Source organism: Rhodanobacter sp. LX-99 (assembly GCF_018599185.1).
Classification (GTDB): Bacteria; Pseudomonadota; Gammaproteobacteria; order Xanthomonadales; family Rhodanobacteraceae; genus Rhodanobacter.
Genome location: NZ_JAHFVL010000001.1, coordinates 1,630,593 through 1,745,935, shown reverse-complemented (window position 1 = coordinate 1,745,935; position 115,343 = coordinate 1,630,593). Strand labels below are relative to the sequence as shown.

Sequence of the window (115,343 nt, the reverse complement as noted above, 5' to 3'; positions counted from 1 at the left end):
CACCGCCACCGGAAGAATCTAAGCCTGATCCGGATAGAGCGCAGTAGGCGTATAAGCAATGGCCGCTTATCAAGTCATGATTGAAGGTGTATTTGTGAGTGCTCCCGCATACCTCAATGGCGGGTGTGGATTTCATTCCACTTTTTTCCTTGAAGCTAACAGCGCTACGAGCGCGATCCATCGAGTGAGTCTTCTCATTCAAAAGAGATTAAAGGATCATGGAGTAAGTGAGATTACCGCTAGGCCTTTCAATACGTACTACTGGGTCCACGACATATGGGAAATCAGTAGCGACAAGCTCAATGAAAATGCTGGCAAAGACCTTGGTTTTAGTTTCTTTCGTATAGGACGTCTAGAGAGGCTGTATCTGTACCTTCGGCACTTGTTTTTCTTGGGGTTCAGACCATGGCTTTTAATCCATACGTAACTAGATCCGACAAAACCGGGGCCAGGAAAACCGGGGTCAGAGTCTGAGGTATCCCCACGAATTCATGCCGGTACCTGCATCTGGGCGAGTGTTGCCGCAGGCAGCGATTCCAGCCGGTCCAACCAGCGTGATATGGGCTCCATAGCCCATGCTTTGATCAGTGCTTCGCGACCGAGGTGAAGAACCGAATAGAGTTTGCGCGACGATCGTCTGGGCGAGAGCCAATGCACCATGTCAGCGGCTTCGCAGGCCAGGCCGGCGAGCCAGCTGGCAAAGGCGGCCAGCGCGTTCACCAGCAGCAGAATATCGATACGTTTGCCGCTATGCGTCAGGCTGTCTTCGAAGCCTTGACCATAGCGGTGCGACTTCAAATCGCGAAACGACATTCGATCTGCATGCGCCGCCCATAACAGGGCAACCAGCTGGCGCGCACTCAGATCAGCGAGCGCCGGTGATGCCACGACCAGCAAGGCTCGCGCTCGCGCGATGCGCACTGCAGACTGATCTTGCTGCGTGCAACGTGTCCCAAGCGATTGCGATGCTTTCGTCCGCGAGGCGGCTTGCGGTAGACCACGACGCGACAGACCCAGGGTGCGCTACGCACGGTATTCATCAGTCCCAGATCGCGTGGCCGCGCGGTGGCCGATGCATACAGCGCACGGCACGGCACCCATTGCCCTTCCTCGCCGAACGCGAACGCGGGCTGTCCGCACTCGAGGCGATCCGCGAAGCCGCCCTGGTGCGCTTCCGCCCGATCACCATGACCACCCTCGTCGCGATGGGCGCGGCACTGCCGCTGGCGATCGGTTTCGGCATCGGCTCGGAAATGCGCCAGCCGCTGGGCATCGCCATCGTCGGCGGTCTGCTGGTGTCGCAGCTGCTGACCCTGCTCAGCACCCCGGCGATCTACCTGTGGAATTACGACCGCAAGATTCGCAAGGCGGCGCGCAAAGAGTGCAAAGCGGAGAAGAAGCGGCGCAAGGCGCTGGGTGGGGCGCAGGCGGCGACATGAGCTGAGAGTCCGGGGGAGTTGCGCGCTTAACTTCCTCCATCCCCTACTGCATCCTCCTTTTGCCCTTGCCGCCGACCTGAAGGAGATGGGTGCGGCAAGGAGGCTGGCTCAGCCAGTCCCCTTTTTGCAGAGCAATCAATCGTGGAAGTGGTGGCGTTGTGCATGCCACCAGCGCCCCCAGAACACACCGATCACCACGGAAATGCCACCGAACACGAGTGCCGGTACGCGTGCATCGCCGAGGTCGGTGCGTACGAGCGGGCTGATGATCGAGTAGACCACGCTTGCCGCCAGCAGCACGAAGCCCGACCACCAGGCGAACATCGTGCGTCGATAGATACCAAGGGCGATGCCGAGTATCGCGATGGAGCCCGTGCCGACGAGGATACGGAACGTTTCGTTCGCATAAGGTGTGATCACGGAGCCGTCAGGGCCGCCGCGATAGGTCTGGATGCCGCTGATCGCCGAAATGATGCCCAAGAGCCCGAATAGGGCGAACAGTCCGGCCAGCGGGTAAATGAAAACGGGTGTCTTACCTTTCCCCGCCTGGTCGGCAAGGCCTGCACCCTGGCCAGGCGTGGCGGTGTCTGGCGGTACTTGCAGTGCGGTACGCATGACATCTGTGAGCCAGGCGGCGTCGTTCCGCGAAAACCATTGGCCCAGCGCCGTCAGCCCGATGCCGAAGGCCATCATCCCGATGGCCGCCAGCGGGAACATGGCGATTTTCGGCGATGCCACGGCTGCCACCGAGCCTGCGATCGCGAACAATGCAAGCATGCCAAGCCAGAACGCCATGAACACCTTCACCAACAGTGTCATGGTGAAACGACCGCGCAGCACGACCTTGCCCTGTCGTTGCTCGAACCTGCCGATGAAGAACGGCTTGAACGAGTTGCCCACCATCGGAATGACTCGCTGCAGCGACACGCGGTTTTCCTTTACCGTGCCGGCGGCGCATTCCTGCGTGGCGAACGGAAACGACCATCGGCGCGTGGCGGCCCGCAGCCGCTCCACGGATTCGTTCATGCCGAACGCGCTCACGAATTCGACGGGCCCGGAACCCGTCCAGAAGTTCTTGATCCAGCGGAACATGCCACCTCCCGCAACAAGCTAGCGTTCGACCATCATCGCAGATCGCCCGCCCCGCCACGCGGCTCGGCTTCGGACAAGTCGCGCGGTGTCCGGGCATGCCTGCGCGGGCATGCGGCAAGTCACGGGCGCAGCTCGGCCCGACTTGCTAAGGTTGGCCCCTTTCCAACGAAGGGACTGCCCATGCGTCTGCGTCCGGCTGCCTTGCTCGCCCCGCTCGTCCTGCTGACCGCGCTGGCCTCGCCGCTGCTGGCCGCGGTCGAGCTAACCATCCCGCCAATCCCATACCACCAGCGCACCCTGCCGAACGGCTTGCAGGTCTTGAGCGTGGAGGATCATGCCAGCCCGAACGTGGCGGTGCAGGTGTGGTACCACGTCGGCTCGAAGGACGACCCGCAGGGGCGCTCCGGCTTCGCGCATCTGTTCGAGCACCTGATGTTCAAGAGCACGAAGCACATGCACGCCGAGCAGTTCGACCGGCTGACCGAGGACGTCGGCGGCGCCAACAACGCGTCCACCGGCGACGACGTCACCAACTACTTCGAGGTAGTGCCGAGCAACCACCTGCAGACCCTGCTGTGGGCCGAGGCCGAGCGGCTGTCCAACCTCAACGTGGACGAGGCGAACTTCAAGTCCGAGCGCGCGGTGGTGGAGGAGGAATACCGGCAGAGCGTGCTGGCCAATCCGTACGGCAAGCTGTTCAACGCGATCGACCCGAAGTCGTACACCGTGCATCCGTACAAGCGTCCGACGATCGGCAGCATCGAGGACCTGGAAGCGGCGACGCTGCCGGACGTGGTCGCGTTCCACCAGACCTTCTACCGGCCGGACAACGCCACCCTGATCGTCGCCGGCGACTTCGATCCGAAGCAGCTCGACGCCTGGGTCGACCAGTATTTCGGCTGGATCGCGAAGCCGGCCACGCCGATCCCGCAGGTCACCGCGCAGGAACCGAAGCGCAAGAAGAACCTGCGCTACACCGTTACCAGCGAGACCGCGCCGCTGCCCGCGGTGGCGATCACCTGGCTGCTGCCGCCGGCGTCCGACACGGCCGACAGCATCCCGCTCAAGGTCGCCGCCGCGCTGCTGTCGCAGGGCGATTCCTCGCGGCTGTACCAGTCGCTGGTGTATCGCCACCAGGTTGCCCAGCAGGCCGGCGCCGATGCCGACGGCCGGGTCGGCCCGGGCCTGTTCACCGCCTACGCGATCCTCGCCAGCGGCCACCAGCCGGCCGAGGCGGAGAAGCTGCTGCACGAGGAGATCATCTGGCTGGCGACCCAGCCGATTCCCGCCGCCGAGCTGGACAAGGTGAAGACCCAGCTGCTGACCGGCGAACTGAAGCAGCGCCAGACCGCGCAGGGCCTGGCCTTCGCGCTGGGCCAGGCGGCGCTGATCGACGGCAATCCGGAACACGTCAACACCGACCTGGCCGCGCTGCAGAAAGTCACCGAACAGGACGTGCACCGCGTGCTGCAGAAATACGTGACCGGCGCGCGCAGCGTCACCATCGACTACCTGCCGCAGGCCGCCAAGGGAGCGACGAAATGAGGAGAAGCGAAATGAACCGCCGGATGCCTGCATGCCGTTTGGCCTTCTTTACGTCCATTCTTGTTTCCGCCGGGAGCGCCGCGGCTGCCGATTTTCCCGTCGCGCCGCCCACGCCGGGCCCTGCGCCGCAGCTGAGCGTGCCGACGCCGACGGCACAAACCCTGGCGAACGGCTTGCAGGTGATCAGCGTGCGCCGCGCCGGCCTGCCGCTGGTCACCGCGCAACTGGTGTTGCGCAGCGGCGGCGAGATGGACCCGCCGTCGCTGGCCGGCCTGGCCGACCTCACCGCGAGCCTGCTGACCAAGGGCGCGGCCGGCAAGAGCGCGCCGCAGATCGCCGCCGCCGCCGAGGCACTGGGCGGTTCGCTGGATGCCTCTGCCGGCTGGGACGAAAGCGCGGTCGGCATCACCGTGACCACGCCGAAGCTGCCGCAGGCGCTGGGCCTGCTGGCCGAGGTGGTGCGCCAGCCGGACTTCAGCGCGGCCGAGTTGAAGCGGGCGCAGGCGCAGGCGATCGACGACCTGCGCCTGCTGCTGAGCCGGCCCACCGCGCTGGCCTCGCTGGCCGCCAGCCGCGGCGTGTTCGGCGACGGCGCCTACGGCCATTCGCGCGGCGGCACGCCGGCCTCGATCGCGCGGATCGGCCGCGCCGACGTGCAGCGATTGCACGCGGCGCTGTACCGGCCAGACAACGCGATCCTGATCCTCGCCGGCGACATCACCCCGGCGCAGGCGCAGCAGCTGGCGCAGGCCAGTTTCGGCGACTGGCCGAAGCCGGCCACGCCGCTGCCGGAGCGGGCGGCGGGCAAGGCCGCCAGCCGCGTGCCGGCGATCCTGCTGATCGACCAGCGCGGCGCCGGCCAGGCCGGCGTGGTCGCGGCACATGCGGCGCCGTCGCGCGGCGATGACGGCTACTACGTGGGCACGGTGGCCAACGCAGTGCTCGGCGGCTCGTACTCGGCGCGCTTGAACGAGGAGATCCGCATCAAGCGCGGCCTGTCCTATGGCGCCAACAGCCGGCTGCAGCCGCTGCGCGACGCTGGCCTGTGGCTGGCCTCGGCGCAGACCAAGAACCCGTCCGCGGCGCAGGTGGTCGAGCTGATGCTGGGCGAGTTCAAGCGACTGGGCGGCACGCGGGTTTCCGCCGACGAGCTGGCCGCGCGCAAGGCCACCCTGATCGGCGGCTACGGCCGCAGCCTGGAAACCACCACCGGGCTGGCCGAACAGGTCGGCGAGCTGGCCGTCTACGGCATGCCGCTGGACGAGATCGGCCGGTACATCGCCAAGGTGCAGGCGGTGACGCCGAAGCAGATCGAGAAGTACGCGGACAAGCATCTGGACGCCGGCGCCGGCACGGTGGTGGTGGTCGGCGACGCCGCGCAATTCGCCGCGGACATCCGCAAGGCGCATCCGCAGGCCGCGTTGCTGGAATCGACCGCGCTGGACCTGGACAGCCCGACCTTGCAACCGGCAGCGGGCAAGTAGTTCCCCGCCATCTCGGGCGGTACCCGAACCCCGGCCATCGTGCCGGGGTTTTTACATGGTGGGGGCAACAATCTGTTGCCGAAATCGACCCAAGGAGGGGGTTCGCCCGACGCGGGTCACTTTGTAAACTATGCGGTACACAAAAGAATCCCCACCGCGAGGTTGTCCCATGTCCCTTCGTCCCCTCATCCGCAGCGCACTCGTACTGGCGCTGGTCACCGCTGCGCTGCCAGTGGCCGCAGCGCGGTTCGAAGTACAGGCCGGCCGCAGCTACATGGACAGCCACGGCGCGAACGCCGCCTTCGTCGAGGCGGTGTTCGCACCGCAGCCGCTCGGCCAGACCCGCTTCACCTGGTCACCGGATGTCTCGCTCGGCTGGATCGACGGTCGCCGCACGACGACCGACAGCAGCCGTTACACCACGCGCGACTCCGTGGCGTTGCTCGCCGCCGGCGCACGCTTCCACCTCGGCGAGGCCGGCGACTGGTACCAGCCGCTGTTCTTCAGCGAACAACTCGCCGCCACCAACCACACCACCCATGCGCTTTCCAGCCACTACCAGTTCGTCAGCACGCTGGGCTGGCAGGCGAAGCATTTCAGCGTGGCGATCCGGCACATTTCCAACGGCGGCCTGCACCGTCCGAACGCCGGCGAGACCATGGCGCTGGTCGGCGTCGCCTTCGACATCTGACACACGCTCGACCGCGGACAAGACAACGGCCCGTTCAGGGCCGTTGCCTTGTCCGATGCCTGCCGGCCGCTTCAGTGGCCGCCGGCGGCCGGTCTGGCCTTGGGGGCGAACGGCGGCTTGGCCAGCCAGATCACGAGAACCAGCGCGATGAAGATCCAGCCCAGCGCGTGGAACACCTCGTTGAACGAGATCTGGTAGCCCTGCTGGGTAATCATGTTGTTGATGATGCTGCCGGAGACCTGCCGGTCGCCCTGACCGAGCTGGGTCATCGCCGTCTGCGCGGTCGGGCTGTACGCGGTGATGTGCTCGGCCAACTGCTCGTGGTGGGTCACTGCGCGGCGCTCCCACAACAAGGTGGTGATCGAGGCGGAGAAGCTGCCGCCCAGCGTGCGCAGGAAGGTGGCCAGGCCGGAGCCGGCGGCGATCTCGTTCTGCTGCAGGTCCGACAGCAGGATGGTCAGCACCGGCATGAAGAACAGCGCCACGCCGAGCCCTTGCCACAGCTGCACCATCGCCACGTGGTAGAAGTCGATGCCGATGAAGAAGTCCGAGCGCATGAAGCAGGTCAGGCCCATGACCACGAACGCCGCCGCCGCCAGCAGCCGCAGGTCCATGCGAGGCCCGTACTTGCCGACGACGAAGGTCAGCAGCACCGGAATGATGCCCAGCGGCGCGCTGGCGTAGCCGGCCCAGATCGAGGTATAGCCGAGGTTGCGCTGCAACCACAGCGGCACCATCAGTGCGATCGCGAAGAACGCCGCGTAACCGAGGACCAGCGCAATCGTGCCGACGGTGAAGTTGCGGTGGCGGAACAGCTTCAGGTCGACGATCGGGTCCTTGTCGGTCAGTTCCCAGATCAGGAAGATCGCGATGCTGATCGCCGAGACGATGCTGGTGACGACGATGAAGGTGGAGTTGAACCAGTCTTCGTCGTTGCCCTTGTCCAGCACGATCTGCAGCGCGCCCACGCCGATGATCAGGCTGACCAGGCCGACGTAGTCGATCTTCGGGCGCTCGGTCTTCTCGACCTTGCCGCGCAGCTGGTTCGCCACCACCACGCTGGCGAAGATGCCGATCGGCACGTTGATGAAGAAGATCCACGGCCACGAGTAGTTGTCGGTGATCCAGCCACCCAGGATCGGCCCGGCGATCGGCGCCACCACCGTCACCATCGCCAGCAGCGCCAGCGCCATGCCGCGCTGGGCCGGCGGGTAGATGCCGATCAGCAGGCTCTGCGTGATCGGGTACATCGGCCCGGCCACGGCGCCCTGCAGCGCGCGGAACAGGATCAGCATGCCCATGCTCTGCGACACGCCGCACAGGAACGAGGTCAGCGCGAACAGCAGCGTGCAGGCGACGAACAGCTTCACTTCGCCGAAACGACGGGTGAGGAACCCGGTCAGCGGCAGCGCGATCGCCATGCTCACCGCGAACGAGGTGATCACCCAGGTGCTCTGGTTGCTGCTGACGCCGAGGTTGCCGGCGATGGTCGGCAGCGACACGTTGGCGATCGTGGTGTCCAGCACCTGCATGAACGTGGCCAGCGACAGACCGATCGTGCTCAGTGCCAGGTTGGGCGGGCGGAATTGGGTGGTCATCGGTGTCGGTCGTCTAGTCTGGAATGGGCAGGAGCCCGCTCGCGGGCGATGCTGTTGCTTTGAGAGTTCAGAACAAAAGCATCGCCCGCGGGCGGGCTCCTGCAAGGGCGCTATTTGCCGCCGGCCATGTTGGCGTGGACGATCTGCCCGATCACCTGGTCGGCCTTGGCCAGCTGCTGCCGGTAGACGTCGGTGCTGAAGGCGGGTTTGGTCGGTGATTGCTGCGACAGCATCGGGCCGTTCTGGTCGTGCAGGCTCACGTCCACGTTCAGCGACATGCCGATGCGCAGCGGGTGCTTGTCCAGCTGGGTCGGGTCGTCGAACACGATGCGCACCGGAATGCGCTGCACGATCTTGATCCAGTTGCCGGTGGCGTTCTGCGCCGGCAGCAGCGAGAACGCGCTGCCGGTGCCGACGCCCAGGCTCTGCACCTTGCCCTTGTATTCCACCGCGCCGCCGTAGACGTCGGACTCGATCGTCACCGGCTGGCCGATGCGCATGTGGGTGAGCTGGGTTTCCTTGAAGTTCGCATCCACCCACACGCCGCGCAGCGGCACCACCGCCATCAAGGCGGCGCCGGGCTGCACGCGCTGGCCGACCTGCACCGAGCGTTTGGCCACATAGCCGTCCACCGGCGCGATGAGGGTGGCGCGCACGTCGTCGAGGAAGGCGGCGCGCAGGCGGGCCGAAGCGGCCTGCACGTCCGGGTGCGAGGCGACCACGGTGTCGTCGACCAGCACCTTGCTGGTCTGGTACTGCTGCTGCGCGGTGATCAGGTTGCTCTCGGCGCTGGTCAGCGCGTCGCTGGCGTGCGCCAGCTCCTCGGCCGAGATCGCGCCGGACTTCGCCAGCGCCACGCGCCGGTTGTAATCGGCGCGCGCCTTGTCCACCGCGGTCTTGCGCGCAGCCACGTCGGCCTGGGCGCCGTTCACGCTGGAATACAGGCCGCGCACCTTGCGCACGGTGTTGGCGAGATTCGCCTTCGCCTCGGCCAGCGCCACGTCGGCGTCGCTGGGGTCGAGCTGCACCAGCACGTCGCCGGCGTGCACCAGGTCGCCGTCATCGGCGCCGATGCTGACCACGGTGCCGGGCACCTGCGGGGTGATCTGCACCACGTTGCCGTTGACGTAGGCGTCGTCGGTGCCCTCGTACCAGCGACCGTCGAGGAAATACCACAGCGCCCAGCCGATCGCGGCGAGCAGTACCACGATGCCGAGCAGGCGCAGCAGCAGGCCGCGCGGATTCTTCTTCGGTGCCGGCGTGTTCGGCGCGGCCGTATTCGGCGCGGCCGTCATCGGCGATGGAGCGGCCGCCGTGCTTTCGGCCGCGGTGGGATTCTGGCTGGACATGGGGCTGCCTCAGGAACGTGATGGGGTGGAAGACGGGGTGTCGGCCTGCGGCTGGAAGCCACCGCCGAGGGCCTGGATCAGCTGCACCGAAAGATCGACCTGCTGCGCCTCGAGCGCGGCGGTGCCGCGCTCGGCGGCGAGCAGCTGCTGGCGCACACTGAGCGCTTCCAGGTAGCTGCCGATGCCGGCCTTGTAACGTTGTTCGGCCAGTTGCCAGGCCTGCAGGGCGGCATCCTGCGCGCGCTGTTGCGCGTCGATCTGCTGCTGCAGCGACTGCAGCGCGGACAAATCATCGGCGACCTGGTTGAGTGCGCCGACCAGGGTCTGGTTGTACTGCGCCACGGCGAGGTCGTATTGCGCATCCTTGCCGGACAGGTTGGCGCGCAACTTGCCGCCGTCGAAAATCGGCAGGCTGAGCGACGGCCCGAACTGGTAGAACCGCCCCGGCAGGCTGAACGGGTTGCCGCCGCCCATGCTGATCACGCCGGCCATCGCGCCGATGCTGATGTTCGGCAGGAATGCGGTCTTCGCCGCCTTGATGTCCTTGCCGGCCGCCTCGACGCGCCAGCGCGCGGCGACCAGGTCGGCACGGTGGCCGACCAGATCCAGCGGCAGGTTGGACGGCACCGCCAGCTCGGCCGGCCTCAGCAACTGCGGCCGGGCGATCTGCAGCCCGCGATCCGGACCCTTGCCCAGCAGCACCGACAGCGACGAGCGCGCGGCATCGACCGCGCGGCTGGCCAGCGCCGCCTGCTGTTCGGCGCTCGCCACTTCGGCATCGCCCTGCTTCAGCGCGATCTGGTTGTCGATGCCGGCGGCGACGCGCTGGCGGGTCAGTTCGCGCGACTGCTTCGCGCGCTTCAGCTCACCGGCGGCCAGATCCTGCTGGGTGAACGCGTAGCCAAGCTGCGCATAGGCGCGGGCGACATTGCCGGAAAGTTCGATGCGCGCGGCGCGGGCATCGACCTCGGCGGCACGCGCCTGGCCCACCGCGGCTTCCCACGCGGCACGCTTGCCGCCCCACAGGTCCAGATCCCATTTGAAGCTGGCGTAGCCGTACTTGGCCAGCGCGAAATGCGCCTTGTCGCCGAGCAGCGCGGCCGGCGGCCGGGCCCCGGCGACCGCGGCGCCGCCATTCACGCTGGGCCCGCGCGCGGCATCGGCGATGCCCGCCTCGGCCTGCGCCGCGCGGGCGCGCGCATCGGCGACGCCGAGGCCAGGGTTGTCCTGCAGCGCTTCGGCGATCAATGCGTCGAGCTGCGGATCGCCGAGGCCGCTCCACCAGTCGGTGGATGGCCACGCGGCCGCGGACAGGTGGGCGAGGCTGTGTCCGGCCTTCAGCGTGGCCGGATCGATCGGCGTGCCGTCCGGGTGCAGGCCGCCGCTGCTGGCGCAACCGGCCAACGCGAGGGTCAGGGCGGCGGCAGCCGCAAGAAGATGCAGACGCATGGAAAGGTCCAGGGTGGAAAGGGTCAGTTCTTGTCGCGCAGCGCGTGCAGCACGCGCTCCAGGTAGTCGTGCAGTTGCGCCTGTTCGGCGTCGTCCAGCGAGCGCTGGGCTGCCCTCAGCACGCGGTCGTTGCAGTCGGTCAGCTCCTGCCACAGCGCGTTGCCGGCATCGGTCAGCTCGATCCGCAGCGCGCGGCGATCCTGCTCATGCGGGCAGCGGCGCAGGTAGCCCTTGCGTTCGAGCTGGTCGAGCTGGCGGGTCATCGCGCCGCCGTCCAGTTCGACCGAACGGGCCAGTTCGCTGGCCGACATCGGACCGAGCCGGGCCAGCCGCTTGAGGATCAGGAACTGGGTGAAGCGCAGGTCGAGGTGCTTGGCCGCCAGTTCCGCCTCCATCGCGCGCACGATCTCCGCGCGCACCAGGCCGAGCAGGATGCCCAAGCTTTCCCGGGGGGTGGCGAAGGCGAGCGATTCGGTATTCATAGCCGCGCATTCTATTGCCCAAAGTATATTTGTCAAGGCAAATATATGCTGGTATGCATTTGCTTCGGCAAGATGTCAGGCAGCGCGCATCCGGTGCGCCTGCAGTTCGTCGTGCACCAGCGCGCGCAACGCCGGGTCGCGGATCGCGAACAGTTCGAATACGCCCAGCGCCTGCAGGGTCGGCAGTTGCGCCAGCAGGCGCGGTTCGGCTTCGCGGCGCACCGATTCCGGGGTGGCCGGGTCCAGCATCAGCTGGGCGTGCACCACGAAATCGGTGAGCGCATCGGCGCGCGAGGCGTGGACAGGGGTGGGGACGGGGAGTAACGACATGTCGATCTCCTGCATGGGTTGACACAAGGACGTCTGCGCGCGGCGCGCTGTGACAGGCTGTTGCAGTACGGGCCGGCGGCTGGGGAGGTGCGCCGCGGGCGGGCATGACGGCATCGCCGGCGTCACGGTCACGTGGGGCACATGACTTGGGGGACAGGCGACGGTAGGCCGCTGTCGCTAGCATGGGAAGGCAGTCCCCACTGCTGGTACTCCCACTACCACCCGGGCATGCCCATGAGCACATCCATGCAACGCACCGAGCTGAAGGCTTTCCTGCGCGCGCGCCGCGCCGCGCTCACGCCCGAGGCGGCCGGCCTGCCGCGCGGGCCGCGCCGACTGACGCCGGGCCTGCGTCGCGAGGAGGTGGCGACGCTGGCCCAGGTCGGCGTCACCTGGTACACGTGGCTGGAGCAGGGCCGCGCGATCAACGTGTCGGCCGCGGCGCTGGCGCGGATCGCGCGCGCGTTGTCGCTGTCGCCGACCGACGAAGCCTACCTGTTCGCGCTGATGGGGCTGACCCGCACCGACGTGCCGGAGCACCACTTCAACCTGCCGCCGGTGATGCACGAGGTGCTGGACCTGTACCAGGCGCCGGCCTTCGCGCTCGACACGGTGTTCAACGTGCTGGCGTGGAACCGCATGGCCGAATGCCTGTACGACTTCGGCGATTTCAGCGGGCCGTTCGCCGACAACCACCTGTGGAACGCGTTCATGAACCCGGCGCGGCGGCGGCTGTACCCGGATTTCGAGAACGGCGCGCTGAACCTGCTCGGCATGTTCCGCATGAACCAGGCGGCGCACCCGGAAGATCCGCGCTTCCATCAGCTGATCGAGGCGCTGAACGCGGCCAGCACGGAGTTCGTCGAGCTGTGGCAGCGTTGCCACACGGCGCCGCTGAGCGCGATCACGGTGCCGTTCTTCCATCCCGAATTCGGCGATCTCAGCATCCACTCGATGCGCCTGCCGATCCGCGACAGCGACCACGTCGACCGCGCCACCGCGTTCTTCTTCGCGCCGGCGAATGCCGCGACCGCCGCGAGCTTCGCCCGCGTCGCCCGTCGCCTTGCCACTGAGCAGGCCGCGCAACCGGCATGATGCGGCAACCGGCCGTGCAGGGGCGATAATCCCCACCTTCGTACCCACAGGAAGCGTGACCATGCACCCCTACCTCGGCGCCTTGTGCGGCGGTGTGCTGATCGGCCTCGCGGCGGTGCTGCTGATGGCGGCCCTCGGCCGCATCGCCGGCGTCAGCGGCATCGCCAGCGGCCTTATAGTGGGCGGCGCGGGCGACCGCGCGTGGCGGCTGGCGTTCGTGCTGGGCCTGCTGGCCGGGCCGCTGCTGCTGTGGTGGCTGCGCGGCGACAGCGGCATCGGCGCACCGCAGGTGGGGCTGCCGTGGATGGCGCTGGCCGGTTTGCTGGTAGGCATCGGCACGCGGCTCGGCGGTGGCTGCACCAGCGGGCACGGGGTCTGCGGCATCGCACGCTTGTCGCCGCGCTCGCTGCTGGCGACCGCCGTCTTCATGGTGTTCGGCAGCGCCACCGTGTTCGTGCTGCGGCATCTGCTGGGAGTGGGCCCATGAGAGCGTGGATCGCGTTCGCCGCCGGGCTGCTGTTCGGTCTCGGCCTCAGCCTCGGCGGCATGACCCAGCCGGCCGTGGTGCTCGGCTTCCTGGACGTCTTCGGCGCGTGGGATCCACGCCTGGTCTTCGTGATGGCCGGTGCCGTGCTGACCACCGCGATCGGCTATCGGCTGGTGCTGCGGCGATCGCGCCCGTTGCTGGCGGAGCGGTTCCAGTGGCCCACGTCGCGCCACATCGACGTTCGGTTGATCGGCGGCGCCGCCCTGTTCGGCATCGGCTGGGGCATCGCCGGCTACTGTCCCGGCCCGGCGCTGGCCTCGCTCGGTGCCGGCGTGCCCGCGCTGCTGGTGCTGGTGGCTTGCATGATCGCGGGCTGGTGGCTGGCCGCGCGCCTGCTGCCTCCTGCCGGAGGACACTGACGATGCATCGCCCCGAGGTGCAGGCCTTCTTCGACGAAGCCAGCCATACCTTCAGCTACGTGGCGTGGGACCCGGCCACGCGCAGAGCGGCCGTGTTCGACAGCGTGCTCGACTATGACGCCGCGTCCGGGCGTACCGGTCATGCCTCGGCCGACGCGCTGATCGCGTTCGTGCGAACGCAGGGGCTCGACGTGGACTGGGTGATCGACACCCACGTGCACGCCGACCACCTGTCGGCGGCGCCGTATGTGCGGGCGCAACTGGGCGGCCGGCTGGGCATCGGCGAACACATCCGCGGCGTGCAGGACACGTTCGGCCAGCTGTTCAACGCGGGCCCCGGTTTCAAACGCGACGGCAGCCAGTTCGACCACCTGTTCAAGGACGGCGAGCGCTACATGGTCGGCGGCATCGAAGCCGTGGCGATGCATACGCCCGGCCACACGCCGGCGTGCATGACCCATCGGGTCGGCGACGCGGCCTTCGTCGGCGACACCCTGTTCATGCCCGACTACGGCACCGCGCGCTGCGATTTCCCCGGCGGCGATGCGCGCACGCTGTACCGCTCGATCCAGCGCATTTTTGCCTTGCCGCAGGAAACCCGGGTATTCCTCTGCCACGACTACAAGCCCGCCGGCCGCGACGTGTTTGCCCACGAGACCACGGTCGGCGCCGAGCGTCGCGACAACATCCACGTGCACGACGGCATCGGCGAAGATGAATTCGTGCGCATGCGCGGCGCACGCGACGCCACCCTGGCGGTGCCGGCGCTGCTGCTGCCGGCGGTGCAGGTGAACATGCGCGCGGGCCAATTGCCGCCGGCCGAGGACAACGGCGTGCGCTACCTGAAGATTCCGCTGGATGCGTTTTGAGCGGGTGTCGATGCGGCGACGGCCTGACGGTCTGCCGTCGCCGGAGTGACGGATGATCTACGTCCTGCTCAGCGTGGTGTGCAGCGTGCTGGTGTCGGTACTGCTGAAGCTGGCGCGCCGCGCGGAGGTCGACGTGGGCCAGGCGATCGCCTGGAACTATGTGGTGACCGGCGCACTCACCGCGTTGCTGCTGCAGCCGTCGTTGGCCACGTTGCGCGAACCGGGCACGCCGTGGCTGGCGCTGGCCGTGCTGGGCATCCTGCTGCCGACGATCTTTCTGGCGCTGGCCGCGTCGGTGCGGCATGCCGGCATCGTGCGCAGCGATGCGGCGCAACGGCTGTCCTTGCTGCTCTCGCTGCTGGCGGCGTTTGCGCTGTTCGGCGAACAGCTCACCGCGCCCAAGGGCATCGGCATCGCACTGGGCCTGCTCGCCCTGCTGTGCATGGTCTGGCGCAGCGGGCATGGCACGGCGGAACACGGCGCCGCCGGCTGGCTGTATCCGCTGCTGGTGTTCGCCGGCTTCGGCGTGATCGACATCCTGTTCAAGCGCGTGGCGCTGGCCGGCGTGCCGCTGGGCGCGTCGCTGCAGGCGATGTTCGCGCTGGCCCTGCTGGTCGCGTTCGCCATGCAGCTGTGGCGTCGCGTGCAGGACCAAACCCGCTTCACGCTGCGCAGCGCGCTGGCCGGCCTGCTGCTCGGGCTGGCCAACTTCGGCAACATCCTGTTCTATCTGCGCGGCCACCGTGCGCTGCCGCAGCATTCGTCGCTGGTGTTCGCCAGCATGAACCTCGGCGTGGTGGCGCTGGGCGCGCTGGTCGGCCTGCTGCTGTTCCGCGAGCGGCTGAGTCGGTTCAACCTCGCCGGCGTGGCGCTGGCGCTACTGGCGATAGCGTTGATTGCGCGAGGGTAAGTGTCTATTCAAAGTCCCAATCCGCATCACTTCTCGGCTTTGAGCAAATCCAGCAACGCTGCCCGACGCTTGGCGGACAGGCTGCGGTAACGCAACAGCAGTGCCCGCTCCTTCTCGTCGCGCGCCGCGGGCGATGCTTCGTGGGAGGCGTATTTCGGCCGGCCCTCCTCGATCCCGCCAGCTTCCGGCGGTACGCCGCAAATCAGCTCGTCGAGCGAACGCCCCAGTTCCCGACGCAACTCCGGCAGCATGCGGAAGCTGGGCGTCTCACGTCCGTTTTCCCAAGCCGACACCGAAGACTTGGTGATCCCCAGAGCGAAGCCAAGCTGCTCCTGGGTCATTCCTGCAGCCACGCGCGCCTCGCGAAGACGATCGGCGAAACGCTTCATTCGCGGGCTCCGGAAACGGGGCCTTTGACAGTATGGAGATTCCATACTGTTGTCGTCTTGTCATGAGTTGACAGATTGAGTTCGGAAATGCAAGACTTTTTGGGTAGGTATCCCCGTACTCATGTGCGGAGGCAAAGCGACAGGGGGACAAATCAATTTCTGCACGGGGTGCCGCCGACAGCTACATGATGCGTGGCTTTCTGTCCGGCAGTACTGGGGAACTGTAGAACGTACTTATGGCCCATATTCGGCGTTGGCAGCGGCAATATCCGCGACTCACGCCTACTTAGTTGTGAGCCTGCGCGACGCCACTATAAAAAGCGACTAAGTTGCGGGAACTCCCGATGCCTGGGTTTGATGATGGCGGCTCGCTTGCTATCCAGCGTGTGAAAAAAGCAAGACATAAGGGTCGGTGCTGCTGACGACGATACCCGGGCATGGAGTGGATTAGATCGTCCTTGACTGGGATTTACTTATGACGTTAAGGAGTGGTCATGGGCTTGTCATCAAGGTTCATTGTGGTTGCTTTATGCGTACCCATGCTTTCTTCTTGCGGTACGTTCAAGTTGGCAACCAGCATCCAAGCCCCCGTCGACAAAAGCGCTTCGCAAAAAGAAACGGATGCGCTGGTATGTACCCATCGGGCCGATCTGGCCATGAACTCGGCAAGCCAGCAGGCAAAGGACTTCCTTCTTGGCGCAACCATAATTGGAGTGCCATTGGCTCAGCAAATGGATAAGGTGACGGCGCGTAATGCCTTTGCCGACTGCATGACCGCGAGGGGGTATAATCCGGTTATGCCCGATGGGTCATCGCGGCGATCAACGATCAGTCCCAAGTCCAGGCTTCCGGTTCGCTTCAAGCCCCCCCAGGTCCAGAGTGAAGCGGTACTTACCGAAAAATCATACTCATCAAGTGTTGGGATAACTCTGCCCGAAGGATGGTCGAAGGCTTCATTACCAAGCGGACTCAACAATGAAAATATCCTGCTTTTTGCCACGAATATCACTTCCGATTCAGACCTCCTTTTGTCGTCATCGCCAATCAAAAACATAACCAACGTGGAAGAGTTCGCCAATTCGCGGGCCGCCAGTGTGACCAGCAAGCTGTCAAATTCTAAAAAACATAATATGAAGCATTTGAAAATAAATGGCAGAGAATCCTTTCGGTTCGTCATAACGGGGATGGCCCAAAACATCAATATTGCGTATGTTTTAACGGTGATCAAGGGGAGCGCTGATGTCGCTATTTTATGCTCATGGACTACCGTCGACAATTTACCTTCTCAGCGGGATGCCTTGGAGCGTCTCGCTTATGCCGTGAATTTTTCTGAGAAAAATGATCGCACTGTTAAAAATGAAGGCGGCAGCCCATCAAGCATCAAGCCTGTTCCTGGCTTGGAGGACAGGAATGTCAGCTATAAATCCGGATTTCAGCCGGTTTACCCGCAGCTGGCTATAGATAACAGGCACGAGGGAACCACGGTTTTATTAATCTTTGTCGACGCAAGCGGTGCAATAAAAGAAATAAAAGTTGAAAGCACAAGTGGGTACCATGAACTGGATCAGGCAGCGGTAGAGGCAGCCTATCAGTGGGAATTCAATCCAGCTGTGCGAAACGGAAAAAATGTCGAAGGGGTGGTGAGGATTCCAATTAATTTCAACCTGAACCAATTGACCCAGTAATTTCCTCTGGGCGGGGCATGTTTTGGGAAGTCAATGGGCCAAAGTACATCTGATTGGCGGTGGTTCGTCGGCCCTGAGCGACCGATTTGTCGCCAGGTGGTCGCTGCAGGCGATGTTTGCGATGGTCCTACCGGTCGCGTTCGCGCTGGAGCTGGCCAACTTTGGCAACATCCTGTTCTACCTGCGCGGCCACCACGCTGCCGCAGCATCCGTCGCTGGTGTTCGCCAGCATGAACCTCGGCGTGGTGGCGCTGGGCGCGCTGGTCGGCCTACTGCTGTTTCGCGAGTGGCTGAGTCGGGCCAATCTTGCACGCGGGGCGATCGCGCGCGGCTGATCGTCCGGTGACAGTGACTTCCGGGCTATGAAATGCCGGCGTCGTGACGCCTATGCTGCAGATCTCCGAGGCGGAGCCGCCTCAGTCATCGAGGATCGCCCATGCGCAAGCTTCTCCTCACTACGGCGCTTGCCGCACTGCTGCTCAGCCCCGTCGCGATTGCCGGGCCGGGCAAGCAGGACGACAAAAGCAAGCCGGAGTCGAAGCCCGACGCAGCGCTGGTCGAGCCGCAGTCGTCGGCCAGCGAGGGCTCGGTATCGGTCGAAGGGCACCGCGTCGACTACAAGGCGGTGGCCGGCACGCTGGTGCTGCATGGCAGCGGCGACAAGGAAGACGAGCCGCAGGTCAGCATGTTCTACGTCGCCTATTTCAAGAAGGGCGTGGCCGCGACGAAACGGCCGGTCACCTTCATCTACAACGGCGGCCCCGGATCGGCCACGGTGTGGCTGCACATGGGCGCGTTCGGGCCGAAGCGCGTGGTCACCAGCGACGCCGGCCACACGCCGGCGGCGCCGTACGGGCTGGTGAACAACGATTACAGCCTGCTCGATGCCTCCGACCTGGTGTTCATCGACGCGCCCGGCGCCGGCTTCAGCCGGCTGATCGCGGATGACGGGGACAAGTCCAAGCGCGACGAGCAGATGAAGGAACGCAGGAAGGCGATCTACGGCGTCGACGGCGACGGCCACGCCTTCGCGCAGTTCATCACCCGGTTTTTGTCGAAGTACGACCGCTGGAATTCGCCGAAGTACCTGTTCGGCGAAAGCTACGGCACCACCCGCTCGGCGGTGCTGGCGAACATCCTGGAGAACGAGGACAGCGTCGACCTCAACGGGGTGATCCTGCTTTCGCAGATCCTCAGCTTCGACACCAGCATCGACGGGCCGGAGTTCAATCCCGGCATCGACCTGCCGTACGAGCTGGCGCTGCCGACCTTCGCCGCCACCGCGTTCTACCACCACAAGCTGCCGCAGCAGCCGGCCGAACTGGAGCCGTTCCTGCGCGAGGTGGAGCAGTACGCGATGGGCGACTACGCGCAAGCATTGATGGCCGGCTCGCGCCTTGACGATGCGCGCAAGCAGGCGGTGGCGCAGAAACTGCACGAATACACCGGGTTGCCGGTGGCCTACCTGCTGAAAGCGGACCTGCGCGTGACCGGCGGCATGTTCGAGCACGAGCTGCAGACCGACGGCGACATCACCACCGGCCGGCTGGACAGCCGCTTCTCCGGCCCGGCGATCGATCCGCTGAGCAAGGACTCCGAATACGATCCGCAATCCTCGGCGATCAGTTCGGCCTACGTGGCCGCCTTCAACGACTACGTGCGGCGAGACCTGAAATTCGGCCAGGGCCGGCAGTACCGGCTGTTCGCCGACATCGACCACTGGGACTTCTCGCACAAGGCGCCCGGCGCGCACGGCGAGGCGCTGCAGTCGTCGACCAACGTGATGCCGGACCTGGCCATGGCGATGAAGACCAACCCCAACCTCAAGGTCTATCTGCACGGCGGCTACTACGACCTGGCCACGCCGTACTTCGCCGCCGACTACGAGATGCACCACTTGCCGATCCCGGCCAGCCTGGAGCGCAACATCAGCTATGCGTGGTATCCGTCCGGGCACATGGTGTACGCGCACGAGGCGTCGCTGAAGCAGCTGCACGACAACGTGGCCCGCTTCATCGGGCAGACCGACAACGTCAAGTAGCCGGCTTGCGCCGTTTGGCAGTGCCGCGTGCAGCCGGTGCGCTGTGCCGCGGCGCGGTGGAGCCGCGCACCACCAGCTCCGGGCTGAAGCCCTCGTTGCGGCTGTCGACCGGCTCGCCGTTGGCTTCGCGCTGCAGGTCGCCGATCAGGCGCTGCGCGGCGTGCCGCGCGATGTCCTCGGTGGCCTGGCGCGCGGTGGTCAGCGCCGGCCACGACTGCTTGGAGAACGGGCTGTCCTCGAAGCCGGCGATGGAGAGTTCGTACGGCACGTTGATGCCGTCCGAGTGTGCCGCCGCCAGCACGCCGGCGGCGATCTCGTCGTTGGAACCGAAGATCGCGCTGGGCCGGTCCTTCAGCGCCAGCAGTTTGCGCGCGCCGCGGAAGCCGTCGTCGAAGGTGTAGTCGCCGGTCACGATCAGCTTGCGGTCGAGCGGGATGCCGTAGTCCTTCAATGCATCCTCGTAGCCCTGGTAGCGCTCCTGGCTTGAACGGTGCCCGCGGCCGCCCCACAGGAAACCGATGCGCTGGTGGCCGAGCTGGATCAGGTGCTCGGTGATTGCGTAGGCGGCGTCGCGGTCGTCGACGTAGACGCAGGGCGAGCCGTCGGCGGGATCCTTGCGCGCGGAGATGATCCGGATGAACGGGACTTTCGCCGTGCTCAGTGCGTGGATCAGCGCCGGCTGCTCGGACATCGGCGGCGCCAGCACCAGCCCGGCCAGGCGCGAGCGGCGCACCAGTTCGCGCAGTTCCTCGGCCAGCTTCGGCGAGGACGAGTCGCACGGATGGATCTGCAGGCCGAAGCCGCTCGACCGGCACGCCGACAGCACGCCGCGCTGCAGGTTGATGATGTAGTGCGCGTTCGGGTTGTCGTAAACCAGGCCGATCGCGTAGGCACGCGTGCTGCGCAGGCTGCGCGCGGACGGGTCGGGCTGGTAGCCGAGCGCGTCGATCTCGCGCTGCACCTTCTCGCGCGTGCGCGCATGCACCGAAGGCTCGTTGTTGATCACGCGCGAGACGGTCTTCAGCGAGACGCCGGCCCGTTCTGCGACATCCTTGATGGTGGCGCTGCGCACCCGCTGAACCTCGTGTATCGAAAGGAATGGTCGCCGGTCGCGCCATCGTGCCGGCAGCGCCGCACGCGTCGGTGCGGCGGCGCAAGCATCCTAGCTTAGAGCCCGGGCCGTAGCGAATCCACGTGCTGGCCGACCCGGTGGCCGGCCAGTCCGTAGTACAGGATGTACAGGTAGCACGGCACCATCAGCAGTGCGAACGCGAGCTGGAAATCGACGTGCTGCTTCAGGTGCACGAAAAGCTGCGGCACCACCGCGCCGCCGGCGATCGCCATGATCAGCAGTGCCGAGCCGCGTTCGGTCAGGCTGCCCAGGCCCTTGATCGCCAGCGGGAAGATCGCCGGCCACATCATCGCGTTGGCGAAGCCGAGCGCGGCGACGAAGCCGACCGAGACATAGCCATGGCTGAGGTAGGCGCCGATCGAGAACAGCACGCCGAGCACCGCCGAGATCGCCAGGTAGCGCTGCTGCGAGACGAAGCGCGGGATCAGCAGCAGGCCGGCGACGTAGCCGATCAGCATGCCGCTGAGGGTGAACGCGGTGAAGATCTTGGTGCGCTCCAGCGGCAGGTGGAAGCCGGCGCCGTAGGTGCCGATCGCATCGCCGGCCATCACCTCCACGCCGACGTAGAGGAACAGGCACAGCACGCCCAGCCACAGGTGCGGGAAGCTGAAGATGCTGCCGTGCTTGTGGCCGATCGCCCGTTCGCTGTTCGCGCCGTCGGGCCGGATTTCCGGCAGCGACGAGCGCGCGATCCAGATCGCCAGCAGCACCAGCAGGCCGGCCATGACCATGTACGGCAGGTGCACCTTGCCGGCGAACGCGTTGAGCAGGGCTTCGCGCGCCTCCGCCGTCGGCGCCGCTTCGACCTGTTCGCCGAACGTGCCGATGCCGCTGAGCACCAGCGCGCCGAACGCGAACGGGGCGATCACGCCGGCGGCCTTGTTGCATATACCCATGAAGGCGATGCGCTGCGCCGCGCTGTCGATCGGGCCGAGGATGCTGATGTACGGGTTCGAGGCGGTCTGCAGCAGCGACAGTCCGGCGCCGATCACGAACAACCCGGTCAGCGCTCCGGCGAACTCGCGCCAGCTGACGAACTGGCCGAACAGCACGGCGCCGATCGCCATCACGAACAGGCCCAGCGCCATGCCCTTCTTCATGCCGGTGCGGCGCAGGATCAGCGACGCGGGCAGCGAGAACACCAGGTACGACACGTAGAACGCCGACGGCACCAGGAAGGCGTAGACGTCCTCGACCTGGAACGCCAGCTTGACGAAGGTGATCAGCGGCCCGTTGAGCCAGGTGACGAAGCCGAAGATGAAGAACAGCAGGCCGATGATCAGCATCGGGCCGAGATGGGTGCGATCGGACGGCGCTGCCGCCAGCGTGGTTGCCATGGATGGTTCTCCCCGGAGTCGCCGTGCCGCACCGGTCGGGTGACCGGGACAGGCAGGAATGTCTCTTTAATTGCCGAAAAGTGCAACGTTGTCAATCCATCGTCCCGGTCGCCCCGCGATGCGCGGTCGTGGCCGTGCCGTTCGGACGGCCATCGCGAGCCATCGTTGTGGCAATGCAACAGGCCAGGCCCTTTCCGCATGTTTGTGCGCACGTGTGCCGTACTAAGCCATTTGCGCGAATTCGTGAGGGGCGGCTCAGGAGTGTCATGGCAGCTATGCTGCGTCGCCACATCGAATGTCCGGGAAATTGTCGCGAACCCAGTTGACAACGTTGTCATTCCGACAGCAGACTCCGCCCGAATCAGGCCGCACCCGGCTCGCGTCCGCGCAGTCGGGTCGGGGAGTCACCGGCCACGGGAGAACGCAGTGGGGGAAGTTGCGAACCAGCGTCATGCGGCGGCGGCCGTTGCCGAGGCATCGGCAGCGAACGGGGCCGGTGTGCCAGGGCCGGGCCCGCAGCAGCCGTTCCTGGCCGCCGACGTGGGCGGCACGCATGCGCGCATCGGCCTGGTCGTCGGCAGCGCGAACGGCCGCCGCCCGGTCAGCGTGCTGCACTACCACCGCTACGGCTGCGCCGACTGGCCCAGCCTCACCGCGATGCTGCAGGATTTCGTCGCGCAGCTGGCGGACACGCCGCATGCGGCGCTGCGCGGCGAGCTGCGTCATTGCGCGGTGGCCTGCGCCGGCTACGTGCTGGACGACGCGATCGTCAACGGCAACCTGCCGTGGCCGGTGTCGATCCGCGAGATCCGCGACGGCCTCGGCATCCAGCGGCTGGCGGTGATCAACGATTTCGAGGCGGTCGCCTACGCCACCCAGTTCATCGCGGCCGACGAGACCCGGCCGATCATCGAGACCGCGCAACCGACGGCCAGCGGGCCGGCGTTGGTGATGGGGCCGGGCACCGGGCTGGGTTCGGCGGTGCTGCTGCCGGGCCACCCGCGCGCGCAGGTGCTGGCCACCGAGGCGGGCCAGGTGTCGCTGGCGCCGGGCAACGAACGCGAGATCGAGATCCTGCGCCTGTTCCGCCGCGAGCGTGCGCACGTGTCGTTCGAGGATGCGCTGTCCGGCCCCGGCCTGCTGAAACTCTACGGCGCGCTGTGCGAACTGCGCGGCAGCCCTTCGCGCCTGCTGACCCCGGCCGAAGTCACCGCTGCCGCACTGGCCGGCAGCGATGGCGCCGCGGTGGAGGCGCTGGAAGTGTTCTGCGGCCTGCTCGGCAGCTTCGTGGGCGACCTGGTGCTGCTGTACGGCGCCCGCGGCGGGGTCTACCTGGCCGGCGGGATCCTGCCGCAGATCCAGCCGTTCCTGCGGGCCAGCAGCTTCGCCGAACGCTATTTCAACAAGGGCGTGATGCGCGCCTATCTGCAACAGGTTCCAGTGCGACTGATCGAGCACGGCCAGCTTGGTGTCATCGGCGCCGCAGGCTGGTTTCTGGATGAGCGTCCAGGAGAGTGAGATGAACGCCATCCGGCGACACGGCGCCAAGCCAAACCACTACACAACGTCCGCGACCGTCGTCATGCCGGTCTTGATTCGAGCCAGCCTCTGAGGGGAGGAGATCATGAATTACCGCAAGACATTGCTAGCCGCGAGCATCATCACCGGTCTGTGCGTATCCGGCGCGATCTATGCGCAGGACAGCCAGACGAATACCGACAACCCGTCGTCAAGCCAGGACCAGGCCAGGGAGAAGCAGGCCAGGACCCTGAGCACGGTGGTCGTCACCGGCATCCGCAACAGCGAGGCCGAGTCGCTGGCGCTGAAGAAGGATGCTGCCTCGCACGTCGAGGTCGTCACCGCCGAGGACATCGGCAAGCTGCCGGCCAAGAACGTGGCCGACACGCTGCAGCGCCTGCCCGGCGTCAACATCAGTTCGTCCAGCGCGAGCGAGGGCGGCTTCGACGAGAGCGATCGCGTCAGCCTGCGCGGCACCGCGCCCAGCCTCACCCAGACCCTGGTCAACGGCCACACCGTGGGCACCGGCGACTGGTTCGTGCTGAGCCAGGTGCAGACCGTGGGCCGCAGCGTCAGCTACACCTTGCTGCCGTCGGAGATCGTCAGCCAGGTGGTGGTGCACAAGACTTCCGAGGCAAGCATCGTCGAAGGCGGCAGCGCCGGTTCGGTGGACATCATCACGCGCAAGCCGCTGGAGTTCGCCAAGCCGGTCACGGCCGAGGCCTCGATCGGCGGCGTGTATTCGGACCTTCCCGGCGACACCAAGCCGCAGTTCAGCGGCCTGTTCAACTGGAAGAACGACGCCAACACCGTCGGTGTGCTGGTGCAGGGCTTCTACGAGAAGCGCAGCCTGCAGCGCAACGGCCAGGAGGTGGTGGGCGGCTACCTGCCCACGACGGTCGGCGGCAACACCGTCTACTACCCGAACGAAATCGGCGCGGTGCTGTTCACCCAGCAGCGCGAACGCAAGGGCGGCGTGATCGACTTCCAGATCAAGCCGACCGACAACCTCACGCTCGACCTCAACGGCTTCTACTCCAAGCTCAAGGCCGACAACTACAACCGCAACTACATGATGTGGGCCAGCAGCGCGCTGGCGGGCGGCGGCGTGCTGACCGCCAACTCGATCAACAACAACGTGGTCACCAGCGGTTCGATCGCCGGCGGCACCGGCGCCTACGGCGTGTACGACCAGATCTCGCGCCCGGGTGCGGCTTCCGAGTCGAAGTACCTCACGCTCAACGCGAACTGGCGCGCCACCGACCACCTCACCCTCACCGGCCAGGTCGGCACCACCCGCGGCACCGGCAGCAGCCCGACCCAGGACGTGATCGAGCTGGGCACCGCCGGCGGCGCCGGCGCCAGTTGGGACATGCGCGGCCTCGGCAAGCCGATCAACTGGACCCTGGGCGGCGACAACACCTCGCCGTCGGGCATCCTGCCGGCGGCCGGCTGGATCTTCGGCGGCCAGGGCATCAAGGTGAAGGACAAGGAGGACTGGGCGCAGTTCGACGGCGAGCTCAACTTCGACGAAGGCGCGCTCACCTCGCTGCAGTTCGGCGGCCGCTACGCCAAGCACACGCGCGAGAACCCGTTCGAGGTGGCGCAGGGCCCGAACTGGGCTTCCGACTGGCAGAATCCGGCCGCCTATCCGACCGGCACCTACAGCAGCTATCCGGGCGGCTTCAACGGTTCGCTCGGCGGCAGCTTCCCCGGCCCGATCTGGTACTGGACGCCGGCCCAGCTGGCGCAGATCGACGCGCAGTTCGCCAACCGCGATCCGGTCTCGCGCTTCTACTTCAACGACGTCTACAAGGTCGAGGAGAAGGATTCGGCCGCCTATGTGCAGCTGAACTTCGATTCCGGCATCGCCAGCGGCAACGTCGGCATGCGCTATGTGCAGACCAAGGAGAACATCGGCTACACCAGCACGGCGCCCGACGCGGAAGCGACCACGGTGACCGGCCCGATCACCGGCTCGGCCTTCGGCGACTACTACTGGAACACCTACAGGCACTCCTACGGCAAGTTCCTGCCCAGTGCCAACCTCAAGCTCGCCGTCACCGACGACCTGCTGCTGCGCTTCGCCGCGTCGCAGACGATGACCCGTCCGGACTACTCGGCGCTGGCGGGCTACGTGTCGGCCGACGACCTCACCCATACCGGCAGCGGCGGCAACCCGCAGCTCAAGCCGCTGGTATCGAGCAACTTCGATGCCGCCGTGGAGTGGTACTTCGCGCCGCGCGGGCTGCTGTCGGCCGGCGTGTACGCGATGAACCTGAAGGACTACGTCAACTTCGGCAACGAGGTGCGCACCTTCAAGGACATGCAGGCATCCGCCGCCGCGGGCCACGACGTGTTCAACAACTACCTGATCAGCGTGCCGCGCAACGTCAACGGCCAGGTCCGCGGCGTGGAGCTGAACTACATCCAGCCCATCGGCGACAACTTCGGTGTGCAGGCCAACTACACCTACGCCGACGGCCACGCCACCGGCGACAAGCCGCTGCAGGGCACCTCGAAGAACACCTACAACGTGTCGGGCTACTTCGAGAACAAGCGCTTCAACGCCCGCGTCAGCTACACCTACCGCTCGCAGTTCTATGCCGGCGTGAGCCGTACCGACACCTACTTCCAGCAGGGCATCGGCAACCTCGCCGCGTCATTCGGCGTGCAGTTCACCGACTGGATGTCGCTGTCGCTGGATGCGATGAACCTCAACAAGCCCAAGCTGAAGTACTACACACAGAACGCGGCCTACGGAAAACAGCCGTATGCGTTCTACGACAACGGTCGCCAGTACTACCTGAGCCTGCGCTTCAAGCTCTGACGTTGCAGTTCGACCCCGGGCCACGGATGGCCCGACCCTCCCCAACCGGGCCCGGGCAGTGCATTGTCGGGCCCGTTTTTTTGCTAGCGTGACGCACTTGCCGCGACGGAGACCGCCGATGACCCGCCGTTTGATCCTGCTCGGCTGCGCAGCCCTGGCGCTGGGCCTCGCCGGCCTCGTCCGCGCCGCCGAGCCGCCGGCTCCTTCCTTGTTGCCGCTGCCGGCGCAACTGCACGCCGATGCCGGCAGCTTCACCGTCGATGCGCACACGCCGATCGTGTTCGCCGACGATGCCGCCGCGACCCGGCGCACCGGCGCCTGGCTGGCCGACCTGATCGCGCGCACGCGCGGCCTGCGCCTGCCGCTGGGACACGGCGCGGCCACGGCGCACGCGATCGTGTTGCGGCTCGACCCGGCGGCGCCGGTGGCGAACCGCGAAGGCTACGCACTGGACGTCACGCCTGCCGGCATGCGCATCACCGCACGCGACGATGCCGGCCTGTTCTACGGTGCGGTGACCGCATGGCAGTTGCTCACCCCGGATGCACAGCATGGCGCGGTGCAGGTGCCCGCGATGTCCATCCGCGACCAGCCGCGCTTCGCCTGGCGCGGGTTGATGCTGGATTCCGCGCGGCATTTCCAGACGGTCGACGAGATCGAGCGGCTGCTCGACCAGATGGCCCAGCACAAGCTCAACACGTTCCACTGGCATCTCACCGACGACCAGGGCTGGCGCATCGAGATCAAGCGCTACCCCGAGCTCACCCGCATCGGCGCGTGGCGCACGCCGCCGGATGCCGGGCACGACGGCGAGCCGCAACGCTATGGTGGTTTCTACACCCAGGACGACATCCGCCGCGTGGTGGCCTACGCCGCCGCACGCCACATCACCATCGTGCCGGAGATCGACATGCCCGGCCACGCGCAGGCCGCGGTGGCCGCGTATCCGCAGCTCGGCGTCACCGGCAAGCGGCCATCGGTATCGACCGACTGGGGCGTCAATCCGTATCTGTACAACGTCGACGACGACACCTTCACCTTCATCGACCGCGTGCTCGACGAAGTGATGGCGTTGTTCCCGTCGACCTACATCCACGTCGGCGGCGACGAGGCGATCAAGGATCAGTGGCAAGCCTCGCCGGCGGTGCAGGCGAAGATGCATGCGCTGGGCATCACCAGCGAGGACGCGCTGCAGGGCTGGTTCATCGACCGCGTCGGCCAGTACCTCGACAAGCATGGCCGCAAGCTGATCGGCTGGGACGAGATCCTCGAAGGCGACAACCTGCCCGCCGACGCCACCGTGATGTCCTGGCGCGGCACCGACGGCGCGATCAAGGCCGCGCTGCTCGGCCACGACGTGGTGCTGTCGCCCGCGCCGGGCCTCTACTTCGACCATGCGCAAGGCGACCTTGCCGACGAATACGCCGGCCGCCTCGGCGTGGAATCGCTGAAGGACGTGTACGGCTTCCAGGTCGTGCCCGGCGTGCTGAGCGCGACGCAGGCGAAGCATGTGCTGGGCGTGCAGGCCAACCTCTGGACCGAACACATGCCCACCTTCGCCCACGTGGAACACGCCGCCTTCCCGCGGCTGGACGCGCTCGCCGAAGTGGCCTGGTCGCCGGCCGGCACGAACCACTGGCCGGGCTTCCTCGCCCGTCTGCCGGCGCAGTTCGGGCGTTACCGCGCGCAGCACGTCAGCGTGGCCGACAGCGCCTTCGCGGTGGACATCGGCACCGACCGCAACCTGGCGCTGGCCACCGGCAAGGCCACGGTGGCGCTGTCGAATCAGGCGGACTTCGGCGCCATCCACTACACGCTGGACGGCAGCGCGCCCACGCCCGCCGCGCCGCGCTACGACGCGCCGTTCAACGTGACCCTGCCGGTCACCGTACGCGCCGCCAGCTTCGCCGCCGACGGCAGCCGGCTCGCCGCGCCGCGCGAACGCGTGCTGGATCGCGCCGCCCTGCTCAGCCTGCCCGGCGATACGCTGCCGAACTGTCCCGGCAGCGATTTCCGCCTGCGCCTGCAGCCCATGCCCGACGCGAAGAGTACCCACCCGGTGTACGCGGTGAACGTGTTCGACAGCTGCCAGCAGTTCCCCGCCACGTGGATGGATGGCGTCGCCGCGATCCGTGTCGAGGCGGTGCGCCTGCCGCGCAACTTCGCGCTGGCGCACGAGCAGAAGCTGGTGGTGTCGCGCCCGCACGTCACGCCGTTCGGCGAGCTGGTGGTGCATGCCGACCGATGCGGCGGGCCGGTGCTGGCCAGCATGCCGCTACCCGATCCGGCGCGCGGCGCGCGCAACTTCACGCTCGATGCCAAGCTGCCGGCACAGCAGGGCGAGCATGCGCTGTGCCTGATCTACACCGCGCCGATCGACGGGCCGCTGTATGCGATCGGCCGGGTGACGCTGACGCCATGAGCAAACGCCTCGCTTCGCTCGACGCCCTGCGCGGCTGCACCGTGGCGGCGATGCTGCTGGTCAACGATCCGGGCGACTGGAGCCATGTCTACGCACCGCTGGAGCATTCGGCGTGGAACGGCTGCACGCCGACCGACCTGGTCTTTCCGTTCTTCCTGTTCGTGGTCGGCGTGTCGGTGGCGTTGGCGATCCTGCCGCGGCTGGAGCAGGGCGCTGTGCCGTCCGCGCTGACCCGCGCCGCGATGTGGCGCGCGCTGCGCATCCTCGCGCTGGGCGTGGCGATCAACGTGCTGGCGGCATGGCTGCTGCCGCATGCGCACCTGCGCTTCCCCGGCGTGCTGCAACGGATCGCGCTGTGCTTCGCCGGGGTGGCGCTGTTCGCGGTCTACACGAAGCCGCGCACGCAGTGGCTGGCGATCGCGGCGTTGCTGCTCGGTTACTGGGGGCTGCTCCTGCTCGGTGGCTCGCTGCAGCCGTGGGCGAACATCGTCAGCCGCGTCGACAGCGCGGTGTTCGGCCGTTTCGTCTACCTGATCGATCCGGCCACCGGCCGCGGCCACGATCCGGAAGGCCTGCTCGGCACCTTGCCGTCGCTGGCCGGCACCTTGCTGGGACTGCGGGCCGGTTGCTGGCTGCGCGGCGAAAAATGGCGGACGCTGCTGCTGGCCGGCGTCGCGTGCCTGTTGCTAGGCGCGTTGTGGTCGCCGTGGCTGCCACTCAACAAGAACCTGTGGACGCCGTCGTTCGTGCTGTGGACCGCCGGCTGGGCCACGCTGGCGCTGCTGGTCTTCCACGGGCTGGTCGATCGGCGCGGCTGGCCCGCACTGGGCCGGCGCTTCGGCGTCAACGCGATCGCCGCCTATGCCGGCTCCGAACTGATGCAGATCCTGCTGCCCGCGCTGGGCTGGCAGGAGCCGATCTACCAGCACGGGTTCGCCGGCTGGATGACGCCGCGGTTCGGGCCGTACGTGCCGTCGCTGGCGTTCGCGCTGGTGTTCGTGGCGCTGTGGTGGTTGATCGTCTACGCGATGGATCGGCGCGGCGTCCATCTCAAGCTTTAGCGGCGCCGGCGCCCCGCAAGCAGCCCACGCCGTCAGCGTGCGGCAGCCGGCATTTCCGGCAGCGAGGGCGGATAACGCAGCAAGGCATGTTTCGCCAGCTGGGTGTCGGCGGCCGGCAACTCGATCAGCGCGGTGGGCTTGCCGCCGACCAGCACGGCGATCGGTACGCCGTCGCGATACAGCACGCGCGAACCGGCCAGTGCCGGCACCTTGTCGCCGACCAGCACGGTGCCGACCAGGTTCAGCGGATCGCAACCGCTCAGGCAGACCAGTTCGCCGTCGTCCGCGCGCGATCGCACCGCGCGCAACGGTGCGATCGCCTCGGGCAGGGCGAACTGCTCGCCGACCAGGCCTTCGACGAAGCGCCCGCCGCGGATTTCGCCGCGCGCCTCCAGCCGGTGGTACACGCGCAGCAGTTCGCGCCACGACGGCAGCCATGGCGCCTCGCGTTCCAGCAGCTTCCAGAACACCACGCCATAGCGGCGCAGCAGGGTGCGTGCGATGTGTTCGATGGCCTCGGGTTCGGGCTTGTCCCTGGCTGTCGCCATGCCGCGTGCCAAGGCCCAGCGCCCCGCATCCTCGATGCCGCCGAACTGATGCCGGCGCAGGCGCCGGTGCCGCCCGCCGTCGCGTTTCGCCGCGGGCAGCAGCAGGGCGCGCAGGCCGGCGAAGCTGTCCGCGCTGATCCGGCCGGCGGCGACCAGCTCGCCCAGCGCATCCTCCAGCTCAGTGCGCAGAAGGTGGGCGGCATCCAGCAGTTCGTCGAAGAACAGTGCGCCGTGTTCGCGCAGCGCGTCGGCGACGGCCTGCGCGCGCGATGACAACAGGGCATCCTGTCCATCGCCGCCGCCGGCGGTGGACGTCCATACGGCCATTCCGCGCCTCGGAAGCAGCACGATCGGCGTGCTGCGCACCGGACCGCCGCCACCGCCGCTGCCGGTGCGCAGGCGTGCCCAGCCGACCCGGCCGGCGCGGCACAGCTCGTCCAGCCAGTGGATCGAGTAGTCCTCGATGCGCGCCGGCAGAATTTCCGATTCCCAGGCGCCGGCCGCCGCCTCGTAGCCTTCAAGCTGCGCCAGCGTGGCGACCAGCGCGTCCGGCCCGCTCAGGCGGGTGGCCGCCGACACGTGCTGCCAGTCGAACAGGAAGCGCATCAGCGCGCGCCGGCTGACCGGCTCGATCTCGCGGCGCAGGCGGCCGATGGTGTAGCGGTGGATGCGCGCCAGCAGGTGCCGCTCGCACCACTCGGTGCCGCCGGCATCGGCGGTGAAGCGGCCCTGCATCACGTAGCCTTCGGACTGCAGCCGCAGCAGCGCCTGCTCGACTTCGCCGGCGTCGACGTGGATGGATTGCGCCAATCCGTTCACGGTGACGGGACCGAGCCCGCCGAGGCGATGGCGCACCAGTTCCAGCAGCGCGTCCTCGCGCGTCCAGGGCTGCGCGGCGTATTCGGCGGGCGCGGCGATCGGCGGCTGCATGGGGACGGCGGGATGAAGCGCCTGCCACAACGGCAGCTGCTCGGCGGTGGTCCAGACGTCGCCGAGCCGGGTCGCGCGCTTCGCCTTCGCCAGCGCCTGCAGCCGTTCGTTCCAGCCGGGGTTGGCGGCGACTTCGTCGGCGGTGACGAAACCCAGCAAGGTCAGCGCTTCGTGCATCTCGTCGGCATCGCGCACCTGCGGCCACGCCTCTTCGCGCACGGCGGCGATCGCGTCGGGATCGAGCCGGCCCAGGTCGTCGGCGCTGTCGGCGTCGTTCCAGCGGCGCGTCTGCACCGCCTGGGTGCGGCGTTCCTCCAGCGGCGCATCGTCGAGGAACGCATACGGCGCGGCGTTCAGCACTTCGGCGGCGAGTGGGCTGGGTGCGGTGAGGTCGCGCGCCACGACGGCGATCTCGCCGCCTTCGAGCTTGCGCAGGATCTGCAGCAGCCCGTCCACGTCCATCGCCTCGCGCAGGCAGTCGTGCATGGTCTGGTTGACCAGCGGGTGATCCGGCACCTCGCGTTCGCCCACGATGTTTTCCAGGCAGGCGACCTGGTCGGGAAAGACCGCGGCGAGCAAGTCTTCGCTCTTCATGCGCTGCAGTGGCGGCGGGGTTTTCTTGCCGCCGGTGAAGCGCGGCAACGCGAGCGCGGTCACCGCATTCCAGCGCCAGCGCGCGGGGAACAGCGGCGCGTCGAGCAACGCCTGGATCAAGACATGCTCGGCCGTATTCGAGTGCAGGTAGTGCGCCACTTCCTCCAGCGGGAAGCTGTGGCTGGTCGACAGCGACAGCACGATCGCGTCCTCGGTGGCCGCCGCCTGCAGCTCGAAGTTGAACTGGCGGCAGAAGCGCTTGCGCAGCGCCAGCCCCCACGCGCGGTTGATACGGCTGCCCCATGGCGTGTGGATCACCAGCTGGGTGCCGCCGGATTCGTCGAAGAAGCGTTCCAGCACCAGCGTGTGCTGGCTCGGCAGCACGCCGAGCGCGGCCTTGGCGCGAGCCAGGTAATCGACCAGCTGCTGGGCGGCATCGTCGTTGAGGCCAAGTTCGTCGCGGAGCCATTCGAGGGCGCGCGCTTTGCTCCCCTCTCCTGCCGGGAGAGGGGTTGGGGGAGAGGGGTCGGGCGTGCTGGAATGCTGGGCGAAAATCGCACCCCCGCCCCTCTCCCGGGGGGAGAGGGGCTCAAGCAGTGCGGAGACTTCCTCGCGCAGGCGCGACACGCCGAGCGACAGCTCGTCGCTGCGCCCCGGCGCCTCGCCCAGCCAGAACGGAATGCTCGGCGGCGCGCCGTGCGCGTCCTCCACGCGCAGGCGGTCGCGCTCGACGCGCTGGATGCGGTAGCTGGTATTGCCGAGCTGGAAGATGTCGCCGGCCATGCTCTCGACCGCGAAATCCTCGTTCACCGTGCCCACGATGATCGCCTGCGGTTCCAGCACCACCTTGTAGTCGGCGGTGTCGGGAATGGTGCCGCCGGAGGTCAGCGCGGTGAGCCGCGCACTGCGCCGCGGGCGCAGCTGCCGGTTCACCGCATCGCGATGGATGTAGGCCGCGCGCGGCCCCTGGCGGGTGGTGAAACCCTCGGCCAGCATGCGCACCACCGCGTCGAAATCGGCGCGCGCGAGATCGCGATACGGGTACGCGCGGCGCACCAGCGCGTACAGCGCGTCCTCGTCCCACTCGGCGCAGGCGACTTCGGCGACGATCTGCTGCGCCAGCACGTCCAGCGGCTGCGGCGGCATGACCAGCGCGTCCAGCTCGCCGCGGCGCACGCAGTCGAGCAGGGCGGTGCATTCGATCAGGTCGTCGCGCGTCGCCGGAAACAGCCGCGCCTTCGGCGTGCCGTCGATGCTGTGGCCGGAGCGGCCCGCGCGCTGCAGGAACGCGGCGATCGAACGCGGCGAGCCGAGCTGGCAGACCAGGTCGACCTCGCCGATGTCGATGCCCAGTTCCAGCGAGGCGGTGGCCACCAGCACCTTGAGTTCGCCGCGCTTGAGCCGCTGCTCCGCATCCAGCCGCAGTTCCTTCGCCAGGCTGCCGTGATGCGCGGCCACGGCTTCCTTGCCCAGCCGCTCGGACAGGTGCCGCGCGGCGCGTTCGGCCATGCGCCGCGTGTTGACGAAAACCAGCGTGGTGCGGTGCGCCTGCACCAGCTGGGCGAGGCGGTCGTAGACCAGCTCCCAGCTGTCGTTCGACATCACCGCTTCCAGCGGCACCGGCGGCACCTCGATGGCGAGATCGCGCGGGCGCGTGTGGCCCACGTCGATGATGGCGCACTGGCTCAAGCCCCTCTCCCCTTGGGAGAGGGGTTGGGGAGAGGGTTCGGTCGAAGCGTGCATCCCCCGAGGTGCCGAACCCTCATCCGCCCTGCGGGCACCTTCATTCGGCACATCCATGTGCCTCACCCTGCGGGCGGCATCCGCCGTGCAAATCGGCAGTCCTGCCGATTCGTCTCCCGAGGGGAGAAGGGAATGCTGAGCGCCGACCAAGAAGTCGGCGACCATGTTTATGGGCTTTTGCGTCGCCGACAGCCCGATCCGCAGCAGGCGCCGCCGGCACAGCGACTCCAGCCGCTCCAGCGACAACGCCAGGTGCGAGCCGCGCTTGCTGCCGGCGATGGCGTGGATCTCGTCGACGATCACCGAGCGCACGCCCGACAACATGGAACGGCCCGATGCCGAGCCCAGCAGCACGTACAGCGACTCCGGCGTGGTCACCAGGATGTGCGGCGGCTGCTTGCGCAGCAGGTTGCGTTCGACCTGCGGGGTGTCGCCGGTGCGCACGGCGGTGCGGATCGCCACGTCGGGCAGGCCGAGCTTTTCGAGCTCGGCGCGGATGCCTTCCAGCGGCGCTTCCAGGTTGATGTGGATGTCGTTCGACAAGGCCTTCAGCGGCGACACGTAGACCACGCTGGTGACGTCGGCCAGCACGCCGCCGTGCGCCACGCCTTCGCGCACCAGCGCGTCGATCGCGGCGAGAAAGGCAGTGAGCGTCTTGCCCGAACCGGTCGGCGCAGCGACCAGGGTGTGCCGGCCGGCGCGGATCGACGGCCACGCGGCCGCCTGCGCCGCGGTGGGTGCGGGAAAGGTGGCGCGGAACCAGTTCGCGACGGCGGGGTGGAAATCGTGCAGTGGCATGTATTCGGGCCCGCAAGGACAGGGGCAGGGACAGATCTTAGATGGAGACGGATCGGGCTGCTGCCAATGGATCGAGACCCGGTGCTTTCGCCGCCGCCACCCTTGTATGACAATACGGCTACGTACCGTTGCCTTTCCAACTGGGGAAAACCTGATGTCCGTCGCCCGCCCGCCGCGTTCCGCCGTGCTTGCCTTGTCGATCACGCTCGCTCTTGGTCTGCCGGTTTCCGCCGTGCTGGCGCAGGAAACGGCCGCGCCGGCCAAGCCGCAGCCCACCAAGACCACCGAGCTGCAGACGGTGAACGTCACCGCCTCGAAGCGGGTGGAGAACATGCAGAAGGTGCCGATGTCGCTGACCGTGCTGACGCCGGACAAGCTGGATGCGTTCGGCCAGTCCGGCGATACCGTGCTGCAGCTGGCCTCGCGCGCGCCCAGCGTGTACGCCGAGACCTCCTACGGCCGCGAGTTCCCGCGCTTCTACATCCGCGGCCTGGGCAACAGCGACTTCGACCTCAACGCCTCGCAGCCGGTGTCGATGGTGTACGACGACATCGTGCAGGAGAACCCGATCCTGAAGGGCTTCCCGCTGTTCGACCTGGCCCAGGTCGAGGTGCTGCGCGGCCCGCAGGGCACGCTGTTCGGGCGCAACTCGCCGGCCGGCGTGATCAAGTTCGAGTCGGTGCGCCCGAGCCAGGAGACCAGCGGCTACGCCCGTGTCTCCTACGGCTCGCTCGGCACCGCGAACGCCGAGGCCGCGCTGGGCGGCTCGCTGGGTGCGCATTGGTCCGGCCGCGTCTCGGCGCTGGCGCAGCATCGCGACGGCTGGATCGACAATACCTTCACCGGCCAGAAGAACGTGCTGGGCGGCTACAACGACCGCGCCGTGCGGCTGCAGGCGCTGTACGAGAACGGCGGCTTCAGCGCGCTGATCAACGGCCACGCGCGCTGGCTGGACGGCAGCGCGATGGTCAACCGCGCCAATGCGATCGAACTGGGCAGCCCCAGCTTCGTGCCCGGCTTCGACCGCGACAAGGTCTCGCAGGACGGCCGCAACAAGCAGCACCTGTTCAGCTGGGGCAGCAACCTGCACCTGGCGTGGAATCTGGGCGACACCACCTTCACCTCGATCACCGGGCTGGAGCGCGCCACCACCTACAGCCTCGGCGACGTCGACGGCGGCTACGGCGCGAGCTTCCATCCGCCGATGGGGCCGGGCTTCATCCCGTTCCCGGTCGAGACCGCCGACGCGCTGCCGCACGACCGCCAGATCACCCAGGAATTCCGCCTCGCCAGCAACGGCCAGGACAAGCTCAACTGGCAGGTCGGCGCCTACTGGTTCGACGAAGACATCGCGATCAGCAACTTCGACTACGCCACCTTCAACGACCACGCGCTGGACGGCTACGCCATGCAGACCCAGCGCACCAAGGCATGGGCGCTGTTCGGCTCGGCCAACTACCAGCTCGCCGACGACTTCGAGCTGCGCGCCGGCGCGCGCTGGTCGCACGACTCGCGCGACTTCAAGGTGGACCGCATGCTGTCGCCGATCGGCGGCGGCCCGTTGCAGCTGACCGCGAATCCGCACGACTCGCGCTGGAGCGGCGACCTCACCGGAACCTGGACGCTGAACCCGAACGTCAACGTGTATGCGCGCGTCGCCAACGGCTTCCGCGCGCCCAGCGTGCAGGGCCGCGTGCTGTTCTCCGACTTCATCTCGCAGGCCAAGCCCGAAACGATCACCAGCTACGAGCTGGGCGTGAAGACCACCGGCATGGACAACCACGTGCGCTTCAACGCGGACGTGTACAGCTACAACATGCACAACCAGCAGCTCACCGCGGTGGGCGGCGACATCAACATCACCCGCCTGATCAACGCGAAGAAGACCGAGGGCTACGGCGCCGAGTTCGACCTGGAGGCCTACCTCACGCCGAACTTCGTGCTCACCGCCGGCGGCAGCTACAACTTCACCAAGCTGAAGGACCCGGGCCTGGCCGTGGCGGTGTGCGGCTCCGGCTGCACCGTGCTCGACCCGCTCAACGCCGCGGGCAATGCGCTGATCGACGGCAACACCCTGCCGAACGCGCCGAAGTGGATCGGCACGCTCACCGCGCGCTACGGCATCCCGTACGGCGACGGCGGCGAGTTCTTCGTCTACACCGACTGGAACTACCGCAGCGAAGTGAACTTCTTCCTGTACGACTCGGCCGAGTTCAAGGGCAAGCCGCTGCTGGAAGGCGGCGTGCGGCTCGGCTACAACTGGGACTACGGCCGCCGCGAGGTCGCCCTGTACGGCCGCAACATCACCGACAAGCGGGCGATCACCGGCGCGATCGACTTCAACAACCGCACCGCCTTCGTCAACGACCCGCGCATCATCGGCGTGGAATTCCGCGCCGAGCTGTAAGCCGGGTGTGCCGGTGCGCGGCGGCGCATCGGCATCCCGCCCGCGCAGGGGCCCGCGTTCGCCATGCAAGCGGCGCGCGGCCATGCCAAGATGATGCCGGCCGTTGCCCGCGAGGATGCCGAGGGGAGTCCGCGGGTGGCCGCCTCGGGGCAAAGGAAACCTATGCGTACACGGTGCGAAGGGGCGATCCGCCGGCTCGGCATGCTGCTGTTGCTGTCCGGCCTGGGCTTGGCGGGAGTGTCGGCGGCACGGGCGGCCAGCCTCGATCCCGCGATGCTGCCGAAGATCCAGGCAGCCACCTTCGAGGTGGTGCAGGCCAAGCCGACCAGCGATCCGCTGACCTACGAGAGGCCGCTGCCGCTGGATCTGCTGCCCTACCAGGAACGTACCGACAAGTATTACTCCATCGGCACGGCGTTCGCGATCGGGCACAACCGCTACGTCACCGCCGCCCACGTGCTGCTGGCCGGCGCGGACAGCCTGTGGGGGCCGCCCGAGCTGCGCGACGCCACCGGCCGCGTCTACCCCATCGGCAAGATCGAGAAGTTCTCGCTGGGCAAGGATTTCGTGGTGTTCACGCTGGCGCAGCCGCCGGCGGGCGACGCGGCGCTGGAGATCGACGCCAGCCCGGCGCTCAACCAGGTGGTCTACGCGGTAGGCAATGCGCTCGGCACCGGCGTGGTGATCCGCGACGGCCTGTACACCTCCGACACGCCGGAGCAGCAGGATGGCGCCTGGAAGTGGATGCGCTTCTCCGCCGCCGCCTCGCCCGGCAACAGCGGCGGCCCGCTGCTGGACAAGGACGGCAGGCTGATCGGCGTGGTGCTGATGAAGTCGGCCAACGAGAACCTCAACTACGCGCTGCCGATCCGCGAGGTGCTTGACGCACCGGCCGGCCGGGCCGTCATGGAGTCGCGCCTCTCCTACCAGCTCGACCTGTTCGACACGATCCAGAACGGCCAGCTCAAGGCGCAGTTCGCGCTGCCCGCCGGCCTGGGCGATTTCTACCGCGAATTCCAGTCGCGCATGGACACCAACAGCGACGCGCAGCTGAAGGCGCTGCTCGCCAGGGAGTCCGCCAACCTGTTCCCGAACGGCGCGGGCTCGGCACGCCTGCTGCACCAGCAGACGCAACTGAACGGCTTTCCCACGCTGATCGTGCGCGGCAGCGACGGCGAATGGCGGCGTGTCGGCGAGCAGACGCAGTATTTCGCGCTGGACGGCAACGGCTACGTGGCCACCGGCGGGGTCGCGCGCAACGGACTGGTCCGCCTGCGCCGGCCCGACGGGATGGCCGCGGCGACGTTCTACGGCGACGCGAAGTCGCGCATGGACCTGCTGGCGCGAACCGGCATGTTCCAGCGCGCGGTCGCCGGCGAAAAGGTGAAGATCACCTCGCTTGGCAAGCCTGTCCGCGAATCGACCCACGTCGACCGCTGGCAGCGATCCTGGCGCATCGGCGTGTGGCCGCTGCCCTACGCAAACGCCTTCGTGGTGACGTATTCGCTCCTGGTGCCGGACGGCAGCGTGATGCTGGTGCGCTTTGCGCCGCCCGCCCACGCGCACGACACGATGCTGGACCTGGACGAGATCAGCAACTTCGTCTACGTCACCTACCAGGGCACCCTCACGCAGTGGAAGGATTTCCTCGGCAACCCGGCGCTGCAGCCGGCCACGTTGAAGGACATCCGCATCGACTTCGACTACGACCGCCGCTTCAGCTACGCCTCGCCGCGGCTGGCGTTCTCCTATCCGTCCACCCTGCAGGCGGTCAAGCCGGACAACCTGCTGTGGCTCGGCTTCCGCTTCTTCCTGGACGGCGGCAAGCCGGTGTGGGACGTGGGCGACGTGGACATCTGGAAGGACTCGGCCTCCGACGACCACAACAACGTCAACGTCCAGCGCTACGTCGCGCCGCCGCCCGGGCTGGACGACGACCTGAGCAGCCGCTGGCGCAAGCTGTCGGAACGGCAGTACCCCTACAATGCCGTGGCGCGCTACGAGAACGACCTGATGATGATCAACGCCGTGGTCGCCCCGGCCGGCGCGGCCGGCCAGCCGCCCACGGTGCTGTACACCGCCTTCTACGGCACCGCGGGCACCCAGCCCCAGGCTGACATGAAGGGCAAGCTCGACCTGCTGACGAAGGACATGCGGGTCACGGAACATTGATGGAGGCACAGGCGCGGATCCCGGCCAACCGGGATCCGCGCCGGCCCCTACGGCACGCGCGGCGGCGCCGGACCAGAAAAACGGACGCGAAACCACCCATGCACGCGGCACTGCAGAACCGTCCTGCGGACGGCACCGAACACACGTCCTGGCTCGACCTGGCCGACGGCCAGCGGCTGTTCCTGCGCGACTGGCCGCTGCCGCAGGCGCGCGGCGCGGTGCTGATCGTGCACGGGCTGGGCGAACACGGCGGCCGCTACCGGCGCCTGGCGCAATGGTTCAACCAGCGCGGCTACGCCGTGCGCGGCTACGACCAGCGCGGCCACGGCCAGACCCCGGGCCGGCGCGGCGGCCTGCGCCACGGCGACGACCTGCTGGAAGACCTCGCCACCGTCTACAACGACTACGCCAACGGCCTGCCGCACCCGCCGCTGCTGCTCGGCCACAGCATGGGCGGGCTGGTCGCGCTGCGTGCGGTGCTGGACGGCCGCGTCGCGCCGCCGGCGCTGGTGCTGTCCTCGCCGGCGCTGCGCAGCTGGGAATCGCCGAGGATGATCCGCCTGGCGCGGGTGCTCAGCCGCGTCGCGCCGAACCTCCCGCTGCGCAGTGGGCTGGATCTCGACAAGCTCTCGCACGACCGCCAGGTGGTCGCCGACTATCGCGGCGACCCGCTGCGGCACGGTTGGATCACGCCGCGGCTGGCCGACTTCATCTTCCGCGACGGTGCCCGATGCATCGCCGATGCCGCCACGCTCCCGCTGCCGACCCTGCTGCTGGTGGCCGACAGCGACGACCTGGTCGATCCTTCCGGCAGTCGCGCGTTCGCCCGCAAGGCCGCGGTGACGGGACAGCTGACCACGCGCTTCTTCTCGACGCTGTATCACGAGCTGTTCAACGAAGCCGAGCCGGGGCGCGGCCAAGTGCTGATGCAACTGGCCGACTGGCTGGGTCGGCAGACGCTGTCCGCACGGCGTTGACGGCGAGGAAGCCGCATCGTCCGCCCGCGCGCCCGATCCGCGCCACCAAGCCGCCATGAATTCCGGCGATACTCCCCACAGGGCCTACAGGGAGAAGGTTTCATGTCGCGTCGATCGTACGAGTGCCTTTCGCGCCGAGTCTTGTCGCGTGTCCTGATCAGCCTGCTGCTCGGCCTGCTGCTGGCGGCCTGCCACCGCGGCCCCGACAGCGGCAAGCCGGCCCTGCAGGGCGCGCCGGCCGGCAGCGCTTCCGCGCCGGCGCCGGCGAAAGCGGAATTCGCATTGGTCTCGGCCAGCTCGCAGACCCGCGACTCGCGCACCGCGCTGACCCTGCGCTTCAACGCCACGCTGGCCTCGGCGCAGGCGTTCGACACGCTGATCGCGGTGACCGGCTCGAACGGCGAAGTGGTCAGCGGCAGCTGGAGCCTCGACAACGACGGCAGGACGCTGCGCTTCCCGTTCGTGCAGGCGAATACGCGCTATGTGGTGCAGCTGAAGGCCGGCCTGCTCGCCGCCGACGGCCGCACCCTCGGCCACGAGGTGAAGCACGACGTGTACTCCGGCAACCTGCCGGCGGCGGTCGGCTTCGCCTCGCACGGCAGCGTGCTGCCCGCACGCGGCACGCGCGGCCTGCCGCTGGTGTCGATGAACGTGCACGACGCCGACGTGGAGTTTTTCCGCGTGCGCGACGACGCGCTGTCGGACCTGTTCTGCAGCTACCCGCGCAACGGCCACCGCGACAACTACGAGCTCGACCACGACGTCGCCTACTACAACAACTGCGGCGAGGGCGACGACCGCCGCAGCCGCGTGCCGATCACCCAGCTCGGCGACTCGGTCTACGCCAACCACTACACCCTGGGCGGCGAGCCGAACGAACGCACCGTGACCTACCTGCCGGTGCAGAACATCAAGGAGCTGGCGCAGCCTGGCGTGTACATGGCGGTGGTCAAGGCCGGCGGCACGTTCAAGGACGGCTACGACACCGCCACCTTCTTCGTCAGCGACCTCGGCCTGCACCTGCGCGTGTACCGCGACAACGTGCTGCTGCACGTGGCCTCGCTGCGCGACGGCACGCCGGTGAATGCGGTGGACATCGAGATCCGCGACGCGGCCGGGCGCAGCAAGCTCAAGGCCACGACCGGCGCCGACGGCAATGCGCTGCTCGCGTACAAGGTCAGGGCCTCCGACGTGCTGGTGGCGCGCCACGGCAAGGACGTCTCGGTGCTGCCGTTCAACCGGCCGGCGCTGGACGTCTCCAACTTCGACATCAGCGGCCGCAAGCAGGCGCCGTTCGAGGTGTATGCGTGGTCCGGCCGCGACCTGTACCGCCCCGGCGAGACGCTGCGCGCCTCGGCGCTGCTGCGCGACGACGACGGCAAGCCGATGAAGGCGCAGTCGCTGTTCGTGCGGGTCAAGCAGCCGGACGGCCGCACCCTGGTCGAAAAGCGGCTGGAGCCGCAGCAGCTGAACTACTTCGAGCTGAGCCAGGCGATTCCCGCCGACGCGCCGACCGGGCTGTGGCAGCTGGAGTTCCGCCTCGATCCCGCCAGCAAGGAGACCGTGCAGGCGTTCCCGTTCCACGTCGAGGAGTTCCTGCCCGAGCGGCTCAAGGTGGAACTGTCCAGCCCGCAGGCGCGGCTGGCGCCGGGCGAACCGCTGAAGCTGAAGGTCGCCTCCAGCTATCTGTACGGCGCGCCGGCCGACGGCAACCGCTTCACCGCGAAACTGCTGGTGGCGCCGGACGTGCATCCACTGGAGAAGATGAAGGACACCTTCTTCGGCAATCCGCTGGTCGAGTTGCCGAAGAGCGCCGACGACGTGGTCGATGCCAGGCTCGACGCGCAAGGCGTGCTGGAGCAGGACGTGGCGCTGCCCGACGACGTGAAACCGGTCGCGCCGCTGGCGGTGACCCTGTCCGGCAGCGTGTACGAGAGCGGCGGCCGCGCGGTGACGCGACTGCTCAAGCGCACCTACTGGCCGGCCGACGCGCTGGTCGGCGTGCGCCCGCTGTTCGATCCGAAGCAGGGTGCGGAGAGCGAGGCGCCGGCCGGTTTCGAGATCGTGCGTGCGAATGCGAATGGCGAACGGGTCGCCGGCGCGCACCTGAAGGTGCGCCTGCAGCGCGAGCTGCGCGATTTCTACTGGCTGTACGAGCGCGATGGCGGCTGGCAGTCGAATGCGAACCAGCGCCTGCAGCTGATCGACGAAAAAGACATCGACATGGCCGCCGGCAAGTCGGCCCACGTCGAGTTCCCGGTGCAGTGGGGCAGCTACCGCGTCGAGGTGTACGACCCGCAAACGAAACTCACCACGGTGTTCCCGTTCTTCGCCGGCTACAGCTGGGACGACGAGAACCTCGGCAAGGAGGCGCGCCCGGACAAGGTCAAGCTGCAACTGGACAAGGCGCGCTACCGCGCCGGCGACAGCATGAAGGTCACCGTGACGCCGCCGCAGCCCGGCCCCGGCGTGCTGCTGGTGGAGTCGGATCACCTGCTCTACACGAAGAACATCGACGCGAAAGCCGGCGCCACCTTCGAGATCCCGGTGACGAAGGAGTGGGAACGCCACGACGTCTACGTGACCGCCCTGGTGTTCCGCGGCGGCGAGGCGGCCGAGCACACCACGCCGGCGCGCGCGATGGGCGTCGAGTACGTCGCGATGGACCGCAACGACCGGCGCATCCCGCTCAAGCTCGACGCGCCCGCGCTGATGCGCCCGGGCAACCCGCTCGAGGTCGGCGTGCAGGCCACCGGCCTGGCCGGGCAGAAGGCCTTCGTCACGCTGTCGGCGGTCGACCAGGGCGTGCTCAACATCACCAGCTACCCGGTGCCCGACGCATGGGCGTGGCTGTTCGCCAAGCGCGCGCTCGGCGTCGACGCGTACGACCTGTACAGCCGCATCATCGAGGCGATGGACGGCGCCGAGGCGAAGCTGCGCTACGGTGGCGACATGAGCGGCGCGGCGTTGCCGAAGGCCACCCGGCTCAACCCGAAGGTGCGGATCGTCGACCTGTTCAGTGGCCCGGTGGCGTTCGACGCGCAGGGCAGGGCCACGCTGCGCGTCGACGTGCCCGACTTCAACGGCAGCCTGCGCCTGGCCGCGCTGGCGTACACCGACAGCCGCTACGGCAACGCCGACGGTGCGGTCACCGTGCGCGCGCCGCTAGTCGTCGAGCCGAGCACGCCGCGGGTGATGGCGGCCGGCGACAAGGCGGTGATCAGCCTGGATCTCAAGAACCTGTCCGGCAAGGACGGCACGGCCAAGGTCAGCGTCAAGGGCGGCGGCCCGATCACGCTGGACAATGCCGCGCAGAGCGTGCCGCTGAAGGACGGCGCCGGCACCACCGTGCACATGCCGGTGACGGCGCAGGCGGGCGCCGCGGTGGCGACGGTCGACATCCACGCCGAACTCAACGATTACAGCGTGGATCGCCACTTCGAGTTCGCCGTGCGCCCGGCCTGGCCGGAAACGGTGAGCACTACGCCCATGGCGCTGGAAGCCGGCAAGCCCGAACGCTTCGGCGCCGCCGCGATCGCCGGCCTGCTGCCGGCCACGGTGAACGCGCGGATCACCCTGAGCACCTTGCCGCCGCTGCCGTACGCGGCCGCGCTGCGCGACATGCTGCGCTACCCGTACGGCTGCATCGAGCAGACCACCAGCAAGGGCTACGCCGCGCTGATCCTGGACGGCCAGACGGCCAAGGCGCTGGGTGCCCAGGTGATGAGCGACGCCGTGCGCAAGGCCGCGGTGGACGGCGCGCTGTCGCGGATCGCCTCGTTCCAGGCCAGCAACGGCCACTTCAGCTTCTGGGGCGGCAGCAGCCCGATCCAGACGTTCATCACGCCGTACGTGGTCGACTTCATGCTGGACGCGCGCGACGCCGGCTTCGCGGTGCCGCAGGACGTGCTGCAGAAATCGCTGCAGCGGCTCAACGACGACCTGCTCGCCGGCGGCCATCCGTACTACGAGTACGAGCAGCACGACCACCTGCGCATCGCCGACGAGGCGTACTCCGGTTTCGTGCTGGCCCGCGTCAACCGTGCGCCGCTGGGCACGCTGCGCGCGATCTTCGACAACGAACGGCAGAAGCTGGTCGCGCCGCTGCCGCTGGTGCACCTGGGCATCGCGCTGAAGCTGATGGGCGACACCGAGCGCGCGCAGAAAGCCGTCGACGAGGCGTTCGCGTGGAGCAAGGAACGCCCGTGGTACGTCGGCGACTATGGCTCAGACCTGCGCGACCTGGCCTTGATGGTGGCGCTCACCCATACCTACGGCATGAGCAAGCCCGCCTACGATGCCAAGCTGGTCGACTGGGCGCGCAACGCCACCGCGAACGTGCGGGTGCGTCAGCAGCAGGACAAGGACTACCGCTGGTCGTGGTCGTACCTGAGCACGCAGGAGCAGGCGGCGATCGCCCGCGTGGCGCGCGCGTTCGACGCGAAGAGCGACGCCCCGCTGGCCGCCACGCTCACGGTGAACGGCAAGGCCGAGGCTGCCCCGAACCAGCGCGTGTGGAGCCGCGCGCTCAGCGTGGCCGAACTCGACGCCGGCGTCAGCGTGCAGCCGACCAGCGACGCGGCGATCTTCGCCACGCTCGACGTCGCCGGCATTCCGCAGCAGGCACCGCCGGCCGACGACAGCCAGATCGACGTGCGGCGCAGCTGGTTCACCACCGACGGCAAGCCGTGGAGCGGTGGGCAGCTGAAGGAAGGCGACACGCTGATCGTCGAACTGAGCATCGAGGCACGCATGAACGTCCCCGATGCGCTGGTCACCGACCTGCTGCCGGGCGGGCTGGAAGTGGAGAACCTCAACCTCGGCGGCGCGCAGTCGTGGTCCGGCGTGGTGATCGACGGCATCGAGCTGGACCAGCACGCCTCGGCGGCGCAGATCGTGCACGAGGAATACCGTGACGACCGCTACGCCGCTGCTCTCAACCTGAGCCGCGGCGACCAGGCTCGCGTGTTCTACCTGGTGCGCGCGGTGACGCCGGGCACGTACACCGTGCCGCCGCCGCTGGTGGAGGACATGTATCGTCCCGCCGTGCGCGGCATCGGCAAGGCCGAGCCGGCGAAGATCACCGTGGTCGAGCCATGAACCCTGCAGGAATCCCCGCGCGGGCGATGCTCCCGGATTGCTCTTGAAACAAGGGCAAGGCGTATTGAAGTCGCGGCATGCCCTTCGACTTCACCCGCTTACGCGAGCTTCGCTCAGGGCGAAGTCGAAGGGCCTTCCACGATGACCGATACCCGGCCATTCCACCGACCATCCCGTCTCAAGCGCGGGCTACGTGACCTCACGCTTGCCCTCGTCGGCGTCTTGCTCGTCGCGTTCGCCCTCGACCGCCTGTTCCCGTTGCACTTGCCCGCACCCGACACCGGCAGCACCGTGGTGCTGGCGCGCGACGGCACGCCGCTGCGCGCGTTTGCCGACAGCGATGGCGTGTGGCGCTACCCGACCACGGCGAAGCAGGTCTCGCCGCTGTACCTCAAGGCGCTGCTGACCTACGAGGACCGCTGGTTCTACCGCCACCGCGGCGTCAATCCCTACGCGCTGCTGCGCGGTCTCGCCGGCGGCCTTCGCCACGGCCGCATCGTCTCGGGCGGTTCCACGCTGACCATGCAGGTGGCGCGGATCATCCAGCCGATTCCGCATACCTTCCGCGGCAAGCTCGTGCAGATCCTGCGCGCGCTGCAGCTGGAAGCGCACCTGAGCAAGGCGCAGATCCTCGACCTGTATCTCAACCACGCGCCGTTCGGCGGTCCGATCGAAGGTGTCGAGGCGGCCTCGTGGGCGTACCTGGGCAAGCCGGCCGGCCGGCTGTCGCGCGCCGAGGCGGCACTGCTGGCGGTGCTACCGCAATCGCCGAGCAGGCTGCGGCCGGATCGCCATCCCGAGGCGGCGCGAGCGGCGCGCGACAAGGTGCTCAAGCGCATGCGCGACCTCGGCGTGTGGAGCGCGGCGGAAGTGCGCGACGCGGCGATCGAACCGGTGGTGGCGCGTTCGTTGCGCGCGCCGTTGTCCGCGGCCTTGCTGGCCGAACGCCTGCACCGGCAGCAACCGCAGGCGCGGCGCATCGCCAGCACCATCGACGCGAACCTGCAGCGCGCCGCCGAGGACCGGGTCAGCGCGTACCTCTCGCGCCTGCCCGCGCACACGTCGGCGGCCCTGCTGGTGGTCGACAACGCCACGCTGGAGGCGCGCGTCTACGTCGGCACCAGCGACTTCGCCGATCCGCAGCGGCACGGCTACATCGACATGGTGAACGCACCGCGCTCGCCCGGCTCGACACTGAAGCCGTTCCTGTACGGCCTGGCGCTGGACGACGGCCTGATCAACTCCGAGAGCCTGCTGGTCGACGCGCCGCAGGATTTCGGCGGCTACAAGCCGGGCAATTTCGACGAGGCGTTCTCGGGCCCGGTCAGCGCCGCCGAGGCGCTGCAGCGCTCGCTCAACGTGCCGGCGGTGGACGTGCTGGATCGGGTCGGGCCGAACCGCTTCGTGGCGCGGCTGGCCAACGGCGGCGTCGATCTCGGCCTGCCCTCCGGTGCGTCGCCGAATCTGTCGATCATCCTCGGCGGCGCATCCACTCGACTGGAAAACCTGGTCGGCGCGTACACCGCGTTCGCCAACGGCGGCATCGCCGGCACGCCGCGCTACACGCCGGAACAACCCGCGCAGCCACGCCGACTGCTGTCGTCCGGCGCGGCGTGGATCGTCCGCGACATCCTCGCCAGCAACCCGGCCGACGTCGAGGGCGGCCCGCTCGCCGGCGCGATCAACCGGCACGCCACGGTGGCGTGGAAGACCGGCACCAGCTACGGCTACCGCGACGCGTGGTCGATCGGCGTCACCGACCGCTGGACCGTCGGCGTGTGGATCGGCCGCCCGGACGGCACGCCGTCGCCCGGCCAGTACGGCGCGGTGACCGCCTTGCCGCTGCTGTTCCAGGTCGTCGACATGTTGCCCTCGCGCGGTGGCCACGCGCGTGCGCAGCCGGCCAGCGTGAAGTCGGTCGAGATCTGCTGGCCGCTCGGCGGCGCGGTCGCCGCCACCGATCCCGCACTGTGTCGCCAGCGCCGCACGGCCTGGGTGCTCGACGACGCGCTGCCGCCCACGTTTGCCGAACGCGACCTCGGCGCGTGGTCGTCCGGCTTGCTCACCCTGCGCGTCGACGAAAAGGGCCGGCGTCTCAGCGGTGCCTGCCACGCCGCGCACGAACGCACGATCCAGCTGGCGCGCTGGCCCGCGCTGGCCACGCCATGGCTGAGCGTGGACGACCGCGCCCGTTCCGCGCTGCCGCCGCTCGCGCCCGGCTGCGCCGCCGACTCGCTCGACCGCGCCACGCCGATCCGCATCGCCGGCCTGGGCAACGGCGTCACCCTGCGGCGGGCGCCGAACAGCGAGCAGCCGCTGCGCGTGACACTGCACGCGCTGGGTACGCAAACCACCGTGCAATGGCTGCTCAACGGCCGCCTGCAGGGCAGCAGCGATGCCGATGCCGCGATCGCGATCAGCCTGCCGCAGGCCGGCGATTACCGGATCACCGCACTCGCCCGCGACGGCGCCTTCGCCACCCTCGCGCTGCGTGTGGTGGGCCCGTCGTCGTGACGGCGTCGAGCCCGCGTCGGCTTTGGTAGGGCGGGCATTGCCCGCCGCTCTTCGGTCACGCACGAAGCGGAGGCCGGCCTACCGTGCCGGGTTCGCTTAAGAAAGAACTAAGCGGTGGCTTCCAGAATGGCGGCATGCATAACGCCGGCCGCCAGCGACACTTCCCTTCGGTGATCTCCGGCCTGCGCACGGCGTGTACCGTCGTGGTCGCGCTGATCGTATCCGGCTGCGCCAGCTACGCGCCGTTGCCGCTGGGCCGGGGCGAAGGCGTGGCCAGCGTGGCGCAACTCGTCGCGCCCAGCGCCGGCATGCTGCCGTCGCTGGCAACGCATCGCTTCGATCCCTCCGACGGGTTGGACGCGACCGAGACGGCGATGCTGGCAGTGGCGAACAGCCCGGCGTTGAAGCTCAAGCGCGACGAACTGGGCGTGGCCCGCGCGCAGGCCTTTGCGGCCGGGCTGCTGCCCGATCCGCAGTTGAGCGTCGGCGAGGATTTTCCGCAGCACTCCGGCGGCGGCCTGACCACGGCGTTCAACCTCGGACTCAGCGAAGACATCGGCGCCCTGCTGACCCGCTCGTCGCGCCAGGCGGCGGCGCGCAGCCAGGCCGGGCAGGTGAACCTCGACCTGCTGTGGGCGGAGTGGCAGACCGTGGCGCAGGCGCGATTGCTGTTCGACGGGGTGCTGAACCTGCGCGCGCGGCAGGTCCGGCTGGCCAGCGAGCAGGCGGCGCTGGACCAGGTCGGCGGCTACATCCATGCGGCACTGGCGGCCGGCAACCTCACCTACGACAGCGCCAGCGCCGGCCTCAACGCCGCCGCGGACGTGCGCAAGCAGCAGGCCGACAACGCGGTCGCCCTGCACCAGGCCAACAGCGACCTGCACGTGCTGCTCGGGCTTGCGCCGACCGCGCCGCTGGAACTGGTCGGCGCGCCGTATCGGGTCGCGCCCACCTCGGCGCAGTTGCAGCAGGCGCTGGCCGACCTGCCGCGCCGGCGCCCCGATCTGCTGGCGCTGCAGGCGGGCTATCAATCGCAGGAAGCCAAGCTGCGCGGCGCGGTGCGGGCGCAGTTTCCCGCGTTGAACATCGGCTTCAACAGCGCGCGCGACACCAGCGCCATCTACACCCACGGTTTCAGCGTCGGCATCGCGCTGCCGCTGTTCGACCGCAACCGCGGCAACATCGCGATCGAGCGGGCGACCCGGCAACAGTTGAAGGACGACTACGCGTCACGCGTGCTGACCACGCGCAGCGACATGCAACGGCTCGCCGTCGATCTCGCCACGCTGGATCGGCAGCACCGCGCGTTGACCGCCCACGCAAAGCAGCTGGCCGATGCCCGCTGCGCGGCCGAACAGGCGTGGCGGCAAGGCCTGTTGGACTGGCCGACCTGGCTGGCGATCCGCAGTCGGTCGCTGAGCGCCGACCTCGATCTGCTCGCCGTGCAACAGCAGCAGGCCACCCAGTCGATCGCGCTGGAGGCGCTGCTCGGCAACACTGATGTCGACGTCGCCACCCATCCCGCCCCCGCACAGGCGTTCACGCCATGAACCGATCGCTGCTCTTGCCGCTGTTGTGCCTGCTGCTGGCCGCGTGCAGCCATGGCGCCACCGATGACGAAGAAGCGGCGGCGGTGAAGGGCCAGGTGGCGGTGACCACCGCCACGCCGGTGCAGCAGGCCTTCCACGACACCGTCGAGGCGTGGGGCAGTGCGGCAGGCGATCCGCAGCACGCGCGCGCGATCAGCCTCGCGCATGGTGGCCAGGTCGTGGCGCTGAGCGTGGCGGCCGGGCAGAGCGTGCGGCGCGGCCAGCCGCTGCTGACGATCGCACCCGATCCGGCCGCGCGCAGCGCGTACCGGCAGGCGCAGAGCGCGCTGGAGCTGGCCCGCGGCGAACTCCAGCGCACCGAACAGCTGGCGACGCAACGGCTGGCCACGCAGTCGCAACTGGCGACCGCGCGCAAGGCGTTGGCCGACGCGCAGGCCGCGCTGGATGCGCAGCGCGCGCTCGGCGGCGGCAGCGCGCGGGAAACCGTCAGCGCGCCGGCAGATGGCGTGGTCAACGCACTCGGCGTGGGCCTGGGCGAGCGCTTCGCCGCGAATGCACCGTTGCTGAGTTTCACCCCTGCCCATGCGCTGGTTGCGCAGCTCGGCGTGCAGCCGGAAGACGGCGCGAGGCTGCATGTCGGCATGCCGGTGCAGTTGCGCAGCGTGTATGGCGACAAGGCGAGCTTTATCGGCAGCCTGCGCATGATCGGCCAGTCGATCGACCCGCAGACCCATCTGCTCGGCGCCCAGGTCGAGTTGCCGGCCGAAGCCGGCGCCGCCCTGGTCGCCGGCGCCGCGCTGGATGCGCAGATCCGCACGGCCGATTTCAGCGCGTGGGCGGTACCGCGTGCGGCGGTGCTGCACGACGAACACGGCGACTACCTGTTCCAGATCGAGCACGGCCACGCCAAACGCGTCGACGTGACGCTGCGCAGCCCGGAGGGCGATCCCGTCGGCGTGCAGGGCCCGCTCGATGCGCAGGCGAAGGTGATCGTGCTCGGCGCCTACGAACTGGCGGACGGCGATGCGGTGCAGGAGTCCGCCCGGTGAGCATCACCGCATGGATGCAGCGGCATCGGCGTTCGCTGTTGTTTCTCGCCCTGATGCTGGCGATCGGCGGCATCGCCAGCGCGCTGCGGATGCCGGTGGCGCTGTTCCCGAACGTGGCCTTCCCGCGCGTGCAGGTGTCGCTGGATGCGGGCGACCGTCCGGCCGACCAGATGGCGATCGAGGTGACCACGCCGGTGGAGGAGGCGATCCGCCACGTGCGCGGCGTGCGCGACGTGCGCTCCACCACCAGCCGCGGCAGCGCCGAGGTGGCGGTGACGTTCGACTGGGGCGCGGACATGGCCGCGGCGCTGCAGGAAGTGAATGCGGCGGCCGGGCAGATCCTGCCGCAGCTGCCGGCAGGCACTCAGCTGAGCACCCGGCGGATGGATCCGACCACGTTTCCGGTGCTGGCCTACAGCCTGCGCTCGCACACGCAGTCGCCGGGTGCGCTGCACGACCTGGCCGAGTACCAGCTGCGTCCGTTGCTGAGCGGCATCGGCGGCGTGGCCCAGGTCCAGGTGCAGGGCGGCGAGGTGGCCGAGTTCCACGCCGACGTCGATCCGGGCAAGCTGCGCGCGCTGCAGCTGAGCCTGGCCGACGTGGCCACGGCGGTCGGCCATGCGGCGACGATCCAGGCGATGGGCCGCGTCGCCGACCATTACAAGTTGTACCTGCTGCTGGCCGACAACCAGCCGAAGACGCTCGCCGCGCTGCGCGGCATCGTGCTGCGCGCCGGCCCCGGCGGCGCGGTGCGGCTGGGCGACGTGGCCGCGGTCAGCCTCGATCACGTGCCTCAGTGGATCCGCGTCAACGCCGACGGCCAGGATGCGGTGCTGCTGCAGGTCTACCAGCAGCCCGACGGCAACAGCGTGCAGATCGCCAGGGAAGTGAAGCAGCGGCTGGCCGACTATGCGCCGCAGATGCCGGCCGGCGTGCGTATCGCCAACTGGTACGACCAGACCCAGCTGGTGACCGGTGCGGCGGCCAGCGTGCGCGATGCGATCCTGATCGGCGTGCTGCTGGCCGCTCTGGTGCTGTTCGTGTTCCTGCGCAACACGCGGGTGATCCTGGTCGCATTGATCGTGGTGCCGGCGGTGCTGGCGATCACCGTGCTGCTGCTGTCGGTGCTCGGCATGAGTTTCAACATGATGACGCTGGGCGGCATGGCCGCGGCGGTCGGCTTGATCATCGACGACGTGATCGTGATGCTCGAACACATCATGCGCCGGCTGCATCCGGACGAAGGCGAAGGCGAACTGCACGAACGCATCGCCGCCGCGGCGTGGGAGTTCACCCGCCCGCTGACCGGTTCCAGTGCCGCCACCGTGGTGATCTTCTTGCCGCTGGCGTTCCTGTCCGGCGTTACCGGTGCGTTTTTCAAGGCGCTGTCGCTGACCATGGCCAGCGCACTGGTGATTTCGTATTTGCTGACCTGGATCGCGGTGCCGCTGCTGGCCGAGCGCTTCCTCGACGAACGCCATCGCGCCGAACATCCGCCGGGCCGTTTCACCCGACGCATGATGCAGGGCTACCAGAGCATCCTGCAGCGCTGGTTGCGGCGGCCGTTGCTGGTGCTGCTGCTGGTGCTGCCGCTGTTGCTGGTCGGCGGCCTGGCCTTCACCCGCGTCGGCACCGGCTTCATGCCGCAGATGGACGAGGGCGGCTTCATCCTCGACTACCTGTCGCCACCCGGCACCTCGCTGCAGGAGACCGATCGGCTGTTGCGCCAGGTCGAGGCGATCATCCGCGCGAATCCCTACGTGGACACCTACTCGCGGCGCACCGGGCTGCAACTCGGCGGCGGCCTCACCGAGGCGAACCAGGGCGACTTCTTCGTGCGCCTGAAAAGCGGCTCGCGCCCGGATACCGAGGCGGTGATGGCGCAGGTACGCGGCAAAGTCGAGCAGCACGTGCCGGGGCTGGACATCGAGCTGTCGCAGCTGATGGAGGACCTGATCGGCGACCTGGTGGCGGTGCCGCAGCCGATCGAGATCCAGCTGTACGGCGACGACCCGACCCAGCTTTCCGCCACTGCCGGCAAGGTTGCCGCGGCGGTCGGCAGGATCGACGGGGTGGTCGGCGTGCGCAATGGCATCAATCCGGCCGGCGATGCGCTGACCGTGCAGGTCGATCCGGCCAGGGCCGCGCTGGAAGGTCTCGATCCGGCCGGCGTCGCCGACCAGGTCGCCGCGGCGATCGACGGCACCGTGGCGGCGCAATTGCCGACGGAAGGAAGGGTGGTGGGTGTGCGCGTGCGCCTGCCGACCGCGGCGCACCAGCGGCTGGAGCAGGTCGCCGCGTTGCCGATCCGCGCCGGCGACGGCCATCTGCTGCCGCTGTCGCGGGTGGCCACGCTGCGAGAGGTGCAGGGCCAGCCGCAGATCACCCGCGACAACCTGAAACGGATGGTCGCGGTGACCGGGCGCATCAGCGGGCGCAGCCTCGGCGCCACCATCGCCGACGTCAAGCGCGTGCTGGCCCGACCCGGCCTGCTGCCCAAGGGCATGTACTACCAGCTCGGCGGCCTGTACCAGCAACAGCAGCAGGCGTTCCGCGGCCTCAGCATCGTGCTGCTGGCGGCGATCGCGCTGGTGTTCGCCCTGCTGCTGTTCCTGTACGAGAGTTTCCGGGTGGCGCTGGTGATCCTGGCGATGCCGCTGCTGGCGATTCCGGCGGTGTTCGCCGGGCTTTGGCTGACCGGCATCGAGCTCAACATCTCGGCGATGATGGGCATGACGATGATTGTCGGCATCGTCACCGAGGTGGCGATCTTCTACTTCTCCGAGCTCGAGCAGGCCGCCGCCGGCATGCCGCTGCACGAGGCGCTGCATGAGGCGGGCCGGCACCGCACGCGGCCGATCCTGATGTCCACGCTGGCCGCGATGCTCACCTTGCTGCCGCTGGCGCTGGCGCTCGGCGGCGGCTCGCAGATGCAGCAGCCGCTGGCGGTGGCGATCATCTCCGGCCTGCTGGTGCAGGTGCCGCTGGTGCTGCTGCTGATGCCGGTGCTGTACGCGCTGCTGCGCCGCCGCGATGCGCAAAAGGCGGCTGGCTAAGGCGCGCATAAGCGATTGCGCACATGCTGGCCACCGCCCCTCTTCATCCAAGGTGCCGACCATGCCACGACCGATCCGCAAGCTGTTGCCCGCTGCGCTGTTGGCGCTGGCGGCTGTCCCGCAGGTCCCCGCGGCCGCCGCGCCGCCGCCGGCCCCGCGCCTGCTTTCGCGACTGGCGCTGGGAGGCCCGGGCGGTTGGGATTACCTGGCGTTCGATGCGCCCAGCCGCCACCTGTTCGTCAGCCGCGGCGACCGCGTGCTGGTGATCGACATCGATGCCGGCAAGCAGATCGGCACGATCGCCGGCACGGCGGGCGTGCACGGCATCGCGCTGGCCGATGACCTGCATCGCGGTTTCGTCAGCGACGGCAGGAGCGCGTCGGTGACGGTGTTCGACCTGGCTTCGCTGAAGACCGTGGCGACGATTACCGGCACCGGCCGCAATCCCGATGCGATCCTGTACGACAGCGCCTCGCACCACGTGCTCGCCTTCAACGGCAAGAGCGCCAGCGCCAGCGTGATCGACCCGGCGAAGAGCGCGGTGATCGGCAGCGTCGCGCTGCCCGGCAAGCCGGAGTTCGCGGTGGCCGATGGCGCCGGCCACGTCTACGTGAACATCGAGGACAAGTCGGAACTGGTGCAGATCGACTCGGCCAGCAACAAGGTGCTGCAGACCTGGCCGCTGGCGCCGTGCGAATCGCCGAGCGGGCTGGCGATCGACAACGCGCACCGTCGGCTGTTCGCGGTGTGCGACAACCGCACGATGGCCGTGCTCGATGCGGTCGACGGCCACCACGTGGCCGACGTGCCGATCGGCGATGGCCCGGATGGCGTGGTGTTCGATCCGGCCGAGGCGATGATCTACAGCGCCAATGGCGAGAGCGGCACGATCACCGCGGTGCACGAGGACGATCCGGACCACTACCACGTGACCGCGACCATTCCCACCCAGGTCAGCGCGCGCACGCTCACGCTCGATCCGAAGCTGCACCGGCTGTACCTCTCCGCGGCGCGGCTGGGCGCCACCCGGCAGGCCAACGGGCGCCGCACGATCGAGCCGGACAGCTTCGGCGTCCTCACCGTCGGGCGGCCTTGAGCCGATATCAGGATCGCAGCGGAATCGCCACGCGTACGCGCAGGCCGCTGCCGTAAGGCGAGTCGAGCAGTTCGATCGTGGCATCGTGCAGCTGTGCCGCGCGCTGCACGATCGACAGGCCCAGCCCGTAGCCGTCGCCGCGGCTGCCGGCTTCGCGGTGGAAGCGGGCGAACACGCTGGCGCGGCGTTCGGCCGGAATGCCCGGGCCATCGTCGATGACGTCGATCAGCGCCACGCGCTCGCCCTGTTCGATCGACAACTGCACCTGGCCGCCGGCCGGTACGTGGCGCAGCGCGTTTTCGACCAGGTTGCGCAGCAGGGCCGCGAGCGCGGCCTCGTAACCCAGCACGGACACTTGCGGCGTCAGCCGCGCAAAGCTCAGCTCCACGCCGCTGTCGGCGATCACCGGCGACAGCTCCTCGATCACGCCCATCGCCACGGCGACCAGGTCGACGCGGCTGCGCTGGCTCGACGCCGCACCCGCTTCCAGCCGGGCCAGCGCCAGCAACTGTTCGATCCGGCGCGCCAGCCCGGCGATGCCGTGCTGGGCGTTGCCCAGGCCGCTCTTCAGCTCGGCCGGATCGGTGGTGGTCATCGCGCTTTCGAGATTGATCATGGCGCTGGCCAGCGGCGTGCGCAGTTCGTGCGCCACGTCGGCGCTGAAGCGGCGCTCGCGTTCCAGCGCATTCTCCAGTCGCGCCAGCTGGCCGTTCAGCGCGGCCAGTACCGGCTGCAATTCCAGCGGCGCGTCGGGCAGCTGCACCGGTTCATGGCTGCCCGGCTCGCGGGCCGAGAGGGCGCGGGTCAGCGCTTCGAGCGGGCGCAAGCCGCGCCGTACCGCCCAGCCCACCAGCAGGGCCAGCAGGGGCAGGCCGATCAGCAGCGGCAGGCTGTGCTCCAGCCATACCGCGTGCATGATGTCGTGGCGGCTGTCGTAACGCTCGCCGGTGCGGATCACCACGCCGTCGGCGATGTCGCGCAGGGTGAAGACGCGCCAGCGGAAGCCGCCCTGCTGCACATCCTGGAAGTCCGCGTCGCCGGCCGCGGGCGGCGGCAGGGCGGCGAGATTCGCGGTGGCCAGCAGCGTGCGCCCGGCACCATCGAATACCTGGAAGCCGACTTCCGACTCGTAGGTGTTCCGACGCCGCTTCGGCGGGTGGCTGCGGCCGGCTTCGATCGGCACCAGCGTGCCCGCGTCGTCGCGTCCCTGCAGTGCCTGCATGTCGGCATGCTCGATCAGCACCTGCAGCGTCCGCGCCGACTGCGCCAGCCGCCCGTCGGACAGCTCGTCCACCTCGGTGATGGTGCGATGGAAGCTGAGCACGCCCAGCGGCAGCAGCACCGCCAGCAGCACGAGGATGATCAGCCAACGCAGCCGGCCATGCAGGCTGGCCGGCTTCAGCAGGCTCGCCAACCTCATTTCGGCTCCCGCGGAATCATGTAGCCGAAGCCGCGCACGGTCTGGATGGTGTCGAAGCTCAGCTTGCGGCGCAGCGTGTGCACCAGCACTTCCAGCGCGCTGGAGCCGACCATGTTGTCGAGGCCGTACAGCGAGTTCTCCAGGTTCTCGCGGCGCACCAGCCGGCCGGCGCGTTCCATCAGGATCTGCAGCAGGGCGAATTCGCGCTTGGTCAGCTCGACCCGCTCGCCGCGGAAGCTTACCTCGGAGGTGCCCAGGTCGAGGCTCAACGCGCCCGCATCGATGCGGTTGGCGGCCAGGCCCTGCGCGCGCCGGGTCAGCGAGCGGATGCGCGCGCCCAGCTCTTCCAGGTGGAAGGGTTTGACCAGGTAATCGTCGGCGCCGGCGTCGAGGCCGCGCACGCGGTCGTCCAGCGCGTCGCGCGCGGTCATCACCAGCACCGGGGTCTTGACGTGCAGGCGGCGGGCCTCGACCAGCACGTCGAGCCCGTCCTTGCCGGGCAGGCCGAGGTCGAGCAGGACCAGGTCGGCGGTCTGGTCGCGCAGCGCGAGCAGCGCCTCGCGGCCGTCGCGCAGCCAGCTGACGGTATAGGCGAGGCGTTCCAGCGCGCGCTGGATCGCCGCGCCGAGCTGGGGATCGTCCTCGACCAGGATGATGTGCACGGACAGGCTCCTTCGATCACGGGGACCGCGGGGCGGCGCGACTCGTGGGGAGATTATCCGTGCATCCGCTTACGAAGTGCTTAAGCTCGCCGGGAAGAGGGGTTGCGGACACGGGCGCATTTGCCGACCGGTCGGGCCGGCCTATAGAATCGAACGAAGCGGTGTGAGGTCATTCGGGCGATCGCAATGATTGCCCGCGCCAGGGTACGCACAGGCGTTTTCATCCGCCGAGGCGTGCGAGCGCTCATGAAGTGCCGGGGTGTCCGCCCCGGTTGCCGGAGACACCGACAACCTTTCGACTGAGCGCAGTGACTGATGCCTGACAACGCCCTGCCAAGCGCCATCGTCTGCCTTCCGTTCGTGGCCAGCGTCGCGGTGTTCCTGCTGCGTGGCCGTGGCCGCGGCCACAATCTGGCGGCGTGGCTGATGACCGCCACGGCGCTGCTCGGCCTGCTGCTTTCCCTCTGGCTGTACCCGGCGGTTGCCGCCGGCAACGTGCTGCGCCAGGTGATCCCGTGGGTACCGGGGCTGGGGCTGGACCTGGTGTTCCGGGTGGACGGCTTCAGCTGGCTGTTCATGCTGCTGATCTGCGGCATCGGCACGCTGGTGGGCCTGTACGCCCGCTACTACATGTCGCCGGACGATCCGCTGGCGCGCTTCTTCGCCCTGCTGCTGGCGTTCATGGGGTCGATGCTGGGCATCGTGATGTCCGGCAACGTGATCCAGCTGGTGTTCTTCTGGGAGATGACCAGCCTGTTCTCGTTCCTGCTGATCGGCTACTGGTACCGCGGACCATCGGCGCGCGACGGCGCGCGGATGGCGTTGATCGTCACCTCCGGCGGCGGCCTGTGCCTGTTCGCCGGCGTGCTGCTGCTGGGGCATGTCGCGGGCAGCTACGACCTCGACGTGATCCTCGCCGCGGGCGATACGGTACGCGCGCATGCGCTGTACACGCCGACGCTGCTGCTGATCTTGCTCGGCGCGTTCACCAAGAGCGCGCAGTTCCCGTTCCATTTCTGGCTGCCGCAGGCGATGTCGGCGCCGACGCCGGTGTCCGCGTATCTGCATTCGGCCACGATGGTGAAGGCCGGCGTGTTCCTGCTGGTGCGTTTCTGGCCGGTGCTGGGCGGCACCGATCAATGGTTCTGGATCGTCGGCGGGGCGGGCCTGGTGACGCTGATCCTGGGCGCATACTCGGCGATGTTCGAGCAGGACCTGAAAGGCGTGCTGGCCTATTCGACAATCAGCCACCTGGGCCTGATCACCATGCTGGTCGGCCTGGGCAGCGCGCTCGGCGTGGTCGCCGCGATCTTCCACATCGTCAATCACGCCACCTTCAAGGCCTCGCTGTTCATGGCCGCCGGCGCGGTCGACCACGAGGCCGGCACGCGCGACCTGCGCACGCTCGGCGGGCTGCGCCGCTTCATGCCGGTCACCGCGACGCTGGCGCTGATCGCCGGCGCGGCGATGGCCGGCGTGCCGCTGCTGAACGGTTTCCTGTCGAAGGAGATGTTCTTCGCCGAGACGCTGGCCGCCCGCCAGGGTCCGTTGCTCGACATGATCTCGGTGGTGGTCGCGGTGGCCGCCAGCGCGTTCGGCGTGACCTATTCGATCCGTTTCGTGCGTGGCGTGTTCTTCGGTCGCGTGCCCGCCGGCTTGCCGCGGGAACCGCACGAGCCGCCGCTGTGGATGCGTTTCCCGATCGGCTTCCTGGCGCTGGCCTGCCTGCTGGTGGGCATGCTGCCGGCGCGGGTGATCGGCCCGTCGCTGCGCGCGGCGGCAAGCTCGGTGTTGGGCGCCGGCCGCCTGCCGGATTACAGCCTGGCGGTATGGCATGGCGTGACCACGCCGCTGCTGATGAGCATCTTCGCGTTCGTGGCGGGTTGCCTGCTGTACGTGCGCCTGCGCGGCTATTTTGCCGGGCGCGAGGCGGCGCCGCTGACCGGGCGGCTCAGCGGCAAGCGCATCTTCGAGCGCGTGCTGGCCGTGTTCGCCGCGGACATCCCGCAATGGATCGAGCGCCGCTACCCGAGCCGCCGGCTGCAGCCGCAGCTGCTGTGGATCGTGCTGCTGGCGCTGCTGGCCGGCGGCCTGGCCGCGACCAGCGTGCCGTTCGGCTTCCATCCGCGCTGGTCCAGCGTCGACCCGGCGTTCGCGCTGCTGTGGCTGCTCGGTGCGGCCTGCGCGATCGGCGCGGCGAGCCAGGCCAAGTTCCACCGCCTCGCCGCACTGGTGCTCACCGGCGGCGCGGGGCTGGTGTCCTGCGTCAGCTTCGTGTGGCTGTCGGCGCCGGACCTGGCGGCGACCCAGCTGCTGGTGGAGGTGGTCACCACGATCCTGATCCTGCTCGGCATGCGCTGGTTGCCCAAGCGCATCGAGGGGCTGGCGCCGGAGAGCCGCATGCACCGCTTCCGGCGCCGCCGCGACGGGCTGATCGCGATCGTGGTCGGCCTGGGCGTGGCCAGCCTGGCCTATGCGGCGATGATGCATCCGGTGGCCGATTCGATCTCGCGCTTCTTCCTCGAGCGCGCGTACACGGAGGGCGGCGGCCGCAACGTGGTCAACGTGATCCTGGTCGATTTCCGCGGCTTCGACACGCTGGGCGAGATCAGCGTGCTGGCGATCGTGGCGCTGACCGTGTTCGGCCTGCTGCGACGCTTCCGCCCGGCCGCCGAGAGCATCAACGTGCCGCTGCAGCAGCGCCGGCAAAACGTGCCGGATGCAGGCGAAGCCGGTGGCGCGGTCGATCATTCGCTGACCGACTACCTGATGATCCCGGGCCTGATCATCCAGCTGATGTTCCCGGTGATCCTGCTGTTCGGGCTGCACCTGTTCCTGCGCGGGCACGACCTGCCGGGCGGCGGTTTCGTCGCCGGCATCACCGTGGCGGTGGCGCTGATCCTCTTGTACATGGCGCGCGGCGCACGCTGGGTGGAGGCGCGCCTGCGCGTGCTGCCGGTGCGCTGGATCGGCGCGGGCCTGTTGCTGGCGGTGTCGACCGGATTGGCTTCGCTGGCGTTTGGCCGTCCATTCCTCACCTCGTATTTCCGCTACGCGGAGCTGCCCTTGCTGGGCAAGCTGCCGCTGGCCTCGGCGGTGCTGTTCGACCTGGGCGTGTTCAGCGTGGTGGTCGGTGCCACCACCTTGATGCTGATCGCGCTGGCGCACCAGTCGCTGCGCCGTCCGCGCCAGCTGGCGGATGCGCCGGCCACGACGGGAGGGCAGGGCTGATGGAACTGGTCCTTGCCGCCGCGATCGGCATTCTCGCCGCCTCCGGCGTGTGGCTGCTGCTGCGCCCGCGCACGTTCCAGGTGATCATCGGGCTGACCCTGATCTCCTACGCGGTGAATCTTTTCATCTTCTCGATCGGCGGCCTGCGCACCGGCGCCGATCCGGTGCTGCGCGACGCCGCCGGCGACATTGCGCAGTACGCCGACCCGCTGCCGCAGGCGCTGGTGCTCACCGCGATCGTGATCGGCTTCGCCACCACGGCGCTGTTCCTGGTGGTGCTGCTGACCTCGCGCGGCCTCACCGGCAACGACCACGTCGACGGCGAGGACGGCACGCCGTGAGCAACTGCCTGATCATCGCACCGATCGTGCTGCCGCTGCTGGTCGCCGCGCTGCAGCTGCTGGTCGGCGAGAAACGCCGGCGCACGGTGCTGGCGCTGAGCGTCGCCTCGTGCGTCGCGCTGGTGCTGCTGGCCGCGGCGCTGATGCGGGCGGTGTCCGACGACGGCGCGCTGGCGGCGGTCTACCGCATCGGCGACTGGCCGGCGCGCTTCGGCATCGTGCTGGTGGCCGACCGGCTGTCGGCGCTGATGGTGCTGCTCGCCGGCGTGCTCGCGCTGGCGCTGCTGCCGTACGCGCTGGGCCGCTGGCAGCATCGCGGCGGCCACTTCCAGCCGCTGCTGCAGTTCCTGCTGATGGGCCTGAACGGCGCCTTCCTCACCGGCGACCTGTTCAACCTGTTCGTGTTCTTCGAGGTGCTGCTGGCGGCGTCCTACGGCCTCGCCCTGCACGGCTCGGGTGCGCGCCGGGTCAGCGCGGGGCTGCACTACATCGCGGTCAACCTGACCGCCTCGATGCTGTTCCTGCTCGGGGTCAGCCTGATCTTCGGCGTCACCGGCACGCTGAACATGGCGGCGCTGGCCGAGCTGATCCCGCACGTGCCCGGGCGCACCCGCGCGCTGCTGCATGCGGGTGCGGCGATTCTCGGCGTGGCGTTCCTGATCAAGACCGCGATGTGGCCGCTGGGCTTCTGGCTGCCGCGCACGTATGCGGCAGCATCGCCGGCGGTGGCCGCGATGTTCGCGCTGATGACCAAGGTCGGCATCTACGTGCTGCTGCGGCTGGGCCTGCTGCTGTTCGGCGACGGCGCGGGGCCGGCGTCCGCCCATTTCGGCAGCGGCTGGATGCTGTGGGGCGGCGTGGCCACCGTGGTCGCCGGCACTATCGGCATGCTCGGTGCGCGCGACCTGGCCAAGCTGGCCGGCTACAACGTGCTGATCTCCTCCGGCACCCTGCTCGGCGCGATCGGCCTGCAACTGCCGGCGGTCACCGCCGGCGCGCTGGCCTACCTGGTGATCTCCACCCTGGCCATCGCCGCGTTCTTCCTGGTCGCCGGCCTGCTCGCCTCCGACGGCGACGACGACACCGACGACAGCTTGAGCCTGGAGCCGTACGAGCAACTGGGCGAAGCGTCGGTGGGCGAAGGCCTGTACGCGCAGGAGGACGAGAGCCGGGTGGTGATCTCCGCGCCGATCGCCATGCTCGGCGCCAGCTTCTTCGCCTGCGCGCTGCTGCTGGCGGGGCTGCCGCCGCTGTCCGGGTTCCTGGCCAAGTTCGCCATGCTGGCGCCGATGCTCGAGGCCGGTCCGCGCGTGGGCGCGATCGTGTTGTTCGCCCTGGTCATCGTGGCCGGCTTCTGCACGGTGATCGCGATGTGCCGCGCCGGCATCCAGATCTTCTGGGTCGAACCCGAGCGAATTTTCCCGAAGGTGCGGCTGGTCGAGAGCGCCTCCATCGCGATCCTGCTCGGCCTGTGTCTGCTGCTGAGCGTGCAGGCCGAGGTACCGCTGCGCTATCTGCGCGACACCGCGCGGCAGATCCACACGCCGGCCGCGTACACCCAGCAGGTGTTGCCGGCCGCGGAGGCACAGCCATGACCAGGCGCTGGTTGCCGTATCCGATCCTGTCCGTGCTGCTGCTGCTGATCTGGCTGCTGCTGAACCAGAGCATCGCGCCCGGCACGGTCCTGCTCGGTGCGCTGCTCGGCGTTGCGCTGGCGAAGGTGTTCGGCCTGCTGCGCCCGCCGAAGGCGCGCGTGCGCAACTATCCGCTGCTCGGCCTGCTGTTCGTGCGCGTCGTGTACGACATCGTGCGCTCGAACATCGCCGTGGCCCGGATCATCCTGCGCCGCGACAGCCGCATGCAGTCCGGCTTCGTGGCGATCCCGCTGACCCTCACCGACCACTACGGCCTCGCCGTGCTGGCGTGCATCATCACCTCCACGCCGGGCACGATCTGGGTCAGCTACGACTCCAGCGCGAACATCCTGCTGATCCACGTGCTGGACCTGGTCGACGAGGCGAGCTGGATCGACTCGATCAAGCAGCGCTACGAGCGCCCCCTGCTGGAGATCTTCCAATGAGCCACAGCCTGCTCGGTGCCGCCATCCTCCTCGCGCAGATCCTGCTGCTGCTGGCGATGAGCTTCTCGATCGTCCGCATGGTGCGCGGTCCGCGCGCGCAGGACCGCGTGCTGGCGCTGGATGCGCTGTACGTCAACGCGATGATCCTGCTGCTGACCGTCGGCATCCGCAGCGGCAGCCTGCTCTACGTCGAGGCGGGCCTGATCATCGCGCTGCTCGGCTTCGCCGGCACGGTGGCGCTGTCGAAATTCCTGATGCGCGGGCAGGTGATCGAATGAGCCATCTCGACGCCCTGCCGCCATGGGCGGCGATCCTGGTGGCGGTTCTCGTGCTGCTGGGCGCGCTGCTCGCCTTCGTCGGCTCGCTCGGCCTGCTGCGCCTGAAGAACTTCTACCAGCGCGTGCACGCGCCCACCCTGGGCACCACGCTGGGCACGTTCTTCATGCTGGCCGCCTCGATCACCTGCTTCTCGGTGCTGCACGGCCGGCCGATCTTCTACGAGATCCTGATCGGCGTGTTCCTCACCTTGACCACGCCGATCACCCTGATGCTGCTGGTGCGCGCCGCGCTGTACCGCGACCGCGAGGAAGGCTCGGCGGAGGTGCCGCAGGCGACGCTGCACGAGTGAGCGCGGCATCCTCGAAGCGCGTCGGCATCACCGGCCAGCGCCTTGGCGAACGGCTCCGGCCGCAAGCCGGGCACGCGCAGCTTGTTGCGCATACTTCACCTGCCGGTTGCCATCCTCGTCATGGGCGGCAGTGTGGGGCAAGCCGCCCTCCTGAATCGAGCCGGCACGGCATGTTCAAAAGATAGTTTTTCTATCGGGGCGTCGGCCGAGCACGAATCCGCGGGCATCGCCGACCACCCGCGTCAAAAAAGCGCGAGTGGCGCCTTGCCTGGCAGGCCTTGCATGCGATGCGGCTAGTCGCCGGCTTCCGTTTCCGGGCTTTTCGCGGCATCCAACTGTTCGCGATTGCGCCAGCCCCTGTGCCAGGCAAGAGCCATCGTGGAGCCGTGCTCGTAGGGGCACTTTTCTCGTGGTTCGTTGCAGTCGCGTGCGTAATGGCCCTCGATCCAGGCCTGCAGCGGATACTGCATCCCGCTTTCCTTGACCATGCTGGCGTCCTCAATGGGCGTCGTGGAACCTTGGGTGAGGTCGGCGTGCCGAAGTTTCAACCATGAAAAAGCCCGCCGAAGCGGGCTTGGATCCATCTGCGCCGGGGGATGGCCGGGATGGTCGCCTCACGGCGAGTAGGTTAGCTGCACAGAGTGAAGCGGTTCACATTTTTTCATTTCACGGCCGTTCGGATCGTGATGTTCGTCACGCTTTGAGAGTCGTCGCTGGTCGCTCGCGGGCGCCGCGGTCTGTCCGCTACCGGCCAGAAGGGCATGGGCGCGCATCAGTGCAGCCGCTCGTCGCAGCGGGTACTGTGATGGCAGCATTCGAGGCGATGACAAGCGGTTGGTGGGCCCACCAGGATTCGAACCTGGAACCAAGGGATTCGCGTGTTCCGAAGGTTTCCCTCCGGCGCGGACTATCTCTTCACCCTTCGCCTGTGGCGGGTGGGGTGCGGGACGCTCGAGCCTGTGATCAAGGGCGCTGAAGCCCTCAGGTAGTCTCTGCACCTTCCGACGGTGTACCGCCGGCTTGGCTCAGGGTTGCCACCGGCCGCGTTGCGCGCCGCTGAGGTTTCCCTGAATTCATCCCGTTCCCGTCCACGCATTCCTGCATGGCGGCACCTTTCGATGAGTCCCCTGCTCTAACCGTTGAGCTATAGGCCCACAAGCGATGAATGGTAGAGGAGTTGCCGGGAGCGTGCCAGCGCGAGAACCGCCAGCTTGGGTGTCCTCGCGGTTTCTGCGCGTCGCCCGCGGGGGCGGCGTGCCACAAATCGTGTGGTGACGCGATGGCCTGGGGCGTAGGCTGGTCGTTCCCCCCAAGCCGGAGAGTACGCATGAACACCGAAGCGATCGCGAAACGGTTGGTCGAGTTGTGCCGGGAAGGCAAATACGAGGAGGCGCAGCGCGAGCTGTATGCGGAGGATGCCGTGAGCATCGAGCCGGAGGGCCTGCCGCCGGGCGCGCTGGGCAGCGTGCAGGGGCTGGCGGCGATCTACGAGAAGGGTCGCCAGTTCAGCGCGATGATCGAGGCGGTGCATGGCGGCAGCGTGAGCGAGCCGGTGATCGCGGAGAACTGGTTCAGCATCGCGCTGGCGATGGACGTGACGATGAAGGGCCGCGGCCGGATGAACATGAGCGAGATCTGCGTGTACCGCGTGCACGGCGGCAAGATCGTGCGCGAGCAATTCTTCTACGACGTCGGCTGAACCCGTCGCCTGAAACGAAGAAGCCCCGCATCGGCGGGGCTTCTTCGTCATGCCGGCGTCGCGAATTACTCGACGTCGAGGAACGAGCGCAGCTGTTCGGAGCGGCTCGGGTGGCGCAGCTTGCGCAGCGCCTTGGCCTCGATCTGGCGGATCCGCTCGCGGGTGACGTCGAACTGCTTGCCGACTTCTTCCAGCGTGTGGTCGGTGTTCATGTCGATGCCGAAGCGCATGCGCAGCACCTTCGCCTCACGCGGAGTCAGGCCGGCGAGCACGTCGCGCACGGTTTCCATCAGGCCGGTCTCGGTGGCCGAATCGACCGGCGAGCTTGCGTTGCCGTCCTCGATGAAATCGCCCAGGTGGGAATCCTCGTCGTCGCCGATCGGGGTTTCCATCGAGATCGGTTCCTTGGCGATCTTCAGCACCTTGCGGATCTTGTCCTCGGGCATCTCCATTTCCTTGGCCAGTTCCTCCGGCGTGGCCTCGCGGCCGAACTGCTGGAGCATCTGGCGGGAAATGCGGTTGAGCTTGTTGATCGTCTCGATCATGTGCACCGGGATGCGGATGGTGCGCGCCTGGTCGGCGATCGAACGGGTGATCGCCTGGCGGATCCACCAGGTGGCGTAGGTCGAGAACTTGTAGCCGCGGCGGTACTCGAACTTGTCGACCGCCTTCATCAGGCCGATGTTGCCTTCCTGGATCAGGTCGAGGAATTGCAGGCCGCGGTTGGTGTACTTCTTGGCGATCGAGATCACCAGGCGCAGGTTGGCCTCGACCATTTCCTTCTTGGCGCGGCGGGCCTTCGCCTCGCCGCTGGCCATGGCGCGGTTGATGTCCTTGATGTCGATCAGCGGCAGGAACAGCTTGCGCTCGATGGTGGCGAGCTTCTCCTGCTCGGCGTCGATCGCCTCGCGGTAGGTCTTGATGTTCGGCGACCACTTCTGGCGCTTGCGGCTCAGCTCGGCCACCCACTCGAGGTTGCCCTCGTTGCTGGGGAACGCCTTGATGAACTCGGCCTTGGGCATCTTCACCTGCTTGACGAAGATGTCCATCAGCACGCGCTCGTGGTGGCGGATGTCGTTGACCACCTCGCGCAGCTTGCGCACGAAGCCGTCGATCAGCGCGGACGGCAGCTTGAGCTTGAGGAACTCCTCGGCCATCTGGTCGCGCAGCTTGACGATCTTCTTGTCGGTGATGCTGGCGGCCTTCGGCGCGGCCTTCTGGAACTTGGCGTAGTAGTCGCGCAGCAGCTCCATGCGGCGCTTGACCTCTTCCGGATCGGGGCCGGTGGGGCCGGCTTCTTCCTCTTCCTCGGTGGCGGTGTCGTCGTCGTCGGTATCGGCGTCGTCATCGCCGACTTCGGGCTCGGGCGCCAGCAGGGCGGCGGCTTCCTTTTCCTTGCGGGCAAGGTCGGCGGCTTCCTCCAGGTCGAGGAAGCCAGCCAGGATTTCGCTGAGGCGGCGCTTGCCGTCCAGGTGCTGGTCGTATTCCTCCAGCAGCAGCTCGATGGTCAGCGGGAAGCTGGCCAGCGCGGTCTGTACCTGGCCGAGGCCTTCCTCGATGCGCTTGGCGATGGCGATTTCGCCCTCGCGGGTGAGCAGCTCGACCGTGCCCATCTCGCGCATGTACATGCGCACCGGGTCGGTGGTGCGGCCGACTTCGGCGTCCACCGCGGACAGCAGCGCCACGGCTTCCTCGGCGGCGGCTTCGTCGTCGGTGCTGCTGCCGGCCTTGTCGGCCAGCGGGTCGGCGTCCGGCGCGGCGTCGTGCACTTCGATGCCGACGCCCTTGAGCACCGCCATGATGTCTTCGATCTGCTCCGGGTCGACGATGTCGTCGGGCAGGTGGTCGTTGATCTCGGCGTAGGTCAGGTAGCCCTGCTCCAGGCCCTTGGAGATGAGCGCCTTGATTTCAGACTGTTGCTCGTGGGGAGCTTTGCTATTCATTAACCGACCGCCGCAGGGTTCAAGAACCGGACATTATAGCGATGTGCTGCTTTTTTGACCAGTTTTCAAGTGAGAAAAGGTTTCGACCAGACACGCAAAAATCGCGCCAGATCGCGGTGTTGCCGTACCTTGCCGGCTCCGGCCGCGTCTCGCACGCCGTGTGTCCGTTCATCCGGTGTCGAGCCAGAAAGTCACCGGGCCGTCGTTCACCAGCTGGATCACCATATGGGCGCCGAAGCGCCCGGTTTCCACCCCCGGCGGATGCGCGGTGCGCGCCAGTTCCAGCAGCCGTTCGAACCAGCGCCGGCCGTGCTCGGGCGGCGCCGCGCTGGTGAAGCTGGGGCGCATGCCGGAACGGGTGTCGGCGGCGAGGGTGAACTGGCTGACCAGCAGCAGGCCGCCGCCGGTGTCGGTGAGCGAGCGGTTCATCTTGCCGTTGGCATCGGCGAACACGCGATAGCCGAGCAGGCGTTCCAGCATGCGCTTCGCCTGTGCTTCGCCGTCGTCCGGCTGCACCGCCACCAGGGCCAGCAGGCCGGGGCCGATCGCGCCGACCGTTTCGTCGCCGACACTGACGCTGGCGGACAATACACGCTGGATCAGGGCAATCATGGGCGCACGACGGTGGCGAGGCGCCTAGCTTACGGCGCCATCGCGGCCGGTGAAAGACGGCCGGTTGCCGACATGGTCCGGTGCCGCGGGGCCGCCTCCCGTAAACTGCACGGATGCGTATCGACATGTACCTCGTCTACCTCCTGTTGCGCCTGCTGGCGCTGCTGCCGTTGCGCGCGCTGCACGGCATCGGCGGCGGGCTGGGACGCCTGTTGCTGTGGCGCGGCGGCCGCACGGTGCACAACACCGCGGTGAACCTGCGCATCGTGCGGCCGCGGCTGGATGAGGCGGCGCAGGCGGCGCTGCTGCGCGAGGTGATGGCCGAAAGCGGCAAATCGGCCAGCGAGATCGTCAAGGTCTGGGGCGCCGGCGCCGAGCGCGCGCTGGCGCTGGTGCGCGAGGTGCGTGGCGAGGCGCTGCTGGATGCGGCGCTGGCCGCGGGCAAGGGCGTGATCATCGCCGCGCCGCACCTGGGTTGCTGGGAGCTGCTGAATTACTGGCTGTGCCGCAAGACGCCGATGGCGATCCTGTACCGGCCGCCGCGGATCGCCGCGATCGAGGGCCTGCTGCGCAAGGTGCGCGGCGCGCTGGCGCCGGAGCAGGTGCGCGCGGACGGCGCCGGCGTGCGCACGCTGTACAAGCGGCTGGCAGCGGGCGGCACGGTCGGCATCCTGCCGGACCAGAAGCCGCGCGCGGGCGAAGGCCAGATCGCGCCGTTCTTCGGCCGCGAGGCGCTGACCATGGTGCTGCTGCCGCGGCTGGCCGCGCGCACCGGCGCCACCGTGCTGTACGCCTTTGCCGAACGGCTGCCGCAAGGCGCCGGTTATCGCATCCACCTGTTGCCGGCGCCGCAGGGCTTGGCCGATGCCGACCTCGCCGTCGCCTGCGCGGCCCTCAACCAGGGTGTCCAGGATTGCGTCGAGCTGGCCTTCGCGCAGTATCAGTGGCAGTACAAGCGCTACTCGGCGGATGGCCTGATCAGCCCGTACGATCGCGAACAGGGATAGGCCGCGCTTCGCGCGCTTCAGGGTTGAGGCTTTTCCAGCCGGCGCAGGAACACGCTCATTTCCTTTTCGGCCTGCTTGTCGCCGCGTTGCGCGGCGGCGGCGATGCCGCTGCGCCAGGCATCGGCCGCGGCGGCTTCATCGCCGCTGGCCAGGCAGGCCTTGCCGAGCAGTTTCCATGCCGCCGAATAGGTCGGATCGAAATCCACCGTGCGCCGCAGCTCGTCGATCGCCGCGCCATGGTCGCCATCGGCGAGCAAGGCACTGCCCAGCGAGAAGCGCAGCAGCGCGCCATCGCGCGGGCCGCCGCACTGTTTGCGCAGGCTGGCGATCAGGTCGGCGCTCATGGCTGGGTGCGGTAGCGCCAGTCGTCGGCCGGGTAGACCCGGGTCGGCTGGGCCGGCTCCGGCGGGGTGTGCCCGGCGCGCAGGTCGGCCAGCGAAACGGCCGGCCAGACCACCAGCCATGACGAGCGGAACGGCTGCACCAGCAGGGCGTAGCGCAGGGCGTTCGCATCCGGTTGGTCCACGCGCACCACGATCAGGCCATCGGGATGGGTATGGGCAAAATCCTGCAGGGCTTGATCCTGCGCTGCCTGGTTGCCGAGAAGCTCTTCGATCGGCCGGGTCAGCCGGCCCTCGAAATGGAACTGGCCTTCGTAGTTGCCGAGGAAGGCGATCGCCCGGTCGGCCTGGTCGGCGGCACCGAGCAGGTGGGCGGTCGGACGCAGGTCGTAGCGCGGCCACAGGGTCAGCGTGAACAGGGTATTGAGCGCGAGCACGCCGATCAGCCCGGCCACGGCCAGGCGGCGCAGTTCGCCGCGGCCGCGCAGCAGCAGCAGGCCGCCCAGCAGCAGGAAGACCACGCTGAAGTAGCGGCTGTAAGGCGCTGCCGCATCGGCCCATTCGCCATGCAGGTGGTTGCCGGCCACCAGCAGCGGCAGCATGAACAGCGCCGCGGCGAACACGATGCCGCCTGCGCCCAGCGGCCAGGTGCCGAGCCAGCCGTTGTTGGCCAGGTTCGGCCGGCGCTCGCGCAGTACGGCGATCGCGCCGGCCATCAGCAGAGCGATGCCGCCGAGTTCCGGCAACGGGTAGTACAACTGCTTGCCGCTGATCAGCGAGAGCGCGACGAAGGTGGGCAGCAGCCAGCACAGCGTGAAGCGCAGGCCCGACTCCAGTGGGCGGCGCAGGCCGGCCACGGCCACCCACATGCGCGGCCAGCCGCTGAACGGGAACAGCATCACCGGCAGCCACAGCAGGTAGAACCAGATCGGTTCGGCGTGGTTCTGCAGGTCCTTGCCTTCGGCCAGCTTGTCGACCACGCGGCCGGCGGTCTGGGTGAAGAACAGCCGCTGCCGGTACGCCTCGCCGCCGGAGAATCCGGCCGGCAGCGCCCACGCCAGCAGCATCGCGCCGCCGAGCAGCAGCGCCAGCACGCCGCGGCCGTACCAGCGCGCGCGGTGCTGGCCGGCCCAGTCGTTCCACAGCGGGCCGAGCAGCCAGGGGAAGACCACGTGCAGCAGCATCACCGGGCCCTTGGTCAGCAGCCCGAAGCCCACGCACAAACCGAACAGCAGCCAGCGCGGCTCGCTGCGTCGCGACTTCGGGGTCAGGCACAACAGGGCCGCCAGCGTCCACACCGCCAGCAGCACGTCGTACATGATCTGCAGGCCGAACAGGAACGCGTAGCCGAACGCCAGCAGCATCCACGGTGCGGCCTTGGCCATCCACGGCCGGTCCGGAAACAGCCGCCGTGCCAGCAGCGAAACCAGCACCAGTTGCGTGCCGCCGAACAGCACCTCGAGCACGCGCGGCCAGACGTCGTTGACGCCGAACGCGAACCAGCCGCCCTGGATCAGCCAGAACAACAGCGGCGCCTTCTCGCTGTAAGGCTGGCCGTTGATGTGCGGCACCAGCCAGTGGCCCTGGTTCCACATTTCCCATGCGACCGCCAGGGTGCGGGTGGAATACAGCGGCATCGGCCCGTGCGAGAAGATCGCCAGCAAGGCCACGGCGGCCCACAACGGCAGCCAGGGCCAGGTGGCGCGCAGGTGTTCGGAACGACTGTAGGAGCTGGATGGCACGGGCAGACTCTTCGGAGGCCAGAGGGGATTCTAGCCTGCGCGATGCGCGCGCAAGGCGACCGGCCGCACTCTAGGCCGGTCCCCAGTAGCCGATGCGGCGGCGGATCTTCAGTTTGCGCCACAGGTTCAACGGCTTGCGCCGGCGATTCTTCGCGCCGCGGGCGATGAAGGCGTCGATCGCATCCAGCACGCGCTCGCTGGAGCGGCCGTCGCGGTACGGATGGATCGCGTCGGCGTAGTCGCGGATCGCCTGCAGCAGTTCCGGCGGCCGCGCCAGCGCGCGTTCAATGGCGCTCTCGAACTGCGTCGGGTCGTCGATGTCGATCAGCTGCGGACCCGGGCGGCGATTCTTGAACGTCACCACCGGCTTGCCGGTGAGCAGGAACTCGTTGAGCGCGGAGGAGGTGTCCGAGCACATCAGGTCGACCTGCGGGAACAGTTCCAGGATGTTGTCGTTCTCGGCGAAGCTGAGGTACTCGTTCTGCAGCGCCTTGAACTTCGCCGTGGTCTCCGGGTTCATCTTCGGATGGAAGGTGACGATCCAGCGCCAGCGGCCGTCGCGCGACAGCCGCTTCACCTCCTCGTACAGCGTTTCGGCCGCGCTCCACGACGGCGAGAAGGTGGAGTGGTACAGGATCACCGGCGGCTGGCGTACCGGCGGCAGCGGGCCGGTGATTTCCTGCATGAACGGATCGAGCTTGGGGAAGCCGGTCTCGGTCACGCTGAAGTGGCCGAGCTTGTCGGCGATCGCCTGGAACTGCGCGGTGTCGCGCGGGCCGGTGGTGCAGTACAGGTCGAAGAAGCCGCGTACGTAGATGTGCCGCGGCTTGCCGGCGTCGAAGCCGTGGAAGGTCTCGACCTTCACGCCAGGAAAGAAATGCGGCACCGCGTTGGACGAGGTGATCACCGCGAGCGGCTGCCACGCGCGCACCTCGGCCACCGTCAGCAGGCGCTCGCCGGCAACCAGGTCCTCCGCGCCGGGGCCGTCGAAGAACCAGGCGGCCTCGTCGCCGCGGGCGCGAATCGCTTCCTGCAGCGGGCGCAGGATCGCCAGCGCGTAGCGTTCGGAGCCGTAGAGGAGGTAATGCTTGGTTGGAGCTGGCTTTTTGCCCATGTCAGCGATCGATTCCATGGCGGGTCAGGAGGCTTGCCGCGCGTGCCACCGACTCCGGGTTGTTGACCATCTCGTAGTAGCGCATGCGCTTGTACAGCGCGTAGCTGGCGGCGGTCTGCGCGATCAGGAAGCCGCGCCAGCCGTCCAGGAAGGCCAGTCGGAACACATAGTCCTTGAGAAAGGCCAGCGCGTACACGAACGGCGCCTGCCACATCCGTACCGGCTTGCGCTGGTCCAGCCAGTCGCGGCATTTCAGTTCGGCGTAGCGCAGCACCTTCAGCTGCTTGTGCGGCAGGGCCGGGTTGTTGGCGTGGTTGAACGGCGCGCGCAGGGTCGGCGCAGCGCCGTCGAAGCGCAGCGACTCGTGCACCCGTGCGTCGCTCCAGCGCGCGCGTCCGCGGTGGTACAGCCGCGCCAGCTTTTCGCCCACGGAAGGGCGGTACCAGCGCATCGGCCGTCCCATGTAGATCGTGCGCCGGCGCAGGTACGCCGCCGGCGCATCGCCGGCCATCAGTGCCGGCAGGCGCTGCAGCAGCTCCGCGGCGAGTTCCGGGCTGAGGTACTCGTCGGCGTCGAGCACCAGGATCCAGTCGTGGCTGCACTGGCTGCTGGCGAAGTTGCGCTGCGCGCCGAAGCCGAGCCAGTCCTGGTGCACCACGCGCGCGCCGTGCGCCTGCGCGATCGCCACCGTGTCGTCGTCGCTGCCGGAGTCGACCACCAGCTTCTCCGCCGCGAACGGCACGCTGTCCAGGCAGCGCGCGATGCTCTCGGCCTCGTTGTGGGTGATCACGGCGAGGGTCAGCGGTAGGGTGGGCATGCGGCGGATTCTAGCCGATCGGTCCGGGCGGCCCTGTCACGTTATCGCAAAATTTGCATGGTCCGGAGGGCCACCTTGCCTCGAAGCCCGCTATGCTATGGCGCAGCGGCCAACCGGGAGCATGGATGCATCATCACAGATAAGCAGTAGTCCAGAGGTAGGGGGGATCGTGCGGGCAGACGATGGCACGAACGAAATGCTCCCGGAGCAACCTGCGCAGGCAGCTCCGTCGCTCGTGCTGCACGGGGCGGAGGGTGCGGCGACCAGCTTCGCTGTCGTCGTCACCAGTTACAACTATTGCGATTTTGTGCTGCAGGCCGTGGAAAGCGTGCTGGCGCAGCGCCGGCAGCCAGTCCAGGTCATCGTGGTCGATGACGGTTCCACCGATGGATCGGTGGCATTGTTGCGCGAGCGTTACGCCGGCGACGCGAGAGTGAGCCTGCTCTGCGGCTCGAATGGCGGGCAGTTGGCGGCGTTCCAGCGCGGTGTCGAACTGGCGCAAGCGGATGTGGTCTGCTTCCTCGATTCCGACGACCGCTGGGAGCCGGACTACCTGGCCCGGCTCGGCGCGTTGTACGACGCCCGTGCGGATATCGATTTCGTGTTCTCCGACTTGCAGCTGTTCGGCCAGCAGGACCGGGTGATGAGGTTCCACGACCGCGCAGTCGACCTGGGCTATACCGCGATCAGCACCTACGTGCTGACCCAGTGGTATGGGGCGCCCACCTCCGCGTTGTCAATGCGGACGCAGTGGGCCAGGCAGGCGCTGGACCTGCCCGAATCGTTTCGTGGGACCTGGCGCCTTTCGGCTGACAACTGCCTGGTGTTCGGCTGCAGCGTGCTGGGCGCGCACAAGTATTATCTGCCCACCGGCTGCGTCGGCTATCGCATCCATGACAGGAACGGGTGGTGGTCGAATCGTTCGCCGCGCATCGAGTACATCAACAAGATGACCTCAAGCGCACTGATTGGATATTACGCGGCGAAAGTCGGGCTGGGGCCTGAATGCATCGAGTTCAGCAAACTCGAGTTCATGACCAAGCCGTCTCCGCCATGGAGCGAGACCAGGCGCTACGTGCGACTGGTGATGATGCGGCGAATATCGCCATGGCGAAAATGGGAGCGTGCGCTGAACATTCTCCGGCATGGTTGGAAGCGTCGCAAATGACGCCGCGGCCGACAACACGTGCAATGGAAACGGACATGCGGATCAGCGTCGCCGTGATTACCTACAACTGGCCCGAGGCACTCGAGTTGGTGCTGCAGGCACTCGCTGTCCAGGTTGAACTGCCTTACGAAGTCATCGTCACCGACGACGGCTCGCAGCCGGCCACGCGCGAATTGCTGCTGCGGCTCGCCCGGAACTACCCGGTGCGCCTGGTGCATCTGTGGCAGCCGGATGACGGTGCCCGCATGAGCCGGGCCCGCAACCGCGCGATCGCCGCAGCGCAGGGCGACTACCTGATCCTGCTCGATGGCGACATGGTGGTCGACCCCCATTTCATCGCCGACCATCGTGCTTTTGCGCGGCGTGGCTGTTTCGCGCAGGGATCGAGAGTGCTGACCGATGCCAGGCTGACCAGGCACATGCTGGGGCGCGGCCCGGCAATTCCGGGGTTTTTCCGTCGTGGCGTCGATCGGCGCCGGCACACGCTGCGCCTGCCGGCACTGGCGCGCCTGTTTGCCAAACCCGGCCGGCGGCAACGCGGCATCAAGAGCTGCAACATGGCGTTCTGGCGCGACGACCTGCTGCGCATCAATGGTTTCAACGAGGCGATGACTGGCTGGGGGCGCGAGGATACCGAGCTGGCGGTGCGCGCGTTCCACGCGGGCCTGCTCCGCCGCGACCTGCGTCTCAGCGGGTTGGCGGCGCATCTGTACCACCGCACCCGCAAGCACGTCGTCGGCAATCCCAACGACCGCATTCTGGAAGATACCCGGCGACGGCGCCTGATCCGTTGCGAAAAGGGTGTCGGGCAGCACCTGGATGAATTCGCGACCGCGCCGGCGGACTTACGGACGATCAACTGGCCGCTGCGGCATTGGCCGACGGTGGAGGAAGGCATGCTCGGTGCCGCACAGCCTGTCACGGCGTGAGGGAACTTGGCAGGCTGTTGAAAAGGGGAGGGACAACCCTTTCCAAATCTATCCGGTCGGCACATGTCAGCACTTGGCTTCGCGGCGAGGACGTTGTGTGGGCCTGATTCACTGGCAGGCCATCGCCGGTCCGTCCCGAGCGCGTTTTCCACACCCCGCTAGTTGGGCGGCGAGCGACGCAGCCAGCCGATTCGCAGCGCCAGGCCCAGCACCATGAAGAAATAGAACGATTGCGTCATCACGCGGTAGAACACGCTGTCGGTGAGCGCACACAGCGCGTACAGGCCGATCAGCGCCATCCCGACCGATGCCGGCAGTGCCACCGCTTCATCCGGATCCAGCACATGACGGCTGAAATGGCGCAGCGGCAGGGCAAATACCAGCAGCAGCACCAACAAACCTGGCGCGCCGCCGGTGGCGGCGGCCTCCAGGTATTCGTTGTGCGGCTGGTTGTACTTGCCGATGACCGGGTTGCTGCGGCCAGCGGCGATCTCGGCGCGCACATAATCGTCGAACTGGTTGATGCCGATACCGACGAAGGGATGGGCGACGAATGCACGGCCGGCGGTGCGCCACATCTCCAGTCGCTCGCCAACGGCGCCACGCGCGCCGTCATGACGATCGAAAGTGGTTACTTCCGGGGCTATGGCCTCGAAGCGCGTCACCATTTCATCGCGCATGCCGAACGTGGCCACGCCGGCGACGATGCTCACGGCGATTGCCAGCAGCAGGCTCGAGCGCCAGTGCCCGGTACGCCACGCGTGAAGCAGCACCAGCAGCATGAATATCGGCGCGTATGCCAGCAACGGGCCGCGACTCTGGGTCAGTAGCGCCCCATACATGCCGAAGGCCATGGCCACAGCGTGCAGCACTTTCTCCCAGATGCCGGTTCGCGGACTCAGCAGTTGCATCAGCGCCGCCAGAGCCAGCCCCAGCAGAATTGTCGCCAGCTGGATCGAGGCTGATGCACCGCCGTTCAGGCCGTAGGCGCGCTCTATGCCAAACACGTGATGCTGCACCATGCACACGGCGCCAAGCAGGATTGCGGTGAGGCTGAAACCTGCCCAGACCAGCCGCATCCGTAACGGCTGGCTGAAAGCGGCCGCAATCACCAGATACAGCAGGATGTGGGCAGGTCGGTCCACCGGTCGCCAGCCGAGCCGGTGGACCAGCACATTGAAGAAAACGAAACCCACCATGAGCAGCGCGGCGGCAATCACAGGCCATGCGGCGCGATAGCTGCGACGTGTCTGCCGGTCACGGGCGAGGAGGCCCAGTCCGGCCAGGAACAGCAGTGCCACCGGCAGGACCTTGATGCGCTGGTCGGTCGAGAACGATAGCGGCATCAGTGCCACCAAGACGGAAAGCGACCACAGTTGCCACTGTTTCAACACTGCTTGCACGTAGTGATTTTCCGTCGATGAGGAACGGCCCGGACAGCTGTGCTTGCCGACGGGAGCCTGTTCCAGGGCACATGTCATCGGCAATTTACCAGCAAGGCCTGAGCCGGGGGTGACTGCTGTGATGAAGGCCTGTCGGGATCAGTCGGCTTCGGTATCACCGCTGCTTTCGGGAATGCAGCCGGGCGCCACCGCGCCGATCTGGAACATCCACCATTCGCGGCGATTGGCGTGGCCGACATAGGTGGCACGCCGGCGATCCACGCAGTGGCCCATCGCCTCGTCGAGGCTGAAGATCCAGCGCGGCGCCGGATCCTGCCGCAGCCAGGCGATGGCGTCGGCGTACTGCTGCGGCCAGGGTTTGAGGAAGCCGAATTCGGTGACCGGCCCCTGTGCCATCAGCAGGTTCTGCTCCTTCCAGGCGAGCAGGCCGATGCTGGCGTCCGGCCCGGCGATGGCGCGCGCCCGCACCATCACGTCGTGCGCGGAACGGTCGCCGTTGAGCATCGGGTAGCCCCACAGGCCGTATACCGCCCACAGCATGCCGGCGAACAGCAGCCAGCCCAGCGGCGCGCGGCGAACCCGGGTCAGCGCGGCGACGACGAGGCCAGCGACGCCGATGGCCAGCAGCATCCACCAGATCTGCGGGTCGAGGCTCTGCTCGATCTTCACCGCCCAGGCCGGATGGCGATGGATCGCCCATGTCGCGGCTGCGGCAAGGCCGCCGGCCAGCAGCACGGTCAGCGCGAACACCGCGATGCGCACGCCGCGCCGACGCAGCAGGCCGGGCAGCAGCGGCGCCAGCGCCAGCACGGTCATCGGCAGGGCCGGCAGGATGTAGACGTCGCGCTTGCCCGGGCTGAACGAGAAGAACAGCAGCAGCAGCACGATCCAGCCCAGCGGCAGAAGGAAGCGCGCGTCGCGCCGCTGCAGCCGGCGCCACCATGCCGGCAGCGCCCATGGCAGCAGCAGCGACAGCGGCAGCCAGTCGACCACGATGATGCCGAGGAAATAGAACGGCGAGTGGATGTGCCCGGTCGGCGTGGCGTAGCGGTGCACGGTCTGCCCGAACAGGATGTTCTGCACGTACTCGGCGTGCTGCGGATCGCCGTCGGCATGCGCGACCAGCAGCATCGGCAGCAGCCAGCCCAGGATCGGCACGAAGAACAGGGCCAGTCCGCCGGCCCAGCGCCAGCCGCCGGTGGGCAGCGCCAGCTGGCGCCAGTGGCCGCGGCGTGCAACCAGGTACGGCACCAGCATCAGCAGCGCCAGCACGCCGACGCCCTTGGTCGCCACGCCCACGCCGGCGAAGAAACAACCCGCGGCGAACCAGCGCCACGACGGCCCCAGCAGCAGGTGGCGCAACAGGCCGTAGTTGGCCAGGGTGATCCAGCCCAGCAGCAGCGGGTCGATCTGCGCGTTGCGCATCTGGTAGGTGAAGTGGATGGTGACCAGCAGCGTGGCCGCGGCGAGCAGCGCGCTGCGGTGGTTCCACAGCCGGCGCGCCAGGTCGTAGACCAGCGCCAGCGCACCCAGCGCGGCGGCCAGCGACGGCAGCAGAAAGGCGATGCGCCAGTTGTGGGTAAGGAAGTAGCTGAGCGCCTGCAGCCACATGAACACCGGTGGCTTGTCCGGGTACAGCTCGTGACCGCGATGCGGGAACAGCCACTGGCCGTGCTCGACCATCAGCCGGGCCACCAGCGCGAAGCGCGGTTCGTCGGACGGCCACGGGTCGCGCAGGCCGATGCCGAGGCCGAGCAGCAGCAGCGCGAATACGCCGAACAGCAGCAACTCCCAACGGGCGCTGCGCAACCATAGCGGGCGGGCCTGGGACAGAGGTACGCAAGGCTTCACGGTCGGGGACGTCCCGTCAGCGGCGATCAATGATGGTGCGCATCATAGCCCGACGAACGGAGCATCCTGGTGTGCGCGGCGACGCGGGCAAGATGGCATGAGTGCCCGAGTATTGGCTTAGCGCGGTTTCTGCAATACCGCGTAATACATGCCGTCCAGATCGCCGTCGCCGGGAAGGATCTGCCAGCCGACGGCGGCGGCCTGTCCAACCGGCAGGGTGAACGGCAGCGCCTGGGCATCGGGTTGCGCCGCCAGCCATGCGCCCACGATCGCCTCGTTCTCCGCGCGCAGCACCGAACAGGTGATGTAGACCAGCCGTCCGCCCGGCGCCAGCAACGGCCACAGCGCAGACAGGATGCGGCGTTGCTGCGCGTGCATCGCGGCGATGTCGCTCTCGCGCCGGTGCAGGCGCACGTCCGGCCGGCGGCGCAGCACGCCGGTGGCCGAGCAGGGCGCGTCGATCAGGATGCGGTCGAACGGCTGGCCGTTCCACCAGCCCTTGGGTGCACCGGCGTCGCCGATCACCAGCTTGGCGTTCAGGCGCAGCCGCATCAGGTTCTGGCGGATGCGTTCGGCGCGCGCGGCGTCGAACTCCAGCGCGGTCAGCTCGATGTCGGCGCGTTCGAGCAGGTGGCAGGCCTTGCCGCCGGGGGCGGCGCAGGCGTCCAGCACGCGCAGGCCGTCATGCGGGTCGGCGAGGTCGGCGGCCACTTGCGCAGCGCCGTCCTGCACCGCGAACAGGCCGTCCTCGAAGCCGGGCATGCGGGTGACGTCGGCGCTGTGCGGCAGCACCAGCGCGTCGCTCAGCCACGGGTGCGCCGTCGCCGCGTAACCGGCGGCCTGCAGCCGGTCGATCAGGGTGGCGCGCGCGCCGCGCTGACGGTTGACCCGCAGCATCAGCGGCGGCTCGCGGTTGTCGGCAAGCATCACGGTCTCGGCCTGTTGCGGCCAGTCGCGTTGCAGCGCGTCGGCCAGCCAGGCCGGGTGGGCGTGACGGGTCTGCGGCTTGGCATCGAGTTTCGTCAGCAGGCTTTCGCGCTCGCGCTGCCAGCGCCGCAGTACCGCGTTGACCAGTCCGGCCAACGCCGGGCGCTTCAGCGCACGCACGGCCTCGACCGTGGCGGCCACCGCGGCGTAGTCCTGCAGTTCGAGGATTTCCAGCTGCACCAGGCCCAGCACCAGCAGCGCGTGCACGGCCGGGTCCTTGTGGCGCAGCGATTTTTCCAGCAGGCCGTCGATCGCCGCGTCGAAGCGCAGCCACCAGCGCGCGCCTTCGCTGAGCAGGGCCATCAGTAGGGCGCGGTCGCGCGGATCGGCCAGGCGCGGCGCGTTGCGTTCCATCACGTCGCGCAACGAGGCGCCGCGCAGGGCGACTTCAGCCAGTCCCCTGGCGGCCAGGGCGCGGGTATCGGCTTTCATCGGCTGTGACGCAATTCGGGGCGGGCGTTGAGGTAGTCGACTGCGCCGATGCGCTTGCCGCCGGCGCGCTGCACCGCGGTGACGCGCAGGGCGCCCGTGCCGCAGGCCAGGTCGATGCCGTCGCGACCGGTGGCCAGCACGCTGCCCGGCGCGGCGTGGTGCTCCCGTTCGATCGCGCGGGCGGCCCAGATCCGCAGCGGCTCGCCGGCGATCTCGCCCTCGGCCACCGGCCATGGATCGAACGCGCGCACCTGGCGTTCCAGTTCGAGCGCAGGGCGGCTGAAGTCCAGCCTTGCCTCGGCCTTGTCCAGCTTGTGCGCGTAGGTCACGCCGTCGTCCGGTTGCGGCGTGGCGGCCAGCGTCTCGCCGGCCAGCGTGCGGCGCAGGCCCTCGGCCAGCACGTCCGCGCCCAGCATGGCGAGGCGGTCGTGCAGCGAGCCGCCGGTGTCGTCGCGGCTGGTCGGGGTGCGCCGTTCGAGCAGCACCGGACCAGTATCCAGGCCGGCTTCCATCTGCATCAGGTCGACCCCGCTTTCGCGGTCGCCGGCCAGGATCGCACGCTGGATCGGCGCGGCGCCGCGCCAGCGCGGCAGCAGGCTGGCGTGCACGTTCCAGCAGCCGAGCCGCGGAATCGCCAACACCTTGCGCGGCAGGATCAGGCCATAGGCCACCACCACCAGCAGGTCCGGCCGGTAATCGGCGAGCCGCTGCTGCACGTCGGCGGGTTTCAGCGATTCGGGTTGCTCGACCGCGATGCCGGCGGCCAGCGCGGCCTGCTTGACCGGGCTGGGCGTGAGCTTGCGGCCGCGGCCGGCGGGACGGTCGGGCTGGGTGTAGACGGCCACCACTTCGGCGCCGCTGGCGCGGCAGGCCTCGAGGCAGGGTACGGAAAATTCCGGGGTACCGGCGAAGACCAGCCGCAAGCCTGGGCTACTCAAGCCGGCCTTGCTCAAGCACCGACCGCCTGCTTGCGGTGTTTCTCCAGTCGTTTCAGCAGCAGGCTGCGCTTCAGCGGCGACAGGTAATCGACGAACACCTTGCCTTCCAGGTGGTCCATCTCGTGCTGGATGCACACCGCCAGCGGGCCTTCGGCCTCGACGATGATTTCCTCGCCGGTCACGTCCTGCGCCTTCACCTTCACCTTCAGCGCGCGGGTGACGTCGGCGTACAGGCCGGGGAACGACAGGCAGCCTTCCTGGTAGACCTGCGAGCCGTCCTTTTCGAGGATCTGCGCGTTGATCAACGCCAGCGGCTGGTTGCGCTCGTCGCTCATGTCGGCCACCAGCACGCGCTGGTGCACGTTGACCTGGGTGGCGGCGAGGCCGACGCCGTTGGCGGCGTACATGGTCTCGACCATGTCGGCGACGAACTGCTCCAGCTTCGCGTCGAACACGGTCACCGGCGCGGCGCGGGTGCGCAGGCGCGGGTCGGGGAATTCAAGGATGGAAAGGATGGACATGGCATCACCTCGGCGCCGAAAGTGCGGGCGATTTGGTAAAAAGCCACCCTCGGCGCCATCTAGAATGTGTCTCATTGTACGTCGGCAAGCGTCCGAGTACAGACGATTTTTGCCAACTCGCGCCTGTTGCGCGCGTTAACCATTCGGTTACACTCGACCGAGCATATGGGGAAGGGGGATTCCCGCCAATGATCAAGAAAATTATCGTGTTGCTGGCCGGCATGCTGGTCACCGTGGCCGTCTATGCGGCCGGCGCGCAACTACGGGCCGATCATCCCGACAGCTATACCGTGCGCCGGGGCGACACGCTGTGGGACATCTCCGCCAAATTCCTGTCCAAGCCGTGGCTGTGGCCGGAGATCTGGCAGGCCAATCCGCAGGTGCGCAACCCGCACCTGATCTACCCCGGCGATGTGCTCAACCTGTCCTTCATCAATGGGCCGCGCGTGGGCCTGCAGCCGAGCGTGCATCGCGAAGGCGAGGCGGTGCCGGCGATCCCGCTGTCCGAGCTGAAGATGTTCCTGAAGGACATGCGCGTGATGAACTCGGAAGAGGTCAGCTCGGCGCCGTACGTGGTCGGTCTCGAGGAATCGCGCCTGCGCGGCGCCGTCGGCCAGAACATCTATGTGCGCGGACTGCAGGGCGAGCCGGGCCAGCGCTGGGCGATCGTGCGGCCGAGCCACGTGTTCCGCGGTTTCGACCAGGGCGATGCGGCCAGTGCCGATCTGGTCGCCCACGACCTGGACAGCAACGCGGCGATGGTCCGCTCGCCGTGGCGCGAGGATTCCCGCAACGACGGCCACTACGGCAAGGGTGACGACCTCGGCGTCGAGGTCAGCGTGATCGGCACCGCCGAGACGCTGCGCACGGGCGATCCGGCGACCCTGCTGCTGCTCAACGCCACCCAGGAAATCCGCAGCGGCGATCGCGTCATGCCGATCGACGACAAGCCGTACGACGCCTACTACTACCCGCATGCGCCGAAGTCGGTGCCAGCCAACGCCAAGGTGATCGGCTTCGCCGACGCGATGGACGCGGCCGGTCCGCGCCAGGTGGTGATGCTGTCGATCGGTGCGAAGGACGGCGTCGACAACGGCCAGACATATACCATCTTCGAGCCGGGCGAGACGATCCACGACGACGTGGCCAGCAACAGCTGGAACCGCGGCATCGGCGAGACGGTCAAGCTGCCCGACGAGTACGTCGGTCACGTGATGGTGTTCCGCACCTTCGACCGAGTCAGCTACGGCCTGGTGATGGACGGCCTGCGTCCGGTGCACGTCGGCGGCCGCCTGGCCATGCCGGAATAAGCGCCGGCAGGAACCACGGCGGCATCTGCCTACACGACGGCGCGGCTCCCACCGCGCCGTTTCCTTGGGCGCCTGCTGCGTAAACTGCGGCCATGCTCATGGACGATCTGGATGAATTGCGCGCGTGGCTGATCGCCTTGCGCACGCCCGGCCTCGGTCCGGGCGGCCTGCGCGAGCGGCTGGATGCGGCGGGCGGCGACATCCGGGTAGCCTTGGCGCAGCTGCGCCGCCACGCCGCGCCGCTCGGTGAATTGGCCCGGGCCTGGCTGGCCCGGCCCGACGAGGTGCAGCTGGCTGCCGACCTGGCCTGGCTGGCCGAACCGGAGCATCGGCTGCTGCGTTGTACCGAGGCGGATTTTCCGCCGCAGCTGGAAAACATCCCGCAGCCGCCGGCCGTGCTGTTCGTGGTCGGCGACGCCAGCCTGCTGCTGTATCCGCAGGTGGCGATCGTGGGCGCGCGCGGTGCCAGCGCGGCTGGCCTCGCGCATGCCCGGGCGTTTGCGCTAGCGCTGGTCGATGCCGGTTTCGCGATCACCAGCGGCATGGCCGACGGCATCGATGGCGCCGCCCATGCGGCCGCGCTGGACGCCGGCGCGAAAACCCTTGCGGTGGTCGGCACCGGGGCGGATCGGGTGTACCCGCGCAAGCATCATGCGCTGGCCCGGCGGATCGCCGCGCATGGCGTGCTGGTCAGCGAGTTTCCGCCCGGCACGCCGGCGCGCCCGGACCACTTTCCGCGCCGCAACCGGATCATCTCCGGCCTGGCGCTGGGCACCCTGGTGATCGAGGCGGGCCTGCGTTCCGGTTCGCTGATCACCGCCCGGCTGGCCGCCGAACAGGGGCGCGAGGTGTTCGCCCTGCCCGGCTCCATCCACCATCCGCTGGCCCGCGGTTGCCACCGGTTGATCCGCGACGGCGCCCGGCTGGTCGAGAGCGCGGCGGAGATTGTCGAGACATTGACGCCGGCAGCGCGCATGCTTGGCGGCGAACTGGCTGCCCGGCTGAATGCGGCAGGTGGCGAGACGCTCGGGTCGGCACAGGTCGAAGGTGACGATGATTCGGCCCGCGCGCATGACGGAGAGTGTGGCGATTCCGAATATCAGCGACTTTTGGCCGAACTTGGCCATGCGCCAACGACGTTGGACGAACTTGCGCAGCGTACCGGACAGTCGGCTGCGGCTCTTTCCGCGATGCTGCTGATGCTGGAGCTGGAAGCGAGGGTGGAGACTCTGCCGGGCAACCGCTACCAGCGATTGCCCGACGGCTGAGCCGCTGTCGGGCGGTATCTGCAGCGTGGTCGGGCTTGACAGTCGTTGGCGCGGCGTGGTTTCAACTATATATATGCCCGGCACGGAAGCGCCGGTGATTCACTTTCGGATATCCAGTTTCATGGCAAAAAACCTGCTCATCGTCGAATCGCCGGCCAAGGCCAAGACGATCAACAAATACCTCGGCAAGGACTTCCAGGTCCTCGCCTCCTACGGTCACGTACGCGACCTGAAGCCGAAGGAGGGCGCGGTCGACACCGAGCACGGTTTCGCCATGGCCTACGAGGTCATCGAGCGCAACGAGAAGCACGTCGACGCGATCGCCAAGGCGGCCAAGCTGGCCGACGACATCTATCTGGCGACCGACTTGGATCGCGAAGGCGAGGCGATCAGCTGGCACATCAGCGAGATCCTGAAGGAGCGCGGCCTGACCAAGGGCAAGCAGATGCACCGGGTGGTGTTCTCCGAGATCACGCCGAAGGCGATCAAGGCCGCGGTGGCCGCGCCGCGCCAGCTGTCGCACGACCTGGTCGACGCGCAGCAGGCCCGCCGCGCGCTGGACTACCTGGTCGGCTTCAACCTGTCGCCGGTGCTGTGGCGCAAGGTGCAGCGCGGCCTCTCCGCCGGCCGCGTGCAATCGCCGGCGCTGCGCATGATCGTCGAGCGCGAAGAGGAGATCGAGGCGTTCAAGGCACGCGAGTACTGGACCGTCGAGGCGCAGCTCAAGCATGCCGAAGGCGATTTCACGGCGCGCCTGTCCAAGCTCAACGGCAAGAAGTTCGAGCAGTTCGATCTCACCAACGAGGCCGACGCGCAGGCCGCCCGCGACGCCTTGAAGCAGGCCGCGCGCGGCCGCCTCACGGTCAGCGAGGTCAGCTCGAAGGAACGCAAGCGGCGCCCGGCCGCGCCGTTTACCACCTCTACCCTGCAGCAGGAGGCCGCGCGCAAGCTCGGCTTCACCACCAGCCGCACGATGAAGGTGGCGCAGGGCCTGTACGAAGGCGTGGCGCTGGGCAGCGAGGGCAACGTCGGCCTGATCACCTACATGCGTACCGACTCCACTATGCTCGGCGACGATGCGATGGCCGAGCTGCGCCAGCTGATCGCCCGCGACTACGGCGCCAAGGCGCTGCCGGACGCGCCGCAGGTGTACAAGACCAAGTCGAAGAACGCGCAGGAAGCGCATGAGGCGATCCGCCCCACCTCGGCGATGCACACGCCGAAATCGGTGGCCGCCTTCCTCAACGACGACCAGCGCAAACTGTACGAACTGATCTGGAAGCGCACCGTCGCCTGCCAGATGATCCACGCCACCCTGAACACCGTGACGGTGGAATTCGCGGTGCCCCACGTGGTCGGCGGCGACGCCGCGTTCCGCGCCAGCGGCACCACCGTGGTCGATCCGGGCTTCCTCGCCGTCTATGAGGAAGGCCGCGACCAGAAGAATGCCGAGGACGACGACGAAGGCCGCCGCCTGCCGCGGCTGGCGGTGGACGAGCAGGTGCCGCTGCACGAGATCGTGGCCGACCAGCACTTCACCGAGCCGCCGCCGCGCTATTCCGAGGCCAGCCTGGTCAAGGCGCTGGAGGAGCACGGCATCGGCCGCCCGTCGACCTACGCCAGCATCATCCAGGTGCTGCAGAATCGCGAATACGTGTTCCTCGACAGCCGCCGCTTCAAGCCCAGCGACGTCGGCCGCGCGGTCAGCAAGTTCCTCACCCAGCACTTCACCCGCTACGTCGACTACGACTTCACCGCGAAGATGGAAGACGAGCTGGACGCGGTCAGCCGCGGCGAGGAAGCCTGGGTGCCGCTGATGGAGCGCTTCTGGCTGCCGTTCAAGCAGCAGGTGGACGAGAAGACCGAGTCGGTCGACCGCAGCGAGGCCACCGGCGCGCGCGAGCTCGGCAGCGATCCGAAGACCGGCAAGCCGGTCTCGGTGCGGCTGGGCCGGTTCGGGCCGTACGCGGCGATCGGCACCAAGGACGATGAAGACAAGCCGACCTTTGCCTCATTGCGCCCCGGCCAGAGCATGCACACGATCACCCTGGCCGAGGCGCTGGAGCTGTTCAAGCTGCCGCGCCAGCTGGGCACCGCGCCGAACGGCGACGAGGTCAGCGTGGCGATCGGCCGCTTCGGTCCGTTCGTGAAGCAGGGCAGCACCTATGCCTCGCTGAAGCCGGAGGACGATCCGTACACGATCGAGCTGCCGCGCGCGCTGCAGATCGTGCAGGAAAAGCTCGAGATGCTGGCGAACCGCCTGATCCTCGACTTCGGCAACGGTGTGCAGGTGCTCAATGGCCGCTACGGCGCCTACATCACCGACGGCGAGAAGAACGCGCGCATCCCGAAGGAGCAGGAGCCGAAGGAGCTGACCGAGGCGCAGTGCCTGGAACTGCTGGCGGCCGCACCGGCACGCAAGCCGGGTCGCTTCGGCAAGAAGGGCGCGACCAAGAAGGCGGCCGCGAAGAAGGCGGCGCCGGCAAAAAAGACGGCGGTGAAGAAAGCCGCCACCAAGAAGGTTGCGGCGAAAAAGACCGCAGCGAAGAAGACGGCGGCAAAGAAGACCGCCACCAAGAAGGCCGCTGCAAAGAAGCCTGCGACCAGCAAAGCCGAGGCCTGAGTGCTGCAGCGCTTCACCCTCGCCGAGCTCGACGCCGCTGCCGCGCTGCTGCATGGCGGCGGCGTGCTGGCCTATCCCACCGAGGCGGTGTTCGGCCTCGGCTGCGATCCGCATGATCGGGCGGCGTTCGAGCGGCTGTTCGCGTTGAAGCAGCGTCCGGCCACCCAGGGCGTGCTGCTGATCGCCGCCGACTTCGCCCAGGTCGAGCGCTACATCGAGCTGGCCGCGGTGCCGGCTGAAGTGCTGCGGCAGGTACGCGCGAGCTGGCCCGGCCCGCACACCTGGATCTTTCCGCGTTCGACCGACGTGCCGTCGTGGGTTACCGGCGCGCATGCCGGCGTTGCGCTGCGGGTCACCGCGCACGAGCCGGCCGCTGCATTGTGCCGGGCGTTCGGCGGCGCGCTGGTGTCGACCAGCGCGAACCCGCACGGCCGGCCGCCGGCGCGGGCGGCGCAGACCGTGGCGGAGTACTTCGGCGATGCGCTGGATGGCCTGCTGGACGCTCCGCTGGGCAACCAGGTCAGCCCCACGATGATCCGCGATGCGCTGTCGGGCGCTATCATCCGCGCCTGAGCGTCCACGGGAGCGCGCCGGCTCATGCGCCAGCTGAACCGCCGCGGGATGCCAGCTGCCGTCATTCACGCCGCCGTTCATGGTGCGGCGCGATCCTGCGGGGGCATGACGAATCGAAGATCAGGGAGACTGCGGCTTGGCCATCGTTTACGACACCTACCAGCGTGAGGCGCCGCCGCGACTGCCGTTGCTGAACGCGGCCGACCCCGCACGGGTCGTGGCCTGGCGCCACGGCGAGCCGGTGAATGCGGCGCGTTTCCTGGCCCAGGTGCAGGCGGTGGCCGCCGGCTTGCCGGCCGCCCCGGCCGCGGTCAACCTGTGCGAGGACCGCTATGCGTTTCTGGTCGCGTTCTGCGCGATCGCGTTGCGTGGCCAGACCAACCTGTTGCCGTCGTCGCGTGCGCCGCAGGCGGTGGACGAGGTGATGGCGGCGCATCCGGGCTGCTACGCGCTGGGCGAGCAGGCGCTCGATCCCGCGCCGCACGGTTACCGGCAGCTGCCGCCGCTGGATGCCGCATCGCCGCTTGAACTTGATGCAGCGTGGCCGTCGGTTCCGGCCGGGCAGGTGGTGGCGATCGGCTATACCTCCGGTTCCACCGGCACGCCCGGCGCGAACCCGAAGACCTGGGGCAGTTTCCACGCCAGCAACGCGGGCAACCTGGCGATGCTGCGCGCGATGGTCGGGCCGCGCTTCGAGATCGTCGCCACGGTGCCGCCGCAGCACATGTACGGCATGGAGATGTCGGTGCTGCTGCCGCTGCTGGGCGGGGCCGGCGTGCATGCCGGACGGCCGTTCTTCCCGGCCGACGTGGCTGCCGCGCTGGCCGAGGTGCCGGCGCCGCGCGTGCTGGTGACCACGCCGGTGCACCTGCGCGCCCTGGTCGAGTCGGGTATCGCGTTGCCGCCGATCGCGGCGATGCTGTCGGCCACCGCGCCCTTGCCGGTCGAGCTGGCACACGCCGCCGAGCAGCGCTTCGGCGCGCCGTTGCTGGAAGTATTTGGTTCCACCGAGACCTGCGTGTTCGCCAGCCGCCGTCCCGCCAAGGACGAAGACTGGTCGTTGTACGAGGCGGTGAGCCTGCATCCGCAGCCGGACGGCACCGCGGTGGAAGCGCCGCAGCTGGGCGCGCCGGTCACCCTGGCCGACATCGTCAGCCTGTCCCGCGGCGGTCGCCGTTTCCGCCTGCGCGGCCGCCATGCGGACATGCTGGAAATCGCCGGCAAGCGCGCCTCGCTGGGCGACCTCAGCCGGCGCCTGCTGGCCATACCGGGCGTGCAGGACGGCGTGGTGTTCCAGCTCGACGACGGCGATGCACTCGGCGTGCATCGCATTGCCGCGCTGGCGGTGGCGCCGGGACTGGATGGACACGTGATACTCGACGCCCTGCGCCGCGCGATCGACCCGCTGTTCCTGCCGCGCCCGTTGAAGCTGGTCGAGGCGTTGCCGCGCAACGAAACCGGCAAGCTGCCGCGCGCAGCGCTGCTGGCCCTGCTCGGTCAGCACGAGGGGTGAGTTTCTAGCTGCCCTGCGGCAAGGCGCCCAGCTGCGCCAACAGATGCTTCGCCAGCGGCACCCGCCTGGCCGCGTCGCCCGCGGCAGGCAGGTCGATGTTCATCGCGAAGAACCAGCGGCGGCCCGCATGTTCGACCCAGCCGACGTACCAGCCCAGGTCGTCGTTCGCGCTGTTCTGCGCGGCGTGCGTGCCCCAGCCGGTCTTCGCATGCAGCACATAGGTAGGCGCCGATTCGGTGATGCTGATGCGACGCACGATTTCCTGCGCGCGTGGCGAGAACGGCAGCCTGTCGTCGGCCAGGCGGCGCAGGAAGTCGATCTGCTGTTCGGCCGAGATGCGCAGCGCGCCGCTCAGCCAGAACGTGTCGATGCCGCCGCCGATGTCGCGATTGCCGTAGCCGGCCTTGTCGATCCATTGCTGCATGCGCCGCTCGCCGGCACGGCGCGCGACTTCCTGGTAGAACCAGACGCTCGAATAGCGCATGCCGCTGGCCATGCTGTTGTCGCGGTTCCATTCGGCGACGGGCGAGTCCTTCAATCCGCGTACCTTGCCATCCCAGCGGATCACTTCGAACTCGTCCCCGACCGCGCCGCTGTCCAGCGCCACCAGCGCGTTGAACAGCTTGAAGGTGGATGCCGGAAGAAAGGCCTGGCGGGCGCGTGCGGCATCGGACACGTGCCAGGCATCGGCCTTCTCGTCGTAGACCAGCAAGGTGCCCTTCACACCGGCCTGGGCAAAGCTCGACTGCCATGACGGATGTTCGCGCCAGGACGCTGCGTGGCCCGGCGCGCTGAGCACGAGGAGGGCGAGAAGCAGCCAGGGCGGCAAACGGTGAATCATCGGAATCTCCTTGCGCGGCGGGCAGCCGCCGATGTCGGGTGAGCCTGATCGCCCATTCCGCTGGCGGAAGGACATGAATCTGGCCGTCTGCGGGCAGCGTAGCCGGTACAATGTCGCGCTGCGCCGGATGGCGCGCCTCACACGGAGCAGCCCAATGAAGGTCCTCGTCATCGGCGGCGGCGGTCGCGAACACGCGCTGGCGTGGAAGCTCAGGCAATCGTCGCAGGTCGACGAAGTGATCGTGGCGCCCGGCAACGCCGGCACCGCGCGCGAGCCGGGCGTGCGCAACGCCGACGTCGCGGTGAATGATCTCGATGGCCTGCTGCAGCTGGCGAAGCGCGAAAAGATCGGCTTGACCGTGGTCGGCCCCGAGGTGCCGCTGGTGGCCGGCGTGGTCGACAAGTTCCGTGCCGCCGGCCTGCGCGTCTTCGGGCCGCGCGCGATCGCCGCGCAGCTGGAGGGCTCCAAGGCGTTCGCCAAGGATTTCCTGCAGCGGCACAACATTCCCACCGCGCATTACGCGGTGTTCGCCGAACTGAACCCGGCGCTGGCGTACGTGCGCGAACAAGCCCATCGGAGCGGGGGCGCGCCGATCGTGATCAAGGCCGACGGCCTCGCCGCCGGCAAGGGCGTGGTGGTGGCGCTGACCCTGGCCGATGCGGAACTGGCGCTGCACGACATGCTCGGCGCGCACGCGTTCGGCGATGCCTCGGCGCGGGTGGTGATCGAGGAGTTCCTCGACGGCGAGGAAGCCAGCTACATCGTGATGAGCGACGGCAGCCACGCGTTGCCGATGGCTTCCAGCCAGGACCACAAGCGCCGCGACGAAGGCGACCTCGGCCCGAACACCGGCGGCATGGGCGCGTATTCGCCGGCGCCGGTGGTCACGCCGGAAGTCGAACAGCGCATCCTGAGGGAAGTGATCGAGCCGACCCTGCGCGGCATGGCGGCCGAGGGCGCGCCGTTCATCGGCTTCCTCTACGCCGGCCTGATGATCGACAAGTCGGGCGCGCCGAAGGTGATCGAGTTCAACGTGCGCTTCGGCGATCCGGAAACGCAGCCGATCATGCTGCGGTTGAAGTCGGATCTGGTCGAGCTGATCGACGCCGCGCTGGACGGCCGGCTGGAGCAGGCCAGGGCGCGCTGGGACGTGCGCCCGGCGATCGGCGTGGTGATGGCCGCCGGCGGTTATCCGGGCCGGGTGCGCCTGGGCGATGCGGTCGACGGCCTCGATGTGCCGACGGATGCCGACGTGAAGGTGTTTCATGCCGGCACCCGGCTCGACGCGGCGGGCCGCGTGGTCACCGCCGGTGGCCGCGTGCTGACCGTCTGCGCCCTGGGTGACGACATCGCCGCGGCGCGCGAAAGCGCCTATGCCGCGGTCGGCCGGATCCGTTACGACGGCGCGTTCTGCCGCCGCGACATCGCGCACCGGGCCCTGCGGCGCCCTTGATGCGGCCGCCGTTCCGGGCCGCGTACGCCGGCGCATGGTAGGCCATCGGATGGCTTGACTTTTCCGTGCCGCCCTTTTTGGGCTATGCTTGGAACTTCCCCCGCGTAGATGTCGTGGCGCAGAGCGCCTGAACGATCTCGTGCTTGTTTTCACGTTGATGAGGTTTTCCCATGCGCAAGACGGTTTTGTCGCTGATGTCGGTTGCGGCGCTGGCACTGGCGGGTTGCAACAACGCTTCCCATCCGTCGCAGCAGGCGGACTCCACTGCGCCCGCAGCCGCGAACACGGCCGCTGCCACTCCCCAGATCCCGAACCAGGTGAGCGGCACGATCTCGTTGCGCGCCGGCACGCCCGCGCCATCGGCGAACGCCACCCTGGTGCTGAACCTCGTCGACGTCTCGTCCACGGCCGTGGGCTCCGCCCCGCTGGCCAGCAAGACGGCGCCGGCCGGCTCGTTCCCGCAGTCGTTCACGTTGACCTTCAATCCGGCCGAAGTGAAACCGAACGACCTGTACGTGATCCAGGCGAACCTGACCGATGGCGACCGCAAGTATTCGATGCCGATCCAGGCGCCGGTGCTGGCGAAGGGCAGCAAGAACGACGGCGTGACGATCGAGCTGGTGGCGGAACAGACTCCCAGCGAGAAGATCCTGGCCGACTTCGCCGAGGCCAAGGCGCAGATCGGCGGCATGAAGATCAGCCATGGCACCAAGCTGGAGGCGAACGATTCGCGCGGCTGGCAGCTGTTCCGCCAGGCCGGTGAAGTGAAGTTCATCCGCGAGGAAGTCGACTACGGCGACAAGGGCTATACCAGCACCGATTACGCCTACAAAAATGGCAAGCCGTGGGCGATCGTGCAGGAGACCAAGGCGAACCGCGACGGCAAGCCGAGTGCGATCGACCGTGCCGGCTGGAGCGACGACGGCACGCTGGTGCTGAAGCAGCATCAGGTCGGCAGCGACGTGCAGGCGCTCGATCCCGCTGCGGCGGCGACGATGAAGAAGGATGCCATGACCATCCTCAGCATGGCGACCGGCGGCAAGAACAAGTAAGCCGGCTCTGCGTCTTCCCGCGTCAGGCGGGTGGTCCACAAAAAAGCCGTCCGCATCAGCGGACGGCTTTTTTTACGGCTCGGCCCAGAGGCCGAGCCACGGGCTTGCCGGATCAGAGGGTGATCCGTACCCCCATATTGACGCTGTTGTACTTCTGGCTGTTGTCGCTGAAGCGGCCGCTGTAGCCGATCCAGCTTTGCACGCTCGGGGTGAGCTGGGCGGACAGGCCCAGTGAGGCGGTGCCCCAGCTCTTGTCCGGGCTGAAGCCGGGCAGGGCGAAGGTGCCATTCATGCTGGTGAGGCCGGCGCTGACCATGCGTTGGTCGGCCCTGCTGTCATGGTTCCAGCCTAGTTCGACATACGGCGACATCAGCAGGTTGTTGACCTGCCACTGGCCGCGCAGGCGCCAGCCCAGCGTGGACAGCAGCGAGTCGCGCTGCTGCCGGCCGAACCACATCGCGCTGCTGTCGCTGCCGCTCTCGCTGTAGCCGCTGATCTTCACGGTCTGCCAGTCGACGGTGGCGAATGGCCCGGTCTGCAGCTTGTCGGCGAGATCGAACCACCATCCGCCGGTCAGCCCGCCGCCCAGATGCGAGCCGTCGGCCTTGCCGGTTTCGGTACGCTGCATGGTGCCGATGCTCATGCGACGTTCGATGTCCTTGAAGTTGGACTGACCGAAGTTGACGTAGCCGCCCACGTAGCCGCCGCCGTTGCGGTAGCCGAGATAACCCAGGCCGCTGATGTCCTGCAGCTTGTAGCCGCCGCCACCGGAAAAATCGGCATTGTGCTGGCCGACGCCTAGCGCCACGCCGGCCGTGACGTGCTCGCCGGCGAAGAAGTTTGCGCCCAGGGTGAAGTTGAAATTGTCGCTGGTGGTGCGCGGGGAGCTGTCGCTGGCGTCGAAGCGTTGCTGGCCGTAGTCGATGTTGACGAAGGCACGGGTATCGCCATCCTTGCCCTCGGTCAGCATCTGGTCACGCATCACGCGGTTCTGCACGGTGCTGGCCGCCAGCGGCGCTTCGCCAAGCAGCGAAATCTGTTCCGGCGCGTGGATCACCGACAGCACGTACTGGCTGAGCATCGCGTGGGCGGCGGTGGTCGGGTGCACGCCGTCGGCGAACAGGTAGGTGTCGTTGGTGCCCGGCGCATAAGTGTACGGCAGGCCCGAGCCCTGCGGGCCGCACTGCACCGAGCTGGAGCCGGCGCCGCAGGCCGGGGCGGTGACGTTGCTGAAACCGTAGGCTGACGGGTTGGCGATCACCTCGTTGAGCAGCGCGTAGGTATTTGCCGGGATGATGTTCAGGCCGTTGTTGCTGAGCTGGCCGAGGCCGCTGCTGAGCACGCCGTTGTAGAGCACGGCGAGCTGGCTGGCTCCGGCCTGGGCCGCGGCGCCGCCGGCGGCTGCCGAAGGGGTCTTGCCGAGGTCGGGAAGGTTGTACACCACCACGTAGCGGGCACCGGCGGCCTGCAGCCCGCCGAGCACGCCGAGTTCGGTCTGCGCCGCGTTGACGGCGCCGGCGGCGATCGCGTTCGGGTCGGTCAGCGTGCCGCTCAGGTAGAAGATGTCGTTCGCGCCGCCCCAGACCTGGTACAGGGCGCGGGAGTCGGCCTTGCCGCCGTTCGCGCCCAGGTACATCTGCAACTGCTGCGGAATGGTCGGTACGGCGGCCACGTTGTTGACGAAGCCGGCGCCGCCCCAGGCGAAGTCAGTACCGCCGGCAACCGACGGGGCCAGCGTGAAGCCGAGGCCCGCCGCCACGTTCTCCGCCGCGGTGGTGCCGGGGTTGGTGGTGAAGCGCAGCGGCGGCTGGATGCCGGGCGCGGTGGCCAGCGAAATGTTGCCGCCGTCGCTGAGGCTGTCGCCGAAGACGATGACGTTGCTGAAATCGGTGGCGCTGGCACTGGCGCTGAACAGCAGGGCGGCGGTAATGGCGCCGGCAAGATAGCGTGTACGCGGCATGGGTGGCACTCCTGGTCAGGTAACTTTTGTTATGTCTTCGTGACGTTAATCCATTCCATACGGAACCGCATGCTGCACTGCATGGTGCGCCCGTATGGCCGATATATCAGCGCTGGCGTGCGCGTGCCAGCGCGTCGGCAAACGCGTTGTTGGCGGGTGCAGGGGCGGGTTTGGGTGGGTGGTTGCCGCCGGGGCGGGAGCCGCGACTGTCACGGCTACCGCCGCGTGCCGCCGGTTCGTTGCCGGTCGCGGAACGGTTGTTGCGCGCCTGCCCGGGCTCGTCGTCTAGGCGCATGCTGAGGCCGATGCGCTGGCGCGGCAGGTCGACTTCCATCACCTTGACCTTGACGATGTCGCCGGCCTTCACCGCGTCGCGCGGGTCTTTCACGAAGGTGTGCGACAGCGCCGAGACGTGCACCAGGCCGTCCTGGTGCACGCCGATGTCGACGAACGCGCCGAACGCGGCCACGTTGGTGACGCGGCCTTCCAGGATCATGCCGGGCTTGAGGTCCTTCACGTCCTCGACGCCTTCGGCGAAGCTCGGCGCGACGAATTCCGGGCGCGGATCGCGGCCGGGCTTTTCCAGTTCCTTCAGGATGTCGCGCACGGTCGGCACGCCGAACTTGTCGTCGGTGAACTGCTCGGGCTTGAGGCTGCGCAGGAAGCCGCTGTCGCCGATGATGTTGCGCACCTCGCGGCCGCATTGCGCGATGATCCGTTCGACCACCGGGTACGCTTCCGGATGCACCGCGCTGGCGTCCAGCGGGTTGTCGCCGTTCGGTACGCGCAGGAAGCCGGCGCATTGTTCGAACGCCTTGTCGCCCAGGCGCGGCACCTTCAGCAGCGCCTTGCGGTTCGGGAACGGGCCGTTCGCGTCGCGGTGCCTCACCACGTTCTCGGCCACCGACGGCGACAGCCCGGCCACGCGCGAGAGCAGCGCGGCCGAGGCGGTGTTCACGTCCACGCCGACCGCGTTGACGCAGTCCTCGACACGAGCATCGAGAGCGCGCGCCAGCTTGATCTGGTTGACGTCGTGCTGGTACTGGCCCACGCCGATCGCCTTCGGCTCGATCTTCACCAGCTCGGCCAGCGGATCCTGCAGCCGGCGCGCGATCGAGACGGCGCCGCGCAGGCTCACGTCGAGTTCCGGGAACTCCTTCGCGGCGAGTTCGGAGGCGGAATACACCGAGGCGCCGGCCTCGCTCACCACGATCTTCGACAGCTTTGCGTCGGCCAGCTTCTTGATCAGCTCGGCGGCCAGCTTGTCGGTCTCGCGCGAGCCGGTGCCGTTGCCGATCGCGATCAGGTTCACGTTGTGCTGCTTGCACAGCCGGGCGAGGGAAACCAGCGATTCGTTCCACTGCCGGCGCGGCTCCAGCGGGTAGATCGTGTCGGTGGCGAGCAGCTTGCCGGTGGCGTCGACCACCGCGACCTTGCAGCCGGTGCGGATGCCGGGATCGAGCCCCATCACGGTTTTCGCGCCGGCCGGCGCGGCCAGCATCAGATCCTTCAGGTTGTCGCCGAACACGCGGATCGCCTCGTCCTCGGCGCCTTCGCGCACGCGGCCGAACAGGTCGAGGGTGAGGTGCAGGTGCAGCTTCACGCGCCAGGTCAGGCGCACCGTCTCGCGCAGCCAGGCGTCGGCGGCGCGGCCGCGGTTGTGGATGTTCGCATGCGCCGCGACGCGGCCCTCGCCCTCGGCGTGGCCCTGCTCGCTGTCGGCGGCAGGAGCGAGCTCCAGTTCGATCACGCCCTCGTTGCGCGCGCGCATCAGCGCCAGCAGGCGGTGCGACGGGATCTTCGCGATCGGTTCGACGTGGTCGAAATAGTCGCGGAACTTGGCGCCTTCGTTCTCCTTGCCTTCGACCACCTTCGCGCGGATCTGGCCCTGCGACCACAGCCAGTCGCGCAGCTCGCCGACCAGGTGGGCGTCCTCGGCGATCGACTCCATCAGGATCGCGCGCGCGCCGTCCAGCGCGGCGCGCACGTCGGCGATGCCCTTGTCCGCATCGACGAACGCTTCGGCAAACGCTTCCGGCGTCAGCGTGGGATCGTCGCGCAGGCCCAGCGCCAGCGGCTCCAGGCCGGCCTCGCGGGCGATCTGCGCCTTGGTGCGGCGCTTCGGCTTGAACGGCAGGTACAGGTCCTCCAGCCGCGCCTTGGTGTCGGCGGCCAGCAGGTCGGCCTTCAAGGCATCGCTGAGCTTGCCCTGTTCCTCGACGCTGGCGAGGATCGCCGCGCGGCGTTCTTCCAGCTCGCGCAGGTAGCGCAGGCGCTCCTCCAGCAGGCGCAGTTGGGTGTCGTCGAGGCCGCCGGTGACTTCCTTGCGGTAGCGCGCGATGAACGGCACGGTGGCGCCGCCGTCGAGCAGGTCCACGGCCGCCTGCACCTGTTCGGTCCTGGCGGCGATGTCGTTGGCGATGCGTTGTTCGATGCTGGGCATGGGTGGCTTTCGATTCCTTGCGACGGCGCGTGGCGCCGGGTGAAGAGGTTCAAGCTGTCGATGATAACAAGCGGCCGCGGGCACGCCGTCGCGCAAACGAGAACGGCGCCGCGGATCGACCGCGGCGCCGTGGCGGAAATCAACGCCGGATCAGGCGCTGAACGAGTTGCGGTTGCCGGGCGATGCCTGCGTGGGCTTGAACTCGCTGGCGCGGCCGTTCAGCACCAGGGTGTCGCAGATCATGTCGTGCAGGCCCTGCTTGCGCTGGGTCCAGGCGACCATCAGGAAGCCGATGCCCAGGATGATGGCGCTGAGGATCTTGGCGAAGTAGCGGCCCAGCGCGCGCGGAAAGCTGATCCGCTTGCCCTGCAGGTCGGTGACCCGGATGCCCAGCGCCAGCTTGCCCAGCGTGCCTTGCCAGGCCGAGCTTTCGCACACGGCGAAGTACAGCACGCCCATCACCACGATGAGCAGCATCGCCGGCCACATCGTGGAGTAGTAGTGCATGTTGGCAGCCATCATGGCGTCGGGGTTGCCGATGGCGTCGAGGCTGGCCTGCTTCAGCGCCTCCTTGGCGGCGTCACCGCCGAACATCTTCTCGATCAGCATCTGCGGGATGTACAGCACGATCGCGTCGAGGATGTAGGCGGCCACGCGCTTCCAGAAACCGGCGTGGTCTTCCAGCGCCGCGGCGGTGGTCTGCGGCAGCAAGGGGGCGGCCGGTGCGGCGTAGGGATTGGCGGCGGCGGGTGGCGGCGCGGCGGTCATGTCGGGAAACAGCACCGACAGCGGCTGCCAATCGGCAAGGCCCTCGTACCAGGCCAGATCCTGCGGGCTTACCTGGCCGCTGCGCAGCCACTGGCGCACATCGTCTTCCTTGTAAGGGCCATGCCGTTCGCCGTCGCGGCCGATCCAGATCTCCATGCTTGCGCTCCCGTCTTGGTCAAGGTGCGCATGATGCCATGTTGCCGCGCGGGCGGGTCAGGCGGCGTCGCGGCGTTTCAGGTGCACCAGCAGCAGCGAGATCGCCGCCGGGGTGACGCCGCTGACGCGCGCGGCCTGGCCGACCGTGGCCGGCAGCGTGCGCTTCAGTTTCAGCAGCACTTCGGCGGACAGCCCGCGCACCTTGTCGTAGTCGAAGCCGTCGGGAATCGCCAGGTGCTCGTGACGGCGCTGGCGTTCGATCTCCTCGCGCTGGCGTTCGAGATAGCCGGCGTACTTCACCTGCACCTCGACTTGCGCGGCGACGTCGTCGTGCTGCACCGGCGGCCCCAGTTCGGGCACGGCGGCGAGCGTGGCGTAATCGAGTTCGGGCCGGCGCAGCAGGTCGATGGCGCTGGTCTCGCGGCTGACCGCGATGCCAAGCTGGCGCTCGACCGCCGCGCCGCGCGCGTTCGCCGGGGTCACCCACAGCGCGCCGAGGCGCTGCAGCTCGCGCTCGACCGCCTCGCGCTTGGCGCGCAGTGCGTCGAAGCGCGCCTGCGGCACCACGCCGAGTTCGAAACCCTTCTCGGTGAGGCGCAGGTCGGCATTGTCCTCGCGCAGGTGCAGCCGGTATTCGGCGCGCGAGGTGAACATGCGGTACGGCTCGATGGTGCCGTTGCTGGTGAGGTCGTCGATCAGCACGCCGATGTACGCCTCGTCGCGGCGCGGGTACCACGGCGCCTTGTCCTGTACCGACAGCGCGGCGTTGAGGCCGGCGATCAGGCCCTGCGCGGCAGCTTCCTCGTAGCCGGTGGTGCCGTTGATCTGGCCGGCGAAGTACAGGCCGGGGATCGCCTTCGTCTCCAGCCACGGGTGGAGTCCGCGCGGATCGAAATAGTCGTATTCGATCGCGTAGCCGGGGCGGGTGATGTGGGCGCGCTCGAAACCGGGAATCGAATGCACCAGCGCCAGCTGCACGTCGTACGGCAGCGAGGTGGAGATGCCGTTCGGGTAGATCTCGAACGTGTCCAGTCCTTCCGGCTCGATGAAGATCTGGTGCGACGGCTTCTCGGCGAAGCGCACCACCTTGTCCTCGATCGACGGGCAGTAGCGCGGGCCGATGCCCTCGATCTGGCCGGTGTACAGCGGCGAGCGGTCCAGCGCGCCGCGGATGATCTCGTGTGTGCGCTCGGACGTATGGGTGATCCAGCAGCTGACCTGGCGCGGGTGCTCGTCGCGCGAGCCGAGGTAGGAGAACACCGGCGCCGGCGCGTCGCCGGGCTGCTCTTCCAGGCCGTTGAAGTCGATGCTGCGCAGGTCGATGCGCGGCGGCGTGCCGGTCTTCAGGCGGTCGGCGGCGACCGGCAACTCGCGCAGCTTCGCCGCCAGCGTGCTGGCCGGCGGATCGCCGGCACGGCCGCCGGCGTATTGCGCCTGGCCGATGTGGATCTTGCCGGCGAGGAAGGTGCCGGCGGTGAGCACCACCGAGCGGGCGCCGAACGACAAGCCCATCTGGGTGACCACGCCGGTGACGCGGCCGTGCTCGATGACCAGGTCGTCCACCGCCTGCTGGAACAGCTCGAGGTTCGGCTGGCTTTCCACCATGCGGCGGATCGCCGCCTTGTACAGCGCGCGGTCGGCCTGGCAGCGGGTGGCGCGCACGGCCGGACCCTTCGACGCGTTCAGCGTGCGCCACTGGATGCCGGCGCGATCGGCGGCGTGCGCCATCGCGCCGCCCAGCGCGTCGATCTCCTTGACCAGGTGGCCCTTGCCGATGCCGCCGATGGCGGGGTTGCAGCTCATCTGGCCGATCGTTTCGATGTTGTGGCTGAGCAGCAGCGTGCGCGCACCGGCGCGCGCGGCGGCCAGCGCGGCCTCGGTGCCGGCGTGGCCGCCGCCGATCACGATGACGTCGTAGTGGGTCGGGTGGCGCATCGAACTGACCTGAGCGTGCAGAATGTGACGAAACGGGGCGCCATGGTAACGCCATCAACGCCTTGCAAGCCGATCGGATGGGCTGGCATGCTTCCTGCTTCCAAAAACCAGCACTTTCAGGGGCAGACGCTGCGCGACCACGCGCGCCGAGATCGGACGGACAGGGGTTCGATCGCGTACCAGGAAAGGAAGCAAGACGGCACCTCTCGGGGTGCCGTCGCCTTTTGTGCGCCAGGAAAGTCCGCCGGAGCCTGCAAAGACAAGGCCCCGCGGCTTGGCGGCCGCGGGGCCTTGTGCTGATAGATCTGGCGTCCGGCGGTCTCAGGAACAGGGGGAATCCAGGATGACCGTATTGCCGGACGCCAGAAACCGGAAATCATCTGGCGCGAGCAGCGGCTGCTGCCGTAAAACGCAGGTCGATATTCACCGCAAACGCGTGAACATGGGGTGACTGAAAAGGGATTTTGTGTCCGACCGCGGCAGCTGATGACGTGCAGCGTCAGTCGTGTGATGAGAGGCGTGAACCCACCGTGATTGGCATCACATATTGGCATGGGGGTTGCATCTCCTCCGTTACCGATCACGAGAGGGATGCGTCATGGACATGAGCTTCGATTTCCAACCGGTTTATCCGCACCACGACCTGCTGATCGAACTCGGCCAGGTCGAGATGGCCATCGACGGCTTGAGCGAGCGCGAAGACAGCGAGCGCGAGACGCTGCAGCCGAACCTGGAGTCGCGCATGCAGAGTCTGCTCGATGCACTCGATCATCTGGCCGTCTGAATGAAATACCCCGCCCGTGTGCGTGGTGGCACCGCCACGTACACCGGGGCGACTGCGCGGAACAGGCTCGATGTCGCCGCGTCCGGTCAGTGGTTCAGCACGCTGCCGATGATTTCGGCCAGGTTGCGGGAAAGCCCGCGATGTCCGGCCAGTTCCACGATCGCCGCACGCGCGGCCTCGCGCCGCTGCGGTTCCAGCCGCTGCCAGCCGTTGAATGCCGTGGCCAGACGCGCCGCGACTTGCGGGTTCAACGCATCCAGCGCCACCAGCCGTTCGGCCAGCAGCCGGTAGCCGGCGCCGTCGAGGCGGTGGAAACCGCTGGGGTTGTTGCGCACGAACGCGCCCAGCAGCGACTGCACCCGGTTCGGGTTCTTCAGCGTGAACGCGGCATCGTGCTCCAGCGCACGCACGCGATCCAGCGCGGGCTCGCCCGGCAGCTGTGCCTGCACCGCGAACCACTTGTCCAGCGCCAGCGCATTGTCGGCGTGACGTTCGCGGTAGTCGCGCAATGCCGCGGCAGCTTGCGCGGCGTCGTTGCGTACCAGCACGGCCAGCGCGGCGAGACGGTCGGTCATGCCGGGCGCATCGCGGTACTGCCCGGCCGCCAGTTCGCAGGCGCCGTCGTGGTCGAGCAACGCCAGCAGTTCCAGCACGCGGCGCTTGAGCCGGCGACGTGCCTGGCTGAGCGCATCGAGTTCGATCGTGGCGTGCGCAACCAGCGTCGCGTAACGTTGGCGCAAGGCGGTGGCGCCCAGCCGTTCCGCCAGCCGCTGCTGCAGGGTCTGGCGCAGGCTGTGGATGCGCTGCGGATCGATCGCGCTTTCGCGCTCGGCCAGTTCGACCTCGCCCGGCGGCGTCAGCAGGTCGGCCAGCAGTGCGTCGTCGATCGCGGTGTTGTCGAACAGCCTGGCCAGTGCGTCGCACCAAGCTTGCAGGGCGATGGCGGAGGTGCCGTCGCGCAAGTCCTCGTAGGCGCGCGCGGCGAGTTGCTGGCCGGCCTCCCAGCGGTTGAAGCCGTCGACGTCGTGGGCCAGCAGCAACGCCAGCTCGTCCGGCGTGTAGTCGCATTCCAGGATCACCGGCGCGGAGAACCCGCGCAGCAGCGAGGGCACCGGTGCGGTAGCGACATGGGTGAAAACGAAGTTCTGCTCGGCCTGGGCCAGGACCACCACGAGTTCGTTGCCTGTTTTGGACGTCTGGCCGTCCATATGCAGCGGCAGCATGTCGCCCTGGCGGGTAAACAGCGCCAGCTTGACCGGGATCGGCAGCGGTGGCCGGGGTTCCGCGCCGTGGCCGCCCGGAATGTGCTGGGCCAGGGTCAGCGTGTATTCGTGCCGGGCCGCGTCGTAATGGCCGTGCGCCTTCAGCCGCGGCGTGCCGGCCTGGGCGTACCAGGCAAGGTAGGGCGTAAGGTCGGTGCCGTTGGCCTCGCCCAGTGCGGCGAGGAAATCCTCCAGCGTGGCGGCGCGGCCGTCGTTGCGCTCGAAATAACGGTCCATGCCGCGGCGGAAACCGTCCCGGCCCAGCGCGCCGGCCAGCATGCGCACCAGCTCGGCGCCTTTCTCGTACACCGTGGCGGTGTAGAAGTTGTTGATCTCGCTGTATTGCGCCGGGCGCACCGGATGCGCCAGCGGGCCGGCGTCCTCGGGGAACTGCGCGCGACGCAGCAGGGCGACGTCCTCGATGCGCTTCAGCGGCGCCGAGTTCATGTCGGCCGAGAAGCTCTGCTCGCGGAACACGGTCAGCCCTTCCTTCAGCGACAGCTGGAACCAGTCGCGGCAGGTGACGCGGTTGCCGCTCCAGTTGTGGAAGTACTCGTGCGCGACCACCGCCTCGACGTGGCGGTATTCCTCGTCGGTGGTGGAGTCCGGCTCGGCCAGCAGGCACTTCGCGTTGAAGATGTTGAGGCCCTTGTTCTCCATCGCGCCCATGTTGAAGTCGTGGGTGGCGACGACGTGGAACACGTCGAGGTCGTAGTTGCGGCCGTAGGCCTGCTCGTCCCAGCGCATCGAACGTTCCAGCGCGTCCATCGCGTAGTGGCAGCGGTCGATCGCGTCGGCCTCGGCCCAGATCTTCAGCTGCACCGCGCGGCCGTCGGCGGTGACGTAGTCGCGCTCGATCTTTTCCAGCCGGCCGGCGACCAGGGCGAACAAATAGCTCGGTTTCGGATGCGGATCGACGAAGCGCGCCCAGTGCCGGCCGCCTTCCAGCTCGCCGGCGCCGTCCGGGTTGCCGCCGGCCAGCAGCACCGGAAAGCGCGCGCGGTCGGCACGCAAGGTGACCGTGTAGCTGGACAGCACGTCGGGTCGGTCGGGGAAGAAGGTGATGTGGCGAAAACCCTCGGCCTCGCACTGGGTCAGCAGGAAGCCGGCCTCGCGCGAACCGGACAGGTACAGGCCTTCCAGCGCGGTGTTCGCGGCCGGGCGCAGCCGCACGCGGGTTTCCAGCACGCTGCCGTCGCGGGCGCCGTCGACCTCCAGCACGTTGCCGGCGTAGCGGTACGCGGTGGCGGGCAACTGCCGGCCGTCCAGCACGATCGACAGCAGCTGCAGGTTCTCGCCGTCCAGCCGCAGCGGCGCGTCCTGCGCGGGGTCACGCCGCAGCCGCAGGCGCGCGGACAGTTCGCTGGCATCGATGCCGAGATCGAAATCCAGCTCGACCGTCTCGACCCGCCAGGCGGGCGCGCGGTAGTCGCTGAGGCGGATCGACGTTGAAGGCTGCTGCGGGAGTGCGTGCATGGGAGAACGGCGACGGGGATGGGGACTGCTCAGGTTAACATGGGGTGTTTTCAACGGCAGGAGAACCCCCGTGAATGCGACGCGATATGCCGCCGGGCGCAGCCGCCTCGGTGGGCAGGACATCGTGGTGCTGGCCGATGTCGACGGCAGTCGGCGTGTCCGCATCGCGCGGCACGGCGCGGTCCTGCTCGGCTTCGAGGTGAACTTCGCCGGCGCCGCGCGCGACCTCGCCGATGGCTATCGCGATGCGGCCGAAGTGGCCGCTCGTGCCGGTTCGCGCTTCGCGATCATGGTGCCGTTCGCCGGGCGGATCGCCGATGCGCGTTACCGCTTCGACGGCCAGGCGCAGGACTTGCAGCCCGGCGTCGCCGGCGCCGCGCGCGCCAGCCGGCATGGCTTCGTGCGCGACGCGGATTTCGACGTTGCCGCCTTGAGCGCCGACGACAGCGGCGCACGGGTCACCCTGGCCACGTCCGCGATCCGGCCGCAGCCTGGTTATCCGCACGCGATCGACCTTGCCGTGACGTACACCCTGGATGACGGCGGCCTCGGCCTGGAAGCGTGCATGCGCAACGTCGGCGACAGCGCCGCGCCGTGCTTCTTCGGCTGGCATCCGTATTTCCGCGTGGCCGCGGGCGAGGTCGATGGCTGGCAGCTGCAGATTCCCGCACAGACCCTGATCCGCACCGGCGCCGACCTGATCGCGCTGGCTGGCGCCGAGGCCTACGTACCGCTGGACGATGCGCCGGCGCTGGATTTCCGCGAGCCGCGGCGGATCGGCGACAGCATCCTCGACCAGGGCTATACCGACCTGGAGGCGGACGCCGATGGCCGCATCCGCACCCGCCTGCGCGATCCGGCCAGCGGATTCGGCATCGCGGTGTGGCAGGAGCGCGGCGTGATGCACGCGTTCACTGCCGACACGGCAAGCCGCGATGCGCGTCGTGCGGTCGCGCTGGAGCCGATGGAGTGCATGGCCGACGCGTTCAACCGGCCCGAGTGTGCCGAGGCGGTGCGCCTGGAGCCCGGTGCCGAACGCCGTTTTCGTTGTGGTGTGGAGATCGAATCGTGATGAATGCATTGCCCAGCTTCGAACAGGTCCGCGACGCCGCCGCGCGCATCGCGCCGCACGCGCGGGTGACCCCGGTGTTGCGCAGCGCGGCGCTGGATGCGCTGGCCGGTGCCGAGCTGCACTTCAAGGCCGAACATCTGCAGCGCGGCGGCGCGTTCAAGTTCCGCGGCGCCTGCAACGCGGTGTGGTCGCTCAGCGACGAACAGGCCGCGCATGGCGTGGTCACGCATTCCTCCGGCAACCACGGCAACGCGCTGGCGCTGGCCGCCGCCACCCGCGGCATCGCCGCGCACGTGGTGGTGCCGGAAGGCGCTGTGCGCGCCAAGCTCGAGGCGATCGAACGCGCCGGCGCGATCCTGCATCGCTGCGCGCCGACCCAGGCCGCGCGCGAGGCGATGTGCGCCGAGGTGCAGCGCGCCACCGGCGCGGAACTGGTGCACCCGTATGCCGACACCCGGGTGATGGCCGGGCAGGGCACGCTGGCGCTGGAACTTCTGCAGCAGGCGCCCGGGCTGGATGCGCTGATCACCCCGGTCGGCGGCGGCGGCCTGGCTAGCGGCGTGGCGATCGCCGCGCACGCGATCAACCCGGCATTGAACCTGTTCGGCGCCGAACCGCTCGGCGCCGACGACGCGGCGCAATCGCTGGCGCACGGCACGCGGGTCACCACGGTGGTGCCCGACACGGTCTGCGACGGCCTGCGCGCGCTGGTCGGCGAGCGCAACCTCGATGCGCTGCGCACGCATCGCGTCGACGTGATCACGGTCAGCGACGCGGAGACCATCGCCGCGATGCAGCTGCTGTGGTCGGAGCTGAAGCAGGTGGTGGAAGTGTCCAGCGCCACCGTGCTGGCGGCGATCCTCAAGCAGCCGCAGCGCTTCGCCGGCCGGCGCGTCGGCGTGGTGCTCACCGGCGGCAACGTGGATCTGCAGGCGCTGCCCTGGTGAGCCTGCGGGCGGATCAGCCCGGCGCGGATTCCGCCATGGCGTTGTCGCCGGCCGGTGCGTCGGCGTCGGGGGCGGCGGCGGGCGCATGGCGGGCGAAGGCGTGCAGATCCAGCTGGCCGACCGGGATCGGCGTGTAATCCGCGCCGAAGGCCACTTCGCCCGGCCGCCAGCCGGCGGGCTGGCGCACGGCGACCCAGAAGCGTTTCAGCGCAGCCCAGTGCAATCCGACCAGGCCGTAGTTGTTGTCGGCGTCGACGATAGGGTCGCCCACGCCGGTCGGCCGCGGCGGTTCGCCGTACAGCGCCGTGCCGAACAGCACGTCCCAGGCCGAGAGGACCTGGCCGTAATTGCAGTGGTGCAGCGTCGGCCGCCCGGGATCGACCAGCATGTGGTGCAGGCGGTGGAATGCCGGGGCGACGAAGATGCGGTCGAACACGCGGCCGAAGCCCAGCCGCACGTTCGTGTGCGAGAAGTTCTGCACCAGTTCGCCGATCAGCATCAGCCAGGCGAACTCGTCCGGGTCCACGCCGATCGCCAGGCCCACCGTGGCGAGGATCATCGACTGGATGAAGCCGTCGACCAGGCTGCCGCGGTCGTTGGTCCAGCAGCTCATCTGGCGCGTGCTGTGGTGCATGCTGTGCAGCGCCCACCACCACGGGATCGCGTGCTGGGTGCGGTGCATCCAGTAGTACGTGAAGTCGTAGATCACGTAGTAGACGGCAAACAGCGCGTAGGGATGCTGGTCGAACCACGGCACCCAGTGCGTCAGCGCCAGCGCCGAACCGGTGCCGGCATCGACGGCATCGCCGCCACCGCCGAACAGGTGGCTGAACGGGGTGAGCACCAGGTAGGTGAACAGCGGGAAGATGCCCAGCAGCATCAGCAGCGTGTAGTTGCGGTCGACCCGGGTCAGCCGGCGGTCGTTCCACCGCTCGGCGGGGAACCAGGTTTCCAGCGGGCGGAAGACCAGCCCGATGATGCCCACCTGCAGCGCGGCGATCAGCAGGGCGGCGGCGATGTCGTCGGGGTTGCCGCTCAATCCGTCCAGGTGCAGCGCATCCAGCAGCGGCACGACGGCGTGGCCGCTCAGCCAGCCGACCAGGTGGGCCCACCACTGGGACAGGTCGAACATCGACGCCTCGGCGAATCCGTCAGCGATTCATCATATCGCCGCCGCGCGGGCCGGGCGCTGAATAGTTCAGGGTGTCCCCTGGCGGCGCCGCGCGCCGACGCCGCTCACGGCGAGCAGGCCGAGCAGCACGAACACGATGCCGACCAGTTCCATCGCCGACGGCTGCTCGTGCAGGATCAGCCAGGCCAGCAGCACGCTGACGATCGGCACGCCGAGGCTGGACACGCTGGCCACCGTGGTTGGCAGCCGCTGCAGCACGATCGACCACAGCCACCAGGCCAGGCTGGAGGCCAGCAGCACGCTGTAGGTCAGCCCGCCGATGAAGGCCCAGTTCCATTCGATCGCACGCTCCGGCAGCGCCAGCGCGAGGAGGCCGAGCGCCATGCCGCCCAGCAGCATCTGCCACGCGGTGAGGTTGAGCACCGAGGGCGCATGCCGCAGGAACATGCGCTTGCTGAGCACGGTACCGGCCGCCCAGGCGGCGCCGCCGGCGATCGCCAGCGTGGTGCTCACGATGCTGCCCATGTCGTGCCACGGCTCGATGATGCACAGAAGCCCAAGTGCCGCCAGCGCCAGCCCCAGCCAGTGCCGCGCAGTCGGGCGGTCGCCCAGCAGCAGCCACGCCAGCAGCACTGCCCAGAACGGCATGGTGTAGGCGAGCAGCGCGACGTGGCCGGCGCCGCCGTCGATCAGCGCCCATTGCTCCAGCCCCTGGAACGCGGCGGTCTGGCACAGGCCGATCAGCAGCGTGGGCAGCAACGGCGGCGGCCGCAGCGATTGCCGCGACAGCAGCAGCGCGGCGAACAGCACGGCGGCGCCGAGCAGGTAGCGCAACGCGGCGAAGTGGAACGGCCCGGCATACGCCAGCACCTGTTTCATCACCACCCAGCTGTAGGCCCAGATAAGGATGGTGGCGAGCAGCGCGGACAGCGCGCCGCGTGATGGCGAGGGCGACATGGGAAACCGGAGCAGGACGGGGCGACAAGTCTAGCGGGGTCGGTTACGTTGTGCGGCACCGTACGACCATCCGCCATCATGACCAAGACCGCCGAACCATCACGTTGCCACTGGGCCGCCAACGGCGACCCGCTGATGCGCGACTACCACGACACCGAATGGGGCGTGCCGCTGCACGACGACCGCGCGCTGTTCGAGTTCCTGTGCCTCGAAGGCGCCCAGGCCGGCCTGTCCTGGCGCACCGTGCTGGCCAAGCGCGACAACTACCGCAAGGCCTTCCACCAGTTCGATATCTCCCGCGTCGCCGCCATGACCGGCCGCGAACTGGAAAAGCTGCTGCGCGACCCGGGCATCATCCGCAACCGGCTGAAGGTTTCCGCCGCCCGCGACAACGCCATCGCCGCTCTCGACGTGATTGCGGAGTTCGGCAGTCTGGACGTCTATCTGTGGTCGTTCGTCGACGGCAAGCCGCTGCGCAACCACTGGCGCAGCCAGGGCGAGGTGCCGGCCAGCACGGCATTGTCCGACCGCATGAGCAAGGCGCTGAAGAAACGTGGCTTCCGTTTCGTCGGCACCACCATCTGCTATTCGCTGCTGCAGGCGACCGGCATGGTCAACGATCACCTCGTCGGTTGTTTCCGGTACGGCGAGCAGCGCTAGGCAGACAGCGGAGCAAGAAGTTTCGATTTGCGCCTGCGGGGCGGCGAAGTGCCGCAAATGTCGAGCCGTTCACACAATCGAGCGAAACAAGGGTGGCCATCGTTCAGCGCGTGAAATGCATGCTGAACGGACGCGTCGTCGCCGCTTGTGTGCCGTTCATGCGTAGCGCAAAGATGCGCGCGGAGACGTCGCTGCATGTGAATGGACACAGGGGGCATGGAAGAAACACGTCGCGTCGTCTCGCCAGGCATTCCGCCATCGTTGCATCCTTCGGAGCCATCCCATGAAATCCCAGCATTTCAAGTCCACGCTGATTTGCATCGCGGTACTCGGTGCACTGTCCGTCGCACCGGTGATGGCGCAGACCGCCACGCCATCCGATACGTCCGTTTCCGCCAGCACCACCAATCACGAGTCGACCCGGCTGAGCACCGAGTTCGCCGAGTTCGCCGGTTCGGATACCAATTCACAGGCGCTGGTCACCGGGCTGCGCGACGGCACCGCGATCACGCTTGACGACGTGACCACGAATGCCGATGGCACCACGACCACGACGAGCACCACGTTCACGCCTGCCACAGGCAAGATGGGCTACGGCAACGTGAAGATCGCGCTGTCGCTGGCCGAGGCGTCTCTCGCCAAGAGCGGTATCACCGACCCGACCGCTGCCGAACTGGCCGCCGCGCTGAACGGCGGTACGCTGGTTCTCGCCGACGGCACCAGCATCGATCTGAACGGCGTGCTGACCCAGCGCGCCGCCGGCGAGGGCTGGGGACAGATTGCCAAGGCCGACGGTTTCAAGCTGGGCGACGTGATGCGCTCGCCGAAGGCCGTCGGCAGCGCCGCCGCTAACGGACATGCGCATGTTCATGTGGAAAAAGTCGAGCTGGCGAAGGCGCATGGCGTCGATCGTCCAAGCAAGCCCGAGCATGTGGCCAAGGTCGATCGCCCTGATCGTCCGAGCCGGCCGGATCGTCCCGAGCGTCCCGAACGCCCCGACCATCCCGACCATGCGGGTCGCCCGGGCGGCTGAGTCCGGTTTCATCCCATGCGGTAGTCCCAGCAGGCCCGGTGTGATGCCGGGCCTGCTGCCATCCTCTTTTAAGCAAGGAAACCTTTCATGCGCAACCCACAACACTGGATGATCGTCGGCGGAATGCTGCTGATCGGTGCGCCGGCGGCCCACGCCGCCACGACGGACAACGGCCGGTTCAGCCTTTCGGCGGGTGCCGATTACAGCAGCGGCAAGTACGGCACCGACACCACCACCGACATCTGGTCGGTACCGGTGGCGGCGGCGTACCAGACCGATCGCTGGACGTTCAAGCTCACCGTGCCGTACATCAACATCAGCGGCGCGGGCGACGTGATTCCCGGCGTGGGCAAGGTGAAGAACGGCAACCCGAAGGGGCGCGGCCATGGCAACGGTGGGGCAACTCCCACGCCAACCACTACCAGCGGTTCCGCCTCAGGCCTGGGCGACGTCACGGCGTCGGCCGGCTACGAGCTGTTCGGGAGTGCCGACCGCACGTTCGGCCTGGATCTCACCGGCAAGGTGAAATTCGGCACCGCCGACGAGAACAAGGGTCTGGGTACCGGCAAGAACGACTACGGCCTCTCGCTGGATACCTACAAGGTCAGCGGCGCCTGGACCGCATTCGGCGGCGTGGGCTGGATGAAGTACGGCAGCTCGCAGTACATCCAGCTGAAGAACGGCTTCAACGCGAACATCGGCGCCGACTACAAGCTCGATTCCAGCAACAACATCGGCGCCTACTATTACTATCGCGAGCGGATCGCCGACACCGGTGCCGCGCAGAGCGAGATCGCCGGCTACTGGAACCACAAGTTCAACGACAGCCTGCGCGTGCAGGCCTACGCCCTCGCCGGCTTCGCCGACGGCAGTCCGGATTACGGCGCGGGTGCGTCGCTGAAATACAGTTTCTGAAGAAGCATCCCATGGCCTCGCATCGGTTTTGAGGCCTGCGTGAAGCCTCTCGGTCCTCCGGCTCCGTGCATTCGCACGGAGCCTTTTCGTTCCGGAGATCGCACCGCGGCCTCGACGCCACATGGCTTGCCCGCAGCCGGCTGGGCCTTCGCAAAGCGGGCGAGGCGGCATGTGAGGTTTCGTGAGGCTGCGTAACGTTTCGTGACGTGACGGCCGGCGCAGCCGTTGCCTAGCATGGCCACCGACTGCATCGACGCCCGCCGGGTGGCGGTGCGGGCCGTTCGCAAGGGAGCCGTCCGCCATGACCTGGATGAAATTCGCCGATGCCCGCCGGCAGGAGTGGTTCCTGCAGCAGGAGGGGCTGTGGCTGCTGTGCCAGCAGTATGCCTACGCGCAGCTCATGGACGAGCGGGCCCATGTAGTGCCCGAGAAGACGCCCTGGTACTCGATGGGCCCGCACATCAACAACGTCGAGATCGACTTCGGCAACTTCCATGCGGAAAAGGTCCATCGCGCCGAACAAACCTACGACTTGCTCACCCGAGCATCGCTGCAGGATGGGGTGAGCGTCTTCAACCAGCTGGTACAGATGAAAGACGAACTGGACCTGTACACCGGCAGGCTCGCCGAGACGAAACGCCGGGTGGCACGCGACAACGCCAGCAGCATCGAGAACCACGTCAGCTTCTTCGGCGGCGCGGCGACCGTGTCGAGGTATGTACGCGACGGCGCGGCGGCGGTGTTGCTGGTTGCCGCATCGGTTGCGACGGCGGGAGCGGCCGCGGGGGCGGCCGGTGTCGGCGCTGCCGGCGCTGCGACGGCGGCCGGCACCGGCGGCTGGCTTTCCATGTCGGCCGCGGGCGGCCTCGGTGTCACCGCGATGGGCTCGGGCCTGAAGGGACTGGCTGCGTATGAGGATTCGGTGCTGTCGAAGGGCACTTCCTGGAGCGACGCGGGCAGCATCGGCGCCGGCCTGCTGCAGGCCACCGCGACCTTCATGGTCAGCGCCATCCCGATCATGCCCAAGCTCACTCCCGGCGGCGCCGCGATCAGCAAGCCGGTGCTGCTGATGATCACCACGCCGCTGAATGCGTTCTCGACTTTCGCCGTTGGCGTGGCCAAGGGCGACAGCCTGGGCAAGTCGCTGACTTCCACGGTCGTCGGCCTCGGCGTGTCGGCCCTCCCGCTGGGCGACCGGCTGGAAAAGCTCGCCATGCCGCTCGCGACCAGGCTGGTGGCGGCCCCGATGGCAGCGGAAATCGTCACCAAGGTCGGGGCAGGCATGGTCATGGACAAGGTTGCCGATGCGGCCAGCGACCGGGTGTACGACATGCTCACCGCCAAGCCCAAACCGCACGTCTCGAAACAGGTCCAGCACATGGTCGGCGTGAACACCCGGCTGGACCGCGTGCTGGCCAGCGACGACTACATCAGCCGCACCGTGATGTTGCCCGCGTCCTATACGCCGGGACGCTGACTGCACCCTGTCGGCGTGCTCAGCGCCGCCGCGAGCCGCGCAGCGAGTCGATCGAGAAGCTGGCGATTTCGCCGCCGGGCACGCGGCGCGGCTGGCCGACCGGCGGGCCCCAGGCGTGCGCGCTGACCACTTCCCAGCTGGCCGGGATGCGTCCGTCCATGCGCATGGCTTCGTAGGCGGCCAGCATGCGCCGGTAGCGCCCTTTGCCGGTGAGGCCGCGTGCGCGTGCGCGGTCGGCGTTGGTGGCGCCGAGGCCTTGCAGTTCTTCCAGCAGCTTGCGCGGTTCGCTGTAGGTCAGGGTGTAGCGGAACACGTCCAGCACGGGGTCGCGCAGGCCGGCGTTGAGCATCGCGTCGCCGACGTCGTGCATGTCGAGGAAGCGGCCCACGTGCGGTTGCTGGTCGGCCTCGGCCCAGGCTGCGCGCAATTCCTTCAAGGTGTCCGGGCCGAAACTGGAGAACGCCATGAAGCCGCCGGGCTTCAGCACGCGCATGCATTCGCCGAACAGCGCGGGCAGGTCGTCGACCCACTGGAAGCACAGGTTGGAATACAGCACGTCGACGCTGTGGTCGGCCAGCGGCAGGTGGGTGGCTTCGGCGCACACGCGCATGAACGGCTTCAGCCAGCTGTTGTGCTGTTTCGCCGCGCGCAGCATCGGCAGCGCCAGGTCGAGCGCGATCACCTCGGCCTTGGGGTAGCGCTGCTTCAGCAGCGCGGTGCCGCGGCCGGTACCGGCGCCGACGTCGACCACGCGCTGCGGGGTTTCCAGATAGAAGCCCAGTCGTTCGAGCAGGGCATCGCCCACCTCGCGCTGCAGCGCGTCGTGCTTTTCGTAGCTGGTGGCGGCACGGCCGAAGTGGCGGCGCACCTGTTTGGGGTCGAGTTGGAAGTCGCTCATCGCGCCTGCTCAAGTTGGGTGGGCGCCAGCAGCGGCTGCAGCGCCTGCGCCACCGCGTCGGCGTGGCCGAAGAACGGCGCGTGGCCGGCTTGCTGGATTTCGTCGTAGCTGCCGCCGCATTGGCTGGCCGACCATTGCATCGCCTGCGGCGGCACCAGCCGGTCGCGGCGGCCGCTGATCCAGGCGCTGGGCACGGCGAGGTCGGGCAGGCCGGCGCGGCGGTCGCTGGTTTCCAGGATGCGGATGCCTTCCCGCAGCACGCGCAGGTCGGGCTCGCCGCGGGCGAACACCAGCTCGCGCAGGTGGCGCAGTTCGCCGCGCGGGTCGGCGCTGCCCATTGCCTCCAGCGCCAGAAAGCGTTCGATGGTGGCGTGGTAGTCGGTTTCGAGGTCGCTGGCCAGCTGGTGCACCAGCGGGCCGTCGGCGCCGTGCGGCCAGCCGGCGTCGCGCACGAACTTCGGCGTGGCGCACAGCATCGCCAGCCCGCGCACCTGTCGCGGCAGCTCCAGCGCGGCGGTCAGCGCGATGGTGCCGCCCAGCGACCAGCCCAGCCAGAGCGCCGGCGGCGTGACCTTGGCGATCGCCGCGGCGCAGGCGCGCGGTTCCAGCGGCAGCCGGCAGTCGCGCGAGCGGCCGTGGCCGGGCAGGTCGACCACGTACATCGTGCACTGGTCTTCCAGCGCCTCGACCAGCGGCGCCAGCACGCCGCCGTGCATGGCCCAGCCGTGCAGCAGCACCAGCGGCAGCGGGCCGCGGCCGCGCCGGTCGACGTACAGGCTCATACGCCGGCGTCCTGCGCGGGCAGCAGTCGTTTGTCCACCGCGCCACGCCCGTCGAACACGAAGCAGTCGCCTTGCCAATGCGCGCCGTCGGTCTGTTCGAGGTACTTCAGGATGCCGCCGTCGAGCTGGTAGACGTGCTGCATGCCGAGCTCCTGCATGTGCAGCGCGGCCTTCTCGCAGCGGATGCCGCCGGTGCAGTACGAAACGACGGTCTTGCCCGCGTAGCGTGCGCGGTCGGCGGCGATCGCGGCGGGGAAACCGGTGAAGCTGGCGAGGCGATAGTCGACCGCCTGCGGGAACTTGCCGGCATCGGTCTCGTAGTCGTTGCGCGTGTCCAGCAGCAGCACTTCGCGGCCATCGTCGTCGTGGCCCTGGTCCAGCCAGCGTTGCAGGGTGGCGGCATCCACCGCCGGCGCGCGGCCGCCTTCGGGGCGGATCGCGGGCAGGCGCATGGTGATGATCTCGCGCTTCAGGCGCACGCGCAGGCGGCCGAACGGCACCGCGTCGGACAACGACTCCTTCGGCGCGACATCGGCGAAGCGCGGGTCGCCGTGCAGCGTGGCCATGAAGCCGTCGATCTGAGACCGGCTGCCGGCGAGGAACAGGTTGATGCCTTCCGGCGCGAGCAGGATCGTGCCTTTCAGCGCCAGCGCTTCGCAACGCGCGGACAGCCGCTCGCGCAGCGCGGGCAGGTCGTCCAGGCTGATGAACTTGTAGGCGGAGATGTTGACGATCGACATGCGGGGGAATCGGCAGAGCAGGCGGCGATTATACGTGGTCGCCCGAGGGAGCCTTGCGCGGTGCGGTCGGACGCAGTGTTTCCAGCGCGCCCAGCAGCCGGTCGACGTGGGCTTCCTCGTGCGCCGCCGACAGCGTGATGCGCAGCCGTGCCTGGCCGGAGGGCACGGTCGGCGGGCGGATCGCGGTCACCAGCAGGCCTTGTCGTTCGAGTGCCTGCGCTGCGGCCAGCGCGGCGTCGGCGCTGCCCAGCAGCAACGGCTGGATCGCGCTGGCCGACGCCGCCAGCGGCAGGCCGAGTTCGGCGGCACCGCGGCGGAAGCGGGTGATCAGCGCGGCGAGCTTTTCGCGCCGCCATCCTTCGGACTGCGCCAATTGCACCGCCTCGAGCGCGGCGGCGGCCAGCGCCGGCGGCATCGCGGTGGTGTAGATGTACGGGCGCGCGAACTGCACCAGCCCGTCGATCAGCGCGGCCGGGCCGGCGACGAAGGCGCCGCTGCAGCCGAGCGCCTTGCCCAGCGTGGCCATCAGCAGCGGCACGTCGTCCTGGCCCAGGTTCGCGGCGCTGAGGCTGCCGGCGCCGTGCGCGCCGAACACGCCGAGGCCGTGCGCGTCGTCGACCATGAAGGTGGCGCGTTCGCGTGCGCACAGCTGCGCCAGCTCGCGCAGCGGCGCGACGTCGCCGTCCATGCTGAACACGCCGTCAGTGGCCAGCAGCGCGGCCGCAGTGGGATGCGCCGCCAGCTGGCGCGCCGCGGCGGCCACGTCGGCGTGCGGGTAACGCTTCAGTTCGGCGCCGCTGAGCCTGGCGCCATCGAGCAGGCAGGCATGGTTGAGCTTGTCCTGAACGCACAACGCCTGCTCCGGACTCGATCCGGGGGCGCCGCGCGCCAGCAGCGCCTGCAGCACGCCGAGGTTGGCCATGTAGCCGGTGGAGAACAGCAGCGCGCGCTCGCGTCCGGTCCAGGCGGCCAGCGCCTCTTCCAGTTCCGCGTGCGCGGTGCGGTGGCCGCAGATCAGGTGCGCCGACGTGCTGCCCACGCCTTCCTCGCGCGCCGCGCGGGTGAGCGCGTCGATCAGCTGCGGGTGCTGCGCCAGGCCGAGGTAGTCGTTGCTGCAGAACGACAGCAGGCGCTGGCTGCCGCTTTCCAGCCACGGGCCGTCGGCGTGGTCGATCGTGCGCAGCCGGCGCAACAGGTTGGTGCGGGAACGTTCGGCCGTCTGGACGGCCATGCGTTCGAGCAGGTCAGGCCGCCGCACTGCAGCCACAGCCTTGTCCGCAGCCGGCAGTGCCGCTTTCGAGGATGTCGGCGTGCGCCGTGCCGGCCTGCTCGACGACTTCCAGCGGATGCAGGTCGAGCCGGCGGAACAGCGCGCGGTCCGCCTCCACGTCCGGGTTGCCGGTGGTCAGCAGTTTCTCGCCGTAGAAGATCGAGCCGGCGCCGGCGAAGAAGCACAGTGCCTGCACCGCATCGTCCATCTGCTGGCGGCCGGCGGACAGGCGCACGATCGACAACGGCATCAGGATGCGTGCCACCGCGATCACGCGCACGAATTCGAACGGGTCGAGCGGCTCGGCGTCGCCCAGCGGCGTGCCGGGCACCGGCACCAGCCGGTTGATCGGCACCGATTGCGGGTGTTCGGGCAGGTTGGCCAGCGCCTGCAGCAGGCCGGCGCGCTGCTCGCGCGTCTCGCCCATGCCGACGATGCCGCCGCAGCAGGTCTTCAGGCCGGCGTCGCGCACCTGCTCCAGGGTTTCCAGGCGGTTGCGGTATTCGCGGGTGTGGATGATCTCGCCGTAGAACTCCGGCGCGGTGTCGATGTTGTGGTTGTAGTAGTCGAGGCCGGCGTCCTTCAATGCCTGTGCATGGCCGTCGCCGAGCAGGCCCAGGGTGGCGCAGGTTTCCAGGCCCAGCTCCTTCACCGCGCGCACGATCGCGGCGACTTTCGGAATGTCGCGGTCCTTCGGGCCGCGCCAGGCCGCGCCCATGCAGAAACGGCTGGCGCCGGCGGCCTTGGCGGCGCGGGCGCGTTCCAGCACGGCGTCGATGTCCATCAGCTTCTGCGCGGCCACGCCGGTGTCGTAGCGCGCCGCCTGCGGGCAGTAGGCGCAATCCTCGGGACAGCCGCCGGTCTTGATCGACAGCAGGGTCGACACCTGCACTGCGTTCGGGTCGTGGTGCTCGCGGTGCACCGTATGCGCGCGATGCAGCAGCTCGTTGAACGGCAGCGCGAACAGCGCGGCCACCTCGGCGCGGCTCCAGTCGTGGCGGATGGCGATGTCGGCCATGGAACGGCAACTCCCTGACGAGAATCGCGAGAGTGTGGAAGCCGCTCCGGAACGTGTCAACTCGATACTTGCACGAATGGTTGACGCGACGCGGATGCATTTCTGCCGCTACCATCGCCAGCTCAGTGGGATCACCTGATCGGGGAGCGCAGCGGGATGAGCGAAGGGCAAGGCAGTACCGGCAACGTGCTCGCGGCGATCTGCAGTTTCTTCATCCCCGGGCTGGGCCAGCTGGTGCAGGGACGATTGCTGAAGGCGATCGTCATGTTCGTGCTGGCGGCCGTGTTGTGGATCGTGTGGCTCGGTTGGCTGGTTCACTTGTGGTCGATCCTCGACGCGGCGTTGTACAAGCCGGCCCGCTGAGCAGGGCATCCGCATGGACGCACTGCTCACTCCATGGCGGCGGCTGCGGCGTTTCGTGCTGCCCTTGCGCTGTCTGCTGTGCGGTGCGCCCGGCGCCGACGGCGTCGACCTGTGCGCCAGCTGCGCGGCCGAGCTGCCGCGCAACCGCAGTTGCTGCGCGCGCTGCGCGCTGCCGCTGGCCACGCCGGCGGCACTGTGCGGCGAGTGCCAGCGCCGCCTGCCGCCGTGGGATGCGGCATGGGCGCCATTCCGCTACGGCTGGCCGCTGGATCGGCTGGAGTCGCGCTACAAGTTCGGCGCCGACCTCGCCGCCGGCCGCGTGCTGTCGATGCTGTGGCAGCGCGAACCGTGCCCGATCCGGTTGCCGCAGCTGCTGCTGAGCGTGCCGCTGCATCGCAGCCGGCTGCGCCGGCGCGGCTACAACCAGGCACTGGAGCTGGCCCGCCCGCTGGCGCGCGCGGCCGGCGTGCCGCTGTGCCACGACGCGCTGCTGCGCCGGCGCTCCACCGCGGCGCAGACCGAACTCGACGCGATCGCCCGCCGCCGCAACGTGCACGGTGCGTTCGCCGTGCGCGAAGGCGTTGCGCTGCCCGCGCACGTGGCGATCC

89 protein-coding genes and 1 pseudogene (2 of these 90 cut by a window edge) are annotated in these 115,343 nt (G+C 68.4%); 52 read left to right on the top strand and 38 right to left on the bottom strand.

From position 1 onward, the window contains the following. Positions 1-47, top strand: the final stretch of a protein-coding gene (locus KK131_RS08065; protein WP_214556144.1) for an RHS repeat-associated core domain-containing protein. 868 nt of this gene lie to the left of the window's left edge; the window shows 47 of its 915 coding nt (coding positions 869-915); the start codon falls outside the window, past its left edge; it ends in the stop codon at positions 45-47. A gap of 442 nt (positions 48-489) precedes the next feature. Here the strand turns inward: KK131_RS08065 and KK131_RS08060 are convergent, their stop codons facing one another. After that, positions 490-897, bottom strand: coding sequence for a hypothetical protein (locus KK131_RS08060; protein WP_214556143.1), 408 nt, complete (start codon positions 895-897; stop codon positions 490-492). A gap of 203 nt (positions 898-1,100) precedes the next feature. On the opposite strand from KK131_RS08060, the gene KK131_RS08055 reads away from it, so the two are divergent. Next, positions 1,101-1,439: an efflux RND transporter permease subunit gene (locus KK131_RS08055; protein ID WP_250887024.1), complete on the top strand. Its 339-nt coding sequence runs from the start codon at positions 1,101-1,103 to the stop codon at positions 1,437-1,439. A gap of 135 nt (positions 1,440-1,574) precedes the next feature. On the opposite strand, the gene KK131_RS08050 is transcribed toward KK131_RS08055, so the two are convergent. After that, complete coding sequence (locus KK131_RS08050; RefSeq protein WP_214556142.1) at positions 1,575-2,531, bottom strand: hypothetical protein; 957 nt, start codon at positions 2,529-2,531, stop codon at positions 1,575-1,577. A gap of 180 nt (positions 2,532-2,711) precedes the next feature. Between KK131_RS08050 and KK131_RS08045 the strand changes: the two genes are divergently transcribed. The 3 genes from KK131_RS08045 to KK131_RS08035 all read left to right on the top strand — a co-directional run bounded on the left by KK131_RS08045 (position 2,712) and on the right by KK131_RS08035 (position 6,251). Beyond that, positions 2,712-4,076 carry a pitrilysin family protein gene (locus KK131_RS08045; RefSeq protein WP_214556141.1) on the top strand — a complete coding sequence of 455 codons (1,365 nt, stop codon included), beginning with the start codon at positions 2,712-2,714 and terminating at the stop codon, positions 4,074-4,076. A gap of 137 nt (positions 4,077-4,213) precedes the next feature. Beyond that, the gene (locus tag KK131_RS08040; protein WP_345777200.1) at positions 4,214-5,560 is read left to right on the top strand and encodes a pitrilysin family protein; all 1,347 of its coding nucleotides are present in this window, start codon (positions 4,214-4,216) and stop codon (positions 5,558-5,560) included. A 169-nt stretch (positions 5,561-5,729) separates the two neighbouring features. After that, a complete protein-coding gene (locus KK131_RS08035; protein WP_214556139.1) occupies positions 5,730-6,251 on the top strand; it encodes an acyloxyacyl hydrolase in 522 nt (173 codons plus the stop codon). Between the two features lie 71 nt (positions 6,252-6,322). On the opposite strand, the gene KK131_RS08030 is transcribed toward KK131_RS08035, so the two are convergent. The 5 genes from KK131_RS08030 to KK131_RS08010 form a co-directional block, all read right to left on the bottom strand. Continuing rightward, positions 6,323-7,849 (bottom strand): DHA2 family efflux MFS transporter permease subunit, encoded by a 1,527-nt coding sequence (locus tag KK131_RS08030; RefSeq protein ID WP_214556138.1) that lies wholly within the window; start codon positions 7,847-7,849, stop codon positions 6,323-6,325. A gap of 110 nt (positions 7,850-7,959) precedes the next feature. Continuing rightward, positions 7,960-9,144, bottom strand: coding sequence for an HlyD family efflux transporter periplasmic adaptor subunit (locus tag KK131_RS08025; protein WP_214556686.1), 1,185 nt, complete (start codon positions 9,142-9,144; stop codon positions 7,960-7,962). Between the two features lie 63 nt (positions 9,145-9,207). Next, entirely contained in the window at positions 9,208-10,647 is a 1,440-nt protein-coding gene (locus tag KK131_RS08020; protein ID WP_214556137.1) for an efflux transporter outer membrane subunit, read from the bottom strand. 23 nt (positions 10,648-10,670) lie between these two features. Beyond that, positions 10,671-11,129 carry a MarR family transcriptional regulator gene (locus KK131_RS08015; protein WP_214556136.1) on the bottom strand — a complete coding sequence of 153 codons (459 nt, stop codon included), beginning with the start codon at positions 11,127-11,129 and terminating at the stop codon, positions 10,671-10,673. Between the two features lie 75 nt (positions 11,130-11,204). Then, complete coding sequence (locus KK131_RS08010) at positions 11,205-11,459, bottom strand: hypothetical protein (protein ID WP_214556135.1); 255 nt, start codon at positions 11,457-11,459, stop codon at positions 11,205-11,207. Between the two features lie 246 nt (positions 11,460-11,705). On the opposite strand from KK131_RS08010, the gene KK131_RS08005 reads away from it, so the two are divergent. From KK131_RS08005 to KK131_RS07985, 5 genes are all read left to right on the top strand, one after another. Beyond that, positions 11,706-12,554: a helix-turn-helix transcriptional regulator gene (locus KK131_RS08005; protein WP_214556134.1), complete on the top strand. Its 849-nt coding sequence runs from the start codon at positions 11,706-11,708 to the stop codon at positions 12,552-12,554. 61 nt (positions 12,555-12,615) lie between these two features. Continuing rightward, positions 12,616-13,041 carry a YeeE/YedE thiosulfate transporter family protein gene (locus KK131_RS08000; protein ID WP_214556133.1) on the top strand — a complete coding sequence of 142 codons (426 nt, stop codon included), beginning with the start codon at positions 12,616-12,618 and terminating at the stop codon, positions 13,039-13,041. Then, complete coding sequence (locus tag KK131_RS07995) at positions 13,038-13,460, top strand: DUF6691 family protein (protein ID WP_214556132.1); 423 nt, start codon at positions 13,038-13,040, stop codon at positions 13,458-13,460. Before KK131_RS08000 ends, KK131_RS07995 begins: the two co-directional genes overlap by 4 nt. Positions 13,461-13,462: 2 nt before the next feature. Further along, a complete protein-coding gene (locus tag KK131_RS07990; RefSeq protein ID WP_214556131.1) occupies positions 13,463-14,329 on the top strand; it encodes an MBL fold metallo-hydrolase in 867 nt (288 codons plus the stop codon). A gap of 52 nt (positions 14,330-14,381) precedes the next feature. Beyond that, positions 14,382-15,239 carry an EamA family transporter gene (locus tag KK131_RS07985; RefSeq protein ID WP_214556130.1) on the top strand — a complete coding sequence of 286 codons (858 nt, stop codon included), beginning with the start codon at positions 14,382-14,384 and terminating at the stop codon, positions 15,237-15,239. Between the two features lie 26 nt (positions 15,240-15,265). Here KK131_RS07985 and KK131_RS07980 read toward each other — a convergent pair whose 3' ends face one another. Further along, positions 15,266-15,628: a helix-turn-helix transcriptional regulator gene (locus KK131_RS07980; protein WP_214556129.1), complete on the bottom strand. Its 363-nt coding sequence runs from the start codon at positions 15,626-15,628 to the stop codon at positions 15,266-15,268. Positions 15,629-16,122: 494 nt separating this feature from the next. Here KK131_RS07980 and KK131_RS07975 point away from each other — a divergent pair, with 494 nt between their 5' ends. The 3 genes and pseudogenes from KK131_RS07975 (at position 16,123) to KK131_RS07965 (ending at position 19,354) form a co-directional block, all read left to right on the top strand. Further along, entirely contained in the window at positions 16,123-17,313 is a 1,191-nt protein-coding gene (locus KK131_RS07975) for an energy transducer TonB (RefSeq protein WP_214556128.1), read from the top strand. Positions 17,314-17,413: 100 nt separating this feature from the next. Next, positions 17,414-17,648 (top strand): annotated as a pseudogene (locus KK131_RS07970) (EamA/RhaT family transporter); the annotation flags it as partial. A gap of 101 nt (positions 17,649-17,749) precedes the next feature. Continuing rightward, on the top strand, positions 17,750-19,354 hold the full coding sequence (locus KK131_RS07965; RefSeq protein WP_214556127.1) for a peptidase S10: 1,605 nt from the start codon (positions 17,750-17,752) through the stop codon (positions 19,352-19,354). Here KK131_RS07965 and KK131_RS07960 read toward each other — a convergent pair. After that, positions 19,347-20,426 (bottom strand): LacI family DNA-binding transcriptional regulator, encoded by a 1,080-nt coding sequence (locus tag KK131_RS07960; RefSeq protein WP_214556126.1) that lies wholly within the window; start codon positions 20,424-20,426, stop codon positions 19,347-19,349. The two genes, KK131_RS07965 and KK131_RS07960, sit on opposite strands and share 8 nt — an antisense overlap. Positions 20,427-20,521: 95 nt before the next feature. Continuing rightward, on the bottom strand, positions 20,522-21,823 hold the full coding sequence (locus KK131_RS07955) for a sugar MFS transporter (protein ID WP_214556125.1): 1,302 nt from the start codon (positions 21,821-21,823) through the stop codon (positions 20,522-20,524). A 498-nt stretch (positions 21,824-22,321) separates the two neighbouring features. Between KK131_RS07955 and glk the strand changes: the two genes are divergently transcribed. The 4 genes from glk to KK131_RS07935 all read left to right on the top strand — a co-directional run bounded on the left by glk (position 22,322) and on the right by KK131_RS07935 (position 29,654). After that, positions 22,322-23,341 carry a glucokinase gene (gene glk / locus KK131_RS07950; RefSeq protein ID WP_214556124.1) on the top strand — a complete coding sequence of 340 codons (1,020 nt, stop codon included), beginning with the start codon at positions 22,322-22,324 and terminating at the stop codon, positions 23,339-23,341. 106 nt (positions 23,342-23,447) lie between these two features. Next, positions 23,448-26,171, top strand: coding sequence for a TonB-dependent receptor (locus tag KK131_RS07945; protein ID WP_214556123.1), 2,724 nt, complete (start codon positions 23,448-23,450; stop codon positions 26,169-26,171). A 118-nt stretch (positions 26,172-26,289) separates the two neighbouring features. Continuing rightward, complete coding sequence (locus tag KK131_RS07940) at positions 26,290-28,593, top strand: family 20 glycosylhydrolase (RefSeq protein WP_214556122.1); 2,304 nt, start codon at positions 26,290-26,292, stop codon at positions 28,591-28,593. Then, the gene (locus KK131_RS07935; protein ID WP_214556121.1) at positions 28,590-29,654 is read left to right on the top strand and encodes a heparan-alpha-glucosaminide N-acetyltransferase domain-containing protein; all 1,065 of its coding nucleotides are present in this window, start codon (positions 28,590-28,592) and stop codon (positions 29,652-29,654) included. Before KK131_RS07940 ends, KK131_RS07935 begins: the two co-directional genes overlap by 4 nt. Before the next feature lie 32 nt (positions 29,655-29,686). Here the strand turns inward: KK131_RS07935 and KK131_RS07930 are convergent, their stop codons facing one another. Beyond that, positions 29,687-34,267, bottom strand: coding sequence for a DEAD/DEAH box helicase (locus KK131_RS07930; protein WP_214556120.1), 4,581 nt, complete (start codon positions 34,265-34,267; stop codon positions 29,687-29,689). Positions 34,268-34,421: 154 nt separating this feature from the next. Between KK131_RS07930 and KK131_RS07925 the strand changes: the two genes are divergently transcribed. From KK131_RS07925 to KK131_RS07885, 9 genes are all read left to right on the top strand, one after another. After that, complete coding sequence (locus KK131_RS07925) at positions 34,422-36,674, top strand: TonB-dependent receptor (protein ID WP_214556119.1); 2,253 nt, start codon at positions 34,422-34,424, stop codon at positions 36,672-36,674. A gap of 162 nt (positions 36,675-36,836) precedes the next feature. Further along, positions 36,837-38,846 (top strand): serine protease, encoded by a 2,010-nt coding sequence (locus KK131_RS07920; protein ID WP_214556118.1) that lies wholly within the window; start codon positions 36,837-36,839, stop codon positions 38,844-38,846. 98 nt (positions 38,847-38,944) lie between these two features. Then, positions 38,945-39,823: an alpha/beta hydrolase gene (locus tag KK131_RS07915; protein ID WP_214556117.1), complete on the top strand. Its 879-nt coding sequence runs from the start codon at positions 38,945-38,947 to the stop codon at positions 39,821-39,823. Positions 39,824-39,925: 102 nt separating this feature from the next. Next, complete coding sequence (locus KK131_RS07910; RefSeq protein WP_214556116.1) at positions 39,926-44,923, top strand: alpha-2-macroglobulin; 4,998 nt, start codon at positions 39,926-39,928, stop codon at positions 44,921-44,923. Positions 44,924-45,064: 141 nt separating this feature from the next. After that, the gene (pbpC, locus tag KK131_RS07905) at positions 45,065-47,437 is read left to right on the top strand and encodes a penicillin-binding protein 1C (protein ID WP_250887026.1); all 2,373 of its coding nucleotides are present in this window, start codon (positions 45,065-45,067) and stop codon (positions 47,435-47,437) included. A 134-nt stretch (positions 47,438-47,571) separates the two neighbouring features. After that, complete coding sequence (locus KK131_RS07900) at positions 47,572-48,987, top strand: TolC family protein (protein ID WP_214556115.1); 1,416 nt, start codon at positions 47,572-47,574, stop codon at positions 48,985-48,987. Continuing rightward, the gene (locus KK131_RS07895) at positions 48,984-50,036 is read left to right on the top strand and encodes an efflux RND transporter periplasmic adaptor subunit (RefSeq protein ID WP_214556114.1); all 1,053 of its coding nucleotides are present in this window, start codon (positions 48,984-48,986) and stop codon (positions 50,034-50,036) included. Before KK131_RS07900 ends, KK131_RS07895 begins: the two co-directional genes overlap by 4 nt. Further along, positions 50,033-53,092, top strand: coding sequence for an efflux RND transporter permease subunit (locus KK131_RS07890; protein WP_214556113.1), 3,060 nt, complete (start codon positions 50,033-50,035; stop codon positions 53,090-53,092). The genes KK131_RS07895 and KK131_RS07890 overlap by 4 nt, the downstream gene beginning before the upstream one ends. 61 nt (positions 53,093-53,153) lie before the next feature. Beyond that, positions 53,154-54,188, top strand: a complete 1,035-nt coding sequence (locus KK131_RS07885) for a YncE family protein (RefSeq protein ID WP_214556112.1) — start codon at positions 53,154-53,156, stop codon at positions 54,186-54,188. A 7-nt stretch (positions 54,189-54,195) separates the two neighbouring features. On the opposite strand, the gene KK131_RS07880 is transcribed toward KK131_RS07885, so the two are convergent. Further along, positions 54,196-55,608, bottom strand: coding sequence for an ATP-binding protein (locus tag KK131_RS07880; RefSeq protein WP_214556111.1), 1,413 nt, complete (start codon positions 55,606-55,608; stop codon positions 54,196-54,198). Next, entirely contained in the window at positions 55,605-56,270 is a 666-nt protein-coding gene (locus KK131_RS07875) for a response regulator (RefSeq protein ID WP_214556110.1), read from the bottom strand. Before KK131_RS07875 ends, KK131_RS07880 begins: the two co-directional genes overlap by 4 nt. A 315-nt stretch (positions 56,271-56,585) precedes the next feature. Here KK131_RS07875 and KK131_RS07870 point away from each other — a divergent pair, with 315 nt between their 5' ends. The 6 genes from KK131_RS07870 to mnhG are packed head-to-tail and all read left to right on the top strand — an operon-like array spanning position 56,586 to position 62,550. Then, positions 56,586-59,501, top strand: coding sequence for a monovalent cation/H+ antiporter subunit A (locus KK131_RS07870; protein ID WP_214556109.1), 2,916 nt, complete (start codon positions 56,586-56,588; stop codon positions 59,499-59,501). After that, positions 59,501-59,842: a Na+/H+ antiporter subunit C gene (locus KK131_RS07865; RefSeq protein WP_056388487.1), complete on the top strand. Its 342-nt coding sequence runs from the start codon at positions 59,501-59,503 to the stop codon at positions 59,840-59,842. Before KK131_RS07870 ends, KK131_RS07865 begins: the two co-directional genes overlap by 1 nt. Then, positions 59,839-61,437: a monovalent cation/H+ antiporter subunit D gene (locus KK131_RS07860; RefSeq protein ID WP_214556108.1), complete on the top strand. Its 1,599-nt coding sequence runs from the start codon at positions 59,839-59,841 to the stop codon at positions 61,435-61,437. Before KK131_RS07865 ends, KK131_RS07860 begins: the two co-directional genes overlap by 4 nt. Beyond that, positions 61,434-61,922, top strand: a complete 489-nt coding sequence (locus tag KK131_RS07855) for a Na+/H+ antiporter subunit E (RefSeq protein WP_214556107.1) — start codon at positions 61,434-61,436, stop codon at positions 61,920-61,922. Before KK131_RS07860 ends, KK131_RS07855 begins: the two co-directional genes overlap by 4 nt. Continuing rightward, the gene (locus tag KK131_RS07850; protein WP_214556106.1) at positions 61,919-62,200 is read left to right on the top strand and encodes a K+/H+ antiporter subunit F; all 282 of its coding nucleotides are present in this window, start codon (positions 61,919-61,921) and stop codon (positions 62,198-62,200) included. Before KK131_RS07855 ends, KK131_RS07850 begins: the two co-directional genes overlap by 4 nt. Beyond that, positions 62,197-62,550, top strand: coding sequence for a monovalent cation/H(+) antiporter subunit G (gene mnhG / locus KK131_RS07845; protein WP_214556105.1), 354 nt, complete (start codon positions 62,197-62,199; stop codon positions 62,548-62,550). Before KK131_RS07850 ends, mnhG begins: the two co-directional genes overlap by 4 nt. Positions 62,551-62,843: 293 nt before the next feature. Here the strand turns inward: mnhG and KK131_RS07840 are convergent, their stop codons facing one another. Next, on the bottom strand, positions 62,844-63,038 hold the full coding sequence (locus KK131_RS07840) for a hypothetical protein (RefSeq protein WP_214556104.1): 195 nt from the start codon (positions 63,036-63,038) through the stop codon (positions 62,844-62,846). Between the two features lie 839 nt (positions 63,039-63,877). On the opposite strand from KK131_RS07840, the gene KK131_RS07835 reads away from it, so the two are divergent. After that, the gene (locus KK131_RS07835; RefSeq protein WP_214556103.1) at positions 63,878-64,249 is read left to right on the top strand and encodes a nuclear transport factor 2 family protein; all 372 of its coding nucleotides are present in this window, start codon (positions 63,878-63,880) and stop codon (positions 64,247-64,249) included. A 65-nt stretch (positions 64,250-64,314) separates the two neighbouring features. Here KK131_RS07835 and rpoD read toward each other — a convergent pair whose 3' ends face one another. Continuing rightward, positions 64,315-66,192: an RNA polymerase sigma factor RpoD gene (rpoD, locus tag KK131_RS07830; protein ID WP_214556102.1), complete on the bottom strand. Its 1,878-nt coding sequence runs from the start codon at positions 66,190-66,192 to the stop codon at positions 64,315-64,317. Positions 66,193-66,360: 168 nt separating this feature from the next. Further along, on the bottom strand, positions 66,361-66,804 hold the full coding sequence (dtd, locus tag KK131_RS07825) for a D-aminoacyl-tRNA deacylase (RefSeq protein ID WP_214556101.1): 444 nt from the start codon (positions 66,802-66,804) through the stop codon (positions 66,361-66,363). Positions 66,805-66,917: 113 nt separating this feature from the next. Here dtd and KK131_RS07820 point away from each other — a divergent pair, with 113 nt between their 5' ends. Beyond that, entirely contained in the window at positions 66,918-67,811 is an 894-nt protein-coding gene (locus KK131_RS07820; protein ID WP_214556100.1) for a lipid A biosynthesis acyltransferase, read from the top strand. 17 nt (positions 67,812-67,828) lie between these two features. Here the strand turns inward: KK131_RS07820 and KK131_RS07815 are convergent, their stop codons facing one another. From KK131_RS07815 to KK131_RS07800, 4 genes are all read right to left on the bottom strand, one after another. Next, positions 67,829-68,155 carry a tetratricopeptide repeat protein gene (locus KK131_RS07815; RefSeq protein ID WP_214556099.1) on the bottom strand — a complete coding sequence of 109 codons (327 nt, stop codon included), beginning with the start codon at positions 68,153-68,155 and terminating at the stop codon, positions 67,829-67,831. Beyond that, positions 68,152-69,894, bottom strand: a complete 1,743-nt coding sequence (locus KK131_RS07810; RefSeq protein ID WP_214556098.1) for a glycosyltransferase family 39 protein — start codon at positions 69,892-69,894, stop codon at positions 68,152-68,154. The genes KK131_RS07815 and KK131_RS07810 overlap by 4 nt, the downstream gene beginning before the upstream one ends. Positions 69,895-69,964: 70 nt before the next feature. Beyond that, the gene (locus KK131_RS07805) at positions 69,965-71,026 is read right to left on the bottom strand and encodes a CDP-glycerol glycerophosphotransferase family protein (RefSeq protein WP_250887027.1); all 1,062 of its coding nucleotides are present in this window, start codon (positions 71,024-71,026) and stop codon (positions 69,965-69,967) included. Next, on the bottom strand, positions 71,010-71,825 hold the full coding sequence (locus tag KK131_RS07800) for a glycosyltransferase family 2 protein (protein ID WP_214556097.1): 816 nt from the start codon (positions 71,823-71,825) through the stop codon (positions 71,010-71,012). Before KK131_RS07800 ends, KK131_RS07805 begins: the two co-directional genes overlap by 17 nt. A gap of 196 nt (positions 71,826-72,021) precedes the next feature. Between KK131_RS07800 and KK131_RS07795 the strand changes: the two genes are divergently transcribed. Both KK131_RS07795 and KK131_RS07790 read left to right on the top strand, forming a co-directional pair. After that, the gene (locus KK131_RS07795; protein ID WP_214556096.1) at positions 72,022-72,993 is read left to right on the top strand and encodes a glycosyltransferase family 2 protein; all 972 of its coding nucleotides are present in this window, start codon (positions 72,022-72,024) and stop codon (positions 72,991-72,993) included. 35 nt (positions 72,994-73,028) lie between these two features. After that, a complete protein-coding gene (locus KK131_RS07790) occupies positions 73,029-73,922 on the top strand; it encodes a glycosyltransferase (RefSeq protein WP_214556095.1) in 894 nt (297 codons plus the stop codon). Positions 73,923-74,080: 158 nt separating this feature from the next. On the opposite strand, the gene KK131_RS07785 is transcribed toward KK131_RS07790, so the two are convergent. The 5 genes from KK131_RS07785 to def form a co-directional block, all read right to left on the bottom strand. Further along, positions 74,081-75,403: an O-antigen ligase family protein gene (locus tag KK131_RS07785; RefSeq protein ID WP_214556094.1), complete on the bottom strand. Its 1,323-nt coding sequence runs from the start codon at positions 75,401-75,403 to the stop codon at positions 74,081-74,083. Positions 75,404-75,463: 60 nt separating this feature from the next. After that, positions 75,464-77,176 (bottom strand): glycosyltransferase family 39 protein, encoded by a 1,713-nt coding sequence (locus KK131_RS07780; RefSeq protein WP_214556093.1) that lies wholly within the window; start codon positions 77,174-77,176, stop codon positions 75,464-75,466. Between the two features lie 117 nt (positions 77,177-77,293). Continuing rightward, the gene (gene rsmB / locus KK131_RS07775; protein WP_214556092.1) at positions 77,294-78,595 is read right to left on the bottom strand and encodes a 16S rRNA (cytosine(967)-C(5))-methyltransferase RsmB; all 1,302 of its coding nucleotides are present in this window, start codon (positions 78,593-78,595) and stop codon (positions 77,294-77,296) included. Further along, positions 78,592-79,518, bottom strand: coding sequence for a methionyl-tRNA formyltransferase (fmt, locus tag KK131_RS07770; RefSeq protein WP_214556683.1), 927 nt, complete (start codon positions 79,516-79,518; stop codon positions 78,592-78,594). The genes rsmB and fmt overlap by 4 nt, the downstream gene beginning before the upstream one ends. 26 nt (positions 79,519-79,544) lie before the next feature. After that, positions 79,545-80,054, bottom strand: coding sequence for a peptide deformylase (gene def, locus KK131_RS07765; RefSeq protein ID WP_214556091.1), 510 nt, complete (start codon positions 80,052-80,054; stop codon positions 79,545-79,547). 188 nt (positions 80,055-80,242) lie between these two features. Between def and KK131_RS07760 the strand changes: the two genes are divergently transcribed. The 5 genes from KK131_RS07760 (at position 80,243) to KK131_RS07740 (ending at position 87,341) form a co-directional block, all read left to right on the top strand. Beyond that, positions 80,243-81,364 (top strand): LysM domain-containing protein, encoded by a 1,122-nt coding sequence (locus KK131_RS07760; RefSeq protein WP_214556090.1) that lies wholly within the window; start codon positions 80,243-80,245, stop codon positions 81,362-81,364. 92 nt (positions 81,365-81,456) lie between these two features. Then, on the top strand, positions 81,457-82,632 hold the full coding sequence (gene dprA / locus KK131_RS07755; RefSeq protein ID WP_214556089.1) for a DNA-processing protein DprA: 1,176 nt from the start codon (positions 81,457-81,459) through the stop codon (positions 82,630-82,632). 121 nt (positions 82,633-82,753) lie between these two features. Further along, positions 82,754-85,255: a DNA topoisomerase I gene (locus tag KK131_RS07750; RefSeq protein ID WP_214556088.1), complete on the top strand. Its 2,502-nt coding sequence runs from the start codon at positions 82,754-82,756 to the stop codon at positions 85,253-85,255. Further along, positions 85,256-85,828, top strand: coding sequence for a Sua5/YciO/YrdC/YwlC family protein (locus KK131_RS07745; protein ID WP_214556087.1), 573 nt, complete (start codon positions 85,256-85,258; stop codon positions 85,826-85,828). It abuts the gene before it with no gap. 136 nt (positions 85,829-85,964) lie between these two features. After that, positions 85,965-87,341: an AMP-binding protein gene (locus tag KK131_RS07740; protein WP_214556086.1), complete on the top strand. Its 1,377-nt coding sequence runs from the start codon at positions 85,965-85,967 to the stop codon at positions 87,339-87,341. A 4-nt stretch (positions 87,342-87,345) separates the two neighbouring features. Here KK131_RS07740 and blaOXA read toward each other — a convergent pair whose 3' ends face one another. Continuing rightward, positions 87,346-88,182 carry a class D beta-lactamase gene (gene blaOXA / locus KK131_RS07735; RefSeq protein ID WP_214556085.1) on the bottom strand — a complete coding sequence of 279 codons (837 nt, stop codon included), beginning with the start codon at positions 88,180-88,182 and terminating at the stop codon, positions 87,346-87,348. Between the two features lie 154 nt (positions 88,183-88,336). On the opposite strand from blaOXA, the gene purD reads away from it, so the two are divergent. Continuing rightward, positions 88,337-89,635 (top strand): phosphoribosylamine--glycine ligase, encoded by a 1,299-nt coding sequence (purD, locus tag KK131_RS07730; RefSeq protein WP_214556084.1) that lies wholly within the window; start codon positions 88,337-88,339, stop codon positions 89,633-89,635. Positions 89,636-89,805: 170 nt separating this feature from the next. After that, positions 89,806-90,687: a YbaY family lipoprotein gene (locus KK131_RS07725; protein ID WP_214556083.1), complete on the top strand. Its 882-nt coding sequence runs from the start codon at positions 89,806-89,808 to the stop codon at positions 90,685-90,687. Positions 90,688-90,799: 112 nt separating this feature from the next. On the opposite strand, the gene KK131_RS07720 is transcribed toward KK131_RS07725, so the two are convergent. From KK131_RS07720 to mnmG, 4 genes are all read right to left on the bottom strand, one after another. Beyond that, positions 90,800-92,647: an autotransporter domain-containing protein gene (locus KK131_RS07720; RefSeq protein ID WP_214556082.1), complete on the bottom strand. Its 1,848-nt coding sequence runs from the start codon at positions 92,645-92,647 to the stop codon at positions 90,800-90,802. Between the two features lie 106 nt (positions 92,648-92,753). After that, positions 92,754-95,090: a Tex family protein gene (locus tag KK131_RS07715; RefSeq protein WP_214556081.1), complete on the bottom strand. Its 2,337-nt coding sequence runs from the start codon at positions 95,088-95,090 to the stop codon at positions 92,754-92,756. A gap of 150 nt (positions 95,091-95,240) precedes the next feature. Next, entirely contained in the window at positions 95,241-96,014 is a 774-nt protein-coding gene (locus tag KK131_RS07710; protein WP_214556080.1) for an RDD family protein, read from the bottom strand. Positions 96,015-96,071: 57 nt separating this feature from the next. Next, positions 96,072-97,949 carry a tRNA uridine-5-carboxymethylaminomethyl(34) synthesis enzyme MnmG gene (gene mnmG, locus KK131_RS07705; protein WP_214556079.1) on the bottom strand — a complete coding sequence of 626 codons (1,878 nt, stop codon included), beginning with the start codon at positions 97,947-97,949 and terminating at the stop codon, positions 96,072-96,074. Positions 97,950-98,547: 598 nt separating this feature from the next. On the opposite strand from mnmG, the gene KK131_RS07700 reads away from it, so the two are divergent. Then, on the top strand, positions 98,548-98,733 hold the full coding sequence (locus tag KK131_RS07700; protein ID WP_214556078.1) for a hypothetical protein: 186 nt from the start codon (positions 98,548-98,550) through the stop codon (positions 98,731-98,733). 86 nt (positions 98,734-98,819) lie between these two features. Here the strand turns inward: KK131_RS07700 and pepN are convergent, their stop codons facing one another. Further along, positions 98,820-101,471, bottom strand: coding sequence for an aminopeptidase N (gene pepN / locus KK131_RS07695; RefSeq protein ID WP_214556077.1), 2,652 nt, complete (start codon positions 101,469-101,471; stop codon positions 98,820-98,822). A 70-nt stretch (positions 101,472-101,541) separates the two neighbouring features. Here pepN and KK131_RS07690 point away from each other — a divergent pair, with 70 nt between their 5' ends. Further along, entirely contained in the window at positions 101,542-102,543 is a 1,002-nt protein-coding gene (locus tag KK131_RS07690; RefSeq protein ID WP_345777202.1) for an aldose epimerase, read from the top strand. Then, entirely contained in the window at positions 102,543-103,490 is a 948-nt protein-coding gene (locus tag KK131_RS07685) for a pyridoxal-phosphate dependent enzyme (RefSeq protein ID WP_214556075.1), read from the top strand. The genes KK131_RS07690 and KK131_RS07685 overlap by 1 nt, the downstream gene beginning before the upstream one ends. Before the next feature lie 13 nt (positions 103,491-103,503). On the opposite strand, the gene KK131_RS07680 is transcribed toward KK131_RS07685, so the two are convergent. Then, entirely contained in the window at positions 103,504-104,622 is a 1,119-nt protein-coding gene (locus tag KK131_RS07680; protein ID WP_214556074.1) for a sterol desaturase family protein, read from the bottom strand. A 66-nt stretch (positions 104,623-104,688) separates the two neighbouring features. Continuing rightward, positions 104,689-105,579: a DMT family transporter gene (locus tag KK131_RS07675; protein ID WP_214556073.1), complete on the bottom strand. Its 891-nt coding sequence runs from the start codon at positions 105,577-105,579 to the stop codon at positions 104,689-104,691. 78 nt (positions 105,580-105,657) lie between these two features. Here KK131_RS07675 and KK131_RS07670 point away from each other — a divergent pair, with 78 nt between their 5' ends. From KK131_RS07670 to KK131_RS07655, 4 genes are all read left to right on the top strand, one after another. After that, positions 105,658-106,239 carry a DNA-3-methyladenine glycosylase I gene (locus tag KK131_RS07670; protein ID WP_214556072.1) on the top strand — a complete coding sequence of 194 codons (582 nt, stop codon included), beginning with the start codon at positions 105,658-105,660 and terminating at the stop codon, positions 106,237-106,239. Between the two features lie 283 nt (positions 106,240-106,522). Continuing rightward, a complete protein-coding gene (locus KK131_RS07665) occupies positions 106,523-107,272 on the top strand; it encodes a hypothetical protein (protein WP_214556071.1) in 750 nt (249 codons plus the stop codon). 87 nt (positions 107,273-107,359) lie between these two features. Next, positions 107,360-108,187, top strand: coding sequence for a transporter (locus tag KK131_RS07660; protein WP_214556070.1), 828 nt, complete (start codon positions 107,360-107,362; stop codon positions 108,185-108,187). 301 nt (positions 108,188-108,488) lie between these two features. Continuing rightward, positions 108,489-109,664 carry a hypothetical protein gene (locus KK131_RS07655; protein WP_214556069.1) on the top strand — a complete coding sequence of 392 codons (1,176 nt, stop codon included), beginning with the start codon at positions 108,489-108,491 and terminating at the stop codon, positions 109,662-109,664. 19 nt (positions 109,665-109,683) lie between these two features. Here KK131_RS07655 and bioC read toward each other — a convergent pair whose 3' ends face one another. Genes bioC through bioB form a run of 5 tightly spaced genes read right to left on the bottom strand, consistent with a single transcriptional unit; the run spans position 109,684 to position 114,372 of the window. Beyond that, positions 109,684-110,562 (bottom strand): malonyl-ACP O-methyltransferase BioC, encoded by an 879-nt coding sequence (gene bioC / locus KK131_RS07650; RefSeq protein WP_214556068.1) that lies wholly within the window; start codon positions 110,560-110,562, stop codon positions 109,684-109,686. Beyond that, positions 110,559-111,344: a pimeloyl-ACP methyl ester esterase BioH gene (gene bioH, locus KK131_RS07645; RefSeq protein ID WP_214556067.1), complete on the bottom strand. Its 786-nt coding sequence runs from the start codon at positions 111,342-111,344 to the stop codon at positions 110,559-110,561. The genes bioC and bioH overlap by 4 nt, the downstream gene beginning before the upstream one ends. After that, on the bottom strand, positions 111,341-112,084 hold the full coding sequence (locus tag KK131_RS07640) for a sulfurtransferase (RefSeq protein ID WP_214556066.1): 744 nt from the start codon (positions 112,082-112,084) through the stop codon (positions 111,341-111,343). Before KK131_RS07640 ends, bioH begins: the two co-directional genes overlap by 4 nt. Before the next feature lie 28 nt (positions 112,085-112,112). Next, complete coding sequence (gene bioF / locus KK131_RS07635) at positions 112,113-113,342, bottom strand: 8-amino-7-oxononanoate synthase (protein ID WP_214556065.1); 1,230 nt, start codon at positions 113,340-113,342, stop codon at positions 112,113-112,115. Next, on the bottom strand, positions 113,329-114,372 hold the full coding sequence (bioB, locus tag KK131_RS07630; RefSeq protein ID WP_214556064.1) for a biotin synthase BioB: 1,044 nt from the start codon (positions 114,370-114,372) through the stop codon (positions 113,329-113,331). The genes bioF and bioB overlap by 14 nt, the downstream gene beginning before the upstream one ends. A gap of 156 nt (positions 114,373-114,528) precedes the next feature. On the opposite strand from bioB, the gene KK131_RS07625 reads away from it, so the two are divergent. Beyond that, positions 114,529-114,735, top strand: coding sequence for a hypothetical protein (locus tag KK131_RS07625; RefSeq protein ID WP_214556063.1), 207 nt, complete (start codon positions 114,529-114,531; stop codon positions 114,733-114,735). 13 nt (positions 114,736-114,748) lie between these two features. Further along, positions 114,749-115,343 carry the 5' portion of a ComF family protein gene (locus KK131_RS07620; protein WP_214556062.1) on the top strand. 119 nt of this gene lie beyond the right edge of the window, so the window shows 595 of its 714 coding nt (coding positions 1-595); its start codon is at positions 114,749-114,751; the stop codon falls past the right edge of the window.

What these genes read in the sequence shown, in the direction of transcription:
- KK131_RS08050 (WP_214556142.1), bottom strand. Translation starts at nt 2,531, where the DNA reads ATGTTCCGCTGGATCAAGAACTTCTGGACGGGTTCCGGGCCCGTCGAA.
- KK131_RS08045 (WP_214556141.1), top strand. Translation starts at nt 2,712, where the DNA reads ATGCGTCTGCGTCCGGCTGCCTTGCTCGCCCCGCTCGTCCTGCTGACC.
- KK131_RS08035 (WP_214556139.1), top strand. Translation starts at nt 5,730, where the DNA reads ATGTCCCTTCGTCCCCTCATCCGCAGCGCACTCGTACTGGCGCTGGTC.
- KK131_RS08030 (WP_214556138.1), bottom strand. Translation starts at nt 7,849, where the DNA reads ATGACCACCCAATTCCGCCCGCCCAACCTGGCACTGAGCACGATCGGT.
- KK131_RS08025 (WP_214556686.1), bottom strand. Translation starts at nt 9,144, where the DNA reads ATGACGGCCGCGCCGAATACGGCCGCGCCGAACACGCCGGCACCGAAG.
- KK131_RS08020 (WP_214556137.1), bottom strand. Translation starts at nt 10,647, where the DNA reads ATGCGTCTGCATCTTCTTGCGGCTGCCGCCGCCCTGACCCTCGCGTTG.
- KK131_RS08015 (WP_214556136.1), bottom strand. Translation starts at nt 11,129, where the DNA reads ATGAATACCGAATCGCTCGCCTTCGCCACCCCCCGGGAAAGCTTGGGC.
- KK131_RS08010 (WP_214556135.1), bottom strand. Translation starts at nt 11,459, where the DNA reads ATGTCGTTACTCCCCGTCCCCACCCCTGTCCACGCCTCGCGCGCCGAT.
- KK131_RS08005 (WP_214556134.1), top strand. Translation starts at nt 11,706, where the DNA reads ATGCAACGCACCGAGCTGAAGGCTTTCCTGCGCGCGCGCCGCGCCGCG.
- KK131_RS08000 (WP_214556133.1), top strand. Translation starts at nt 12,616, where the DNA reads ATGCACCCCTACCTCGGCGCCTTGTGCGGCGGTGTGCTGATCGGCCTC.
- KK131_RS07995 (WP_214556132.1), top strand. Translation starts at nt 13,038, where the DNA reads ATGAGAGCGTGGATCGCGTTCGCCGCCGGGCTGCTGTTCGGTCTCGGC.
- KK131_RS07990 (WP_214556131.1), top strand. Translation starts at nt 13,463, where the DNA reads ATGCATCGCCCCGAGGTGCAGGCCTTCTTCGACGAAGCCAGCCATACC.
- KK131_RS07985 (WP_214556130.1), top strand. Translation starts at nt 14,382, where the DNA reads ATGATCTACGTCCTGCTCAGCGTGGTGTGCAGCGTGCTGGTGTCGGTA.
- KK131_RS07980 (WP_214556129.1), bottom strand. Translation starts at nt 15,628, where the DNA reads ATGAAGCGTTTCGCCGATCGTCTTCGCGAGGCGCGCGTGGCTGCAGGA.
- KK131_RS07975 (WP_214556128.1), top strand. Translation starts at nt 16,123, where the DNA reads ATGGGCTTGTCATCAAGGTTCATTGTGGTTGCTTTATGCGTACCCATG.
- KK131_RS07965 (WP_214556127.1), top strand. Translation starts at nt 17,750, where the DNA reads ATGCGCAAGCTTCTCCTCACTACGGCGCTTGCCGCACTGCTGCTCAGC.
- KK131_RS07955 (WP_214556125.1), bottom strand. Translation starts at nt 21,823, where the DNA reads ATGGCAACCACGCTGGCGGCAGCGCCGTCCGATCGCACCCATCTCGGC.
- KK131_RS07945 (WP_214556123.1), top strand. Translation starts at nt 23,448, where the DNA reads ATGAATTACCGCAAGACATTGCTAGCCGCGAGCATCATCACCGGTCTG.
- KK131_RS07940 (WP_214556122.1), top strand. Translation starts at nt 26,290, where the DNA reads ATGACCCGCCGTTTGATCCTGCTCGGCTGCGCAGCCCTGGCGCTGGGC.
- KK131_RS07935 (WP_214556121.1), top strand. Translation starts at nt 28,590, where the DNA reads ATGAGCAAACGCCTCGCTTCGCTCGACGCCCTGCGCGGCTGCACCGTG.
- KK131_RS07930 (WP_214556120.1), bottom strand. Translation starts at nt 34,267, where the DNA reads ATGCCACTGCACGATTTCCACCCCGCCGTCGCGAACTGGTTCCGCGCC.
- KK131_RS07925 (WP_214556119.1), top strand. Translation starts at nt 34,422, where the DNA reads ATGTCCGTCGCCCGCCCGCCGCGTTCCGCCGTGCTTGCCTTGTCGATC.
- KK131_RS07920 (WP_214556118.1), top strand. Translation starts at nt 36,837, where the DNA reads ATGCGTACACGGTGCGAAGGGGCGATCCGCCGGCTCGGCATGCTGCTG.
- KK131_RS07915 (WP_214556117.1), top strand. Translation starts at nt 38,945, where the DNA reads ATGCACGCGGCACTGCAGAACCGTCCTGCGGACGGCACCGAACACACG.
- KK131_RS07910 (WP_214556116.1), top strand. Translation starts at nt 39,926, where the DNA reads ATGTCGCGTCGATCGTACGAGTGCCTTTCGCGCCGAGTCTTGTCGCGT.
- pbpC (WP_250887026.1), top strand. Translation starts at nt 45,065, where the DNA reads ATGACCGATACCCGGCCATTCCACCGACCATCCCGTCTCAAGCGCGGG.
- KK131_RS07900 (WP_214556115.1), top strand. Translation starts at nt 47,572, where the DNA reads ATGCATAACGCCGGCCGCCAGCGACACTTCCCTTCGGTGATCTCCGGC.
- KK131_RS07895 (WP_214556114.1), top strand. Translation starts at nt 48,984, where the DNA reads ATGAACCGATCGCTGCTCTTGCCGCTGTTGTGCCTGCTGCTGGCCGCG.
- KK131_RS07885 (WP_214556112.1), top strand. Translation starts at nt 53,154, where the DNA reads ATGCCACGACCGATCCGCAAGCTGTTGCCCGCTGCGCTGTTGGCGCTG.
- KK131_RS07880 (WP_214556111.1), bottom strand. Translation starts at nt 55,608, where the DNA reads ATGAGGTTGGCGAGCCTGCTGAAGCCGGCCAGCCTGCATGGCCGGCTG.
- KK131_RS07870 (WP_214556109.1), top strand. Translation starts at nt 56,586, where the DNA reads ATGCCTGACAACGCCCTGCCAAGCGCCATCGTCTGCCTTCCGTTCGTG.
- KK131_RS07865 (WP_056388487.1), top strand. Translation starts at nt 59,501, where the DNA reads ATGGAACTGGTCCTTGCCGCCGCGATCGGCATTCTCGCCGCCTCCGGC.
- KK131_RS07855 (WP_214556107.1), top strand. Translation starts at nt 61,434, where the DNA reads ATGACCAGGCGCTGGTTGCCGTATCCGATCCTGTCCGTGCTGCTGCTG.
- KK131_RS07850 (WP_214556106.1), top strand. Translation starts at nt 61,919, where the DNA reads ATGAGCCACAGCCTGCTCGGTGCCGCCATCCTCCTCGCGCAGATCCTG.
- mnhG (WP_214556105.1), top strand. Translation starts at nt 62,197, where the DNA reads ATGAGCCATCTCGACGCCCTGCCGCCATGGGCGGCGATCCTGGTGGCG.
- KK131_RS07840 (WP_214556104.1), bottom strand. Translation starts at nt 63,038, where the DNA reads ATGGTCAAGGAAAGCGGGATGCAGTATCCGCTGCAGGCCTGGATCGAG.
- KK131_RS07835 (WP_214556103.1), top strand. Translation starts at nt 63,878, where the DNA reads ATGAACACCGAAGCGATCGCGAAACGGTTGGTCGAGTTGTGCCGGGAA.
- rpoD (WP_214556102.1), bottom strand. Translation starts at nt 66,192, where the DNA reads ATGAATAGCAAAGCTCCCCACGAGCAACAGTCTGAAATCAAGGCGCTC.
- dtd (WP_214556101.1), bottom strand. Translation starts at nt 66,804, where the DNA reads ATGATTGCCCTGATCCAGCGTGTATTGTCCGCCAGCGTCAGTGTCGGC.
- KK131_RS07820 (WP_214556100.1), top strand. Translation starts at nt 66,918, where the DNA reads ATGCGTATCGACATGTACCTCGTCTACCTCCTGTTGCGCCTGCTGGCG.
- KK131_RS07815 (WP_214556099.1), bottom strand. Translation starts at nt 68,155, where the DNA reads ATGAGCGCCGACCTGATCGCCAGCCTGCGCAAACAGTGCGGCGGCCCG.
- KK131_RS07805 (WP_250887027.1), bottom strand. Translation starts at nt 71,026, where the DNA reads ATGGAATCGATCGCTGACATGGGCAAAAAGCCAGCTCCAACCAAGCAT.
- KK131_RS07800 (WP_214556097.1), bottom strand. Translation starts at nt 71,825, where the DNA reads ATGCCCACCCTACCGCTGACCCTCGCCGTGATCACCCACAACGAGGCC.
- KK131_RS07795 (WP_214556096.1), top strand. Translation starts at nt 72,022, where the DNA reads ATGCTCCCGGAGCAACCTGCGCAGGCAGCTCCGTCGCTCGTGCTGCAC.
- KK131_RS07790 (WP_214556095.1), top strand. Translation starts at nt 73,029, where the DNA reads ATGCGGATCAGCGTCGCCGTGATTACCTACAACTGGCCCGAGGCACTC.
- KK131_RS07785 (WP_214556094.1), bottom strand. Translation starts at nt 75,403, where the DNA reads ATGACATGTGCCCTGGAACAGGCTCCCGTCGGCAAGCACAGCTGTCCG.
- rsmB (WP_214556092.1), bottom strand. Translation starts at nt 78,595, where the DNA reads ATGAAAGCCGATACCCGCGCCCTGGCCGCCAGGGGACTGGCTGAAGTC.
- def (WP_214556091.1), bottom strand. Translation starts at nt 80,054, where the DNA reads ATGTCCATCCTTTCCATCCTTGAATTCCCCGACCCGCGCCTGCGCACC.
- KK131_RS07760 (WP_214556090.1), top strand. Translation starts at nt 80,243, where the DNA reads ATGATCAAGAAAATTATCGTGTTGCTGGCCGGCATGCTGGTCACCGTG.
- dprA (WP_214556089.1), top strand. Translation starts at nt 81,457, where the DNA reads ATGCTCATGGACGATCTGGATGAATTGCGCGCGTGGCTGATCGCCTTG.
- KK131_RS07750 (WP_214556088.1), top strand. Translation starts at nt 82,754, where the DNA reads ATGGCAAAAAACCTGCTCATCGTCGAATCGCCGGCCAAGGCCAAGACG.
- blaOXA (WP_214556085.1), bottom strand. Translation starts at nt 88,182, where the DNA reads ATGATTCACCGTTTGCCGCCCTGGCTGCTTCTCGCCCTCCTCGTGCTC.
- purD (WP_214556084.1), top strand. Translation starts at nt 88,337, where the DNA reads ATGAAGGTCCTCGTCATCGGCGGCGGCGGTCGCGAACACGCGCTGGCG.
- KK131_RS07725 (WP_214556083.1), top strand. Translation starts at nt 89,806, where the DNA reads ATGCGCAAGACGGTTTTGTCGCTGATGTCGGTTGCGGCGCTGGCACTG.
- KK131_RS07720 (WP_214556082.1), bottom strand. Translation starts at nt 92,647, where the DNA reads ATGCCGCGTACACGCTATCTTGCCGGCGCCATTACCGCCGCCCTGCTG.
- KK131_RS07715 (WP_214556081.1), bottom strand. Translation starts at nt 95,090, where the DNA reads ATGCCCAGCATCGAACAACGCATCGCCAACGACATCGCCGCCAGGACC.
- KK131_RS07710 (WP_214556080.1), bottom strand. Translation starts at nt 96,014, where the DNA reads ATGGAGATCTGGATCGGCCGCGACGGCGAACGGCATGGCCCTTACAAG.
- mnmG (WP_214556079.1), bottom strand. Translation starts at nt 97,949, where the DNA reads ATGCGCCACCCGACCCACTACGACGTCATCGTGATCGGCGGCGGCCAC.
- KK131_RS07700 (WP_214556078.1), top strand. Translation starts at nt 98,548, where the DNA reads ATGGACATGAGCTTCGATTTCCAACCGGTTTATCCGCACCACGACCTG.
- pepN (WP_214556077.1), bottom strand. Translation starts at nt 101,471, where the DNA reads ATGCACGCACTCCCGCAGCAGCCTTCAACGTCGATCCGCCTCAGCGAC.
- KK131_RS07685 (WP_214556075.1), top strand. Translation starts at nt 102,543, where the DNA reads ATGAATGCATTGCCCAGCTTCGAACAGGTCCGCGACGCCGCCGCGCGC.
- KK131_RS07680 (WP_214556074.1), bottom strand. Translation starts at nt 104,622, where the DNA reads ATGTTCGACCTGTCCCAGTGGTGGGCCCACCTGGTCGGCTGGCTGAGC.
- KK131_RS07675 (WP_214556073.1), bottom strand. Translation starts at nt 105,579, where the DNA reads ATGTCGCCCTCGCCATCACGCGGCGCGCTGTCCGCGCTGCTCGCCACC.
- KK131_RS07670 (WP_214556072.1), top strand. Translation starts at nt 105,658, where the DNA reads ATGACCAAGACCGCCGAACCATCACGTTGCCACTGGGCCGCCAACGGC.
- KK131_RS07665 (WP_214556071.1), top strand. Translation starts at nt 106,523, where the DNA reads ATGAAATCCCAGCATTTCAAGTCCACGCTGATTTGCATCGCGGTACTC.
- KK131_RS07660 (WP_214556070.1), top strand. Translation starts at nt 107,360, where the DNA reads ATGCGCAACCCACAACACTGGATGATCGTCGGCGGAATGCTGCTGATC.
- KK131_RS07655 (WP_214556069.1), top strand. Translation starts at nt 108,489, where the DNA reads ATGACCTGGATGAAATTCGCCGATGCCCGCCGGCAGGAGTGGTTCCTG.
- bioC (WP_214556068.1), bottom strand. Translation starts at nt 110,562, where the DNA reads ATGAGCGACTTCCAACTCGACCCCAAACAGGTGCGCCGCCACTTCGGC.
- bioH (WP_214556067.1), bottom strand. Translation starts at nt 111,344, where the DNA reads ATGAGCCTGTACGTCGACCGGCGCGGCCGCGGCCCGCTGCCGCTGGTG.
- KK131_RS07640 (WP_214556066.1), bottom strand. Translation starts at nt 112,084, where the DNA reads ATGTCGATCGTCAACATCTCCGCCTACAAGTTCATCAGCCTGGACGAC.
- bioB (WP_214556064.1), bottom strand. Translation starts at nt 114,372, where the DNA reads ATGGCCGACATCGCCATCCGCCACGACTGGAGCCGCGCCGAGGTGGCC.
- KK131_RS07625 (WP_214556063.1), top strand. Translation starts at nt 114,529, where the DNA reads ATGAGCGAAGGGCAAGGCAGTACCGGCAACGTGCTCGCGGCGATCTGC.